Origin of the sequence: Dyadobacter frigoris, from assembly GCF_005280585.1 — a bacterium.
Classification (GTDB): domain Bacteria; phylum Bacteroidota; class Bacteroidia; order Cytophagales; family Spirosomataceae; genus Dyadobacter; species Dyadobacter frigoris.
The window spans coordinates 1-115,343 of the sequence record NZ_SZVO01000015.1 but is presented as its reverse complement, the minus strand read 5'-3'; the positions used below and the strand labels follow the sequence as shown (position 1 = coordinate 115,343).

Genomic DNA, 115,343 nt, shown 5'->3' with positions numbered 1-115,343 from the left:
AAATTGGAATGTTATACTTCGTAGAGTTCTATCGGCAGATCATCAGGATCAGCAAAAAAAGTAAATTTTTTGCCGGTAAATTCATCAATCCTTATTGGTTCCGGATGCACATCTTTTTTTACAAGTTCTTCAATGGCTTCTTCAATATTTTCAACCTGAAATGCCAGATGGCGCAAGCCAGTCGCTTCCGGTCGTGACGGTCGTTTTGGTGGTTCGGGGAATGAAAATAATTCGATACAATATTGACCATTTAAAGACAGATCCAGTTTAAAGGACTGTCTTTCCGCGCGGTTAACTTCACGGTCAATAGTAAATCCTAAGACTTCTGTATAAAAGCTCTTCGACTTTTCGTAGTCGGAAGCGATGATCGCGATATGGTGTATTCCTTTTAGATTCAGCATTTGATAAGTATTAATTATTTAGCCAAAGATAACAAAGTTCATTTTCTGTGTACAATCATGACAACAATCATAGTTAAAAGCCTGATTAAAATCCGATTAAATTTTAATTATAACAAGTCTAAATAACTTTAATGTTTACCTTTGCGAATGAAGCCATAATGTCCACCAAAGAAAGATACGCATGAAAAAATTTATTCTTCCGGTAATAATGTTAGCATTGATTTCAGGATGTGATTCGTCTGATGATGATGTAAACAGTGTTGATCCATTACGCCAGCAGGTTGTTGAAAATTATGCAAGTCTTGTTCTTGCAAACTATACTGATGCAATTACCACTGCAAAAATATTACAAACACAGGTAAATGCATTCCTCGCAGCGCCAACGGGAAAAGGATTAGAAGATTGTAAAACGGCATGGCTAAATAGCCGGGTTCCTTATTTGCAAACCGAAACATTCCGTTTTTATGATGGCCCGATCGATGCAGCTGCTGATAATTATGAAGGTTTAATTAACGCCTGGCCGTTGGACGAAGCTTATATTGACTATGTCGTTGACGATGCAAAGGCGGGTGTTATTAACAATTTGACTGCATATCCGACAATTACAGAAGCTGTCCTTTTATCGGATAATGAGAAAAACGGCGAAACGGATGTGAAAGTTGGCTACCATGCGATAGAATTTTTACTATGGGGGCAGGACTTATACAAAGACAGTCCAGGAAAACGTCCGTACACGGATTATGTTACTGGCGGGAGTGCAAGTAATCAGGTTAGAAGAGGTCAGTATCTTAAAATCGTAACAGATTTATTGGTTAAAGATCTGCAATCTGTGAGTGCACAATGGGAAACTACCGGTGCTTACCGTAAGGATTTTACAGCTGCGGCTAATGTTGAGCAGTCGTTGATCAACATTTTTAACGGAATGGGAAAACTGACCAAAGGCGAACTTTCAGGAGAACGTATGACGGTTTTGCTTGCTTCAAAAGATCAGGAAGACGAGCATTCTTGTTTTTCTGATAATACAAAAAACGATTTTATTTATGATGAGACAGGTATTTATAATGTTTATCTGGGAAAATATACCAAAACAGACGGGACAGTTCTTGATGGACCGGGATTAAATGATCTGGTTTTGGCAAAAAACGCTTCTGTGAATACAACGATGATCGCGAAGCTGGATGCATCAGTAGCGGCAATCAATGCAATTCCTGCACCTGTTGATCAATCCGTTACGACAAGTCCGGATTCATTTAAAGCAGCTATTACCGCTTTGCGAACACAGGCGGATCAATTGTCGGTGGCTGCCCAGGCTATCGGAATCAGTTTGACAATTCCGGAAAGTAATTAAATAATTTCTTCAATTTCGCCACCATGAACAATTGTTATTAAAGTGAGTGCAACACTCAAAAACTTAGTTTTCCATTCATTATGGATATTGAGTCTTGTCGTTTTTAGCCAATGCAGTTCTCCCAAAGTAGAATCCGAAGTCGAAACAGACGTGGATGAAGCATACTCGGGTGGTAAGGAAGGTACTGTTTTTGACCAGACAGCCAATGCTTTTGGTAATTCCCTGATCAGCCTTACTTCGGATGAAGTTGATCAATTCGTGATCGGAAATTCTTTCAACAGAAATAACTGGGTAACGGCCCCGTCCTCAACATCTGCAAGAGACGGGCTGGGACCGCTTTTTAATGCAACTTCCTGTTCTGCCTGTCATTTTCAGGATGGAAAAGGAGCACCGCTAAATGCTGATCAAACCATAACGCAATCCTTACTTTTCCGTTTGTCAATTCCGGGAAAAGGAGAACATGGTGAGCCGCTTTTTGATCCGAATTATGGTGAACAATTTAATCCCAGAGCAATTATCGGTGTGGAAGCAGAAGGGGACGTTTCTGTAACGTATCAGGAAATCCCTGGTACATATCCCGACGGAACTGCCTATTCTTTAAGAAAACCAACTTATATTTTTTCAAATCTGAAATACGGACCGATGACGGGTACTTTGGTTTCACCAAGGATTTCGACACAAATGTCAGGTGTTGGTCATCTGGAAGCGGTTACAGAAGCTACCATTCAGTCTTTCGCAGATCCCAATGATGCAAACGGAGACGGGATTTCTGGCCGACCCAACTATGTCTGGGATTATAAAACCCGGAAAAAAGTAATGGGACGTTTCGGATGGAAAGCCAATCAGTCGACGGTTGAACAACAAACGGCTTCTGCTTTTAACGGTGATTTAGGAATAACATCCACCTTATTTATCACGGAAGGTTTGACGACTGCACAAAAAGCAAAATATGGTAGTTTGCCAAATGGTGGTTCACCAGAAGTTGAGGATAATATATTTCAGGATGTTGTATTTTATATCAAAGCGCTGGCCGTTCCCGGCAGAAGAAGTCTGACTGATCAGCAGGTTATAAGTGGAAAAGCACTTTTTATCAAAGCAAATTGTAGTGGCTGCCATATTCCAAAAATGACTACCGGGAAATCTGATTCTCCGACTTACCTTTCGGCACAAACGATCCGGCCTTATACCGATTTGCTGCTGCATGACCTGGGTGACGGCCTTGCTGATAACCGGCCTGATTATGAAGCAACCGGGACGGAATGGCGCACATCTCCTCTTTGGGGAATTGGCCTTGTAAAAACGGTTAACAAACATACGAATTACCTGCACGACGGACGGGCCAGGAATGCAGAAGAAGCGATTTTGTGGCATGGCGGAGAAGCGGAAAAGTCTAAACAAGCTTTTATGAAATTCGCGAAATCTGACCGTGATGCCGTGTTAAAATTTATTGATTCTTTATAGTAAGACCCAAAGAATATGTTTAAGAAAATATTTTATTTCCTGTTTGCAGCGGCTATAATCGTAGCATGTTCTTCTAAGGATAGTCCCGATCCATCTTCTACCTCAGATCGTGTGGCGATGCTTACCAATCTTGGAAACAATGTCATTGTTCCATCTTTTGAAGCATTTTCAACCAGTTCGCAAAGTCTGGCAAAAGCGGCGAGTGATTATGCTGCCGACACAAAAAACGAAACCAAATTAACAGCCCTTCAAACAGCGTGGATCGGAACGGCGACTGCCTGGAAAACGGCTTCTTTATTTACCCAGGGGCCAATTGAAAATGATTTTCTATCGTCAGGAATTTATTTTACAACGACAAATTATACCGGAATTGAAAAGGCAATTACGCAAACGGCTACGACGATAGATAATGCTTACATCGAAAGTCTGGGTGCAACTTTGAAAGGAATTCCAGCCATTGAATACATGCTTTTCAGTGCAAGTGGAAATACTGCTGTAATTGGTGGATATACAGGCGCGAATGGCGCGCAAAGAATTGCTTATTTGAAAGCACTTGCTTTAAATCTGCAAAATCAGGCGGCTACTGTTGCTACAAAATGGAAAGCGGATGGTGGAAATTATGTAAAAACATTTATCGCTGCGGATGGAAATGATATCAATTCGTCCCTTGGTATTCTTTCCAACAAAATGATCGACCTGATTTATACGATCAAAGATGAACGCATTGGCGCGCCTCTTGGAAAAAGAACGAACGGGACACCGCAGCCGGATCTTGTTGATGCAAAATTTAGTAAGGCTTCTTTAACTTTGATGAAAGCAGAATTGCAATCATTGGAAAATGCTTTTACCGGAAAAAGTTTGAATGGGAGTGATGGATCCGGAATTGATGATATTCTGGACGCAGCAGGTGCGAAATCCGGAGATGTTTTATTGAGCAAAAGGATAAAAGATCAGTTTGCGGTTGTGAAAGCAAAACTTGATCTGATAACGGTTCCTCTTGGTACTGGCTTAACTACGCAGCAAGCCGCCGTGAGTGCTGCCTATGACGAAGTAAAAAGATTACAGGTGATGATGGAGGTGGATATGATCAATAACCTAGGTGTATTGCTGACTTTTAGTGATAATGACGGCGATTAATTGTTAATTATTAATGGTTAAGGGTTAATGAGTTTAGTTAATAAAACAATTCGGAAAGGGAAGGAATTTGCCGGGAGTGAGTCGCTTGCTTTCTTTCGGATTGTTTTCGGGCTGCTGCTTTTTGTTTCGGAGGTAAGGTTTATTTGGAAGGGGTGGGTTACGGATTTTTATGTTACGCCGCAGTTCTTTTTTTCCTTCTATGGATTTGAGTGGGTGCGTCCGCTGCCGGATCCTTATATGCATTGGGTTTTTTATGCACTTGTTGCGCTCTCGCTGCTGATCACTTTCGGGCTGTTTTACCGGTTTTCGATAATCGCTTTTTTTCTGGTTTTTACGTATGTTGAACTGCTGGATAAAAGTGTGTATCTCAACCATTATTATCAGGTAAGTTTATTGGCTCTGTTGATGTGTTTGCTACCGATGAACGGTTCATATTCTCTGGATAATTATATTATTAAATCCAGCCGTTTGGATAAAATTCCTTATTGGATGATCTGGGTTTTACGTGTTCAGGTTGGTATCGTTTATTTTTTTGGAGGTATTGCCAAACTTCGTTATGACTGGCTTTTTGAAGCACAACCGCTCCGTATCTGGTTATCGGCCAATCAAAATTTTCCAGTGATCGGGTCTTTGTTAACGGAAACCTGGGTAGCTTTTTCACTTAGCTGGTTTGCATTGTTTTTTGATCTGAGCGCCCCATTTTTTTTGAGTTTCAAAAGGACGAGAATTTATATGTATGCCGTGATAGTAATCTTTCATTTGCTGACGCATTTTTTATTTTACATCGGTATGTTTCCGTGGATGATGATTTTTACAGCGCTCATTTTCTTTCCGGCAAAATTGCATCAGAAAGTACTGGATTTTTTATTTGGAAGATGGAAACAACTTTCAATAGCCATTCCAGCCCCGAATGTCAGTTATTACAAAACCTTGGCATTTTCATTCCTGTTTTTTTGCTTTCAGCTTATCATGCCTTTTCGCAGCCGGTTGTATGGGGGAAATGTACTTTGGCATGAACAAGGATTTCGGTTTTCCTGGAATATTATGCTGATGGAAAAAAATGCTTCGCTTGAATATGAGGTAAAGGTTAAAGGGACTGGCAAACAATTTACGGTAAGACCAAACAAATATTTGACCAGAATTCAGGCTAGACAATGCAGTTTTCAGCCGGATATGATTCTGCAATTTGCACATATGCTGCATCAGTATTATCTGGATTCAGGTGTTGGTGATACAGAAATCCGGGCGGTTTGTTATGCGTCAGTAAATGGCCATGAAAGTAATTTGCTGATCAATCCAGACGTCGATTTAACAAAAGAAAAGGATAGTTTTGCTCCGAAAACCTGGATTACGGACTGGAAGCAATAATCACAAAATTATTCAATTTTGATTATATATTTTATCAAGAGAAAAGTGTTAAAAAAATCATTTATTTTATTACTTGCCACGTTCCTTTTTGCTGTTAATATTACGCTCTCAGCTCAAAATATAACGGTTTCAGGAAAAGTTTCTTCTTCTGACGGCGTAGGTATTCCAAACGCTCAGATTCAAATAAAAAGTCTGGAAATCGGCACGGTTGCGGATTCTTCAGGTATTTACACTTTTTCAGTAAAACCAGGAAAATACACTTTTGAAATTTCAGCAGTTGGATTTGCAACGCTTACAGAAGCCGTGAAGATTTCAAAAGAAATGACTTTGAATTTTACATTGAAACCCTTAATCCGCCAACTTAATACGGTTGATGTAAAAGATAAAAAAAATGATGTCAATGGATTAAGGCGACTTGCAGATGTTGAGAATATGGCGATTTATGCCGGAAAGAAAAATGAAGTAATCGTTCTGGATGGTGTTAATGCCAATTTGGCGACAAACAATGCGCGACAGATTTATGCGAAAGTTCCGGGTGTTAATATTGTTGAAAACGATTCTTATGGTATTCAGCTTGGTGTAGCAACCCGTGGTTTAAACCCAAACCGCACCACTGAATTCAATTCCCGCCAAAATGGTTACGATATTTCTGCCGATCCAATTGGTTATCCTGAAAGCTATTACACGCCGCCAACTGAGGCAATTAGCAGGATAGAAATTGTACGCGGCGCGGCTTCTTTGCAATACGGAACCCAGTTTGGAGGATTACTTAATTTTCAGTTTAAAAAGGGAAATCCGGATAAAAAGATTGAATTGGATACTCGCCAAACCGTTGGTGCCTATGGACTTTTTAATTCTTTCAACGCCATCGGCGGACAGGTTGGGAAATTAAATTATTATGGTTTTTATCAGCACAAACAAGGCAACGGCTGGCGGAATAATACCAATTTTAATTTGAACACCGGTTATGCAGCCGTAACCTGGGATCTTACGTCAAAGCTCAAAATCGGCGGAGAAATTACCATGATGGATTATCTGATGAAACAACCGGGTGGTTTGACCGACGCCGAATTCGCGGAAAATCCAAGAGCGAGTTATCGGAACGGTAACTGGTTTAAAGCAAAATGGAATATTCCTGCTGTGCATGTGGATTATCAGCTTGGCGAAAAAACAAAAATAAATCTGAGAACTTATGGTTTGATCGCACAACGCGGTTCCATTGGAAATATCATAAATCCATTGCGTGACAAGACAGATACAACTGCGCGACGTCAGCTTTCTTACGACCATTACAACAACTGGGGTTCAGAATTCCGGTTTTTGCATCGTTACAAGATAGCAGGTAAAGTATCCTCATTTCTGGCAGGTGCACGTTATTTCCAGGGGCATACACAGAAAAAACAAGGTTCAGGTTTTGAAGGAAAAGATGCTAATTTTAATTTCCCGACACCTGATAAAGTGGATGAATTTGATTATACTTTTCCTTCTCACAACGCCGCGTTTTTTGTTGAAAATGTGATCTGGCTGAATGAAAAATGGAGTGTCACACCCGGTTTCAGAATGGAATATATCAATACAAATTCCAGAGGTTACAGTGTTTCTTCTGTTACCAATGAAATTGTCCAGGGGAGAGAAAAGAAAACCCGTTCGTTTCCTTTGTTTGGTATTGGTGTTAATCATGCGATCACTCCAAAATCAGAAATTTATTTCAACATTTCACAAAATTACAGTCCGGTTAACTATTCTGATATTCAGGTTCGTACACCTAATTTTCAGGTTGACCCAAATCTGAAAGATGTGACCGGATTTAATGCGGATCTTGGTTTCAGAGGTCAATATAAAAACTGGCTGAATTTTGATTTAAGTGCTTATTATCTGGATTACAATAATCGTATCGGGATTATCAGAATTGCCAGTGATGACGGTTTGGAAGTAATTCGTTACCGTACCAATGTGGGCCGTTCCAGAAGTCGCGGCGTGGAAGCTTTTGGTGAAATTAATTTTTTTAGACTGACCGGTAAACCGGAATCTACCGGAGATTTGTCATTATTTGCCAGTGTAGCTTATACGGATGCGGCTTACACCAAAGCGATTAATCCATTGCTAAATACTTTGATTGTTGGTCGCCAGGTTGAATTCGCTCCGAAAATGATCACACGCGGCGGAATTACCTACCGAAAAAATCGTTTTGGAACAACACTTCAAATGGCATATACGAGCCAGCAATTTACGGATGCGTACAATTCGTCACATACGGCGGATGGTTTGGTTGGAGAAATTCCGGCTTATAAACTTGTCGACTGGACGGCCAATTACCAATTGAAAAATGTTAATTTCAGTCTGAGCGTTAACAATGTTTTAAACGAAAAATACTTTACCAGAAGAGCATTAGGATTCCCGGGCCCGGGTATCATTCCAAGTGACGGAAGAACGGCTTATTTAACTGTTGGGCTTAAAATATAAAATCCGCCGGTACGATTTTATTCGGCCGGCGGATCAATAAAAATTGTGTTGAGTAAAATTAAATCTTGATAAACAATTTCTTCTTATACATCCAGTACAAAATCCAGAACTCCACCAGCAAAATAATACTACCACTGACAAGCGTGCGGTAAGCCTCTCCAAATATCAAATCGTAATGCTGACTGATATTGATCCGGAAGGACTGGTCAATAAAATCATTGATGGTATGAGCAAAAATATAGGCAGCGATGGAATTTATTCCGATTACGATCAGTGGCAAAAACAAGGATTTGTTTTCTTTTATATCAACAATAAAATAAAATCCTGCTAAAAGAAGAAAACACCACCCGCCACTGAATAATGTCCAGGCCGGCGTCCAGATACGTTTTACTATTGGATTAATTCCTGTCAGATTTAAAGTAATACCAATCACAAAAAGGATAGCGGCTGTTATCACAAAACGTTTTACAAGCCAGGATGAAGACTCGGCGTTTTTTAGCCATTTTCCGGCAATTAATCCCAAAGTCATTGTTCCCAGCGTTGGTATAAAACTAAGTGTACTATACCCGCCACCGTTAAAATGGAATAGACTTTCTCTCGGAAAAATATTCATAAACCACCTGTCGAATGCCCAGGCTGCATTTGTATTTTTATTCCAATGCGCGGCAAAACCAGTTAGATTATGTTCCCAGTCGGCAGTTGAGCCTGTTTCAGCCCAGTCAAAATAAGGACCTGGTAATGGATATACTGCAAAAAATATTCCGTAACCCAAAAGTATAAATGCCAAAGCAGTCCATTGCACTCGTTCGGAACGGAAACCCAAAGCAAAAAGAATAGGATAACCAAGACCGATTTGAGTCAGTGTATCTTCAAAAGTAAAATTGGTTTGTTCCCTGTGCATAGATCGTAGAAAAATACCAAGCAAAATTAAGATCAGCGAGCGTCTGAATGTATGAAACCACATCATGCCTGTGCTTTGCTGTTTACTGGCTCTGCTAGCCATAGAGTAGGGAAGTGCAACGCCTACCAGGAATGAAAAAGAAGGTTGAATTAAATCGTGTAAAGAACATCCTACCCAGGAAACATGGCTTTGCTGATAGTGAAGAAAAGCCCAAAATGCGCTGCCGGGTAAGGCTTCCGAAACTTTGTTGAAGCTTAAAACTTCGCCCATCATGAGCAGCATTACAAAGCCCCGGTACGCATCAACAGAAGAAACTCGTTGAGGAATGGCTGGTAAGGAAAAGTCTTTCAATGTAAAGTGGGTTAGGATTTACAAACGTGTTCATCTTTTTATGACGAACTTACAATGTACTACAAGTTTTTTATCAAAAAAGGCTATTGTTAACAAAAGCAAAAACCCCACCGAATTTACCCGGTGAGGTTTTTGCAATCATTTCAATAAAAAAGCTGTTTTTTAGAGATTCATCTTTTTAAGCTCATTCACCGCATGGTCGGCAGCACGTGCTGTCATGGCCATGTAGGTAAGTGACGGGTTAACACAAGATGACGACGTCATAAACGCACCGTCAGTCATGTATACGTTTTCAGCACCCCAGACCTGGTTGTTTTTGTTCAAAACAGACGTTTTAGGATCGTTACCCATACGTGCAGTACCCATTTCGTGGATACCAATTCCAGGATGTTTCGACTCGTCGTTATATTTTGATACGTTTTTCAAACCGGCTGCTTCCAACATTTCAGCAGCATCGTTCATCATATCAACACGCATTTTCTTTTCATTGTCGCCGTAAGCTGCATCGAAAACTACGAGAGGAAGTCCCCATTTATCTTTCTTCGTACTCGAAAGCGTGAAACGGTTTTTTTCGTCAGCAAGCATTTCTCCAAATCCACCAAGATTCATGCTCCATCCGCCTGGCTGAGAAATTTCCTTTTTGAAATCGGCACCGAAACCATCCATGCCGGCTCCACGTCCCCAGCTGTCACGGCTTGCACCACCCTGATAACCAAATCCACGCAGGTAATCACGTTTGTCATCACCCCAGTTACGGTAGCGGGGAACATAAACACCATTCGCACGACGTCCGAAATAATATTTATCTTCATATCCTTCCATATCACCACGGGCACCAACAGCAAGATGGTGATCCATAATGTTACGTCCAACCTGATCGCTTTCATTACCAAAACCGTTCGGGAATCTTTTTGATTTTGAGTTCAAAAGGATCGATGCAGAAGCGATAGCAGAAGCGTTAAGGAAAATGATTTTGGCAAAATATTCCTTGGTTTCCATCGTGTTCTGGTTGATCGTACGAACGCCGGTTGCTTTACCCAGCTTATCGTCATAAATCACTTCCGTTACAATCGTATCAGGAATCAAAGTAAGGTTTCCGGTTTTGGTAGCAGCAGGAAGCGTTGCAGCCTGCGTACTGAAATAAGCACCGTATGGACAGCCACGCATACACATATTACGGAACTGACACGCAGCACGTCCTAATTCTGTGTGAATTGCATTAGGCTGCGTTAAATGTGCAGCACGTCCCATGATCACGTGACGGCCTGCAAATTTCTTTTCGATTTCTCCTTTTACTGTTTTTTCAACACAGTTCATCTGCATCGGAGGAAGATAATTGCCATCTGGCAATACATCCAAACCATCTTTTGCACCACTGATACCTGCGAATTTCTCAACGTAATCATACCAGGGAGCGATGTCGTTATAACGGATCGGCCAGTCGATTGAAATACCGTCTTTTGCGTTCGCTTCAAAATCTTTTGGATTCAAACGATAGCTCTGGCGGCCCCACAAAAGTGAGCGGCCACCAACGTGATACGCACGAATCCAGTCAAATCCCCTGGTTTCTTCGTACATGTTTTCTTTATCGTTTTCAAAAAGATATCTGTGCTCTTCGTTTGCTGTATAACCTGTACGCATACCAGCCCAATACTCTTCCTTCGCAACCGTTGTTACACGTCCGCGGTGTTCAAGTTCCCAGGGAGCCAGTGTGGCAGTTTTGTAATCAGTAATATGTTTGATATCACGCCCGCGTTCGAGCATAACCACTTTCAGTCCTTTTTCAGTTAACTCTTTAGCAGCCCATCCTCCGCTTATACCAGAACCAACGACGATTGCATCGTACGTTACTTCCTTTTGACCTTTCAGGTTTAAATTCATAGTGAAATGATATTATAACTTAATGATAACCAGTTTCTTTTGAGCTTCAATGATTTCAAGCCCTTAAATTAAAAACTACATTGCCCAGGCTTTCTGACCAGGTTTCAAGTCGATACAACCGTCATAACGGCCCGGTACCGGAACATAATCCAAAGCCAGCGTAGCGCCAGGTTCAGAGGTGAAATATCCCAAAAGCGTAAGTTCTTTGATCAGTTTGAAGAAAGGAACACCCTGATCATCAGTATATTCTTTACCTGCTTCTGTGAATTTCTTGCGTTCTTCAGTCGCTTTTTCAGAATCTGTTTTAGCAGAAGCTTCCAGTTCTTTCAAAATCTTTGTCTGATCTGCCGGAGAAGCTTTCAGGAAATCTTTCTTTTCAAGTTCTTTCAAACCTTTGGCAAAACTATCCTGATCTTTTCCTGCGTAACATTCTTTGATCATCTTCTCAATGAAGTCACCCACTTTGGCATCCTTCGCACCAGGCGTATCAGTTTTAGGAATAATGATTTCAGCAACTTCGGAAACTAAATTTTTTTGATCTGCCGAGAATGGAAAAGTCAGCGCAGTCGACGTTTCTGTCGAAGATTTGCAGCCCTCCAGAAAAGCCAGCATGGTCGGGGCGGAAAGCGTACCACCCATCAATAGTGCCACACGGGCAATTGCGTCACGTCTTTTCATTTTATATACTTAATAAGGTTAACAATCCAAAGTGTAATTATACATTCGATTAATGCAATTAAAAACAACCCGGCTAATTTATGAAATATTCTCTATTATTGTCTGGTTAGAACAATTCTATATAAGAAGAATTGAATTTAACTAATTGACTTATAGTAGAATATGTAAGTTGTCAAAAAAAATAGCTGCTTGATTTTTTTTAGGGAAGAAGGTTCTTGTGAACTTGAATTTTTCAGACCAATTAACGATTTATAAAACCAGTAAATTGCATCCGCGGATATCAGAATTATCAAAACGGCCCATGACATAAAAAGCGCCAGGTTCGACGCCGAATCTTCCCAGATCCTGGGTTTCAATAAATGAGCAGCTATCCAGATTAGCTAAATCGATAATATTGATTCCACCGGTTTTGGAGCCGGCCAAATTATGGTCATAAATAGAGAAAGGATCGTTAACATCACGAAGCAAAATACGCATCGTTGTACCAGGATGAAACAATCCATCGCCTTGGGAATAACTCTGAGAAAGCAATTCTGTCATCCCATATTCGGAATGAATTTTTGAAACACCAAAATTGCCCGTCAGGATATCATGAACTTCCTCCCGAAGCAATTCCTGCCGACGACCTTTCATTCCGCCGGTATCCATTACCCTCAGATTTGGAATATTTTTAAGGAAAGAAAAATCAATAGCACTCTCGGCCAGATCCAGAAGGGCAAAGGTTACGCCCATCAATAAAATACCTCGGCCATCCGGATTTTCAGCAAGATTTTTCAGCTGTTCAATCATTTCTCCGGTATTATGAAGATAAAAATTAGATAGCGGAGAGTCGGCCTGATCAATAAAATGCTGCATCATATACACCAGAGACGAGTTGTTTCGTTCAAGGTATGATGGTAGCAGAACTAGCATATGGAAGTCGTCCAGGTGCCCGTAATTTTGCTGAAAGATGCGCGTAGAGACAGATTTGTAGAGAGGAGCATCATACAAAGCATGACGGCTGGTGGCAGCGCCGGTGGTTCCGCTACTTTCAAAAATAACAGTCGGTTCCGGCGGATTTCCGGTTTTAATTAAATGATGTTTAAAGAATTGAATTGGAAGGAATGGAATTTCCGTAAGTCTGCTAACTTCATCCGTTTTGATGTGCAGATGTGAAATATATTCTTTGTAAACCGGATTATTTTCAGCCTGATATTGAAATACACGAAGTGCAAGTGATTCGAAATCAGCTTGATCCAAATCAATTATTTGCCGGCGAAGTTCCTGACGTATTTCCAATGAAGATTTATTGCTTTGAAGTTTCAATCGTAGTACTTTCGTAAATAGAATAACAAAGTTAGAAGTTACAAGCCAGAAGTTAGCGGCTTGTTTTTGAAAATAAAGAGAATTATTAAAACGAGGCGATTTTTCGCTAACGCTGACTTATATCAACTGAAATTATAAACCTGATCTATGAAATTTAAAATCTTACTTTTTTTTATAGCGGCTATTGCGCTGGCAAGCTGTGTTGATATTCCTAATTTTGACGATACACCGAAAATTTTTTATAACAGTATTGATACTGAAACGCAATTAGATAGTAGCGGTAAAAAGGTGCAGGAAAATATTACGATATCCATTAATTTTGAAGATGGGGATGGAGATTTGGGCGCTTCGGATGCTGAAATTGCCGATTCTGTAAAATATAGGGATTGGGGAAACTACGAACTTGTTACTTCCACATTGACAGACGGGAAATGGGTAGATCAAATTCTAGTTGTTGATAAATACAAATGGTTTCCTGATCTGAAGCCAGACGGAAAATCAGGGCCTATAAAAGGTAAACTGGATTTGCACACTTCTGCGAAATACTTCAATAGTTCAGTACCGATAACAATTAAGTACAAGGTCAGAATTCGTGATCGAGCTTTACATGTTAGCAATCAGGAACCTACGGACAGTATTACAGTTCCGGGATTTAGATAATACTGAGAAATTTTAATTGAAAATAGGCTGATATCTGCTTTGATATCAGCCTATTTTTTTTGTAACTTTTGGTTTAATTATTATAACAAACTTTGGTTTGAGCATTTTATCAAGTAGAAAACTGCGTTATATGAAAATCAAAATTTTATCATTTTGTATCTTCACTTTGGTACTTTCAGGCTGCGATCCTACTCCGAATTTCAATACTATTCCCAGCATTTCGTACAACAGTATCGGTTCTGAAACGGAACTGGATTCGAATGGAAAAAAGATTCGGGAAAACGTTACGATTTCGATAGACTTCGAAGATGGTGATGGTAATCTTGGCGCGACCGAAAGTGAAATAAATGACTATGTTAATTTTCGCCCGCCTTATGGAAACTGGGGAAATTATGAACTGATTACATCGAGGTTGGAAAATAACAAATGGGTTGACCGAATTATGACAACCGATTCAATTAAATTTTTCCCATTGTTAAAAATTGACGGAAAAGTTGGGCCAATAAAAGGAAAACTTGATCTGCATACTACGGCTTATCATACAAACAATACGAAACAGGTTTTATTTAAATTTAAGGTAAGAATTCGTGATCGGGCTTTGCATGTGAGTAATCAGGTTGTTACGGATAGTTTGTATTTACCTTATTATCAGTGAGGTGAATGCAGTGGTTCTTACATTTATAAATTTCAAAATTTACTTAGTTGTCAATTACATTACAGAGTTCTTTGAAAACCCTCTTTTTTCTTACAATTCTTACCCTAAGTTTTCTGAATTGTAGTGATGGAGAGAAAACTCAAATCCCGACGGATTTTGAAGTTACAATTTGGGAGGAAGATTTTGGTCAGGTACAGTTGATGGCTGGAACACTTAACAGAGATGTCGATGGGAAACCTTATATGGTTAAGTTTTCTTTGACTGATAAAGAAAAGCTGAAAATATACAATTCTATCCTATCTAATGGTATTTTAAAATTAGAAGAGGACTATGACACTAAACCAAATTGTCAGGGGATGCATCAAGCACTTTATCTGATGAGAATTGTGAATGGGAGCTACTCTCGTAATATCAATGTGTCGGATTGTGATTACGGTTTTATTGAGAAATTACAGGCTGAAAAATATTTAAGAGTTATACAATCAGTTTTAAATATTGTAGAGGAAAAGTCTGAGGCAAAAGAAATTCCAAAATCTGATGTGATACGTTTTTAGTGCTAAATTGCCGGCGTGCATTACTTATTTAAAATAAACATCGTAAGCATATGCTTTTCACAAGAATCCTCGCATTTGGAAATCAAGAGATATTTTTAATTTCTTGCTGGGTTGCCGTCTTGTTATTGGTCATTTGGTCAATTAGTGATTTGATGTCAAACAAGGACATGATATTGGGAGAAAAATTGATTTGGCTTTTGGTTATTCTTTTCTTTCCCATTTTTGGCACACTAATCTATCTGTACTATGGTAGATCAGACAAACATTTATCTGATCGTGGTTGATTTTATCTAATCCGTGGTCTGTGAGGATAAAGCTCCTGGGTAGGAGCAGAAATTTAATTGAAAGATTGACCCCTGAAATTTAAATGAATCGCAGCATTAATTTATCGAAGCAGATAAAATTGACAATCATATTTCTGTTACTGTTTGTAAAGTCTTTTTCACAAACTTCTGAAATTGATTCCATTATCAACATAATTGATTTTAGACGAGACTCTGTTCGAGCTATTTTTGATTGGGTCGCTACGGAAATAGAATATGATTCGCAGAGTTTGTTATTGGTAGATGAAACTAATATAATGTTATACAATTCTCCCACCAAAAGTATAATTCGTGAAGTTATTTCAAGGAGAAAGGGGGTTTGTTATCATTATGCGGAATTGTTTAATGCATTGCTTACAAGACTAGGTTATCAAAGCTATGTTATCGATGGTTACGTAATGCAAGAGGATATTATAAATAATAAGTATGCACATGCCTGGAACGCTGTAAAAGTTAAAGATAAATGGTTCCTGTATGATCCAACTTGGTCTGCGGGGTATGTGAGAAATTTCATTTTTAAGAAGAGGTATGATGAGAAGTGGTATAAAGTAAGTCCGGAAAGTTTTTTACATACGCACATTCCCTTTGATCCAATTTGGCAGTTTATAAATCCTCCTTTATCTCATTACCAAATTAGGGATAATGATTTCACTATAAAGGGTACAGTAAATTTCAATTTTCAGGATTCAATTTTTGCACGGTTAAAATATACAAAACGAGAAGAGTGTTGGACCAGTTTACAAAGGGTAAAAGAAATGGGTCTAACAAATAATCTTATTGAAAAATATGCTAAAAATCTAATGATAAATTATGACCTGGCTACAATTCAAAGTGCACGAGATTCTCTAAGAATGGCAATTAATTATTACAACAAATATATTTACTCGAGAAATAATCGATTTAAGAAACCCGTTTGGACAGATAATATGATAAGGTCTAATCTGGGTGATATCAAAATGAAAATAGACGCTTCAAATATCTTGTTGGATTCTGTTAATTCATCCGATCTGAGATTGGCTCAATACAAATCGGAAACAAAAAAACAGATATTAAGCTTGAAGGAAAGTGTCGATTCCGAGACGATTTTTATAAACAAATATTTATCCATTTGGAGCCGATTGAGAAGTGCTTACAAATTCTGATGTCTTGACGAAAGTAGGAAATAACAAATTACAGCGTGCTACGTCCCCAAGCAACATTTTTCCACCCCCAAAAACCCGTAAAACGATAAACTCCCGTATATTTAAGATCTTTATCGGTCGCAATGTTTATGCTGGGAAATTTTACCAAAATATACAATTCTTTATTCTCGCTTTTTCTGACAGTTTCAATTGTCAATATTTCCTATGCTCAAAAATCTCCATCTGGCGACAGCATAAAAATCGCTATTGCGCCGGAATATAATCAGGTAGGTAAATCCCATCGTTTTTTTCTAGGGGAAAATTATCGAAAGCTCTGGGCCATGCCAGTTCCTATGCGGATACTTGATTTTTCAAAAGAACGCGGCGGTCTGTCAATTGTGAAACTGGGTGGAGGAATGCAGACACGTTCGCTGCGATTGAAAGATGCTTCTGGTAAAGAATGGGTTTTGAGAACGATACAAAAATATCCGGAACGCGGACTTGCCGAAAATCTCAAACCTACCATCGCAAAAGATATCGTTCAGGATCAGGTCTCTACCGGCCATCCTTTTGGGGCTTTGGTTGCACCTTCTCTGGCCGAAGCACTCGGTTTGTTACATTCCAATCCTGAAATTGTGTATGTTGGAAACGATCCGGGTTTGGGAGAATACCAGAAGGAATTTGCCAATGCAGCCTATTTATTTGAGGAAAGAAATCCTTTTGAAACCGAAAAAACGGATGCGACCGAAAAAGCACAAAGCAAGGTCCAGAATAATAATGATACAAACTTTGACGAAAAACTAACGCTTCGTGCCCGACTGCTGGATATGGTTATCGGCGACTGGGACAGACATGAAGATAACTGGCGTTGGCTACCTGAAAAATCCAAAGGTGAAACCATTTACAGACCTATTCCAAGAGACCGGGATAAAGTCTTTTATAAAACCTCCGGACTTTTGCCCTGGTTTTTGTCTCATCAATGGCTAAAATCCAATCTTCAGCCTTATAGTGAAAATATCCGGGACGTAAAAGGATATAACTTCAACGCGCGATATCTGGATCGTTATTTTTTGAATCAGCTGGATGAAGATGACTGGAAGGAAGAAATAAAATACATTCAGGACAGGCTGACTTCGGAGCTCATTGACAGCACGATGAAGTTTTTGCCGGATAGCGTTTATGCTGATCCGAGTACAGCCGAGCTTACGAAATCTTTAAAAGGCCGCGTAAAAAATCTGCCGGTTTATGCGCTTGAATATTATCAATTTTTAGCCGGTTTTGTAGAAATACCAGCTTCAGATAAAAAGGAATATTTTGATATTCGTCATACCAAAAAGGAAGATATTGATCTGACAATTTTCAATATCAAAAAGGACGGAACAAACGGCAGAAAGATTTATCACCGGAAATTTGATCATACTGTTACCAAAGAAATCAGGCTTTATGGTTTTGGTGGAGAAGATGTCTTTTCTGTTAATGGTACCACAAAATCTCCAATCAAAGTTCGAATGGTCGGCGGTGATGATATTGACAAATTTGAAGTTGATGAAAATCTGAAAAATAAACACAAACTTTATGTTTATGACCGGTCTGATCAGGAAAATAAATTACCTCCGCCGTCTCTTGCCAGGTTGAGGTTATCAACCGATACGGCCGTAAATCAATACAATAAAAGAAGTTTTCTTTTCGACAGGCTTGGCCCTCTTTTTCGTGTTAACTACAATATCGACCAGGGAATTCAAATTGGTGCCGGGTTAATTTTTGAGAAACAGGGATTCCGAAAAGAGCCTTACGCATTCAAAAATGAATTTTGGGCGAATTATTCAACGGGAAGGAAATCTTTTATCCTGGATTATGTTGGTGATTTCAAAAAAGTTTTTGGGCTGAATGATCTGGAAATCGATGCACATTTATTGGGGCCGAATAATTTAAGCAACTTTTTCGGGATCGGAAATAACACGAAATTTCCCAACAAAGGAAACCGTAAGATGCCTTACTATCGGAACCGATACGATTATCTGACAGTGGATTTTAAGCTGAAAAGAAAATTAACAAAGGATCTGACTGTGTTTGGCGGAGTATCGACGGAATATTATACCAGTAAACAAAACAATAATCTAACTCGTTTTCTGTTTGATTTTGATGAAGCAAATCCGCAATACGAGGTTTTTCAGGATCGTGTTTATGCTGGTTTGCTAGCCGGATGGACGTACGACACCCGCGATAATATTTCAATGCCTTCCAAGGGACTTTACTGGAATACTACTTTTTCAGCAAAGGAAAAGCTGAATGGTTTTTCTCAATCCTACGGGAAACTGGCTACTGAAGTCAGATATTATTTAAGTAGTAAAAATTCTAATTTTGTCATGGCAAACCGTCTGGGCGGCGGGACAACTGTGGGAGATCCTGCTTTCTTCCAGAAAATGCAATTGGGCGGTGTACGCAGTCTTCGTGGATATCACACCAATCGTTTTACGGGTAAAACAATGATGTACCACAATCTTGATCTAAGACTGGATATTCTTCATTTTACATCTTACATTGTTCCGGGAACACTCGGAATTATTGGTTTTAACGATGTTGGCAGAGTTTGGGAGCCGGACCAATCCTCAAAAAAATGGCATGATGGTTATGGAGGCGGATTGTATGTAGTGCCGGCTGAGTTGCTATTGATCCAGTTCGTAATGGGTTTTTCCAAAGAAGGATCGCTGCCTTATATCTCAATCGGATTTAGCTTTTAAAAGATTTCAGCTATCAGTGTCCTGATTTACCACTACAATTTCTTCCATGATCTTGGCAGGAATCATAATACGAAAAGTTGTTCCTTTGCCAACTTCGGAGCTTTTTACGAATAATTTGCCGCCATGGTAATCTTCAATGATACGTTTGGCCAGTGTAAGTCCTAATCCCCAGCCACGTTTTTTTGTGCTGAAACCGGGATTGAAAATTTTATTGGCGTTTGCCTTTGTCATTCCTTTTCCGTTATCCGTAATATCAATAAGGATTTCTTTGCTAGACGGCGGAGCTTGCAGCGTAACATGAATTTCACCTATCCCGGCCATAGCATCCACTGCATTTTTACAAATATTTTCAACGACCCATTCAAAGAGATTTTTATTCAAAAGCGCAGTTTGCCCTTCCGCCAGCTGATCATGGATATGGAAATGAACCTTTGAAGAAACCCGTTTTTGCAGATAAGTGATAAAACTTGTCACGATGACGGATACGGGTTCTTGTTTTAAAGTAGGAACCGAACCGATATTTGAAAAACGGGTCGTGATCATTTCCAGACGCACCACATCTTTTTCAATTTCGTCGGCGATGGAAGAGTCAATGTTGGGATCACTACGGAAATATTCCACCCAGGCCATTAGTGACGATAATGGCGTCCCTAATTGATGTGCGGTTTCTTTTGCCAAACCAACCCAAACGCGGTTTTGCTCAGCTTTCCTGGCAGCACTGAATGCGAGATAGGCCAGATAACCAATCAGAAGCATAACCGAAAGCTGAATAAAAGGATAATACCTGAGCTGCGTCAATAAAAATGAATTACTGTAATAAATGTAGCCAACCTTACCTTCTCCGATTTGGACGGGAACGGGCGGGTGCTCTTTTTTCATTTTTGCCAAATGGGCTTCAACAATTCGCTCTTTTTCCCTTAGAGAAGCATTTTTGGAAAAAGGAATATTTTTAAAGACACTTGGGAAATTATTTTCGTCAACATAAATAGCCGGGATCTGATAAAAGTTAAGTGCATCCTGAATAAAACCCATCAGCACATTAAAATTTTCATCATCGGGGCTGTTAATAATATACCGCAGACCTTCTCCAAATAACCGTACTTCCCGCTCTTCCCGCTCTTCAAGTTTGTCAACAAGATCATTGGTATAAACCAGTGAAGCAATACTCAAAAAGAGTAAAATAACCCCAATAGCGTATTTTAAGTTGCCTTTTTTCTCATAAGTTTCAACCAGAGAACGACGCAGCCGGTCACTGTTTAAGAGCGCAACCGGGTGTAATCGGAAACGGGGTTTGTTTTCAGGTGTTTCTGCGATCATTTATATTCAGACACTTAACAAATTTACCTGTTGAGATAATAAGGCTTACAAATAACGTAAAATAATTGTGCTTAGTGGATTTTCCTGTCAATTTCCTTTGTTGTCAGGTCAGGAATAAAAATGATGGAAGTCATTTATTTGCCTCTGATTATAGCAGAAATTTACAATACAAACCAAAGTTTTATTTATATGTTTTCTAAATAAACATGTGCGCTTTGCTTACCGTTCCTATTGTAAATTTTGTGCTGTATTTTTGTAAATCGAATTAGACCTAGTGATGTATAATCATTTCAAATCAATAAGTTTATCACATCGGAATGCCCCACTTTCCATCAGAGAGCAACTTGCGCTTTCGGAGGAAGGAGCGAAGGGAATAATGCTTCGTTTGAAGGATTTCTTTGAAGTTTCCGATGTTCTTGTCGTTTCTACCTGCAATCGTACAGAAATATATTATTCTTCCGCCGAAGATCTGAATGAGGAGATTATCAAGCTTCTTTTAATTGAGAAAGGAATTTCTGATGTACAGCCTTTTCTGGATTATTTTGATCGTTTTGCAGAGGGCGAAACAGCGGTGCAGCATTTGTTTGAAGTTGCCACCGGCCTTCATTCACAAGTGGTTGGGGATATGCAAATCCCGAATCAGATCAAGCACGCTTACCAGTGGACTGCCGATTTAAACATGGCCGGTCCGTTTTTACACAGACTTTTACATACTATCTTTTTTGCCAACAAACGTGTTGCGCAGGAAACATTTTTCCGTGACGGAGCAGCTTCTGTTTCGTACGCAGCTGTTGAATTGCTGGACGGTTTAATGCCAAATCCTAAGATTCTGGTTGTTGGTTTAGGAGAAATAGGGACGGACGTTTGCCGTAATCTGGCACAAAAAACAGGTGCGGATGTGACTTTGGTGAACCGTACTGCGAGCAAAGCTGAGTCGCTCGCCCAGGAATTAGGTTTTAAAGTTGCTGATTTTGAAAATATTGAACATGAAATTGCACAAGCTGATATAATTGTTTCGTCCATTGCGCGTGATGAGCCGTTTTTTACAAAAGAAATGATGGTTCGCCTGCGTGGTATGTCTTTCAAATATTTCATCGATCTTTCTGTTCCTCGCAGCGTATCTCCGGAAGTGGAAGAAATTCCAGGCGTAATGCTTTATTCCATTGATTCTATTCGTTCGAGAGCGGATGAAGCACTAACGCGTCGGCTTGAATCTGTTCCGCAGGTGAGAGATATCATCGGTGAGGCGGTACTTGAATTTAATGACTGGTCAAAAGAAATGATCGTTTCGCCGACTATTCAGAAATTGAAAGGTGCATTGGAACAAATACGTAAAGAAGAATTGACTCGTTTTACCAAAAATCTGAGCGATTCTGAACTTGAAAAAGTGGAACGTATCACGACAAGCATGATGCAGAAAATTCTTAAACTGCCTGTTTTACAATTAAAAGCAGCCTGCAAACGCGGGGAAGCGGAAACGCTGATTGACGTTTTGAATGATCTTTTCAATCTTGAAAAGCAAAGCGAAACGCACTAATACAGAATATTATTCACTATGGAGTTATAAGACCCCGATGACCGCAAGGGATTCGGGGTTATTTTTTAGAACTATAATCAAAAAGAACGGGCCGCTTTTGCGGCCCGTTCTATGCATTACCTTACCCTCCACAATATTTTTATACTGGTGATTACATCGCTTTGATGAAAGGACCAGCAATTTTAAGAACTTCGTCCATAGTCAAAGGCTCATCAAATGCCTCAGTGATATTGGTGAAAGAAATAGCTTCCAAACCTGCAACACCAGGAAGATTCAGCGTACCCTGAACAACGTTTCCTTCACCTGCGTAAACCGCAGCAGGAAAACCAGTGTCATTTGAAATCCATCCTTTGATTGTTGCATCGCCGGAAATCTTCCCTAATATTCTTCTTGCAATCGAAGCGTGACGCGCTTCAACTGAATGTATTTGAAGTGCATACTCCAACAAAGGTTTTGACGTGATAAGATTACCGGCCTGACCTTTATAAGCGCGCACTCCAGTATCTTCCAAAGCTTTGGAAACAGTAACAAATGTTGCGAAATCTGTAAAAACGGTTGGAAACACAGCCGGGAAATCAAATGTTGGCTTTTTCACAGCGGATGCGGCTAGTGCTGCGACAAGAAAATCAACGTGTGCCTTTTCATGTTTTCCAATTTGGGTGAATACAGGAGCATATTCTGTTTTGATAAGTCCGGAAGTTCCGTTACCTATCATATAGAATTCATTTTCAAGATATTCCAGCGTAAGTGCATAATTGAGAACATCAGTAGCCGTTGGTGTTGCACCAAAAGCTTTGTTCACAATAGTACCAAAGGCAACAGGAATAGCAGCAGCTGCTAATTTGCTACCGATACGGTTCATAAACATACGACGTGACGCATGTTCAAGACGGCCAACTGCGTCGCCATCAAATTTTTGGAAACTGTCTATTATATTAAAAATATTCATGTCTTCGTGATATTAGAATGTTGATGTTTAAGATGGCAAATTGGCACCACTGATTTTGTCCATTACAAAAGGCTGAACTGCCGGAAGGATTACGCTCGGAGGTACAGCACCGTCAAATCCACCAAATCCCATGATTGAGACAAGTACATCATCACCAGCAAAAGAACCTGTATTTGGCATCAACAAATCACGAATAGCAGAAGCATGGCGTGCTTCAACAGAAACGATTTTACCTGCGAGAAGTAAATAATCAGCACTCACTATCAATTTACCAGCTCCGTTATAAGCCTGAACGCCGGTATCTTCGAATAATTTGGCAGCACCTAAAACGCTGGCGCGGTCGCTGAAATTGATAGAAGAAAAATTAGGTGTTAAACCTTTAATCGCCGCTCCGCCCAAAGCAGCTTTGAAAAATTGTCTGTGAACAATTTCGTGGTCACGAATATCTGTAAGGATCATTTTTTCCTCAGCGCTCATTCCTGCATAAGGAGTCATCATTACTTGTGTGTAGAATGCTGCTTCCAATTGTTCCAATGCATATGCATAGTTAAGGATACCAACATCACCTGATCCTAAATCAACAGTTTGGTCACCTTGAATATCATGGTCAGTACATGCACCTAAAATAAAAGCTCCGGTTGCTGCTGCAACACCGGCTGATCTTAGAAAGTAGCGTCTGTTTACCATCGAAAGCATTTGCTTATCTTCGGAAACTGAATTTTCTAATAAGGTTTTTTTCATAGTCTTGTAAGTTTCTAAAACTCTCGTTTGTTGAAAAAGGTTGAATTTAACAGACTTACGACGACCTGTTCAAAATAGATTAAAGGGAAAGAAAAAATATTTGGAAACGGAAGGATTAACAAAATGATATATTGTATTCCTGCATTATTTAGTTAGAAAAATGACCCTTTTCATTGGATAATAGTTAGAAAGGGAGATTGAAAAATTTTAAAAAGTTATTTTTTTGGGATAAAAAAATATTGTGAAAGCAGATGTTTTTATTTTTTTGTGCTGTGAAAATGAGACTTTTATATTACGGCAGCACCCGTGTTATTAAATTAATCATAATAATATTGACAGAATTTTATCTGTTACTTTTGACTAATTTGCCCTCGGTATAACATCCGGTTTTATATTTTTTTCGTATGTATAAAACTTTAAACAAAATCCGGCATAGAATATATCATTACATCTTTACCTCCATCCGATATGGCGTGCATGTACGCTCAAAAAAGAGTAAGTCAGCGTGTATTTGACGCTATGAAAGCTTTACGTTTTACCGGTGGCCTCACTAAGTTTTTGCTATCCTTTTTATTGACAAATGCATATTTTAATGCAGAAGCGCAAAATCAGCATTGGAGTCCGTCAGCTGAATTAGGAAGTTATATTGGAACAAGTTCGATAGCACCATTTTGGCTGCGTTCCAACCAGTTTGGTACAGTTCCATTGACAATGCCATCACTAACAGGGCGTGTAGGACTGACCTATGAATCTCAGATCTATGCCGATACCATCAGAAAATCTAAACATGCCAGAATTCAGTGGGGAGCTGGTGTCGAAACGGTTTTCAACCTTGGACGTGGCAATGAAAAAGTTTTGTTACCCGAAGCGTATATTAAAGTAAGGTGGAAAAAGCTGGAATTCTGGGGCGGACGGAGAAAACAGATTTTGGGAATTGTTGATACTACATTAAGTACAGGTTCTTTCACGTGGTCTGGAAATGCAATGCCTGTTCCGAAAATTCAGCTGGGTTTTCCAGATTACGTGCCTTTGAAGTTTCTTAGAAATTACGTTTCCTTAAAAGGATTTTTCTCGCACGGCTGGTTTAACGTACCTTATATTCAGGGAGCGTATCTTCATCAGAAAACCCTGCATGGGAAGTTTGGAAAACCTGGCGGCAAATTTAATATGCAAGTCGGGGTGGTTCATAGCGTCACCTGGGGTGGCCATGCCGATTATTTAATAGGAAGTCCGCTTGCCGTTGACGGACATCTTACCGACAATTTTGGTGACTTTTTATGGGGGGTAGTTATCGGTAAAATTCCGAAGGCTTATCAAAATAAACGTTTTACAAATTTTGACGGTGAAAACAGGGTGGGGAATCATGTAGGGCAATACGATCTTGCTTTTGAATATCAGCTAAAAACTTCAAAATTACTTCTCTATCATAATCATCCTTTTGAAGACGGATCCGGATTGCAGCTGCAGAATATTCCAGACGGTTTATATGGTTTGAGCTGGAAAAGAGCCGCCAGCTCAAAATCTTTCATAGAAGTGAGAGGCGTTTTGCTTGAATATCTTTTCAGTAAGGACCAGTCCGGAGCAGGGTTTGATTTGACAAATTCGCATTTTAAAGGCAATGACAATTATTTTGACCACGCACAATATAAGGAAGGCTGGTCGTATTTTGGAAAAGGAATGGGGACGCCTTTTATTCAGCCCAACAGCGAGATTAAATCAAAATACTGGGGTGAATTTTTTCCTGACAACCGGGTTGTCGTTTATCATGTGGGACTGGAAGGAACCGCAGCGCGATCTATTCAATGGCGAACCAAATTATCTTACAGTTCAAATTTTGGGACAAATAACAGACCATTCAATCCTACGGCAAAACAATTTTCGTATTTATTAATGGTGGATGCACCCATTTTTAAATGGGGAAATACGAGGCTGGTAACCAAGCTTGCTTTCGATAAGGGAGATTTATTGCCTTCGTCTCTGGCGGGTTATATTGGTTTCAGGTCTACGGCCTGGGGAAAATGGAGATAAATTTTGACATAAATTAAAACAGAAAAGGTGGCCTGATTTCTCTGCCACCTTTCCTGTTTATTTCTTCGCAGCTCTTTTAATTGGCCGTCCGTATTTTTGCATTTTTTCTGCCGCATGATCTCTGCGGACATTCACTTTTTTGTTTTTATCAATTTTCTCATGAAAAGCTGCGCCAACGGTTCCTTTTTTAGGAAGTTTGATATCAACAGTTTTCATGTAAATATGAGGCTTTTCATTTTCAGTAAGAATATCTGATATTTTCAGATTTTCCGGCAGTGAAAGCATAGGAATTTGGTAATTCATCAGTGCTTCAATACTTTCCTGAAATTCCTTTTCCTTCTCCGTTACAAATGTAATGGCAATTCCTTTTTTATCTGCCCGTCCTGTTCTCCCGATGCGGTGGATATAATTTTCAGGTACTTCGGGAACATCAAAATTGAAAACATGAGAAACTTCGGCTACGTCCAGTCCGCGGGCAATAATATCGGTTGCGATCAATAGCCGGTAATTCCCCTCATGAAATTGTTTTACACTATTAAAACGGTGATTTTGCTCTTTGTTAGAATGTATTACACCTATTTTCTCAGGGAATTTTCTTTCCAATTGTGCGAATAACTGATCAGCCAAATGTTTGGTAGCGGCAAAAACGAGTACTTTGGACATATCCTCATTTTCACTTAAAAGCAATTCCAGTAAATTTACTTTGGTATAAAAATTAGGAATATCGTAAGCAATTTGCTCAATATTTTCCAAAGGCGTTCCAACCGGAGCGGCTTCAATGCGGACAGGATTATTGAAATAAGTCTGCATCAAGACTTCCACTTCCGGAATTAAAGTTGCCGAAAACAAGAGATTTTGTCTTTTCTGAGGTAAAAGATCCAGGATATTTTTGAGCTGTGTGCGAAAGCCGAGATTCAGCATTTCATCCACTTCATCAATAACCAGTTTCTTGATATTTTTCGTTTTCAAAGAACCGTTCATAGCCAGATCAACCAAACGTCCCGGCGTTGCTACTACAACATCCGCTCCATTTTTCAACTCGGCCATCTGCACTTTAATATTTCCACCACCATAAACGCCAACCGCGGTCAAGGTCATGTAAGCAGCCAGTTTTTTCACTTCTTCAACCACCTGAACTACAAGTTCACGGGTTGGTACTATGATAAGAAGCTGAGGTAAACGATCCTTGGAAAACTGTATTTGACGAAGCGTCGGTAATAAATAAGCGAAGGTCTTTCCTGTTCCCGTTTGGGCAATTCCACACACATCTTTCCCTGACATCATCACAGAAAAAACTTTTTCCTGAATGGTTGTCGGTGTTGTATAACCAAGATCCTCTAATGCGTTCAGTAGCGGCCTGGTAAGATTTAATTCTTCAAAAGTCATAACACAATCCTAAATAATCCGCAAAGGTAATTCTAATCTGGCGGATATGACGATTTTTATCCGGATTTGATAATTTAATCCCTGTTAAATAAGAATTTAGCGTTCTGAATTAATTCCTGATTTCACATTTTTGTATAAAGCCAGGCCCACCAGATTAAAACAAATTGCAAGGGTAAACGAAGAATAGCGATCCAGAGATATGGATTTTGTTCTTTGTAAAAAGTAATTGCCATCTGGACATTGGCAGGGAAAACGGCAATTAATAATAAAATCAGCAGCCAGGCTCCGATGTGTCTGGTTACCGGAATGGCTAATAAAATCGCAAATAAAATTTCACAAACTCCGCTTATGTGTACAATTTCGAGGGGATAGGGAAGGAATTTTGGGATAATACCAACAAACATTTTTGGCTTTGTAAAGTGCGTGATACCTGCAAAAATAAAAAACGCAGACATGAGGTAAAGGAAAAAGTATTTCATGACCGGGTTATTTAATAAAAGTTATATGAATAAAATAAGATACTGATTCGAATTTATGATAGGGGTTAGATATCTTTGAAGCTTGTTATTCCTGGTTACAACTCACCCTCAATTTAGATGAGACTATTATTATTTGTTTTCGCTTATCTTCTTCCAATTTCCTTTGCAATAAGTCAAAATGTTATAGACTGGAATCCGAAATATGAATTACAAGATAGTGATTTTCAGGCTTCCAGACATGAAAGTGGTGGTAACATTTCTGTTTATGCAGCGTGCACCGTTGGTTTTGGTTATCAAATGAACGGTTACCAGTTTATGTTTACAAAGAATTTTAATTCCAAAGTCAACACTACTTTCACCAGAAATGCTTCCTATATTATTGCAGCTGACACCATTTCGCGTGATAAACTCTTGAAATTTGCCCGTGCAGAATTCGATCTGTCTGAGCTGTATGCAAGAAAGTTTAGACAGCTTATGTTTGAAAAGAAAAATGCATTTTCGGATCCGAATTTTTATCAAAAGCTTTACGAGCAGATTCATGTTGAACTGGCTGCCAGAAATTCCCAACTTAGCCTTGATACAAACGCTGGCCTGGCGGATATCAGATTAAAAGAGCAGCATGAAAAAATCCTGGCTGAAATAGATGCTTTGGCAGATTTCTGTAAAGAATGTAAACCGAAGAAAAAGAAAGATTGAATATCATTTGTTTAATATTAAATAATGACCAATTATCATCAAAATATGTTTTTGAGATCTATGCTGTTTTATTTTTCCTGTTTGTGTATTTTTTGCCTAAGTGCTTGCTCTGGTACGTATCAGTTACCTTCTTCATTATCCATGAACAAGTCAGATTCCATAAATGGTATGGTTTTGTTTTCTATTTCATTACCCAAGCAGTCTAACGGGAATTATTATATTGACATTTTTCATATAGAAAGTCGGAAAAAGGAAAAGTTGCTTATTAGGACAACTGAGGTTCCGAATTTAAAAAACAGTGAAATGAAAATATATTATGGTGCTAAGGTTTTGCCAAAAGGAGAATATAAAATTTATGGCTTTGGGAAAATTTTTAATGACGGTACGGTAGAAAGTGGTTATTCATCCAGGGGGAATTTTGCGATTCCTTTTACCGTGTTTGGAGGTGATGTCAATTACGTTGGCGATTATTTTGGTGTATTCAAAAGAGTAACAAACGGTGGTGGGCTTAAAGTACCAACAGAAGCATATTTTATTGTTTCAAATAGATATCAGGAGGATAAAGAAATAATTCGTGAGAAATTTACAGGCCTTGATTTAAATCACGTTGTGGATGCAATGCCCGATTTTACTGGCAATAACTCTAGTTACAGCGGTATGTATTTAAAAGGCATCAATGTACCATGAGCGAATATCAGGATTTCTGGCCAATCCCAAGCAAATAAAAATCTCCATCAGGTGATTCCCCATCAGAAATAATTTCCCAGCCCTGAGAAGCGTAAAACTTTAGGGCATTTTTATTTTCCTGTAAACATTTCAAAGTTGCCGGTCGGCCCGTTCTGGCCAGACAAGCATCTAAAAGAGATTTTCCTATTCCTTTTTCGACAAAATCGGGATCTATAAACAAGGAATGTATAAAATTATCAGGTAGCCACCAGGCGATAAAGCCTATTGGCACATTATCTTTCACGGCGACCAAAACCTCTTCTTCCTGAATTGCGGAGTCAAAATCTTCAAGTTTTAAACTATTTACATCTATCCATGGAAAAGCGAGTTTACGCGATTCAAGATAGATATGACGAAGTTGTTCCGTGTGTTCCGGGAGGTATTCGCAAATGGTCCAAAATATTTCCTTTTTGCTATTTCCCAATTTCTTTTCAATGTTGATTTGCCCGGAGATATATTTTCCACTTTTTTAAGCACTGACAGTTTATTTTCTAAAACCGTACCCACTGTTATCAATTATTAATCTTGTCAAATAAAGCCCCATTGTTTGTGTTTCATTCATATTATTTAAATTAGATTTGTAATGATTTGCGGATCAAAGAAATGAGTGTTTGATAAGACATTTAATGTCTCGGAAAATATTCCAACAAATATTTTAACTATTTTGTTGGAACAATTAACCCTCGTAAAAGCTTGTATTCTTTAATTATGGTAGTTTTAGCTTTGTGGAACCTCCATCATGAAATGTTTTTAATTTTAGTATAATGAAACTTGTCGGACAATTAAACCGGGTTGTAATTACCGGACTTGGCGCTTTGACACCGCTGGGAAATAATATAAATGACTTCTGGAATGCATTGGTTAATGGCGTAAGCGGTGCAGCAGAAATAACAAAATTTGATACCACAAATTTCAAAACAAAATTCGCCTGCGAAATTAAAGGGTTCAACCCGCAGGATTTTTTTGATAGAAATGACGCAAGAAAATACGATCCTTTCACGCAATATGCATTAGTTTCGGTAGCCGAAGCTTTGAAAAATGCAGATGTTAATTTTGAAAAACTTAATAGAAACCGCATTGGTGTGATCTGGGGTAGCGCAAACGGCGGAACTTCGACTTTTCAGGATGCGGTTTCAGAATACGCAACCGGAAACGGTATCCCGCGCTTCAATCCTTATTTTTATCCCAAAATGATCGTTGACATTGCCTCCGGTGTTATTTCGATTAAATATGGTTTGCGGGGTGTCAATTTTACATCGGTTTCTGCCTGCGCGAGTGCCAATACGGCTATTATTGAAGCTTTTAATTTTATTCAGTGGGGAAAAGCGGATATGATCATTACCGGCGGCTCCGAGGCTTCAATTTATGAAGTTTCCATCGGAGGTTTTAACGCTACAAAAGCATTATCTACGAACAATGAAAATGCCAGAACAGCTTGCAAACCTTTTGATCCTGACCGTGATGGCTTTGTAATGGGAGAGGGTGCCGGTGCCTTAATTCTTGAAAGTTACGAACATGCGGTAAGTCGTGGAGCTAACATCATTGCAGAAATTGTTGGTGGAGGAATGACCGCTGATGCTTATCACCTGACAAGCACGCATCCGACCGGAGCAGGAACCTCATCAGCGATGTTTCTTTCCCTGGAAGAAGCAGGGATTTCTGCATCGGAAATTGATTATCTGAATGTGCACGGAACGGCATCGTCCGTAGGAGATATCAGTGAATTGCATTCGATTAAAACTGTATTTGGCTTGGATACAAATCTTAGTATAAGCGCTACAAAGTCCATGACGGGCCATTTACTGGGTGCTGCGGGTGCCATTGAAGCGATTGCCTGTATTAAAGCCGTTGAAAATGATTTAATTCCACCGACGATTAATACACAAAAACTGGAACCGGAATTTGAGGGAAGACTTGATCTTACTTTGGGTAAAGCGAAAAGCAAAACGGTTCATTATGCCATGAACAATACACTTGGTTTTGGCGGACATATTGCTTCAAGTATTTTTACAAAGTTCAGGAATAAGATAGATAGATAGATAGATAGATAGATAGATAGATACAACATAAAAAAAGCATCCGTTTTCAGGATGCTTTTTTTGTTTATCGATGAAGTGTAAAATTTTATCGTGTTCTCAAACGACCTGATTTTTTGTCGTAGGTCCCCAAAGGAAAGCTTAGGCCTAGGTTAATTCCGAAGTTTCTGTTTTGAACGCTCGTGTTTGGATCTTTTGTTACGTCCAAAAGTCCCACTCCGTAACGTACATCAAAATTAAGCCATACTTTCCGTGTCAATTCATAATTCAAACCTGCACCACCAGTAATGCCAAGGTCGAAAACATTGTAAACACGGCTGTTAGAATCTCCGTTGATATTATTCCCGTTTTTATCTTTCGCGCTAACCAGGAAATTTAAACTTGGTCCAACAAATAATTTTGGGCGAAGACGATCTCCGTAACGACCAAAAAAGAAAGTAAAAAGCAATGGGGCCTGAATATAATTCAAATTTAACTCAGCAGTTTTATTCAGAGTTTGGGCTCCAAGCTGCGTGTAAAGCAATTGTCCGCTGAAACCAAATCCTGTTTTTGAACTATAATTATAAAATGCGCCAATGGTAAGACCAGCTTTTGTATCCGTGTTAATGACATCTCCGTGAAGATTGGCAAGTGAAACACCCGCAATCGGCCCGATAGAAACATTTTCCTGAGCAAATGCCTGTGATAATCCCAAAGTCAGGGTTAATAGTAGAATAATACAATTTTTCATCTAGGTACGTTTAAGTTAATTCAAAACGTACCATTCAATTAATGTTCCAGTGAAGCTGTTTTTGCCGGATTGGAGTTATTTAGTTTGTTATCAGCATTATAATTTATTAGCGGAATTTTTACAATAGTGGATATTTTCGGGAAATTGGGGTAAGTTGTCCACAAATTATATCAAAGAGCAACATTTAGAAATCGTCTTCATCGTCAAAAACTGCCGTATTCGGTATTTCATAGGTTTTCAAAAATGCTTTCAGCAAGCTTGGCTCTTTCCATCTTTTCAGCGTAAGCTTAATTTCTTTTATCTCGGCTTTCACTTCATTGATGTTGGTATTGAATTTTACAACAACTGTTGTCATGGAATTGGCGTGCTGAGGATTTAAGCCACACAGATAAGAAATTTGCTGCTGTATCTCTTCTTTCTCTTTTTCCAGTTCGTCAACCTGTTCTTTTAATACGAGATTGTAATAGGTAAGCTGTTCTTTTCCCAGATTTTCAAGATGATCCTGATCAATTCTTTCAAACTCGATCTGTAATTTTAGCAATTCAAGCAGATTATTTTCCTGATAAGTCTGGGTAACACGCTGCATTATTTCCGTTTTTCGAATCTTTTCTGCTTCGTCTGTTTCGCGGTCAGGATGGAATGCTTTTACCAGATCCATATAAACCGTTCGAACCGATTTGGTCGTTTTTTGTTTGGTAAGCAATTGTCTGGCTTCCTTAGCCTGTTCAGAAAAAAGCTTTGCTTTTTCTGCTCTTAGTTCCTCTTTGATACGAATTTGCTCTTCCTCACTCAGTTCATGAAAATGCTCCGGGAATGTTTCCTCGTCAGCAATTTCATTTTCTTCTGCTAATAACTTGCTGTCGATCAACTGAGAATCTGCTCTTTTTAATTCGTTCAACGCAGCATCGAAATCGACTTCACTGTATTTATTGAAAAGAGGAATCAGTTCTTCAAATTTATAATTGACAATCAGATCAAAAGAGATTTCAGAAATCAGATAGGCCAGTTTTGTCAGATATGCTTTTCTGTAAAGATCCTTTTCATAAGTCCGGTCCATAAGTTTGACAAGCTCCACGCGAAAGGACTGATATTCCATCACAATCGGATTATATTCTTTTTGCACACGATCGATCAGAAGATAATAGGTTGCGCGTAATTCGGGAATCAATTTATCCAACTGCTCAATTCTTTCGGATAACTGATTGAATTCTTTTTGACGTTTGTTCAAAACGGTCTTTGGCTGCCCAATGCGCAGCACACTTGATCTTTGCATGATTTTATTTTAATGTAGTCAAATAACTTTTTTAGCTATTTGTAAGTTTCCGATGGTGAGGAAATTTGGGTTTATTACCCGTCGGACGGCGGAAAAAGCCGTCCGACGGGCCACCGGTCCGACAGTTTTTTCTACCGTCGGACCGGTATTAAAAGTATCTATGTGGTATAAACTATGTAAATCTCAAAATCCCAATTCCTGATAAGAAATCAATATAATAGCTACAACAGCCAAAGCCAAGCCCAATCTATTTAGATTATTCAGCTTTTCCTTATACAAAACCCAGGCGGCAAAAGACGAAACCAGCATACTCAGAATATTATAAATCGGGAAAACAAAAGCAGCGCTATTTCCAAATGAACCCAACGCTAACAATAGAAAATACAAGGAAAGGAAATTGGGCACTCCTAATATTAATCCGCCGATAACACTTCGCAATTCCAGTTTTTCTCCTCCGAAAATTATTTTGTAAAGCAAAACGAGCGTTCCAATCAGAATAGCACCGGAACAGGCGATGATCATAAAAAGCGTAGTTTGCTCCGGGCGGTAGTACGACATCGTCAGGTAATTGATCAGCGTATTATTAGTCCCGCTCGCCATAAATGTAAAAACCGGAAGAAGCCAGGCATAGGAAAAAAAAGAAACGCGTAAAGGTTGTCCGTCTTCAAATTCAGTTGTTTTTTGCTGTTTTTGAATTGCGCCCAACGCCAAGGCAGCCAGCGCGATAACCAATCCTGCGTAATTAAGAAGTGTGAAATCCTTATTTGTATTTTTAAAAATGAAAAGCCCGAATAAAACCGGAATTACCAGCGACATATTTCCTGCCAGCGATGCAGCTGTTACACTCACTTTTTGGGCGGTTAATCCAATTGACATAAAGGCAATTACGAACAATGTTCCGAGCGCCAATGTTAGTATTGTTCCTTCCGAATCCCATTGAATTTCCTGGAAAGATTTCAGATCCGGCGTAAGAAAAAGTCCGGTAACAACACAGGAATAATAATTGAAAACGACTGCATGAAAAGAATTGACCTTGTAGCGCGGATAAGCGCGCATGATCATGTACAGCGCAACAGTGAAGAGGACGGCCAGTAAAAAGTATAACATGGAATGGTAACTTAATTCAGTTTTGAGACTATTTCGTCTATAACTCTTGGAAAATGCTCATGTTCCAGAACCTGTATTTTTTTAGCGACGTCGTCTGGTGTATCTGTTTCTGTAACTTCGCAGGAAGCCTGGAAAATGATATTTCCTTCATCGTAATTTTCATTGACAAAGTGGATCGTTATCCCGGATTCTTTTTCAGAATTAGTAACCACAGCTTCATGGACAAAATGACCGTACATGCCTTTTCCGCCATATTTAGGAAGTAAAGCCGGATGAATATTGACCATTTTCTCCGAATAAGTCCCAAGTAAAGACGCAGGGATTAGCATCATAAAACCAGCCAGAACAATCAGATCGATCTGATTATTTTTCAAAATTTCTAAAACCCGTTCGGTTTCGTAAAATGTTTTTCTATCAAAAAGAACAACAGGGATCTGAAATTTCCGGGCACGCTGAATAACACCGGCTTGCTGATTATTTGTCAAAATAAGATTAATCTGTACATCCGTCCGGCCTTCGAAATATTCACAGATCTTTTCTGCGTTTGAACCTGAACCTGATGCGAAAATGGCAATACGTTTCATTTTAGTTGAATGTTGAAAATGGAGAGCGGCCGGCGCCCGGTTGAAAGTGGATGACGCTCGGTTGAAAATTGCAGTTCGATTGTAAACCTCTACTTTCTTGATTTTATCAATTACTTTAAACTCCCGGTTTTAATTAATCTGGCAAAGCTATAAAAAATGAACGGCTTTCGGGGAATATCGAAAGCCGTTCTTCTATATGTTGCTGGTAATAATTCTGATTTTAGTAAATTTTCGTCAATTCGCTTCTGCTGATCAACTTTCCTTTTCTGTATGATTCTGATTTAATATCCCACAAAACACCGGGTGTCCGCCATGAAATTGTATTGATATCGATCGTTATTCCAAAACCCATTTTTGTTTCCATTTTCATATCGGAAGATATTTTATAGGCATCAAAGGCACCTGCCGGAATCGTTACTTTTTCCTGAGCGTCTACATTCCGGTTAAAAACGGTAATATTCATCGTCATAGCCATCGGGCCGGAAGTTCCTTCTCCTTTTAGTGAAGCATCTTTAAGTTTTTGTCCAACGGTCAGTTTTCCTGGATATTCAATGTTTGTGGAAGTGAATTTCATATTGAAGTTTTCAATAGATTTCATTTGCTGTTCGTTTATTAAAGTGGTGGCATCCAGTAGTAAAGTATTTCCATTACACTTCATTTGATACGTATTTTTTAACTGAGATTTCCCTTTTGCGTCAAAAGTTTCCATATCAATTGTGATCACAGACATCCCGCCTTCCGGTACTACCTTGGCGATTTTGTATGTCATGCTGCTCGTTAATTTCCCCTTAGCATCATAATTAGCCATATCAAAACCGCTACCCGCTTTCATATTCACACCCATACATTCCTGTGCATAGGAACCGGTAATTGTCAAAAGCAAAAATGCTATAAGTTGTAAAAATCTGTTTTTCATTTTGAGATTCTTTAAAGTGATTTGTTCGTTAGTTCAGGTATGAAAATACATTTTTATAAAGGATAATTTGCAATAACGATAAGATTGTTTTTCTAAAAAATCTGACTGCCGATCGCCGGAAGCCAAATTAAGTTATGCCCAAAGCATCGTTACCAAACCTAAAAGCATTATTATTTTACAAAGAGAACTGATTTTTTTGAAATCACGACGGGTATCTGAGCGGGTTAATGAATAAACTAACCAGCCGATAGGAATTAATAACAATAGAAATAATACGGCAAGAATATTGTTGTTGAGCTTGTCGGCCATCGAAAAAAGGGAGGTTACAAAAACAAAAATAATTCCGTAAAGAAAATTTTTAGTTCTACGGATTCCCCAGATTATTGGCAGCGTCCGGCAACCATGCGCTTGGTCGCCCCGAATATCTTCCATGTCTTTGACAATCTCTCGTATCAAGGAAATGAAAAAGGAGAAAACCGCATAAATAAATACCAGTTTACGGTTTGCCGGATAGTGTAAGGTTAATATAAATAAGGTAGCGCCTGTCAAAAGTGAGACGATCAGGTTTCCTATAAAAGGAGCCCGTTTGTAACGTTCGGAATAAAACCAGAGGGATGTGATTGAAATAACGTTAACCAGAAAAATCCAGGGGCTTACGATTAAGCCTAACGCGGCTCCTAAAACGTTTAAAACCTGGTGTGCGCCCATCGCCCAGCGACGTTTGAGATAACGTCCGACAACGACACGTTCTGGTTTGTTGACAATATCGATTTTTATGTCAAAATAATCATTAATAATATAACCAGCCGCAGCAATGCATACGGTCGACAACGAAAGAATGAAAAGATCAGGGTCACTGATGATTTTTTTCCACTCACTTCGCGGGCCAATCAATAAAATACGTGTGAAGTACTGTGTGATGGCCACAATGAGGAGATTACTCATTCGAACCAAACGCACACTACCGGCAACAAAATCCCGAATTCGCACTCTCGGTCTTACAGACACATTCATTAAGGTTAATAAAAAGCAGGTTCAGACATTAAAATTATTCATTTTATGTCAATTATAGAATTAATAAAATCTTTCTCTTCCTGTTCGGGATAAAAAAGCTTGATTTTGTGTTAGCTATGCATAACTCTTCTTTATCGAAAGTTTGCAGAGCCATACGCTTTAATTATTTCACTAAGAACAAAGAAATTTAATATTATGAAAATAGGCATTGTTTGCTATCCGACTTTCGGGGGAAGTGGCGTTGTCGCTACGGAACTTGGAAAAGCGCTTGCAAAAGAGGGACATCAGGTACATTTTATTACTTATTCCCAACCACAGCGACTGGATTTTTTTAACGAAAACCTTTATTATCATGAAGTAAATATACCTGCATATCCACTGTTTCAATATCCACCTTACGAATCCGCATTGTCGAGCCACATGGTGCATGTCGTAAAAATGGCGAAACTGGATTTGCTTCATGTACATTACGCAATTCCGCATGCTTCTTCCGCTTATCTTGCCAAACAAATTTTAGCACAGCAGGGAATTCATATTCCTGTCATCACTACTTTGCACGGAACGGATATTACACTTGTAGGGAAAGATGAGTCTTACGAGCCGGTTGTTACGTTTTCTATCAATCAGTCTGATGGAATTACGGCGGTTTCCGAGTCACTTAAAAATGATACTTACAAACATTTTGCGGTTACAAAAGACATTGAAGTTATTCCAAACTTTATTGATCTGGATCGTTTTAACAGACAAAAGAAAGATCACTTCAAACTGGCGATTTGTCCAAATAATGAAAAACTGATCGTTCACACATCCAATTTCCGTAAGGTAAAAAGGATTGATGATGTGATTATGATCTTCCATCAGCTGCGTGATATTACGCCAAGTAAATTATTACTTGTTGGGGATGGGCCGGATCGTGCGCGTATTGAACGTTTGTGCCGTGACCTGGATATGCTTTCTGACGTTCGTTTCCTTGGGAAACTTGATGCAATTGAGGAAGTTCTTTCCGTTGCCGATTTGTTCCTGATGCCTTCGGAATCTGAAAGTTTCGGTTTGGCTGCGCTGGAAGCTTTGGCTTGTGAAGTTCCATTGATTACTTCGAATGCAGGTGGATTACCTGAGTTGAATATTCCTGGCGTTACCGGATTTTTGAGTGATGTTGGCGATGTTAATGATATGGTAAAAAATGCCGCTTATATCCTAAAAGACGAAAATCTTCCACGGTTTAAAGAAAATGCACTTGCCCGTGCGAAAGAATTTGATGTGGCCAAAATATTGCCGCACTACGAATCTTATTACGAAAGAGTTATAGAAAACAGCAAGATGACTGTGTAAGTCCTTGTAGGTATGGTATTTGTAGCGGGCGTTTTGTCAACTACAAATACCGATACTATGCTGCCGAATATCCCATATACCGACAAAAAAAGAATTGTGATCATTGGTGCCGGCTTCGGCGGATTAGCGCTGGCAAGAGAGCTTGCCAAACGCGATGATATACAGGTTGTCCTGATTGACAAAAATAATTTCCACCAGTTTCAGCCTTTATTTTATCAGGTTGCAACAGCCGGACTTGAACCAAGTTCAATATCTTTCCCGCTTCGGAAAGCTTTTCAATCCCAAAAAAATGTTCACATTAGGGTTACAGAGGTAACTTCGGTAAATACTGACAGGAAATCGTTGAACACTCCTTTGGGTGAAATCACTTATGATTTTCTGGTTATTGCAACAGGTGCTACTACCAATTATTTCGGGATGAAAGAAATTGAAGAACGTGCTATTCCCATGAAATCGGTTTCAGAAGCATTAGCGATAAGAAATCGTGTTTTACAAAATCTGGAAGATGCCTTAGCCGTAGATACAGATGATGAGCGTGAAGGATTGATGAGTGTTGTCATTGTAGGCGGTGGACCGACAGGCGTAGAATTGTCCGGTTCACTTGCGGAGATGAAAAAATATATTCTTCCAAAAGATTATCCGGAACTTGATTTTTCAAACATGAAAATCTATTTATTGGAAGGTCTGGATAAATTGTTATCTGTGATGTCGGAGGAATCTTCCAAAAAATCGAGACGATATCTTGAAGAAATGGGGGTGGAAATTCTCACCGGACAAGCCGTCGCAGGTTATGATGGTAAATATGTGACGACAAAACAAGGTATGAAAATTCGTACTGACAATCTGATCTGGGCGGCGGGTGTAAAAGCGAATGCACTGAATGGAATAAATCCGGAAGTACTTGTGAAAGGTGGAAGGATTAAAGTGGACGAGTTTAACCGGATTCAGGGTTATACAGATATTTTTGCCATAGGTGATGTGGCTTCAATGAGTGAAGGGAAATTCCAGAATGGCCATCCGCAATTGGCACAACCTGCAATGCAGCAGGGAAAAGCACTTGCGAAAAATATCTGGCGGGCATTGGAAGAAAAGCCACCAGTGGCTTTTAAATATAATGATCTGGGATCTATGGCAACGGTTGGCAGAAACAAAGCCGTCGTAGATTTACCGTTTATTAAATTCCAGGGGTTTTTTGCCTGGTTAACCTGGATGTTTGTTCACCTGTTTTCTATTGTTGGCGTTAAAAATAAAGTGCTGACGTTTATAAACTGGTTCTGGAGCTATGTTACATTTGACCAATCACTGCGATTAATTTTGACACCCAAAGTGCTTGTTCCGGGATTTGTGGAAGAGCTGGAACCTGAACATGGAAAACCGGCAGGCGTGTAAATTATTTCAGTAAAGTTTACCGTCCGTCCATAAGTTGAACCATTCTTCCAACCTATTGGATCATTTGTTACCTTTTCGTTATATTCGTGTGTTATTTTTTACAGATTGCACGTTATAGTAGAGATATAAAACCTTTGAAAGATGAAAATTGTATTTAATATTCTTATCATATTCTTTTTATTAATCGCTTTTGTACCGGTTTTTCGCCGTTTTATGTTTCATTTATTAGTTGGAAGGCAATTGGTAAAGGAGCAAAAAAGACAAGCAAAAGCGTATGAACAAAAAACCAAAGCAGGGATTCGTGTAGATACCACGCCGCCGGATGCGAGCCAATCACGCTTCCGTGGAGGAGAATATGTTGATTATGAAGATGTAAAATAGTAAAAAGATATATTTTAATTAAAATTTAATTGAGCCCGAAATCGTGAGATTTTGGGCTTTTTTTATGTTTGGCCCTATTGTAAATCGGTGTTAGCGCAATAGAAAGTTTCATCTGCTCATAAGAGCTAACTGTTACCATTTTTCGGAATGTCGTTCTAATTGGGATAATTCTGAGGCTAAGAACAGCTAGCTGAATAGCTAAGACATTATTTTGATAGCAAAAAACTTCTTACTTTAGTAAATGTAGTATGCCGGAATTATTACGCTTGTTCGGATTGCGTTTTTTCTTTTATAGCAATGATCATCGTCCACCACATGTTCACGTAAGAAGTAATGATGGTGAGGCAAGGTTCTCGATTAATCCAGTAAATTGCCTGGAAAACAATGGGTTAAAAAAGCAGGATCTGTATTTGGCAGAAGCAATAGTTGAAACTAATAAAGACGAATTTCTCAGAAAATGGAGCGAGTTTTTTAAATCATAGAATATGAAATTTTTTGATTACAAAGCTGAAAAAGTTGAGGTTAGCGAAGTAGAAATCCGAGTGACCCTCGTAGATGGGAGGGAAGCTGCCTTACTAATTTCGGATTTTCCCTTGTTGAAAGAAGCAACTTCTTCTCAAAGAAAAAACGTAGAAGTCATAAATGGTTACGCTTTATATTGGCCTGAATTGGGTGAAGATTTAAGTGTTGCCGGATTTTTTGAAAAAGAAATGATATCCAACAACCACAAATAGTTTATTGTTTGATAGGTTAGGCTCTATTTGCAATCGGGTCGCAAATGGTTTAGTGTGTGTAACGCGGATTAACCGAAACTTTTTGGCACAGCGTTACAAACGCTAAACCATTAAACCCAGCGTGGGCCGCGCCGATTGCAAATCGGTGTTAGCGCACAAAAAAATCCCGGCTCATCACCGGGACTTTTTATCTATATATTTTTCCAAAACCTACCGGCTAAAATACAAGTTAATAACTTTCAACAAAAAGTTATTTTTCAAGCAATTCAAGTGGAACTGGATATTTTTTTAAAGTCTCCCTCATTTGATTCATTTTCTTATCCACAGTTGTAACCCTTTTGAGGGGGTGGATATTCTGATTATCAGATATGTCTTTTTTATTATTTGTAATAGTAGACATGGTAATAAATTTTATTTTCCATTTAAAGATACAAATCATTTGGTGTATAACAAAAATGCATGATAGTTCGTGCCTGTCTTAAAATGTTCCCATTTCCATGCAGGCGCAGATCCATTTAATAGATTTTCATCTAAAAGACCTAAAATTCCCAAATTGGGAGGTATACTATTTGCATATTTTGAAATACCCATCTGATATTTTCTTGTCCGTATTGAATTACTTCCTTGGATGTAGAGCAAAGATTGCGGGTGGGTTTTCATAAATAGCATTGCCGTATTCGCTACCGTAGCAAGAATTCGATCCATATCGCCATTTCTGAGTTCAATGGTATCATCAATATCATTTAGTATTCTATTCCATACTACAAACGCTAAATTGTAATAAATACTTTCTTGCTGATCGTCTTTTGAAATAATAATCCTAAGCTCAACTACGCCTTTTGACCCGACACTATTAAAAGTGTATGTATTAGAACTTATTTGTTTGGTTAAATATGTTCCAATCTGCATATTAAAGCATAGTTCTGGTTAGGGGGGCAATTATCTCTATTGAGACGTATTTTTGAACCGATTTGTAACGGATTCCAAAAGAATCAAATTTGTATTATTGCAAAAAAGTCCAAATAGTAACGTTCAGGTTTTGTATTCGGCCTGCATTTAGAATTGTGCCGCACCGATTGCAAATCAGCATTAGCAGAATTTACCGGTCAATAACATTATAACTTTTTATATAAATTACTGGATTTTACTGCCGTAAATTTAGAGAGAAAATGTTTTCTACATCACTCTCAAATTACAAGTACCATGAAAATTACCTTTGCTTCTTCCAAAATATTGCTATCGAAATTGTTTCCATTGCTCATTATCCTATTGGTTTCAGGATGTACTTTTGAGCGTTGCGAAAATCTGTTAAAAGCTGATTTTAGTTCCGCAACGCCGGGAGCAGATCCGGATCTTACACTGGCGGGCGATCCGGTCGGAGATCAGATATGGTACTCACGCGAAAGAGGTCCGGAATTGAAAATTTCTTCGGACAAACAACTTAATTATAAATCTGTTTATGACAGCTGGCCGCAATATCTTGGATTTTATCCCAAAAGTGTAATCATAGACAGACCCATTTATTATTATTGGAATGCCACGCCTTCTATTTCCGGAGTTCCGCTTATCGTATTTTTTGGCGACGGCCATTTTGGCGCTTTTGGTGGAATTAAATATGATACTGATGGGAAAGTCAAAATCAGGGCATCAGCAACAGATGATGATTATGTTAATTTGGGCTCGTATACCAATGGAAGTGCACACACGATTTGGATCAGATATGATCCATCTGCAAGAAGTTACCGGGTGAAAATTACACCAGCGTCAGGAGAAGCTATTGACTCTGGCGAGAGGCCATTAATTGGTACAGTGCCTACAGAATCAACATATCCTGCAATTTATTTCAGATATCCGGGTGAAGAGGATCGATATAAAGGAGCACAAGATTCTCAATATAAAATTAAATTCATTTATGTTAATAAAAAGGAGCCTAAGTGAAAGCTCTCAAATATCGGTGTTAGCGCACAAAAAATCCCGGCTCATCACCGGGATTTTTTTGTTATATATTTTTCCAAAACCTACCGGCTCAGATATAAATTTCTTTCGCTATAAATTTTCTGGAAGAAATCGTCCTGCAAATCATCAATAAAGTAAATCGCTTCACCCGTTGATTTCATTTCAGGTCCTAATTCTTTGTTTACGTTTGCAAATTTATTGAATGAGAACACCGGGATTTTAATCGCCCAGCCTTTTTTAACCGGGTTGAAAGTGAAATCACTCAATTTTTTATCGCCAAGCATCAACTTCGTTGCGTAGTTAACGTAAGGTTCCTGATATGCTTTACATATAAACGGCACTGTACGGGAAGCGCGAGGATTTGCTTCGATCACGTATGCGATACCATTTTTGATAGCGAACTGCACGTTAATCAATCCTTTAACGCTCATTGCCAGAGCAATTTTACGTGTGTACTCGTTGATCTGACGAATCACATCTTCTGTTAAATCAAAAGGAGGAAGTGCAGCGTGTGAGTCACCTGAGTGAATACCAGCCGGTTCAATGTGTTCCATCACACCGATGATGTAGGCATCTTCACCATCACAAATCGCATCGGCTTCTGCTTCAAGAGCGCCTTCAAGGAAGTGATCCAGAAGAATGTTGTTGTCCGGGATATCACGAAGGATTTTCACAACATGCTGTTCCAGTTCTTTTTCGTTGATCACGATTTTCATATTCTGGCCACCCAAAACATAACTTGGACGAACCAGAAGCGGGAAGCCCAGCGTACGTGAAAGTTCCACAGCTGCGTCAGCAGTTCTTACTGTTCCAAATTTTGGATAGGGAATTCCCAGTTCTTCAAGTAATGGAGAAAAACGTCCACGATCCTCAGCCCAGTCAAGTGAATTGTAACTTGTCCCGATTATTTTGATTCCGTATTTCTCTAATTTCTCAGCCATTTTAAGGGCAGTTTGTCCACCAAGCTGAACAATCACACCTTCCGGTTTTTCATGTTCGATGATATCAAAAACGTGCTCCCAGAAAACTGGTTCGAAGTATAATTTATCTGCAATATCCGGATCTGTTGAAACTGTTTCCGGATTGCAGTTGATCATAATTGTCTCATAGCCAGCTTCTTTTGCTGCCAAAACCCCATGAACACAAGAATAGTCAAACTCAATTCCCTGACCGATACGGTTTGGCCCGGAACCTAACACAACCACTTTCTTTTTATCTGAAACAATCGATTCATTGTCAGGCATGTCCTGAGAAGAATTGAAAGTGGAGTAGTAATAAGGTGTTTTTGCTTCAAACTCAGCCGCGCAGGTATCTACACATTTGTAAACACGTTTGATGCCTAATTCTTTACGTCTGTCGTACACCTTACTTTCTTTTGTTTGAAGTAAATGTGCAATCTGACGGTCAGCGTAACCTTTTTGTTTTGCGGTTAAGAATAATTCTTTTGGAAGATCGGATAAGTCAAATTTCTCAATTTCATGTTCCAGTTCGATCAGTTCTTCAATCTGGCGCAGGAACCATGCATCTATTTTGGTAAGAGTCTGGATTGTTTTGAAAGACAAACCGATCTTGAAAGCGTCATAAATATGGAAAAGGCGATCCCAGCTTGGATGTTGCAAACTGTATTTGATAGCCTCAACATCGCGTAGCTCGCGTCCGTCGGCACCAAGTCCGTTTCTGCGAATTTCCAGCGACTGACAAGCTTTTTGCAGTGCTTCCTGGAAATTACGTCCGATACCCATTGCTTCACCAACTGATTTCATTTGCAAGCCCAACGCACGATCGGCGCCCTGGAATTTATCAAAGTTCCAGCGAGGAACTTTTACAATTACATAATCAATCGAAGGTTCGAAAAATGCGGAAGTACTGCCGGTAATTGGATTGGTTAATTCGTCAAGGTTATAACCAATCGCCATTTTCGCGGCGATTTTTGCGATCGGGTAACCCGTTGCTTTCGATGCAAGTGCAGAAGAACGGGAAACACGCGGGTTAATCTCAATGGCAATAATCATATCGTCTGCCGGATTTACGGAAAACTGAACATTACATCCACCTGCAAATTTTCCAATCCCGTCCATCATTTTGATAGCCAGATCACGCATTTTCTGATAAAGTGTATCAGGAAGTGTCATGGCCGGTGCTACCGTAATACTATCGCCGGTATGTACACCCATCGGGTCAAAGTTTTCAATCGAGCAAATGATGATGAAGTTTCCGGCACCATCACGAAGCAATTCAAGCTCGTATTCTTTCCAGCCATATACGCTTTGTTCTACCAAAACTTCATGCGTTGGAGAAGCGTGCAAACCGTTATTTAATGCCTGGTCAAAGTCTTTTTCATTTTCAACTATACCACCACCCGTTCCGCCTAATGTGAATGAAGGACGGATAACAAGCGGGAAACCGATTTCCTGTGCTATTTCTTTTCCTTCCAAAAATGATCTTGCTGTGCGGCCTTTGCAGACATTCACATCAAGTTCAAGCATTTTCAAGCGGAATTTTTCTCTGTCTTCTGTGGTTTCGATCGCTTTGATATCGACACCTATAATTTCAATATCGTATTTTTTCCAGATACCGGCTTTATCGCAATCGATGGCTAAATTCAACGCTGTCTGACCTCCCATAGTTGGTAAAACGGCATCAATTGGCCTGCCAAGTGCTCTGTGTTTTTCAAGAATCTCGACGATATATTTCTTCTCCAATGGAAGCAGATACACATAATCAGCGCTGATTGGATCCGTCATGATCGTTGCAGGATTAGAGTTGATTAGAACAACTTCTATACCTTCTTCACGAAGTGAGCGGGCTGCTTGTGAACCTGCATAATCGAACTCACATGCCTGACCAATGATGATGGGACCAGAACCGATAATTAGGATGGACTTGATATTCGGATTTTTGGGCACAGTAAATGGTAATTTGTAGAATTTTGGGAATAACTTTTAATAACTTCGGAGCGTCCCTGATACTTTTTACCTCTCGATTAAAAGGGGTTCGTTCAAAAATTCCACAAAGTTAATTCACATATTGGAAAAAGAATACTGAATGACCAAAAAAAGTGTATACTGTTGTGTACGCGACTGAAAGTGATAAATTGAGTTTCGCTACCTGGGCAGAAGCATGTTTGGTAAAGATACTTTTTGATAAATAATTATATGGGTGAAATTGATAATAAGTTGCTTTATCAACTTATTCTGGGATTTTTTATTGCCACTATCATTGCAACGATAGTTCATGAATATGGACATTTTTTTACTGCTAAATTACTAGGTTATGATGCCAGAGTGAGTTACGGCTATACGACCTGGACTAATACCAGCTATCAGGACTTTTTTGGCAGCTTTACAAGAGATGAAAGGATCAAGATACAAACCAATGAATATTTTCCCAGGCAGCAAGAATACCATGACTTTACGAAGAGGATAAAACATGAGACTTTTTTGATCACACTAAGCGGTCCCTTGCTTACAATATTAATTGGTACTTTGGGATTCGCTATTCTGTGTTTTGATAGAAAAAATTTTATTGCGGACTCGCTGTCTCCGAAGAAGTGGTTCTTACTTTTTATTGCTTTCTTTTGGTTAAGGCAGCCGGCCAATTATGTGCTTGACCTTTTGTCTGCCATTAGCCGTGGACATTATCCCTATGGGAATGATGAAACTGTTTTGGCGAGGTACTTTGCATTCGATATTTGGTCAATTTCCTTTGTTTTGGCCTTAATTGGTCTCGTAATTGTTTTTATAATCTACAAAAAATTCATTCCTGATGAAAGCAAGACAACTTTTCTTCTCGCTGGTCTGATCGGTGGAATTGGAGGGTATATGCTGTGGATATTTATTCTGGGGCCTGTTTTTATGTCGTGAACCGATTATTGTAACGGTACGATGGCCGGAGCAGAAATGTCAAAATCTTTTAACCTTAAAGGCGTATTTCCTTCAATAGCATATCGGAAAGGAGAGCTGTTTTCCGGTATATTGATATAATATCCAAGACGCAACTGAAGTGTATTGATTGAAAGATTTTCATTTCGAAGTCTTATTCCAAATCCATAACCCTGATAAAGCGGACTTTTCCAAACTGTATTTTTGCTGGTAACCAGTCCAATATCTGCAAAAGTGTAATAAGCGATACGAAATCCGAGAAGACTTTTCTCAGAAAAATAAACGGTTTCAAAACCAAAAGTGAGTCGTTTGGTACCGATAAGCTGGTCGTTATTGATGCCACGAATTCCCTGGCTATTGCTGATATTAAGGTAATCCAACGGATCGCGACGGATACCATGTGTGTATCGAACGGTAATAAATTGTCTGAAATAGCTGTAACGAAAAGGAATAAGCTTACTAATATAATTTCCCTGTCCGCTGATTACACCTTGCTGTGCCTCGCCCTTTTTAAAATAAGACCCAAGGTTTGCCAGACCATATAAATAACCCATATTATGCGGAAGATAATTTCCGGAAGCAAATTGGACTCCCGCATATCCACGCTGTCCAAATTCGGTTTTTTCACTGCCCAACGTCATAGAAAACAGGTTTCCTACCGGTACATCTTCCGTTCTCCCAAAACCGTAAATCAATACATCGCGTTTGTAACTCCGGTTGGAATAACCCAGGCTCATCAACGTGGCACTTCTGTCCCAGTAAATTTTATTGAGATCAACGTTAACTTCCGGGCGCTCCGTATAGCTGAATTTATTATGTCTTAATGCAAATACGAGACGCGATTTTTCACTGAGTGAAGAATTTTTAAACGGGAATTTGAAAGATCTCCCCAGCCAGATATCATAATAAAAATAGGAGGTAGGGTATCGGATTTCCTGCAATGTACTGTCAATATTTCTTTTGTATTGACGTAAAGCGACGTGGCCGGCTTCTATGGAGCCGGCGTATTTTGTTTCCGTTGTAAGAAATGCTCTTGAAAATACAATGGATTGCTCTTTTCTGTCCCTCTCATAAATGAAGTTTGCCTGGCCGGTTATGAAAGTTTTTCCAATGTAGGGAATCGTATAAATTGTACGGAACTGGAATTTCTGTAAAGTGTCTTTGGTGTCCAGCCTGATTCGGGTGAGCTGCTGATGGGTAGTTCCGTTTACGTTGGTATTATTTAGTCCCAGGTTAAACCGGTTAAAAGAATTAAAACCTCCTGAAAAGTTATAAGACCATGAATCCTGAATCAAAACGACAATATCGGCCATCCAGGTAACATCAGTTCTTGGCACGACAATAATCCGGGCATCCGTTATGGTCCCGTTTTTTCTTAACAAACGTTCATTATCTCTTAAAACACTGGCCTGAATTTCGTCACCTTCGGAAAACATCAGAAAGGATTTCCTGATAATCCGTTCACGGGTATTGGTGTGAAAACTTTTACTGAGGAATCGCTCAACCTGTTTACCAACGCGGGTTGTATCATAAACGGATTCCCCTAAAACATCCAATTGTTTGATAATGATTTTCCTGATCACCATGCCTTCATAAGGCGTGAAAGGGTTGGTTTCGATGGCTTTTACTTCACCTTTATTACCCTGATTGTATACGTCCCTAAAAAGCAATCGGTATACGGACCTGGAGAATTTTGTTTTCGACATACGAATTTTGAGATTGGTATATCGCACACTATCCATGTTCATTCTTCCATTTCTCCGGCCGTCGTTTTTCTGCGCCAGAGCAATGGTTGAAATAAACAAGAAAAGTAACAAATATCTAAACATGGGCACATAGCAATGAACAAATCATTAGACAATATATAAACGTACGAATGTTAGATGTAGTAAGATTTAAAGTGTTTTTTGTATTGCTAAGATTGGAATGAAATTAAGATTATACTTTATTAATTTCGTGCCTCACGAATTGCTTTAAGAATTAGTTCTGTCTGGCCGGGAGATGGTGCTTTTTTTGTTTCGAATTTCCCGTTTGGTTTGATGATAGCATACGTTGCAGAATCAAGCGGATTAAGTCGGATAAGCAAATCAATAAGCTGATTGCCGTTTACAAACATATGCACACCTTTTAACTGGTGTCTTACAATATACTGTTTAACCAGATCATAGGAAACCGGATTTTCATCTGTTGGTAAATGCAGGTAAATAAATTCTACATCCGTAGGCAATTGGGCACGTAAAGAAGCTGCATATTCGAGATCGTCCCGGCTTTTCTGATCATCGATATTCCATTTTAAAATATAAAGTGTTTTTCCTTTGTACTGATCCGTTATGCTGGTGAACCAGGAGTTTCCGCGACTGTCAGATTCTGCCAGCCAGTATTCAGGAAGAACTTCCGTCGGAGTGGCTTTAAGATCACGGAAAGAAATCATTTTATTGATATTGACGCTGTCCTTAACTTCCAGCCGCACAATTTCATCCAGCGACTGACGGAATTGTGGAGATATTAAACGCGTTTGAATGTATTTGTTCAGGCTAAGCTGATTTTTATACGAAAACTTGTAGAAATTTTTGGGCAGATAACGTGCATTCAGAAAATCGGAGCTGGTACTGTCAAATTGTGTATGATTTAATCTGCTTTCGGCCTCATAAGCAAAAAGCAAATCAAGCAATGTGGTATTTCTTTTGTAAAGATTGTTAAGAAAATCCATCTCAATCTTTTCTGCTTTCCCTCGTTCAATGATGACGTCGAGTTTTTCTGTTTCGTCGTCAGTCAAGCCGGTCGTGTTATTTTTTATCATGGTTCCCATTAGTCTTACCTGAAGGGAATTGACTTTCGGCGAAGCGCCGTTAGCCCATATTTGTTTTTTTAAATCAGCATAAGAAGAAATCCGGCCTGCTAATGATGCGCGCTGGCCTGTTAAAGGGGCCTTTGCCAGCTTTTTCAGATCTACCAGCCAGCTATCTGATTTGGGTACATCAAGCTGGTTGCTTAATAAATATTCATACAGATTTTGATACCTTTCATCTTCCGCGATGGATTGCACCCATTGAGTTAGCGGCTTATCCGGAATGGAATTGGAAGTTTGTAATAATGCAGATACCCGAAGTTCAGCACGGGCCGAGGCGGCTTTAGTTGCTTCGGAAAAACTTTTATCCCAAAATGTATCATAAAACTTTGTTCCCAGAACGCTGTTTGCGGCCAGTGCGTTGTTCAATGAAGCCAAATATTGCGGATACAAATTGTTGGCAGTGGCATTTACTCCGGCAAAATAAAAAAGCTTTTTTGCCTTCGAAATAGAATCTCCGTTGAAAGTAATTTCTACTTCTCCCGGAGAGCCTAAAAAGGTTGTAAAAGCCTTTCCGCTGTAATCCAGATAAATTTCTTCACTCGAAAATAAAATAGGTAATGAAACCCGGAAACTACCGTCAGCTTGCAAAAGAGCCTGTTTGCTGAGCTCCGACTGAGGTTGTAGAATATTGTTTCTGGAAAAAGTGACGGATGGAGCCTGTCTGTATAGCCGCCCGGTCAGATTCAATATTCTTCCTTTGATTATTAGAGAATCCGTGACTGCAAATCCTGAATAGGAAGTACACAGCATTATAACGAGAATTATTAGGGGTAATTTAGTTCGCATGTTGATCAGTAATTAATAACGAAAAATACTGAGCCTTTCGGAAGCAAACAAATTTGTCAGTTAAATTTCAAACTGTTGAATGGCCAATGAAATAAATCAGGAGGTTAATTTATTGATTATTAATGTTTTATTATAATTATTTCAGTTTTCGTACCGCACATTTATTCCGTGATATTTCTCCTGAGCACTATAATCTTTTCGTAACGGATGGCCTTCCCAGTCTTCCGGAAGCAAAATACGGCGAAGATCAGGATGATTTTCAAAATGAATTCCAAACAAATCGAAAGTTTCACGCTCATGCCAGTCTGCTGTGCGCCAGATGTGACTTACGGTAGACACAGAAGGCAAAGGTTGATCTTCCGTATTTCTTGGGAAAATAATTTTAAGCATCAGCTCATGGCCGTACGGAATGGAGTTAAGATTATAGATCAACTCCATTGTGGCTAGTCCCGGGCCGTTATCTATGGCCGTGATACAAGCCAGATAATCAAAATAAAACCTTTCATCTTCAAATAAAAACTGACAGATTTCAGCAATGCTGCCTGACGGAACTGTTATGGATGGTTGGAGTCCTTTTTCATCAGCACTGATCATTTCTCCAAAACCGGCAACAAGAATATTTTTTATTTCTTCAAAAGTCATTTCAGTATTTCAATTTTGGAACGAAGGAATAGTTAAGCAGGAACACCTTCCTGCATTTCCAGAAATAGTTCGGGTGCAAGGGGATGTTCTCCACGTATTTTTTCCTGCAATTTCATAAATCCGCCGATCAGAGCCTCCGGTCGGGGCGGACAACCGGGAACGTATATATCAACGGGAATAATTTTATCGACTCCTTTAACCACATGATAACCATGCTCCCAGTAAGGGCCGCCACAATTTGAGCAGCTTCCCATGGAAATAACGTAACGGGGTTCTGGCATTTGTTCATATAAACGACGAATGCGGTCAGCCATTTTGAACGTTACGGTTCCTGCCACAATCATAACGTCGGACTGACGGGGGGAAGGGCGCGGCAATATTCCAAAGCGTTCCAAATCGTAGTGTGAGGCGTAGGCGGCCATCATTTCAATAGCACAGCAAGCCAGTCCAAATCCCATTGGCCAAAGCGAAGAAAGCCTTGCCCAGTTCATCAAATCCTCTGCGTTGGTTAATATAATCCCGCCGTCGCCGGTTTTTATTCTTTCACTCATCTCTGTCACTTTCGGTAAATTCACTGGTACAATATTTGCTCGAACAAGAGCTAATCTGTTACAATGCAAAAGTAATGAATATTGATAAGAAACAGACTTTCATCAGTACCGGATTGCAAACACTTCAACTTATCCCGATATGAAAAACAAATTACTTTTGACTATTCTTTTCTCTGCCTTTTTTATCAACATTTCAAACGCACAGACAATTTCTGATACCACCGGAACGGCACCCAAAAAATTCATGAGCGGTATGGCCGTTTACGCTGAATTCGGGGTTTTATCCAACAGTAGTTTTAAAGCGATACGAAATCAGATGAAGGCTTTAAATATCAAGCCTTTTGAAAATTTAATGGCTTCAATTGTTCTTGCCAAAAGAATTGAGACAAAGAAATTCTTTGCTGAAAGTCGACTGATTTTAATGAATTCTACTAAGTATAATAACGATGATAATCAGAGTAAGGGTTCTTTTAGGGGAATTGGAATTGGAGTGGATGCAAGTCCAAAATTTGTAAATTCCACGCACTGGAATGTTTTGATACCCATTGGCTGGGATCTGATGTTATATCAGGTGAAAGTAAAAAATGATCAAACAGCAAGTTTTGCACAGGTTGTTTCCAATCCAAATGGTTACCGGTCTGCGAAATTGCATAATGGCAGTTTTAATTTACACGCCGGAATCGGGGTTGATTACAAGATGAATTTATTTCCAAAAGTATATGACAAAGTTTACATCAGCAGTAAAGTGACATATCATTTACCGTTGGCGAGGATGGGAAGATGGCGGGGAGATGATGTGAAAGTCACCGATTTGCCGTCATTTAAAGCCAACCAGTTATATGCGCAGATCGGTCTGGTGTTTTTTCCAAAAAATATGGGGAGAATGTGGGGTAAAATGCATTGAAATGATTTTTGGGGGGCGTATTCACTGTTCCATAGGAGCATCCTGTTTATAGAAATTTATTACCCCGGCGGAAATTTTCTGGCTGTATCGGAGGCTCCTATGGGGCCAGGATTCGGAAACAAGAAATTTGTTGCTATAAACAGGATGCTCTTATCGAGCAAAATTTAGCTCATTTTGATTGATTAAGAATAAATGATTTTCTTAATCAATCAAAATGGGGCCTCTTATTTACAGCTCCTTTACAAATTGATAGAAGGTTGATAAATTTTCATAGCTCTCATAGGAGCATCCTGTTTATAGAAATTTATTACCCGGCGGAAATTTTCTTGCTGCATCGGAGGCTCCTATGGAGCCGGGATACAGCAAGAAATTTGTTGCTATAAACAGGATGCTCTTATCGAGCAAAATTTAGCTCATTGCTGATTGATTAAGAATAAATGATTTTCTTAATCAATCAAAATGGGGCCTCTTATTTACAGCTCCTTTACAAATTGATAGAAGGTTGATAAATCCACAGCTCCATAGGAGCACCCTGTTTATAGAAATTTATTACCCGGCGGAAATTTTCTGGCTCCATCGGAGCCTCCTGGAGTTTTCGGGAATTCTTTTTATCTATTTTAAAAACTGACAAAAATTAAGTTCTTTTATATTTCTCATTAACCTGTTTATACAAATCGGCAGGAACAGGCGATTTTACTTCCGGAATTTGCGGTTGCGGACGAACCCAGTCCAGATATCCTTTTACCCAGGCATAAGCTAATCCAAGAATCAGAATCAAGACAAAAACTGTCATTTCTGCCATAGCAAACCAGCCCCATTGGCCATTAGTCTGCGCAATAAGTTCCTCATTACCAAAGACAACTGCCCAAGGAAACAGGAATAATAATTCGATTTCAAAAAGGACAAAAATCAGGGCGATTACATAAAAACGAACATTGAACTGCACATTCGCATTTCCCAGAGGATCTTCTCCGGACTCATACGTAGTAAGTTTTTCTTCATTCGGACGATCAGGTCTTAAAAAACGAGCGATCGTCAGCATGAGCCCGATAAGGGAAACCGCGGCAATTATAAAGAGAAGTATATAACCAAAATCACTAAGCATAAGGCAGGAAACGAGTTTCTGCAAAGCTAAGGAATTTTGATTTAGTCATGGTAAATGACTATTGAAAGTGTGTCAGGAATTCTGTATTTGCAGATAATTAAAATTAGATAATACTCAGAATAATGGTTCTTAAACTTAAACCAATCACCAGAATTCCAACCATTAACATCAACGGTTTGCGCTTGATTTTTCCAACAAGCAGCGCTCCGAAAGGTGCCGCAATTACCCCGCCAATAATAAGTCCAAGTACAACCTGCCAGTTGTTGATACCATTAAAAATCAGAAATGTAATACCGCTCGCAAAACTAATGACAAATTCAGCCGCATTGACAGATCCGATAGTATAACGCGGATCACGTCCCTGGCCAAGCAAAGTTGAGGTAACAATAGGCCCCCAGCCGCCCCCGCCAACAGAATCCATAAATCCGCCCGTTGCTGCCAGAATACCGATACGTTTCGTTTTATTTTTAACCAGGTTTTTCCGGATTGCTTTACGAATAATGATCACACCTAAAACCAGCATATAAAATGCGATATAAGGTTTAATTACAGCACCATCGATTATATCTGAAAGAAGGTACGCTCCCGTAACTGCACCAAGCACACCTGGAATCAGAAGCGATTTGAAAAGTTTTTTATTGATATTTTTAAATCTGAAATGCGAAATCGCGGAGGCGCCGGTTGTGAACATTTCAGCCACGTGTACGCTTGCGCTGCTTACTGCTGGGGTTACACCAAGACTTAGTAAAAAGGAAGTGGACGTTACACCATAAGCCATTCCAAGTGCGCCGTCAACAAGTTGAGCAGCAAGTCCTACCAATAGATACAGCGCAAAGTCGCTGGATATAAATGTTCCTATACTATCCTGGGTAACCGATATTGTCCCATTTAAAAACAAAAAACCAATGAAAAGAACAATTACACTGATTGGCAAAATATACCAAACCGGTTTTGTAGGAAGTTTAAGAGAAAGGACTTTTTCTAGCATTGTAATCGGAATTAATAATTCAGCAATTTGTGTGATTCTATGCAAAACTACTAAAACTATTAAATCTACCAAATTGATAGAGTAAAATTAATCTTAAATTAATTTTTTGGATCAGAAAAAAAATTGATTTTACCAGGTAATTTTTAAGAATGAAACAGCCTGGCGAGGGAGTGGAAATTCCATCGTTAATTCTCCATTTTTAACATTAACCCATTCAGGCGAAGTAAGGAGCTGTAATTGTCCGGCTTTTTCAAGTATTGTTATTTGCTCAGCGGACGGATTTTTAGGTGATCCCATTTTCTTCCAGACCTCATAAGAATTGCTGTATTTCTGATCAATCCGGTAATGTTGAACCAAAACTTTTTGGGCTGTTATTCCCTTAACATGAATCGCAACAGGAGAATCCGGGGCTGGTTTGTTGTCGTCATGATAATTCCATACCATTACTGCGGCTTCCTTCTGATCCTTTGAAGCAAAAGCATTAATATCAGGTTCGCCACGAACACTTTCATCCCGAACTTTCAGAAAATTATAAGCCAGATTTTGTTTTACATCCACACGCGTTCCCTGCATCATGCCAAACATTCTGAAAACGTTCAGGACTGGTTTATCAACGCCATTGGTAGCCAAATCCCGGAATCCACGAAACCAGGCCTGATCTTCAAATTCAAATGCCCAGGTTACGGCTCCTAATAAATTTACACCTCGGGCTTCTGCCAGATCCGATTTTCTCGCAAAAGATGCCGCCGTATAACTTGAATACATTGTGCCATTCCGGTAGGCATTTTGCGGACTTAAATCTTCAGAACAAGCCGCACAGCCTTCCGGATCAGATTCTCCGATAATGATTGGTAATTTTTTAAGCGTTGGATATGAAGCAACAATCTCAAAACCTTTGTTCATATCACGCAGCTGTGTCCCCATATCCATACGCACAATACCATCAACCAGTTTTGGTGCTCCTTTGGCATGAAAAGTCAAAACATCGATAGGCGAGCCAATTTTGCCCGTTACATAATTTTTTCCCTTGGTAACATGATCCAGGAATGCTCTGAAAAATTTGGCTGAAACGTCCCAGTTGGGGCCTGTTACTTCCGGACCACCGACCTTTGCGGTGGGTAAAGCGCGTTTTACAGCATCGGCAGAATAGTCATACATTTTGATATATTCCTCCGTTGTTCCTTTCCAATAGCCAATATTTGGCTCATTCCATAATTCCCAATACCAGCTTTCAACTTCTTTTTTGCCATATTTTTCAACGGAATGTTTTACCCACTGATAGACCAGTTCTGCAAATTTCGTATAATCTTTTGGCGGATAAGCCCAGCCGGTATAGATATCATTGTAGTTGTCGCCGGGTTTCCAAAAATGCCTATAAGGCTGAGGATGAGAAGATAAAGCCTCGGGCATGAAACCGATTTGCGCAATAGGTTTCATGCCGCGTTCAATATAAGTATCAAATATTTTGTCGACTATTGTCCAGTTATAAATTGGTTTTCCGTCTTTATCTTCCGTGTAAGCATTAGTTGAGCCCCATTTCAAAGCGGCCACACCGTCGCCGGTAACGAGCATACTATGTGCGCGGACAAAAACCGGGACTTTACTTAACTGAGACAATTCAGTAAGCAGTTTTTTTCCGTCTTTCATGTAAGTATAATTCGGCTCATCATAGCCAAACCATGACCAGATGGGTTTTATTTGTCCTTTTTCTTTGTTTAAATCGATTTCGATGGAGACGGGTTTTGCTTCTTGTGCAATAGACTGAAATATTATGAAAAACAGTAAGATGGCTGCTAAACTTATTCTGGTAAAGTGACTGATTTTCATAATATTAAAAAATGTTACACTAATCCTGTGATGAAATCAATATAGTTGTCGCGTGTTATCCAATTGGTCTTTGCTTCCGGGTACGCTTCGATGAAAGCCTTGGGGAACTTAATCTTACTGTCTTGAAGTGACTTAATAAATTTCTTCGTAAGATATTTCTAGTCTTATTTGGTTTAACACTTTTTAGATAAATCAATAAGCGTATTCAACCAATTTAGCTAAATTCATTGCGTTGACTCAACGAATTAACGAAAAGTAACGGGTAAATTCTTGTTTACCTACAACCAGACAACCTTTTGTTCCGAAGTATGTTCCCTCCCAATTATATCTCCATACAAATCCGGCCGCCGCGCTTTTATATATCTGAAACCACCAGCACGTTCCAGTTTTTCCGGTGTTAAAGTTGCAACAGCTATATCATTATCAAGCTCACGACATTCTGCAATGATGTCTCCGTAAGGATCGAGAATCATGGAACAGCCGTTTTTTAGCTGATCATCATCCATACCGATTGGATTGGAGAAAATGGCATAAACCGCGTTGTCATAAGCACGCGCGGGTAACCATTTCATAAGCCAGCTGCGACCTTTGGCACCATCAAATTCCTGACGAAGCGAAGTTGGGTCTGACTCTCTGTTTTTCCATAAAACGGGATCAACAAAACCTGCGCCAGGGCGCGTTGAGGGCGTACACATGGTCACGTGTGGCATAAAAATAACATCGGCCCCAAGAAGTTTTGTAGCTCTTACATTTTCAATAATATTATTATCATAACAAATCAGAATCCCGCATTTCCAACCGAATAAGTCAAAAACGACATATTCATTGCCCGCGGATAAATGCGGATTTATGAAAGGATGAAGTTTCCTGAATTTGGCAACCAGTCCGTTTTCATTGACACAGACATAAGCTTTATAAATTTTATCTTCCGAATCTTTTTCAAACAATCCGGCCAAAATTGTAATGTTATGTTCACGGGAGATTTCGGTGAGTTTTTTAATACTTTCGCCGTTAGGAATAAATTCTGCGATATCCAGTAATTGCTCTTTGGACAAATGACGGGCAAAAGTATAACCCGTTACCGAGCATTCGTGAAAGGAAATAACCTTTGCGCCTTTGGTCGCGGCCTGTTTAGAAAGTTGGCTGATGATTTGAAGATTGTAAGCTTTATCACCGCTGCGGTTCTCAAATTGTGCAGTCGCTATTTTAATATTTTCCATGCTTTTGTCATTTATAGTAAACGATTCAAAAGTAGAAAACAGCGGATTTTCAAAATTGTACAAACCCGACAACGGAATTTATTTTTCAGGAATCTGTAAGAAATTGGCAGCCAGTAAATTTGTTTGACTAATATATTGACTTGGCGTAATACCCGAAATATTTTTCATTTCTCTGATCAAATGTGCCTGATCAAAAAATCCCGCATCATAAACCAGTTTGGTTTGGAAACTTCGCGGACTTTTTCGCAGCAGTTTTAAAAAATATTGAATCCTTATAACACCGGAATATCGCTTGGGGGGAAGTCCGATATGCTCTTCAAACGTCCTTTGCAGTTTTCTTTCACTGATTTGTAAGATGGAAGTAAGCTGGTTTACGGATAGATTTCCGTTATGGTGATGTATTAACTTTATCGTATTAAATGCAAGATTATCAGCTTGATTAGACATTGTCAATTTCCGGGTTAAGAAATTTTCTACGATCTGGATTTTAGAAAAAATATCTGATGATTGAAAAATTTGATCAAGAAGAGTTTCGATTTCCAGAGAATAAAAAGTTTCCAGATTCAGAATCTGATTTTTCAATTCAATGGCAGAAATTTTAAGTAAGGACGAAAGGCCAAATGGATGGAAAACGACGATCAGCATTCCAATTTTGCCAGCGGAAATGATGTTTTGAAAAATGTCCAACTGGCCATAGATGAAGCCAAAAGGAAGTATCGCTGACAATTCATTATGACTTTCAAGATGGATTAGCGGATCTCCATAATTGAAAACCATCCCCGTATTCCCATCAGAAAACATTCTGTGCTGTACATGAGCAGTGTGGTCATTTTCAATAATCAGAAAATGTTTTACAATCTGTGCAAGAGCCGGCGAGGGAAGGATTTGCATGGAATTTACATTTTGCTAAGCTTTTTTAACCCAGAAACTTCGACCTTCAAAACTGTTTTTCGCTAACAACGTGGCAGCAATACGGCTGCGTTTTCCTGTTGTGCAATAAAATACGATGGTTTTGTCGGCTGGAAAGTTAACTATATTTTCAGGCAGTTCGGCAAGTGGAATATTCTCACCACCAATAAAATCTTCCTCAAATTCATAATTTTCCCGGACATCGATCAGATATAAATCTTCTGATTTTGATTCCAGTCTATTTTCCAGTTCTTCAAAAAACATTTCCTCAATTTTAATTTCAGAAATTGTCTTTAAAGGAGTAATTACATTATCATTTTGCACGATCGGAAAATCAGCCGATCGGCTAAAATTGAAAACGTTATTGGTATTACCAAGCGCATTCAAAACCAGTAATTTTCCAGAAAGTATTTCACCAAATCCGCAGATGATTTTGATGGTTTCGTTGGCCATATAAGTACCAATAATACCTGGTAAAATTCCGATTACGCCCGCAACCTCACAATTATCTCCTTCCTCGGCTTCGGGAAAAAGGCAGCGGTATGTTGGGCCGCCCTTGTAATTAAAAACGGAAACCTGGCCTTCGAAACGCAAAATAGAGCCAAAAACCAATGGTTTGTTCAGTGCAACGCAAACGTCATTGGCAAGATAACGTGTTGCGAAATTGTCCGATCCGTCAATAACCAAATCGTAATTGGAAATAATTTCCGATGCATTTAATTCATCCAGTCTTACCGGTATCGCGATAAGATTAATAAAAGGATTCATTGCAGAAAGCTTTTTAACGGCAGTTTCAGCTTTGCTTTTTCCAATGTCATCAGCTGAATATAAAATCTGGCGGTGAAGGTTGGTAACATCCACCGTATCATCATCGACAACACAAATTGTGCCAACCCCGGCCGCAGTCAGATATTGCAAAACCGGACAGCCTAAACCGCCTGCACCAATCACAAGCACTCTCGCAGCTTTCAACTTTTCCTGCCCTGAAATACCCATTTCCGGTAAGATTATCTGGCGGCTATATCTTTTTCTTTCCTGAGATTCCACAGCTAATATTTCGGTGCGCTGCACCTTTATCTACGTTAATTATATCCAGCTTTCTACAAATATTTGGCCGCTCTGCGGCTACGTTATCAGCCTGACGTTCTGGGTTACACATTCTATCATTCACTCATTCAAAATTCAACATTGCATCACTCTGTCCCAATCTTTCCAAACAGGCTCATATCCTTTCGATCTGATCATATTCGCAATCATTTCCGGACTTCTTTCATCTGAAATTTCAAATTGTTCCAAGGATTCCGGTTCCACTGCATATCCTCCCGGATTTGTTTTTGAACCTGCACTTATGGATGTTATTCCAAGCTGAACACAATGATTTCTAAACTTTTCAGATTCTCTGGTTGATAGAGAAATTTCTACTTCTTCATTAAACAAACGATAGGCACAAATGAGTTGCACCAATTCTTTATCGTTCATTTCAACTTTCGGTTCCAGTCCGCCCGAAAATGGACGAAGCCTTGGAAATGACAAACTGTAACGGGTTTTCCAATATTTTTTTTCCAGATAATTGAGATGCAAAGCGGTGAAAAAACTATCCGTCCGCCAATCTTCCAAACCAATTAAAACACCTAAACCCATTTTATGAATACCAGCCTGACCAAGTCTGTCCGGCGTTTCCAAACGGTAATTAAAGTTAGATTTTTTTCCTTTGGGATGATGTTTTTTGTAATCTTCTTTATGATAAGTTTCCTGATAAATCAGTACCGAAGTCAAACCAAGTGGAATAAGTTCAGCATATTCTTCTGTATCCAAAGGCTGCACCTCCATCGAAACCTGAGCGAAATAAGGTCGAATTAAATTTAAAACTTTTTTAAAATATTCTAAGTGAACCGTTTGATTGGCCTCACCCGTTACCAAAAGTACGTGATCATACCCCAGGCTTTTGATGACATGAACTTCCCGTAAAATTTCTTCCTCTGTCAGTGTTTTTCTCCTTACTTTATTATCCAGACTAAATCCGCAATAGGTGCAAATATTGGTACATTCGTTGGAAAGATAAAGCGGGATATACAACTGAATTGTTTTCCCAAAACGCTTCAGTGTTAACTTCTGGCTAAGCTGCGCCATGGGTTCAAGATACGGTGCGGCGGCAGGAGAAATCAGTGCTTTGAAATCTTCCAATGTCCTCCGGGATGTATGTAACGCGTGTTCTACGTCGTTCTTTGTTTTGGAATAAATGCTTTCCTTAACGTCATCCCAGTTATATGATTCGAATAAATCTTGAAAATTAGTCATCTAAAAAAGCGGTTAACGGGCTGCTGGCTATGGCGTAATTTCCTTGTTTGGCTAACCTCGCATGGAAAGCCATCCTTCCTGCTTCGACGGCCATTTTAAAAGCAATCGCCATTTGTACAGGATTTCCGGTAACAGCAATTGCTGTATTAACCAGAACGGCATCAGCACCAATTTCCATCGCTTTGGCAGCATCTGACGGTGAGCCAATTCCAGCATCCACGATCACAGGAACATTACTTTGTTCAATAATGATTTCCAGAAAATCAATCGTTTTCAAACCTTTATTGCTCCCAATCGGAGATCCCAATGGCATTACCGCCGAAGCTCCTGCATTTTCCAACCGCTTGCATAAAACCGGGTCTGCGTGAATGTAAGGAAGAATTACAAAACCTAATTTTGCCAATTCTTCGGTTGCTAAAAGCGTTTCAATTGGATCCGGCATCAGGTATTTCGGATCGGGATGAATTTCAAGTTTTATCCAGTTTGTTTCCAAAGCTTCTCTTGCCAGTTGTGCTGCGAAAACGGCTTCTTTGGCTGTCCGCACACCGGACGTATTGGGTAATAAATTAATCGAGGGATGTTTTAGGTGTATTAGAATATCATCTTCGGCATTGTGCATGTCAACTCGGCGAAGTGCCACTGTTACCAGCTCAGAGCCGGATGCGATCAGTGCTTCTTCCATTAATTTTGAAGAATTAAATTTTCCGGTTCCGGTGAAAAGTCGTGAAGAAAATTCTCTGTCAGCTATTTTTAACATAGTATTTTTTTGATTTTATAAACCACGTTTCCTGGGTTTTTGGCATTAATTATTGAGCCGGAAATGGCAACGCCGTACATTCCTGTTTCTGATATTTCTTGAATATCTTCCTGAGTAATTCCGCCGATTGCAAACATGGGAATGGATAAGACAAGTTCTTTTAATGAAGCTGTAATGTTTCGGTAACCTTCTAATCCTAAAATCGGGCTCAGGTTTTGTTTGGTTGATGTAAACCGGAAAGGGCCTAATCCTATATAATCTGCTCCTTCTTTTATCTGATTTACTACATGCTCCAATGTATTGGCGGTCCCACCGATAATCATTTTTTCTCCAACTATTTTTCTTGCGAATTCTATTGGCATATCATTTAATCCGAGATGCAGTCCGTAAGCATTGATTTCTTTTGCGATAAATGGAAAATCGTTGATTATAAGTTTTGCCTGGTAGCTATCGCAAAAGGTTTTGGCTTTTTCTGCCAGTTTAAGAACGTCTTCAAAAGATTGATCTTTTACCCGAAGTTGTATCCAGCGGCAACCAGCGTCGAGAGCGGTTTGAATGCTTCCGAGGTGGGTTATATCTTTTGTTTGATTTGATATGAATTGCAGTTTGTCTATCATTTGATTTGATTCACATGGGTGGCATGGATGTTATGAATGATTGCATATATCGATCCCATCGATCCCGTGGTTCTCATGGATAATCCAATCCCAAAGTCCCAGGGTATAAACCCCGGGCTAAGATATTCGACCCCGTCAGGGTCGTTGGCATAATGAAAATTTAGGCCAATATTAGATTTTTGGAAATGCCTAATTATCATCGTACGGAAAAAGCCCAACGGGCTTACATATCTTAGCACCGGGCATCGTCCGGTGGTTCGTGGTGGTTTATGATGGTTCCCAATGGTTCATGATGATTTACATTGATTTATGAAATTAACCACCTCCCGTAATTTCCGGAAATTGGCAACTACATTTTCCGTTTCCTTCCATAATGTTCCCAAAACGGCCGCCCCATCAAAACCCATTTCACTTACTTTCTCCATATTTTCACTGGAAATTCCACCTAAACCTATTATCGGTATTTTATTAATTTCAGGCTTGATAGAAAAGTTTTCTGGTAAAACACCTTTGTAACCTGCTTTTGAAATACTGTCAAAAACTGGCCCGAAAAATGTATAGCTGAAATACTTTAAAAGGGTCCCTATTTCAGTTAAATCATGAATCGAAGTACTTAGCAGAAAATCATCGGATTTTAAGTTTTTCAGAATTTCCATTGAAGTCTGGCTTCTTTCCTTTTCCGTAAAATGAAGTTTTTTAATTCCAAATTCTCCCGCCAGGTTATGATGCTGGTGAATCGCAATTCTGTCAATAAATTCCGAATTGATTTTACTTAACAGATTCTTGAAATCGTTTTCTTCACTTTCAGGTTTTCGTATATGTAAACACACCAATCCTTCCCTGAAAAGACTGTTTATTAGTCCAGCCTCGTCAGGGAAAAACGCTGGATTGGATATGGCTAATAGTTTCATTATAAATAAATTTCACTTCCCTTATTAGCGAACTCTCTCGCTTTCTCCTGCATTCCTTCTTCTAGTGCCATTTCTTCCATCAAGCCATTTTCTTCTGCATAATCACGAACATCCTGTGTAATTTTCATCGAACAGAAGTTGGGTCCGCACATGGAGCAGAAGTGAGCGATTTTTGCACCTTCGGCAGGTAATGTTTCGTCGTGAAATTCTTTTGCAGTGTCCGGATCAAGCGAAAGGTTGAACTGATCTTCCCAGCGAAATTCGAATCTTGCTTTGCTTAATGCATTATCGCGGTATTGGGCGCCTGGGTGTCCTTTCGCCAAATCAGCAGCGTGGGCTGCGATTTTGTAAGTGATCACGCCGTCCTTTACGTCTTTTTTATTAGGTAATCCCAAATGCTCTTTTGGCGTAACATAACAAAGCATCGCCGTTCCAAACCAGCCGATCATCGCTGCGCCAATGGCGGAGGTAATGTGGTCATAACCCGGAGCAATGTCTGTGGTTAATGGTCCTAATGTGTAAAAAGGTGCTTCCTGGCAATGTTCCAGTTGCTTCTCCATATTTTCCTTGATCAAATGCATAGGCACATGACCCGGACCTTCGATAATGGTTTGAATATCATGTTTCCAGGCAATTTTTGTCAGTTCACCCAAAGTTTCCAATTCTGAAAACTGTGCTGCATCATTGGCATCTGCGATACAGCCAGGCCTCAATCCGTCACCCAAAGAAAAAGCTACGTCATAAGCTTTCATGATCTCGCAGATTTCTTCAAAATGTGTGTAGAGGAAATTTTCCTTGTGATGTGCAAGGCACCATTTTGCCATGATCGAACCGCCGCGGGAAACAATTCCGGTGATGCGTTTAGCTGTTAACGGAATATATCTCAACAAAACACCTGCATGGATCGTAAAATAATCCACACCTTGTTCGGCTTGTTCAATCAAAGTATCTCTGAACAATTCCCAGGTAAGGTCTTCTGCTTTTCCATTGACTTTTTCGAGCGCCTGATAAATGGGAACGGTGCCAATTGGGACAGGAGAGTTCCGGATAATCCATTCCCGGGTTTCATGAATATTTTTTCCGGTCGAAAGGTCCATGATAGTGTCCGCACCCCAGCGACAAGCCCAAACCGTTTTTTCTACTTCTTCCTCTATGCTGGATGTTACCGCTGAATTGCCAATGTTCGCATTGATCTTCACAAGAAAATTCCTGCCAATAATCATCGGCTCGCTTTCCGGATGGTTAATGTTAACCGGAATTACTGCTCTGCCGGCGGCCACTTCTGACCGCACAAATTCAGGTGTAATAAATCCTTTTGGCGTATTGGCTCCGAAACTATGACCGGCGTGCTGATGCGCCAAAGTTCCTGCTTTGCCTTTTAGTTCTGTAATTTGTTCTTCAATCCGCTGGTTTTCACGGATAGCGATATATTCCATTTCAGCCGTGATGATTCCCTTTTTTGCATAATGCAATTGGGAAACGTTTTGCCCTGCCTTGGCCCTGAAAGGTTTGCTGATGTGCGCAAATCTTAAAGCATCCAGACTTTTATCATTTTTTCGCTGCGTTCCGTATTCTGATGAAATGGTATCAAGCTGCTCCACGTCTCCACGCTTCAAAATCCACGAAGCTCTTAACGGTTCCAGTCCTTTTTTTACATCAATTTCAATATCAGGATCTGTAAAAGGTCCGCTGGTATCGTAAATTGTAACGGAAGGATTTTTCTCAATCAGCCCTAACTTTCCATGCACTTTTGTATCGCTGAGAGATACCTCGCGCATAGCGACTGAAATGTCGTGTATTATTCCTTTCACATAAATCTTCCTGGATTTTGGAAAGGGTTTTCTTGAAATTACTTCTGTGTCTGGTGTTTTTTCGGTTTTCATATATGGAAGCTTTTTGGCGGTTAGCGATTAGCTATTTGGATATTAGGAAGTTTTTTGAGTTGTAATGCCAATTTGTTTAACCTCCCTGAGTTGCTTTGATCAGGGTGATTTTGTCGTCGGGATTGAGGATGTGGATGGGCCAGTCAGATTTGGAAATAATAACCTGGTTGACGGCAAGGGCAATTCCTTGTGTGGAATCTGTAAACAGGGAAGACAAAAGTTCTTCAACCGAAGAGTGTTCGGGGATTTCTGTACGTTGCTGATTAATGCTGATTTCCATTCTGAATAATGTTTTATGAGAAAAACTTCAGGAATGGACCTTGTGAAAGATTCATTAAGATACAGATAGCAGTATCTCTTACTTTTCCCTATCGGCAGTACTAACTGCATCAGGTTCAAAGGGTATTCTCTCAGTCCGCATACGGGACACCCCTAAAGTTTCCGTAAAGCTATTGGAAAAAACGGAGTTTCAAAAAAATAATAAATTAAACCTGATTTTTGATGATTGGGAAACTGTGAAAGTTTTGCTAATTAGGAGGTAACTTTGAATTTGTCATATTAACATCTCAAAAAGACTCTGCTTTTAATGGATCTTATTATCAGAAATGCTGCTCCGAAGGACTTACCGGCAATATTGGAAATTGTAAATCAAGCTATTTTAGAAACAACCGCCATTTATGATTACGAGATCAGAACTTTGGAGGAACAGACTGCCTGGTTTGATAAAATGATTATTGATGGCATGCCGGTGATTGTGGCTGAATTTGAAAAGGAGGTCATCGGTTACGGATCTTACAATATTTTCAGGCCGAAAATTGGCTATAAATTCAGTGTTGAACATTCGATTTATTTGAATGAGAAATCACGTGGAATCGGAGTGGGGGGCAGGTTGCTGGGAAGTTTAATACAGCGTGCGAAAGAATCTGGATTGCATACGATGATTGCAGGCATTGACGCGACAAATCGCGGAAGCATCAAATTTCATGAAAAATATGGATTTGTAGAAAAAGGATATTTAAGAGAAGTAGGCTACAAATTCGACCAATGGCTGGATCTGGTCTTCATGCAATTAATCTTGAAAGAAGATTAACATAGCCCTGAAAGGGCGTAATATCTTAGAATCGGGCACCGCCCGATTGATTTGGGGATCCCGGAACGTGGGATTGATCCGAGCATCACCCGATAAATCCGCGAATTGGGAATTATACAATTCCGAATCCACATATCCAAATCCACGTAATCATTCCAATAGGGCGTTGCCCCATCCTAAAATATGACGCCCTTTCAGGGCTATGAAAGGGCGTCGATGTTGTTAATGAGCTCGTCCAGTTTCAACATACGTGGCTTCGTCACCCGTAGGTTTTCTATGCCAATAAGAAGCCAAAATGGATCCGGTAATATTCATCAAAGGTCCAAATACCGCAGGTGCCAAACCGACCGTCGCCATTTTTCCCATTTCTTTTGCAATTCCTGATGCCAACCCACCATTTTGCATACCAACTTCAATGGCAATGGTACGACAATCGCGCTCGCTCATTTTGAATAATTTTCCTGAGAAATAACCAAGTGTATACCCTAAAAGATTGTGTATCAATACCAATCCTATCAAAGCCGGTCCGATTGTTAAAAGACTGTCTCTTCCCGCTGCGGTGATGATTACAATAATAAATGCAATTCCTGACATTGATACTAAAGGCATTGCATCGTCAAGCCATTTTGCTTTTCCACTGAATAATTTATTAAAAATCAAACCGGCGCCAATTGGTAGAATTACCATTTTGACAATATCCCACATCATATGCAGCATATCAATTTCAACAAATGCACCGGCGTATAACTTCATCAACATTGGCGTCATTAGAGGAGCCAGCATGGTGGAAATTGCCGTAATAGTAATCGATAATGCCAGATTTGCTTTGGCCAGATAAGATATCACGTTGGAAGCCATTCCATTAGGTGAACAACCGATCAAAATAATTCCTGCTGCAATTTCAGGTGGGAATCCGCTGATGCTGGCTAACGTAAAACCTAAAAGCGGCATAATTAAAAAGTGGCTTGTTACCCCGATAAAAACACCCCTCGGCATTTTTACAACACCTACAAAATCCTCAAAACTCATCGAAGTGCCCATTCCGAACATGATGATCTGTATTAACGGCGTGATCAATACTGCAAATTTGAAACCATCATACTGCTGAAAATATTGAGGATAATATAAAGCTGTGGTAACGGCTGCGAAAATAATCGTTGTGTAAGTAAAACCTTTCAATGTTTCTGATCCTCTGAAACTTATGGCTACTGCAATAAAAAAACCAATAAAAAACGGGCCCGCCTGAGCCAGGTTTCCTGTTATTGCCAGATAAAGCGCTACAACCAAACACAAAATAGCAACACCAGATAGAAGCTTGTAAATGTTCATAAACTTATGTTAATTATGCAATTTGAAAAAAGGTGCATTTTTAGGAAAAAAGCAGAAAATATGTATTTCTTACTTTTCTCCCAAGCCTGATTACCAGGTTCTTTTCTTCATATATTCGTCCAGTTCAGAACGCTTCATTGGAATTTCCTTCGGATTTTTATCCAGCCATTTCAGGAAATCATCTTTCAGTTTATCTGACCACTGACTATCAATCTGACCTGGCGTGTATTTTCCTTCTTTCAACATTGTGATGCCGAATTTATCACGGATGGCAATGAATTCAGCGGTCAAAACTACTTTTTCAGCCAAATGTGCTGGAATGAAAATGATACCTTCTCTTTTGGCAAGAACAAGATCACCCGGTAAAACAATAGCTCTTCCGATGCGTATTGGCGTGTTAAGTCCCATTAAAACCACATCTTTCAAATAAGACGGATCCCAGTCACGGACAAAAGCATTGAAACCTTCAATTTTTGACAGGCCTTCCAAATCTCTGGCAGATGCATCAAAAACGACACCATTTCCGGATTTTGCATAAATAGAATTTCCAAGATTATCACCGATCAAAGTTCCCTGGGCAATTTTTCCAAAACCATCAGCCACATAAACATCACCTTTGGAAAGCTGATCTATCGGCCAGGAATTGGTATTTCCGATGCGGCCATTTTTAGCACCGCGTTCTTTGATATTTTTTTCAACATCAGGACGGGAAGGCATAAATTGTGCAGTAAGCGCACGGCCAACAATAGGTACATCCTGATGGATCATTTTCCAGTTTGCATCAAACTGTGCATTATAACCTTCATTCTGAAGCACAACCCAGGCTTCTTCAATGGCTATTTCTTTTGCACGGCGGATCAGGTCATCAGAAACTTTTGGCCTTCCGTCCGGGAAACGTTCACCTTTCCATTCAGAAGTGAGGAAGATTAATTCTTCCTTTGATATAGTTTGCGCGTGAAGGGAACTGAAAAAATTAAAACTTAAAAATAATGCTGCGGCAACAATGGATTTAATTTTCATTTCAATTGGATTGCAAATTTTGAAGGGCCGGCAAGATAAAATTTGGATTACAAAACTGATACATTGTATATCAATTTGTAACCCAAATGAGAAAAGACCGGGTATCCCGAATTTTACTAGATTGTATTAATTTCTTTTTGAAGCAACGACGAGCGGCGTAGTGATTCCGTTGAGGTCATAGACCACTTTTCCGGCACGGATTGTCAGTTCACATTCCAGTTTTTCTTTACTTGTGATTTTTGTTCCGGTATAATCAAAGAAACCAAAAACACCGGTATCGTTCATACTGAAATTTCCTTTCAAAACCCGTAAGACTGCAACATCAGCAAGTCCGCCAACGGTTAAGCTTCCAAGTTTTTCTCTATGAATTGCCTGCGCAGGAGCCCATGTACTTGCTTTGATAACGCTTGGTAAATCCATACCCATCGCCAGGAATTTTGACATTACATTCAGCATATCTTTCATCGCAGCATTCATACTTCCGGTATGAATATCGGTACTGATTGTATTTGGATAAAATCCACTTTTTACTGCCGGAATTGCTTGTGAAAACGCGAAACTGATCCCGCCATAACCTACGTCAAACAGAATTCCTTTTTTACGAGCTTCGTATACGAATGGTTTAATCTTTCCGGTTTTTACATCCAAAATCGGTTCGCGACTTGATAATTGTCCAAAACAATGGGTGAAAATATCACCCGGACGAAGGTGCTGCATAAATAATTCTTCTATTGAAAGAGCCGGAGTACTTCCACCGAAATCTACCATAACTGGAATATTAGCGAGTTTGCCGGCCTCCACGGCTTTGTCGGTTGGCGTCCAGTCATGGCCGTTGAAGTGGGCCAGTTTTACACCGACTACATAATCAGGATTTTCCTTTGCAACGCGTGCAGTATTAACAGGATCCATATCAGCGATATTCTGCTCATAAGTTCCGCCACGCATTCCTTCTCCCACAATGTTGAGAAAAGATAAAACACGTGTTTTTGAAATATCAATGGTTTGTTTTTTGAAGTCAGGGAAAGATTTCCAGCCAGCGCAACCGGCATCTACCACTGTGGTAACACCCGTACGAAAAGTAAAGCCATCCGGCGCAAGTGCATTGGGCCCATTGCTATACGTCTGGTCCATTTTTGTTCCGTAGAAATTGTGCGAATGCATATCAATTAATCCAGGAGTAACGTACATGCCTTTTGCATCCACTACCTGAATTCCAAGTTTTGGATCAATGTTTTTGGCTACACTTTTAACCGTATCACCGTTCAAAGCAACATCCATGATACCGTTGATGTTGTTCTTCGGGTCTATTACGTGACCTCCTTTGATGATGATCGTGTATTTTTGAGCATTCGCGGAAATGCTGCAACAGGCCATCAAAAGGCCCATGGAAAGAATTATTTTTTTCATTTTTAAGGATTAGGAATTAAGTATCAAATTTACTGTTTTGTTACCGTAATAAGCATAGAGCGGTTACATTAAATATTAATATTTTATCAATTTTGATCAGGTATCATTTACGAAAAGCAAAATTGATATTTATTAATCAGGATACTTTTTAATTGATCGGAGTGAGAAGGTAACAATTGGTTCATCAGGTACTTATCGTTTTAATAACGGATAAGTGAAGAAATGGTTAAGGGAATAGGAATGCGTAAACAGAAAAAAATATCACTGAGAAATCCGAAGACCATCTCAGTGATACTTTACCTTTTGCTAGATGTAAGCGATACAATCTATTTCCACAAGTGAGTTCTCGGGAACACCGCCATAAACGGCTACCGTTGTGCGCACAGGTGGTTTATCGCCAAATCTGCCTTTGTAAGCTTCGTTCATTCTTTTGTAATCATTAAGGTCATAAAATGAAACACTTACTATTATTTATCCCACCAAACTACGCTGGAAAGGCTGTTTGTACCACCTTGTCTGGTTCTTGCTTCGATGAAATTTGTTTCGTTGTAAAGTCCTTCTGAATCCGGGATCTGGAATCTTGTCGGGATTTTTCCACCTGTCAGGTTACCCGGGTAGTTTGTCGGAGTAAGTTTAGGATATCCTGTACGTCTCCAGTTAGAGAATATTTCGTACTCATCTTCCAAAAACAATGTTACCCATTTCTGAGTGCTGATCTGTCCGATTTGTTCGTCAACTGATGCAGCAGTATTGTATGGATTAGCAGCGATGTAGGCATTTATTCTCGCATCCGAGATAATACCTGCGCTACCGAATAACGCCCATTGTTTCATACCGGAAGTTACCGCGCTGTTATATTCTGCTTGTGCAGTTCCGCCTGTATACCATCCTCTAACAGCAGCTTCTGCCAAAAGCAAGTGAGCTTCCGCGCTTGTGAATACTAACAAAGGAGCGCTGTATTTCAAAATTGTGTTTGGATTTGGCTCAGAGTATGAGTTAAAATCGGCTGGCAAACTGTTGAAAGCTGCATTTTGCATACCCTTTTGAAGCGCAGTTGTTGTATCCGCAGTGAAAGTTTTCCCATCCGCTGACGGTACCCAAACGATTGAGATCACATTCAAACGGGGATCTTTTGTTGTTTTTAACTGATCAATCAGCGTTTTCGAAAACTTGCCGCCTTCTACATTATCTCCACCTGGTGTTACATAGTCGGTACCCATCAAACCACTTGCAATGAAGTTTCGGCTTGCTGTAACTGAACCGTCAACATAAGCGATTGTCGCAACGTCGGCATCAGCCGTAATTACACCACCTGCAATTGCTTTCTGAACCCATGTTTTAGCCAAAGCAGCATCTACTTGTGTCAAGCGCATTCCCAGACGAAGCATCAAAGAGTAACCGAATTTTTTCCATTTTGTGATATCACCACCATAGACCAAATCGGCAGTTCCGAAAGTAGCCTGAGCAGGATCAAATGCAGCGATCGCTTGTTCAAGTTCTTTCAACATATCCGCGTAAATAGCAGACTGCACATCGTAAACCGGGCTATAATTTTTATCAGTAAGTGCTTTTCCAGCCTGGCTGTAAGGAATATCTCCGTACAAATCCGTCAGTCTGTGGTACATGTAAGCTTTCCAGATACGGGCAACTGAAAGTTTATTTACATCAGCAGGAGCGGTACTTACCGCGCTGATGACCTGCTCGATATCAATTACAGAACCTTGCGTTGTCATGTCCGTACCACCATACATTCCCCAGCTTGCTGTTGAATACGTATAGTTGAAGTACTTGTCACCCGCCGCGGGAACCTCCTTGTAAGTAGCAAAATGCTGCATGGAACCACCAATTGTAAGATATGCTGCACCAGTGTAGTTATTGCTAACCGTAGCAAGCTGAGCTCTTGTAAAAAGGAAACCTGGTACAACGGCTGTCGATGCATTTGGATTCACGTTCATTTCCTCAAACCCATTGTCACAAGCGGCAAAGAGCAGGGCCATTGGGGCCAGATATAATAATCTTAAAAACTTTTTCATATTCACTAAAATATTTTAATGATTAAAATTTCACTGTCAGGTTCACGCCCAGGCTTCTTGTTCTTGGTACACCAAATGCTTCAAGACCTTGTGCATTACCGTTTGTATAACTCGATTCAGGATCGAAGTAGTTGTTTCTTTTGTCTTTGTAAAGAAGCAAAAGGTTACGTCCTACAAGTGAAACCGAAGCGGATTGTAATTTCAGGAATGACATTTTGTTAACAGGCAGGTTGTAGCTGAAAATAACCTGACGAAGTTTGATAAAGTCATTATTGAAAGTGAACATCGATGTGTAGTTCTTATCGTTGTCATAGTACGTATCGACGTCAGCCTTTGCCCATGTTTTTGTGAACGGAGCGCCTTCCGGTGTTACACCCGTTACAGTTAAGCCATTGTCACGACCAGGAAGTGTTTCTTTTGGCAAACCGAAACGGTAAGCGTACTGATACATGTTCGAGTAAACAATGCTTCCGAATTTACCATCAACAAGAATGTTCAAAGAGAAATTTTTGTATCTGAATGTGTTCGTGATACCCATAGTAAGCGGAGGAATACCTCTACCAAGTCTTTCAAGGTCACCTCTTACTGCATAACCGCTGGCTGTGTTGAAAACCACATTCCCGCTTGCGTCAGTCTTTTTCTTGTAACCCCAAACTTCACCATAAGAACCACCAACCACGTTACGGATTGTACCGCCACCAACACCATCACCAACAGTAAGGGTTTTAAGTCCTTCAGCAAGTTTTACAACTTTGCTGTCATTGTATGCCATGTTATAACTTACATCCCAGGTAAAGTTTGCCTTTTTAAGAGGCGTTCCTGTCAGCAAAAGTTCAACCCCTTTGTTGCTAAGTTCACCCACGTTCAAAAGAGCAGAAGTGTATCCCGACGAGGCTGCGATTGAGCTCTGAACGATATCATTCGTTGTCTTACGATTGTAAAGTGTTACGTCAACTCCAATACGATTGTGAAGGAATTTCGCTTCGATACCTGCTTCATAAGTTGTTGAAGTAAGTGGTCTCAAATCCGGGTTAGGTACAAGAGACGAGTTCAGCTGCTGAACCGGACGACCATTGTGTCCACCTTGTGCCATGCTATAGCTTTGGTAGATCTGGTACGCTGCTACGTTCGCACCACCCACTTGTGCCCATGAGCCGCGTAATTTTGCAAAACTTACTGCCTCAGGCAATTTGAAAGCCTCAGAAAGGATCAATGTACCACCAATGGCAGGATAGAAAATGCTGTTGCTCGCTGTGTTCAAAACCGAGAACCAGTCCTGACGGCCAGACATTGTGATGTAAGCAAGTCCTTTGTAACCTAAGTCAACCGAACCAAACAACGAGTTGATACCGCTTTTTGAATAAGAAGGAGTAGTAGTCGACGTTGCAAGGTTTGTAAAGCTGTAAAAATAAGGAATCGTAAATTCTGTACCATTGAACGACATTTGGTCATAAATGCTTCTTTGCATGTTACCACCGGCCAATGCTGAGAAACTAAGATTTTCAAAGAAATTGGTGTTGTAGTTCAAAGTAACCATTCCGTTGGTTTCAGAAGAAGTGATTTTTTTCGCTTCATAAACACCAAGTGGCTGGTAAGCATTGTTTGTCGGAACTACGAATTCATAGTTGAAGTTGTAGTAATCCTGGCTTACACTTGCTTTAACAAAAAGGTTATCAAGGATGTCGTATTTAATATTCGCCTGTCCAAGAAAGCGGTTTTTTCTGTCTTCGTTTTTGAACTTGTTGATAACCATGTAAGGGTTTGGAGCAGCCGGAACCGGGTTCCATTCCACTTCTTTTCCTGTTACCTGATCGTATCCCGGAGCAAGGCTTCTGATATCAACCGTGTTAGCGATCAGATAAGTTGCCCAGTGCGGGTTGTAATCTGCGTATCCAACTTTTGGACGGTTGTGGCCGTTTTCAATGTTGTACTGAACAACCGTTTCAATGCTCAATTTTTTACCAAGCATTGCATTCACGTTCAGGTTAGCAATTCTTCTGTTAAAAGTTGAATTAGGAACAATGCTGTTTGAGCTTGTATTATTCAAACCAAAACGGAAGTTTACAGCTTCGTTACCACCTGTGAAAGAAAGTGAGTTGATATAGTTTGTACCCGTTTTATAAAAGTTTTTCAGGTTGTCTTTTTGAGGAGAATATGGACGCATCTGGCCATCAAACTGGATAACCGGAGTTCCATCCATTTTCGCTCCGTATGACAAACGGCCTGAACTTTTAGCCTGAGTCTGAGTCAATGGTTTTACACCATCCACACCCTGGCCGTATTCATATTGCCAGTCTGGAATGATCGAAAGATTATCTGTAGTAAAGTTGGTATTGAATTCAACACCAATACCTTTTTGTGCTTTCCCTTTTTTGGTAGTGATCAAAATTACACCGTTGGAAGCACGTGCACCGTACAAAGCCGCCGCCGGTCCACCTTTCAAAACGCTGATCGATTCGATATCATCCGGGTTAATACCACCAATACCGTCACCACGGTCGGTATTATTCCCATTACCATCCGATGCGTTTCCACCACCCGGAGAGCTGTTGTCCATCGGCATACCGTTGATTACATATAAAGGCTGGTTGTTTCCGCTCAAAGAACCGTTACCACGAATAATGATACGGCTGGAACCACCAGGACCTGTTGCCATACCTGTTGCGTTAACACCGGCAATTTTACCTGTAAGCGCATTCGCTACGTTGTTTTCACGAGCTTGTGTAAATTCACTACCTTTTACTTCTGTCACTGCATAAGCAAGTGCTTTTTTCTCTTTTGAAATACCAAAAGCAGTTACAACAACTTCATTAAGAGATTTGGCTTCCGGGGCAAGTTGCACTGAAATATCGCCTTTGGAGCCAACGGCAGCTTCTTGTGAAGTGTAACCTACAAAGCTGAAAATAAGAACAGCCGTAGAAAGTTCTCCATCCGGAATGTCAAGCGAATATTTCCCTTCCGCGTTTGTTGAAGTTCCGCGCTGAGTTCCTTTTACAAGAACGCTTACACCCGGAAGTCCTGAGCCGGTTTCGTCCGTTACCGTACCCGTAACCACTTTCTTGGGAGCTTCTTTCGGAGCAGAAATTTTCAATTCCGTCGCAGCCTGTTCCCGTTTTAAAATGATACGGTCCTGAACAACTTCGTAAGTAACATTATGCGGAGCAAGGATTTTTCCAAGAACTTCAGACAAGGACTCGTCCTGGAATTTGAAAGTACCTTTCTGATTGTTAAAAATCTGCGGATTATACATGAACTTAACCTTGGTCACGTTTTCTATTTTATCGAGTACTTTGTCGATCTCGGTGTTTGATAAACGTAATGTTATTTTTTGGTCAAGCACCCTCTGTCCATTCACGTCAGCGGCGTGGACTAAAGTAGTGAAGATCACTGCAAGTAAAGCTTGATACAGACTCATACGCATGATTTTCTGCAAAGCGTGTTGATAATGTATTGAATTTGACATAATTTTGTTTTGTCGGGTTAATAAATTCGGCAAAATGATTCCCTTGTATCCGCGTAACGCGGAAGGTGTAATGAGCTTACAAAATGGGGATGATTGGTGGTCGGTGATGTTGGCGCATCATCGACACTTTTTTTTAGGAGTCAGGGACAGGTTATAGTCATAGGCTTGTCATTCAGATAGTTTAAATAGTATAGGTTGCTTGGTTACTGTTTTTTTCTGGTAATCGTACTCTTTTATCTGGTTGCGATGCGTGTAATCTGACTTTGGAATTGTTTTAACTATTGATTTTCAGATGGATATGAGCATCCTTTGCTCGAAATAATGATACTGGCATCAAGCTGTTCATGTGTTGCGTTGATGGTACGGCAAATCAAATCTATTTTTTCAAACAAAGGTTCGTCTGACAAAGACGCTGTGAGGTAGCAGTTTTTCATGATTTCGGCATCAAAAAGAATTTTTACGCCGTAAGAATTTTCTAATGCTGCAAATACTTCTTTAATAGGCGTTCCCTTAAAGTTGAAAGATTGTTTCTGTATTGGCATGTCAAGTAGTTCAGGGTCAGCGATCAGGCTTCTTGTAAACCGCAGATTGATTGGTGAGAAAACAATCTGTTGATTTGGCGTAAGTACCATTCCTCCTAATTTATTATCAGCCTGCTGTGTTTCCAGATTTTCATCGGTTAAAGCAAAAACAGATACTTTTCCAGTTTTTACGACCACTTTTACATCTTTTTCTGTTTCAAAAGCGCTGATGATAAAACTGGTTCCTAAAACTTTTGTAACCAGACCATTAGCATAAACAAAGAAAGGCTGATCCGGATTTTTTGCTACTTCAAAAAAAGCTTCACCATAAAGAAAGACTTCGCGTTTTGCTCCGGTGAAAGAACTTGGATAACTAATGCGGCTCTGAGGCTGCAAAAGCACTGAGCTTCCATCCTGCAAAGCCACAAGTTTTGGTTTGTTTGTATTGTTAACTTCCTGAATAAGGGGCTCCTTGATCTGGCTTATGATTTCTTTGTAAAGTAAATTCGTTTTTTCAGCAGGAGAATTTTTGTTGAAAAACCACCAGCCAAAGCCTATAATCATCAGAACCGAGGCTGCAACACTATACCATTCCGGACGAAATAAGAAAATAGATCTTGAAGCTTTTGCATTTTTCTCACCCAGTGAATAAGACAAACGGTGTATTTCACTGGTTACTTCGTCATCCGATATTGAATCAAAGGAATTTAAAACGGTATCCAGTAAATGCGATGCCTTATTTACTAATTCCTGCTTATCAGGATTTTCAGACAACCATTTTGACCAAAATATGCCTTCTTCAGCGTTATTGGATATTTTCCAAAGCCGGAATGAAGGATCGGTGGCAAGTTCTTCGGGTTGTAAATTTCTGTAATCAGGTAGCATAGTTCAAGCGTAGTATTGCGAATTCAAATAAAGGATGCAGAAAAAGTATGTCAATACTCTTTTTTGTAAAATTATTTTTTGACTTTTTTTGAAAGAGGGAAATAAACTACTGGGAGGTAGGTAGGTTGCAGGAGTGTAATATTAATAAATTAACATGTAAATTATTAATATCCAGTGGCTTAGTAATGGAATTTGGCTTTTTAAGGTGGTAATGGCTTTAAATAATAAATTGGCTACCGATTGACGGTTAACCTGCATCATATCGGCGATCTGTTCATTTTCCAAACCTTCATAAAATTTCAGAAAGATGGCTTCTTTCTGGCGTTTGGGAAGTTCATTGATTGCATTCCTGACCTTGCGCTGACTTTCATGATAGTTTTCTGTTTCTTCTATCTCCGTTTCAATGGTATGATTATCCGTGATTTCTTCAATCTCGTCCAGGTCCAGATAAGGATAAATATGTTTGTTCCGGCGGAATTCCTGTAAGATTTGATTGCGCAGCGATTTTAAAAAATAGATAGTAACAAACTGGATATTAATTGTTTGTCTTTTCTCCCAGATATGCAGCATCAATTCCTGGATGGCATCTTTGATATATTCCCGGTCGTTGGTGAAACTTGTAGCGTAATTGAAGAGTGTCCGGTATAATTTGTCGGCAAGCTGGCAAAAAGCAGCACTATCTCCGGCTTTTGATTGCTGCCAGAGATCCAGAAGAATTTCATTTTCTAAAAGAATGCGTTGCTTTTTATCCAAGAATATAGGTGATTGCTATTGTAAATTAACAGTCAATTTATTGAAATAAGAAATTTAAGGAGCAGAAAATATTATTTGCCAGAATTATATATTGATTATTTATAGAAATTCGAAATAAGGTGAAATTTTTTATTGTCTGAATAGATAAGATACTAAAGAAAGAAGTCAACTTTTTTAAGTTGACTTCTTTCAATCTAAAAGCGTTGGACTGACATTCAGCTACTAGATGTAAGCAATACAGTCAATTTCAACCAGTGAATTTCCCGGAACACCGCCATAAACGGCAACCGTAGTACGAACGGGTGGTTTATCTCCAAAACGTCCTTTGTAGGCTTCGTTCATCGCTTTATAATCTCCAAGATCGTGAAGGAAAACGCTGCATTTCAATACTTTGCTCATAGAAGAACCCGCCGCGATCAATTCTTTTTCAACTTCATCCAGCACATGTTTTGTATGAGCTGTAATATCACCTTCAAAGTGAGCGCCTTTTCCGGCTACAAAAACCATATTGTTAAATTTGGTATGTCCTGAAAATAGCGGAACATCCTGAATAGTAGTAATGTTACCAACTTCTTTTTCAGGCGTTGTATCCGCTGCTTTTGAGATGGTTCCCAAACCTGCCACACCGGCAATGGATGTAAATAATTTTTTGAGGATCGATCTTCTTTCCGTTTTCATGTTATGGTTAATTAAGATTATTGTTAAGGATTTTATTATGCTTTTTTCATTTTCTTCAAAACTTTGGCATCGCCCGGTAAAGTGATTTTCCAAAGTGTACCTCCTGATTTTGTTCCGCCTTGTTTTCCGCCATATTCGATAATGTACATTTCATTGCCAATCAGCAGCGCATCGGTAGGGCTCGTAAAGTTATCAACGATCCTCGTGGTTTGCACTTTATAATTGTCTGCTTTTTTATCATAGATTAAATGCAAATGAAGCAAATCTTTTCCTTGTCTGCGTAATACATTCGGATTGGCCGCACCCGCTTTGCCACCACCCGCATAACGCATCACAAATCCGTCTCCTTTAAATTCCTTCGAAAGTGCCTTGTCCTTATCGAAAATTAAAGCCAATGGAGATGAATGTGCGTTGAAAGTTCCTACGGTAACGCCGGTTGTATCTCCATCCATCACAACGCCTGTTTTACGGTCGCGGTATTCATTTGCATCCGGTCCAAGATTCTGAACGGCAGGCGTAAAAGTTACACCGGCTGGTCTTTTTGGGAAATCCGGATCATTATGGAAATATTTCATCAGCCAGGCAAAAGCGAATTTGCTCAGGAAAGGATCCGTATCCGGATTTGGCTGCCAGTCAGGATATTGCTGCGGGTTATCAATGCCGCCCATCACCCATGGAAAACCATAATGGCGTCCCTGCCGCACCCAGAACATATCTTCCGGATGATCGTAATCACCAGAATTTGAAACGGCAAAAAGATTTCCTTTTCCATCATAAGCCATATCATAGGCATTCCGGATTCCTTCAGCGAAAATGAAACCTTGTTCTTTTAATTTATCGGTATCATCAACCAGTAAGAGATCTTTCGAGTCGATCGGGAAACGGTAAATTTTTGTGGTTAATGCTTTGTCGCGGGCATTTGGATAAATACCGCCGTTGTCCTGCACCTCACCATGATCCGTTCTTGCACCGGAATTTACTACAATATATTTGCCATCCGGACTTATTTCCAAAGCATTCCAGCCATGGTCAAAGGTGGTTTTATTTGCACCATATTCAACGGTGTTAAAAACAACAGTCATGTCCGGTTTTTCGTCGTTCGGTTTCAATTCGTAACGAACCATTCTTCCCTTGTTGCCTTTGTTATTATTTACGTTGATATTTCCGGTAAGAAAAAGCGTGTTTTTATGAAAAGCCGCCCCCTGCAAACGGGTTATTCCATGATCGGTTGCTGTCAGGATTTTTACACTCGCAGGTTGTCCGTCTTTTTTTACGATGTGAAAAACGTCGCCGTCAAAACTGGTATAATACAAATCGCCGCTTACCGGATTCTGGATTAACCTTACCGCTTCCGGCTCTACTTTCATATAGGCTTCTATTTTGATATCATCACGTAACGGATGGGGCGTCTGCGTAGGCTGGTCGCGGCCTCCCTGTGCGAAATTCAAATGTGGAATGGCTAAAATTCCAAAAGCTAACAGATTTACTTTTAAAAATGGATTCAGGATTTTTTTCATTTTTCAGGTCCAGGAAATGTTATTCGGTCACAGATAATTTTCTCAGATAAGCTACCAGCTGCCATCTTTGTTCAGCCGTAAAAACGTCCTGAAAAGGAGGCATATTTCCTTTTCCATTTGACATTTTCCAGAACAATGCACCGTTGGTTTGTTTTTTTACCAGGGAATCATGAAAGTTGGCAGGTTTCTGGCCTAATGCACCGCCGGCAGCGCCATCGCCATATCCACTTTCACCGTGGCAGGATGCGCAATAGAGACCAAATAATTCTTCGCCATTTGCGAGTGTTAGCGGTTCATCATGGTATGGACTGACAAGCGTATCCGCCCAGGATGGTGCAATCCAGCGATCCTGACTATGAGCCGGTTGGTTGCTTCCGGTGAAGGAAGACAAACCAACGGCCCCAATCCCTATACAGACTAAAAAGCTTGCGGCTATCTTTTTGTTTAAAATCATTTAATGAATTATTTTTGTTTAGGAATTTGTTTTTTTAATCGTTTATATTCAACGCTTTACGCTCTTTTTTGATATCATTAGCGTCAATGGCGGACGAATTATTTCCAAAGCTTTGTCTGATAAAAGTTAATACTTCGGCGATCTCCTCGTTTTTCAGAAAGCTGTGATTTGGCATAATGTTGTTGTAAGGTTTGCCCTTTACTTCAACTTGACCATCCAGACCTTTTAACAATACATGAATTAGCTTTTTCTTGTCGCCAGTAACCCATTCCGAACCTGCGAGTGGTGGGAATCTTTGGGAATCACCCTGGCCATTTCTCTGGTGACAGGCAGCACAATACACACTGTAAACTTTTCCGCCCGCAACGGGTTTGTCTTTGTCGAGATTATCATTGACAACATCCGGCGTGCGAATATGTGACATGGTTTTTCTCTTCTCCATTTGTTCTAAAGCAGTGCTGGCAAATTTGGATTTATCCCCTTTGTATGTGACTTTCCAGATTTTCCCTTTTTCAGTTTCAGCAAAATAAAGAGAACCATCCTGCCCCATAGCAATTCCCATTGGCCGGTATGCAGCATCACTGGTATTGACAATTGGATCAACACCGGCAAAACCATCAGCAAAAATATCCCAACCACCCGAAGGCTGACCGTTTTGAAAAGGTACAAAACCAATAATATAGCTTGATTGCGGATAAGGAGCCCGGTTTGTTGAGCCGTGAAAGGCGATGAAAGCGCCATTTTTGTAACGATCAGGAAATTGATTTCCCTGATAGAAAAGAAGATCATTGGGTGCCCAGTGACCGGGAAATCCTATTAGCGGTTTTTCATAAATACCACAATTTCCAACAATTTTTCCATCTCCGCCATATTCAGGGCCGAGTACTTTTTTCTGCTGAATCTGATCATAATAACAATAAGGCCAGCCAAGGTTAGTACCTTCTTTTATTCGTACAAATTCTTCCGAAGGCAAAACCGCACTTTGCCAGGGCGAATAAACACCTGCCCATAAACGTAATAAATCATCTCGTCCATGCTGCACGAGATATAAATTATCATCAGCATTATTCCAGTCCATTGCTACAACGCTGCGAATTCCGGTCGCATAACGGTAACCGTCCTTTTGTGTTTGATTCAGCTTATTGGCATCAAAACGCCAGACTCCACCATGATCTTCCAAAAACGGACAGGGCGTCATCCCCGCAGAACTTGGCATACGAAATAGTTCTTCGCAGGCATTGGAAGGTGCTCCAAACGGAATGTACATATTACCTTTATTGTCAAAGGAAATCGGTTTTGCAATGTGCTCATGCATTCCGTGTGCATGATCGTCGGTCATAATGATTTCTTCTTTTCCCTCAGGAATCAGTTTTCCCGGCGTAAGTTTCTGACGATAAACGATCAGTTCAGAACTGAAATAAATATAACCGTTATGAATCCGCACGCCGGTTCCATAGCCATGTTCTTTTTTAGAACCGCCAAAACGTTTGATGATATCGGCGCGACCATCATGATTGGTATCACGAAGCGCAATCACGGATTCGTTTTTATCCGCAAACCTGGCTTTTACATAAATATCGCCGTTTTCATTTACGGCAATATGTCGGGCCCGACCGGGAAGGCTGTCAACGACAACGACGGCTTCGAAGCCGTCGGGTAAAAATAGTCCGCCGTTTTTTGCATTGACGACGTCGGGCTGCGGTCTGGTTACAAAACCTGTAACAAGAATAACGAGTAAAGAGGAAGCAATTTTTAAGTTCACAATCGACGGGTTTAGGGATGTCGAGGTAGGTTTTAGCTATTAGCTTGGGCTTATGAAATAGTTTATTAACTTATTTGAGTTCTACGATCATTTCGATTTCTACCGGGATATTTCCTGGGAGAGATCCCATTCCTACGGCCGAACGCGCGTGTTTTCCATTTTCTCCGAATATTTCTACCAGCAGATCCGAACAGCCATTAATTACCATGGGGTGCTGACCGAAATCAGGTCCGGCGTTAACCATACCCAGAAGTTTTACAATTCTTTTTACTTTGTTCAAATCACCGCCTAAAAATCCTTTTAACGTTGAAACAAGAGAAATTCCTGTCAGACGCGCTGCTTCTTTTCCCTGTTCCAACGTTAATTCAGTTCCAACTTTCCCAATCATTTGTCCGCCTTCCGGTTTGTCTGGTCCATGTCCTGATAGATAAACCAGATTTCCTACCTGCACTGCTTTTACGTAATTGGCAATAGGAGCAACCGGTTTGATCAATTTGATATTTTTCTCTTTAATTCGAGCTTCAAAATCGGTAACCGCCTGTGCCTGTGCCGCGATGGATAATACTGCAAAGCAAAATGTGAAAGCCAGCGTTGACAGGGAAAAATTAGAAATCCTTTTCATGTAGTAATTTTTAGAGTTCAGTGAGTTTAATAATTCGTGTTATTTTGCTGTCGGTAAAGCGATTCCGTTCAGATCGTAGACAATTTTTCCACCCATGATCGTCATTTCACATTCCAGTTTTTGTTTGCCTTCCATTTTGTAACCAGTCCGGTCATAAAACCCGAATTTGCCTTCACGCATGGAAAAAATTGCAATGTCTGCAATTGCATTTTCAGAAAGATGACCCAGATTTTCACGCTTGATAACCTGTGCGGGTGCCCAGGTGCTTTCTTTGATTACGGTTGGAAGATCAACACCCATCACCAGAAATTTAGACATAATACTCAACATATCTTTCATGGAAGAATTCATACTGCCGGTATGTAAATCAGTGCTAATCGTGTTTGGAAGAAATCCGTTTTTGATAGCTGGAATGGCCTGGGAATAATTGAAACTTGCGCCTCCGTAACCCACATCGAAAATTATCCCTTTTTTACGCGCATCCAGCGCATACTGCTTTACTTTCCCGGTTTTTTCGTCTACAATGGTTTCTCTTACATTTCCTTCCAGATTGGTAAGGGCATGAGTAAAAATATCTCCGGGGCGAAGATATTTTGTAAATAATGTTTCAAGAGAAAGCGGAGGATTGTTACCTCCAAAATCAATCATAACCGGCATATTTGCCAATTTTCCAGCTTCAACAACGCGTTCGATTGGTTTCCAGTCGGCACCTACGAAATGTGCTGCTTTAAATCCAACCACATCATTTTTGTTTTTCAACGCTACGGCCGCCGCCATGTGCGCATCCATATCACTGGTATCCTGCTCATATTGACCGCCACGCATACCCGCTCCGACAATATTCAGGAACGATAAAACGCGCGTTTTTGAATGCAGAATGACGTTCTTTTTAAACTCGGGAAAAGCTTCCCAACCGGCGCCACCAGCATCAACAATGGTAGTAACCCCAACGCGAAAGGTGAAACCATCAGGTGGCAATGCCACCAGACCATTGCTTAAATAATGGTCTGGCTGGGTACCGAAAAATACGTGTCCGTGAATATCAATAAGGCCGGGCGTTACGTACATGCCTTTTGCATCCACAACTTTTGCAGCTTCTTTTGGATCAATATCCTTTGCTATCTTTTTAACTTTTCCCTCAAAAATCCCTATATCCATAATTTGGTTGAGATTATTTTTCGGGTCGATGACGGTACCGCCTTTGATCAAAATGCTATAAGTCTGGGCGCTTACGGCAAAGGTGTTCAGGCAAACCAGGCAAAAAATTAAGAAGTATTTATTTTTCATAGTGAAATTCAGGCTTAGGAAATAATTATTCAAAGGCAGAATTTTAAACGGCCGCTTTTGATAATTCTTCTTTCAATCTTGCTGCAACTATTTTTTCTTCACCGGATTTCAGCATCCACGAAGTAATGGTCAATGAACTGCCGTCAGCGGGCATAATTTCAATCGAGGGGTTTCCATTACGAAGATTATCCTGCAAAGTTTTTACCGGAAGATTGAGTTTTGTCAGATCCCAGGATACTTTCAATGTCGGAGTATGGTTTCCAAGTTCGGGAACGAAGGTCTCAACGTTAACACCTTTTACACTTTTAGCAGCGTTGCTGATCAAAGCGATCCGGTCTTCCCACATTTTCCATTCCTTTTTGTGATCCATTTTGACGAAGTTATCCAGCGCAACATACATGCCCAGGATTTCTTCTTTATTCACTTTCATACCGCGTCCGATGGTTGAACCGCGTGGAGGCATGCTTAATCTAGCGGCTTCGATCAGGTTCTTTTTGCCCATCAAAATTCCTGCACTTTGCGGTCCGCGCATCGCTTTTCCACCAGAAACACAAACCAGATCAAAGCCCATGTCATTGAATTTCCAAAGGTTTTCAACAGGAGGAACGTCAGCAGCCATATCAATCATGGTTGCAATTCCTTTACTTTTTGCAACTTCAATCCACTTTTCATGTTTGATCTGTCCCTGATCTGCCTGGATATTCAAAAACCACATCAAAGCCGTTTTTTCATTGATCGCTTTTTCAAGATCTTCCAATGTTTCAACCGAAATAATTGTGCAGCCCGTGTTTGTCAAAGCATGAGAATATCCAATATTATGTCCTTTCTGGATAATCACTTCCGATTTCATCCCCGTACCTTCAAGATGCGGTAAAGCTTCTACTTTTTTGGGATCCATTCCGGTCAAAACCCCGGCCAGTCCAAGCGTTAATGCAGAAAAGCAACCGGCGGTCACCACGGCTGCTTCTGCGTGTGTAAGTGCTGCAATTTTTTCTCCAACTTTGGTTTGTACTTCGTCCAGGATCATGAATTCTTTCGCAGCTCCCTGAATTGTCTCAACGACTTCGTCCTGCATCAATGAGCCCGTCATGAATGTGTAGGTACCCGCTGCATTAATAAAAGTACGTATGCCAAGTTCTTTCGCCAGATTCCTGACCGGAAGTTTGGCGGTAAAGCTCAAAGGATCCAGACTGGATTGTCCCAAAATCCCACCAAGAAGAGGAAAAGTAGAAAGGTGTTTGATTAAATCTCTGCGGTTTATCATAATGTACATTTGACTGGAAAAGGTGATTAGGATTTGTCAAAATCTATTTTAAAGATTGACAGAGAAAAGATGCAGCAAATATCTAATGATACTCTTTTTGGTGTAATTATTTTTTTCGATTGACGAAATTATAAAAATATAGTTTGGTGATAGTTGATTTTGGTAATTTTTTATTTTGAGTAATGCAGAATTGATAATTGGCTTCGAGAATTATGAATTTTATGTCATTTACTAAGTATTTGTAAATCATATGAGAGGAGATTGTACACTCACTTTTGACTTTTGAACAATTTCCGATTTAAAATGTATATTTGTTTAAGTAACTAAAATCAAAAATTATGGTAGCAGTTGTTGGAACATATCAAAACGGTTATGTGAAACTGGATAATGACTTCCCTTCAGATAATCCTGTTAAAGTTTTAGTTACTTTTTTAGAGGATGTGGAAATTAAATCGGATAAGGGGCTGTTGTTATCCGATTTCTCCTTTGCGAAAAGCCAAAAGAATCTGGAAAATTACAAAGGTTCATTTAGTGATTCGGTTATTGAAGAAAGAAGAGAGGAGTTATGAAGATTATTTCTTCAACTTCAATAATTTACAAATATTTTCCTTCTAAAATTTCCAAAATTGAGTTCGCAAGTGAGTACTAACGATGAAATAAATGACGTTTGTAAAAGCAAAAAATCATAAATAAAGCTTTATAAATCCGGAAGTAGTATGATTTGCGAGTGTTTGATATAAATTAGTGGCTTATTGCCATTAACCCAAAACTCTTCAGATTACGTTATGAAAAGATTACTTCTATTAGTATTACTATTCCCATTTTTCACCCAGGCACAAATCAGTAAAAAAGCTCAAAAAGTAGATTCATTACTTACTTATTTACAAGAAAGAGATTTGTTTAACGGTACTGTTTTGATTGGTAAAAATGGGAAAACAATCTTCAAAAAGGCCTATGGAATAACCAATACGCCTGATAACAAACTTCTTACCACTGCCTCGGCATTTAATCTCGCTTCGGTTTCCAAGCAGTTTTATACCATGATGGCGATGATTCTGAAGGAGCAGGGGAAATTGAAGTTTGATGATAAAGTCAATCGTTACTTGCCCGAATTTCCTTATGACCAGATAACGGTGCGTCAATTGATGAACCATACTTCCGGTTTGCCTGAGTATTTTGATTTTGCCCGGAATAATATGGGATTGCTGGATACGCTCACCAACGAATCGCTTCTCGAATTAATAGCAATCAAAAAGCCGGATCTGGTTTTTCAGCCGGGAGAGAAATTTGAATATTGCAATACTAATTACACAACTTTGGCTTCTATCATTGAAGAACTTTCTGGTATGCCTGCCGACCGGTTTTTTAAGAAATATATTGCTGATCCATTAAATATGACCCATTCCTATGTTTACACGCTGAAAATGAAAACGTATCCGCCAAGCCGGGTTTTCGGTTTTAAGATTGAAGCAGGGAAGAAAGTTTTGAATGATCTGGTGCGTTTTGATGGCGTGGTTGGTGATGGAAATATTTATTCAACCGTTGAAGATCTCTACAAATGGGACCAGGCTTTGTATACCGAAAAACTTGTAAAAAAAGCCACTTTTCAGGAAGCAATCACTTCCGGGAAACTGAATAACGGAAGAGAAACCGGTTATGGTTTTGGCTGGTTTATTCCCAAGCCGGGTGAAATTGTTCAGCATTCCGGTGGCTGGGTTGGATTTAATACGATGATTGTCAGGCATATTAAAACCAATGAAACGCTGATTGTTCTTGACAATTCCGGAAATTATCGGGCTGCCGGACTGGTTACAAGTCTTTTTGAAGGAAGGCCAATTAAAGTGCCGGTAACAAGCCTGATCAGTAATGTAAACCTGATTGACGGAACAGGAACAGCAGGCAGAAAGGTAAGCGTGAGACTGATTGATGCAAAAATCCGTGATATTGGCGATTTGACAGCTTTTAAAAACGAAGAAGTAATTGATGGAAATGGCAAAGTACTGGCGCCAGGTTTTATAGACAGCCACAGTCATCATGACCGCGGACTGGAAGATAATCCAGAATCCCTTTCTACGATTAGTCAGGGAATTACAACGATTATGGTTGGGCAGGATGGTGGTGGAATACCAATTGACAGTATTCAAAGCCGGATGAAAAATAAACCGGTGAGCACAAATGTGGCAACGTATACCGGTCATGGTATGATGCGTTCGATGGTTATGGGCAATAAGCTTTTTCGTACTTCCAAGCCATCGGAACTAGATTCGATGAGAGTTATTTTAGGAAGAGAACTCGATAAGGGTTCTCTCGGTTTGGCGACAGGACTGGAATATGAAGATGCATTTTACTCCAACCGCGACGAAGTGGTGGATCTGGCAAAAGTTGCTGCATCAAAAGGCGGAAGGTATATTAGTCACATCAGGAGTGAAGATATGAATTTGGAAGAGTCGCTGGACGAGATTATCCAGATTGGGAAAAAAGCAAAAATACCGGTTCAGATTTCTCATTTGAAAATTGCGATGGTAAGTAAGTGGGGGAAATCGCATGATATTCTCGCGCAACTGGCAGAAGCGCGATCGGAAGGAGTTAATATAACGGCAGATGTTTATCCGTATCAAATGTGGATGTCGACGCCGCGGGTTTTATTCCCGAAAAAGGATTTCAATAATGAAGAAAGCGCGATTTTCGCGACCAAGCAATTGTTCGATCCTGCGCAGTCTTATATCACTAATTTTTCTGCCAATAAATCTTTTGAAGGAAAAACAGTTACTGAAATTGGCGTAATGAATCAGGAAAGTCCTGCCAAAGCGCTGATGCGCATTGTGCGTGAAGCAGAAGAAAAAGATGGCACGTCGGTAATTGCTGCAACGTCGATGGCAGAAGAGGATGTGATTAATTTTCTGGCGTGGCCAAATAGCAGTATTTGTTCAGACGGTAGTGTAGGCGGACATCCGCGTGGTCATGGATCTTTTCCACGTGTGTTAGGAAAATATGTAAGAGAGCAAAAAATTATGTCGCTTGAAACTGCGGTTTATAAAATGACAGGCCTGGCGGCGGAAAATACGGGAATCAAAAACAGAGGTATTGTTACACCCAATTACTACGCAGATCTGGTTTTATTTGATCCTGAAACAGTAAAAGACAATGCAACAATTGCTAATCCAAAAGCTTTGTCTGATGGGATTTTGATGGTTTGGGTTAATGGAAAAGTGGTGTTTAAGGATGGGAAGGCTACGAATGTTTTTTCCGGGAGGTTTGTGAAGAGAGGGGAGTGAAGAAAGAAACCAAAAGAAACTAAAAAGTAATATTTAAGAATAACAATAAAGTCTGTTTTTTCGATATCAATTGAGAAAACAGACTTTATTGTTATTGGAATATTGTTGAAAGGTATATTATTATATATCTTTGTGAAAACACATACACTATTTATTTGCTAACATTATTATGAAATCTTCCGAATTTCACAGACTTATCAGGCGTAATGGCTGGGTAAATATTCGAACAAATGGTAGTCATTACATTTATGAAAAGGGTGGACGTAGGTATTCGGTACCGTTTCATAGCTCGCAAGAAATAAGTGAAGGTTTGAGGAAAAAAATTCTCAAAGAAATGGGTTTAAAATAATCTTGAACAACATTGATATGAAAAAGATAAAAATTATTATTGAGCGTGGCAAGGATAATTATGGCGCCTATGCTGAAAACGTAGAAATGATTACCGGGATAGGAGATACCATTCAAGAGGCAAAAATGTCAGCCCTTAATTGCATTGATATTATTAAAACATTTTCTCCGGATAATATTCCGGCTGCCTTAAAAGGCGATTACCAGATTATATGGAAATTTGATGTTGAAAGTTTGTTAGAGTATTACAAAAGTATTTTTAATCAAACAGGAATTGCCCGGCTTACAGGAATTAATGAGAAGCAGTTGAATCATTACGCTTCCGGGTTGAAAAAACCTCGCCAGGCACAGGTTAAAAAAATTGAAGCAGCCTTGCATCGTCTTGGATCTGAATTGCTTGCAATAGAATTGTAAATTTTTACAAACAATAAGCCAGTTAACTGAATTTTAAATCAGAGTTAACTGGCTTATGAATTAATAAATGACTATTTATTTCAAAAACAACTGCTTCACACAAACCGGAGTAGGAATACTAATCTCTTTTTCAGTATAAGTCAGCAAACCAGTTGCGGCATTTCTTTTAAAGAAAACAACATTGTTATTATCACGGTTGGTCACAATCACCAATTCTCCCTTGGCGTCAACCATAAAATTCCGTGGATGTTTTCCGTGTGTTTCAGGGAATCCGACCGTGGTCAGTTTTCCGGTTTTTGCATCTACCGCATATACGACAAGACTTTCATGTCCGCGGTTAGAGGCGTAAAGGAATTTTCCATCCGGCGAAAAATGGATATCCGCAGCAAAACTTTTTCCTTTGAAATCAGCAGGAAGCATACTCACGCGTTCAATTGGAACCAGCGCTCCTGTATTTTTTACAATTTGAAAAGCATTGACAACCGAATTTAACTCACAGGCAGAATAGCCAAAATTTCCGTTTGGATGAATGGCAAAATGGCGCGGACCGTCGCCCGCTTTTACTTCTGCATATGGCACTGCACCGGGCGTCAGTTTTCCGGTTTTCTGATCAACCAGGTAAACCATAATTCTGTCGATCCCAAGATCCGAAGCATAGATAAATTTACCATCCGCCGACGGAATTACCGAATGCATATGTGGTTTTTGAGTAGCAGAACCTTTATCCTGAATCTGATCGGCCAGTTCGCCTATGCTTCCGTCTTCGTTCAATAAATAAACAGCCAGCAAACCGCTGCCATAATTGGAAACATAAATAAACCGTCCTTTCGGATCCACACTTACATGGCAAGGCCCTTTTCCAACAGATGATTTTTCGTTGATCGGCGTAAGTTTGGCCGTTACCTGATCAATTTTATATGACGAAATCGTATTGTTATCTTCATTGGCGGAGTAAAGGAATTTTTTATTCGGGTGAAATTCAAGAAATGACGGACTGTTTTTATTGGTCAAAACCTGTATTTCTTTAAAAGTCATTGTACTTCTGTCAAAATCATACACGTAAATTCCTTCACCTTTTTGAGTATAAGTGCCGATGTAAAGAATTTCCCTGGTTTTCGGTTTCTGGGCAAAAGTCATGGTCGCTGCGATTAAACAGATGAATGTAAGAATGGTTTGTTTCATGGTTTAGTTCTTATTTGATTAAATTTATTCAAAAATGAGTGTACCGAATTTTTTAAAATCGTGAAAACTTCCACTTGTTTTCTGCCAGGAATAATATGCAGTTTCTTTATCATCATAATCAATACGATAAAAATTTCCTCTCCACTTTTCACCTGATTTTGGCGGAGATTGTACAATCGGATTCATCAAAACATAGGGAATGAAAAACTCAGCTTTCCATCCTTCAACGGATGCCATGCTTTTCTTTTGTCCGCCTTGCGCGCTGGTTTCGTGCTGCACTTTGTTACGGTCGTCGTAAAGCCATGGTTTCCAGCCTTGTGCCCGTCCTTTAATGTTTGGTACGAGAATCGCCAGCTCATAATTAAGCGGAGAAACTTCATATTCAAGATAAATCGGTTCAGAGCTGTCCGGCCATAGAAAAACCTCTACGACATCTTCTTTAAACAAAGTGCCAAAATCTTCCATAATGGTCGACGTCAGTTTTTTGTCGGTACAATCAAACAAAAAATAAATTCCTTTGTCGGAATACAGGATTTTAACCCTCGTAGGAAACTGTTTTCCCGGAACAGGCTGATTAGGCCCTTTTTGAACTGTAATATCGAACCAGCCGGCAGCCGACCAGTTTGCTGCGGAACCTTCACCGTTGACTTTGAAGTCGCTGGTTTTTTTGACAGTAAGTGTAGAATCTGCTGTGCCGGCATTCACAGGATTTTGATAAAAAACTCCGGCTGTCAGTAAAAACAGGAGTGCAATTTTTTCTAACATTTTTTTATGGTTTAGGAGATTCGGGAAACAGAAATCCTTCCGGATTAAAGCAGGCCGGCAATTTCATGAGGTTTTTAGATAATACCAAATCTGGCTGTTATTTCTGTTTCAAATAATAATCAGATCAATATTTATCCCGGCCATCAATAATTTAGCCAATAAAAATCCGAGCGTATATCTTCTTACAAAAACGGAAAATTCTCTACAATTAATCAGAGGTCAGGCGTGAAAATTTATAGGAATGATTATTTGAAAACCAGTTACAGATTAGTTTAGTAGTCAACGTTTTAAACTGAAATTATCATGATAACGAAAAGAAAAGATTCGGACGTTTTAGATACAGGTAAGCCAATTTTGGAACCACCAGTATATCCTAATTTCCCGGAAAATACGCCTGAGGGCCGTATGCCGAAAGATGATCCGGATTTGCTGAGAAAATCGGATGACGATGATATTGATGATATTACAGATGAAATCGAAGATGCGCCATTGGACAGTCTGGAAGATGACGACGAGGACGAGTGGTAGAAAAAACACATTGTCCGTATAAAATAAGCAAGCTTTTTTAGGAGCCTCCCAATTTATTTGGGAGGCTTTTTCGTTTTAAAATGAGTATTGAAACTGCATTTACGCCTTATTCTGCTAAATAAGCATTTGCCGTATCAGGCAAATCCTCTCACGTTCAATACTTACCACTTGCTGATCAATGAGTACACCCAAAGACAATGTTACACAAAGCATCACAAAAGTGATCGCAGCTTCCTCGCTCGGGACATTAATTGAATGGTATGATTTCTATATTTTCGGAAGTCTGGCGGTAATAATCGGTCATCAGCTCTTTCCAAGTGACGCAGGTGCCTCCGCATTGATCAATACGCTGGCGATTTTTGCAGCAGGTTTTATCGTCAGGCCGTTTGGCGCATTGGTTTTTGGTCGGCTGGGAGATTTGATCGGGAGAAAATATACATTTTTACTGACGCTCGTTTTGATGGGCGGCTCCACCTTTTTGATTGGCTTAATTCCTTCTTATTCCAGTATCGGTTACGCTGCGCCTATTCTGGTTTTGATTTTAAGACTCGTTCAAGGTTTGGCACTCGGTGGTGAATACGGTGGCGCTGCGACTTATGTAGCGGAACATGCACCTGCCGGCAAAAGAGGATTTTTCACAAGCTGGATACAAACAACAGCAACATTGGGATTATTCCTTTCGCTGGGCGTTATTGTTGCCACGAAAAATATTCTTGGCGCACCGGCTTTCGCCGATTGGGGATGGAGAATTCCATTTTTACTATCCATTTTATTAGTTGGCGTTTCCATTTATATCCGAATGAAAATGCACGAATCGCCGGTTTTTTCAAAATTGAAAGCGGAAGGAAAAATCTCTGCCAATCCATTAAAAGAAAGTTTCCAGAAAAAAGCAAATTTCAAAATGGTATTGCTGGCCCTTTTCGGCGCGACGATGGGGCAGGGTGTGATCTGGTATACGGGTCAATTTTACGCACAATCTTTTCTGGAAAATACCTGCAAACTGGATTTCAACGAATCACGTTACATTCTTCTTTGGGCTATTTTATTTGCCACGCCATTTTTCGTAATCTTTGGTTCATGGAGTGATAAAGTCGGAAGAAAGTGGATTATGCTTTCAGGAATGTTACTCGGAATTTTATTTTATCGTCCTATATACCAGTATTTTATTGATGCAACAAATGTCGGAGAATTTCAAAAAACGGAATTGAAATCGACATCTGCTCCGGTTGTAACAAGGGAATTTTTAGCAGAAAAAGCAGATTCGCTGATTACAACCACGACGATAAAAACCTTAAATAACGGAAGCACTTTCAAGGAAATAAAAACGGTCACGCGTCACGCTGACGAGACATTGTCTCCAACGGAAAAGATTTCCTTCGCTGACGTAACCTTGCCAAATAGCACATTCTGGATCATTGTCGCCCTGGTATTTTTTCAGGTATTGCTGGTCACCATGGTTTATGGCCCTATTGCTGCATTTCTCGTAGAATTGTTCCCAACGCAAATCAGATACACTTCCATGTCACTTCCCTATCATATAGGAAATGGTGTGTTTGGCGGTTTGGTTCCTTTTATAGCAACATTGGTCGCATCATTTCAAGGTTCGACGCCTTTGTCCGGATTATGGTATCCGATCGGAATTGCATCATTATCCTTTGTAATAGGAGCGGTTTATATCAATAACAAAGGTGACCGGGATGTAACAGATTGAGCTTTCAGCGGTCGGTAATCAGCTATCGGCAGTTAAAATTTCTGAGATTTGAGAGTGAGAAAAGCATTATAAATCAGCTATTATTAAGCAAAAAGATATGAATACTTTAAAAAGAATTTTAGGAATTGTCTGGATCATTTTAGGCCCGACGATCATTCTATTTTTATTTATGCAGGCGGCTGAAAAAATTGCGGCCGCTACCATTGGAATAGCCCGTACCAACACCACTTTACAATGGTCGATCATTATTATCATATTTATCCCGATCTGTGCCGGGCTTATGATTTTTGGTTATTACGGAGTGAAAGGGGAATATGACCGGCTGCCGGAGAGTTCGGAAGAGCTTTAAAAACGGTTAAAATGATTGTTACAAATTGTAAATCAATTTAAAATAGCCGCAAAAGAATAAAAACTTCTTCATTTCAGGACAGGTTCCTTATATTTATTGTTGTACCGAATAGAGTCTGGCAATAAACTTTTGATTTGTTAAAACAAATCAGCAAAACCAAAAACATGAAAGAAGAAGTTTTTATTCTCGCTGCTGCCCGCACACCGATAGGCAGTTTTGGCGGTTCGTTATCCTCCGTTTCGGCTACTCGCCTTGGTGCTGTCGCAATTAAGGGGGCACTGGAAAAATCAAAAATTGACCCGGCTTCAGTACAGGAAGTTTACATGGGAAATGTAATTTCATCCAATTTGGGACAGGCTCCTGCACGGCAGGCTGCCATTTTTTCAGGATTATCTTCAGATGTTATTTGTACGACAGTCAATAAAGTTTGTGCTTCCGGCATGAAAGCTGTTATGCTTGGAGCTCAGGCTATTCAGCTTGGCGATGCAGAAGTGATTGTGGCTGGTGGGATGGAAAATATGTCACAAATTCCCTATTATTTGCCAAAAGCGAGAACTGGTTATGGCTATGGAAATGGAGAAATTATCGATGGTTTGGTAAAAGACGGACTTACTGACGTTTATGACCAAAGTGCAATGGGGCTTTGCGGAGATAAAACAGCTTCGAAATATAGTATTTCGAGAGAAGAGCAAGATGAATTTGCGATCCGCTCTTATAAATTAAGTGCAGATTCTACGGAAAATGGATATTTCAAAAACGAAATTGCTCCGGTTGAAGTAATTTCTCCAAAAGGTGGTTCTTCGGTTTTTGTTGAAGAAGATGAAGAATTCAGGCGGGTTAAGTTTGAAAAAATTCCTTCTTTAAAACCTGTTTTTTCTCCTGACGGAACGGTAACAGCCGCCAATGCATCGACAATTAATGACGGTGCAGCCGCATTAGTTTTGGCTGGTTCAAGTACAGTTTTAAAATCCGGATTAAAACCAATTGCCAGAATTGTTGCTTATGCAGATGCCGAACAAGATCCTGCGTGGTTTACTACCACGCCTGTTTTGGCGACACAAAAAGTTTTAAAGAAAGCGGGGTTGACGATTTCGGATATCGATTATTTTGAAGTCAATGAAGCCTTTGCAGTCGTTGCTTTATTTTACATTAAAGAACTGGGACTGGATCGGGAAAGGGTGAATGTTTTTGGTGGAGGAGTTTCCCTTGGACATCCACTGGGGGCTTCAGGAGCTAGAATTGTCACAACTTTGCTTTCTGTTTTGGAACAAAAAAACGGACGCTATGGACTTGCTTCCATTTGTAATGGAGGCGGAGGAGCATCGGCTATTATAGTAGAAAGAATTTAATTATTGCCCTAAATATTCTTGCCACAAATGCACAAATTGTCCCGAATGGTTTTTAAATATTCGGGATAATTTGCGTATTCGTGGCAAACTTTAAAATTTATCGGATCAGCACTTTTAACCGGTTGTAAAAACCTGTGCTTTTAAAAGTAAAAGTTTTATGCAAAATGTAATTGCTGATAAAACTAAAACCCATTCCTACGATATAACAGGCCATTTCATTAACATTCACATGTTTTTTTGACCAAGGCAAAAGGTAATTATATTGCTGGAAGTAGTGATCCGAAATGTAGTAAGCTCCAGTTGAAAATATGTACGTTACAAATCCTGAAAAAACGGCCACCATCAAAAATTTAACCATTTCCCGTCTCGTTTGATTCGTTTTTCGGGCGTTAAATGCAAACAGTTTGGTAAGTGCAAAACCGACTACAAAAGAAGCTGCGTAGGCCGGTAAAATTGATTGCTGGAATGTCAATCCAAACCAGTCTTTAAATAAACTACTACAAAGTAACTGAACAACAGCCCCGGTTCCGGCTACAAGAAAATATGCAATTAAGTCTTTAGAATTAAAGATTTTACTCTTTTTATTATCAACCACAGGGCTAATTATTAGTTTAGAAGAATGAAATGTCGGGTCAATATTAGAAATAAAATGATCCTGAAACAAAGGCAGCCAGATAATTTGATTTAAAGGAAACAATTTATACCTTTTCCCGGACGAGTATTTTTGTGACCAATTTGCTACTTATACGTCCCAATAAATATTCGTTTTTTGGCATTGGTTCAGTTTTATTAATGTACGAGATGAAAGCCATCGTTAAAAAATGGGAAATCATATTCTAATATTTATTTTTTTAGTAACACGTTTATGAAAAGATTTTTTTTACTTTTTGCGTTGATTTTTGCTTTTTCAACAGCCCAGGCTCAGCCTGAAAAATGGGCATTGGGTGTAAAAGTTGGGGAGCCGACCGGTTTTAATCTTCGAAAATATGGAGACAAAAACGCATTGGATATTACAGTTGGTACTTATTCGAGTTTATTGAAAAAGAAAGCCTACCGTGAAGGAGAATATGCCAGTATCGGTTTCATGCTGAATGGCAGCTATTTATGGTTTGTACCGATGTTTAATGACAGAATGATCGCTTATGGCGGTGCTGGGATTCAGATAAATTCTCGAAAGTATTATCCTAATGTTACTCATAAGGAAGTGCATACCAACAACATTTCAACAGGTCCTTCATTTACGGGCGGTCTGGAATTTTTCTTCGCTCAAAAACCGACTTCCTTTTTTATCGAAGGCGGCGGCTATGTAGAATTGCTTCCCAAAGTACTTTATTTCAGTCCAAATTTGAATGTTGGATTACGACATAACTTTTAATTGATACAGCCATGCGTCGTGCCTTTGTTTTAACAGGAATTGCATTTCTTGTTTTGTTAAATTTTTCTTGTGCAAATCTTAAAAGCAGTCTGAGTAAATCGGATTCTTCTGATTACAGCAAGCAACAACCTTATTCCAGTTCGTCTGTACAAAGAGACACGACAACGGTAATCAAATCTGCGACTTCCTACACAACCGGAAAAGCAGATCAGTCGGACGTAAAATATAAAAAGGACTATTTGAAAACGACTGGTGAGTCCGACCTGCGTTCTGGTACAGATTCTCGAAATTTAAATAATTCAACGGCAGAAGCAAATCAACAGCTCCTTAATCAGTATGCTGAAATGGATAAGTTGGGGGATCTGGTACTTTATGAGCTGGATATCGTTGAAAGGCGTCGTGATGTTTTACTGGAAAAATTTCGAAATGCATCTGCTGCCGAAAGAGAAACCCTGACGAATGAGTTGAATACGCTGGATACAAACCAGATCGCTTTATACAAAGCATACGTAAAGGTGTACAAAGAAGGAAAGACGAATTGGCCTATGGTTCACAAAAGTGTGGAAGCCACGCTTCTCAGTCTGAGAGGAATTGGAAATAAATAACATGGAAACATTTTCCATGTTATTTATTTTACCAGTCTGCACCTTTTGTACTTGTTTTGATTCTGCACAAATATCCGTCGACGGTGATGTAAAGTGTTGATCCGTCGTCTCCCCATGCGCAGTTTGATGCAAGTTCTCCGTCTGTTTCTATTTTTCCAAGAAGTTTTCCTTCGGGAGATAGTATCAATATTCCACCTGGTCCGGAAGTCCAGATATTCCCTTCAATGTCAAGTTTAAGTCCGTCAGGTAAACCTTTCAGGCCCGTTTTACTCATAGGCGTGGCATCATAAAATAACTTTCCTTTTCCAACCGATCCATCAGTCTGAACAGGATAAGACATTAGAAAAGCTTTTTCCGGATCTGACTGGGCGATGAAAAGTGTTTTTCCATCTGCTGAAAATGCCAATCCGTTAGGTCTGGTTAAGTCTTTAATTATTAGTTTCGTTTCGCCTCTTGGTGTGATTTGATAAACGCCGAAATAAGAAGTTTCACGGCTGGAATCCATTTCATATTTTGCCAAACCATAAGGCGGATCTGTGAAATAATAGCTGCCGTTTGTCAGATTTTGTACTACGTCGTTTGGACTGTTGAAACGTTTTCCTTCAAAATTATCTGATAAAGTAATTTTCCCGCCTCCGTTTAAAGGCATGGCTGAAATCCGTCGATCGCCGTGTTCGCAGGAAATTAATCTTCCTTTTTTATCAATTGTTAGCCCGTTACTTCCCCGTTCGTTGCTGTATTCTCCCAGTCCGGTATATCCGGATGGTTTTAGAAAAAGCGATAATTCATTTTTCTCGTCCCACTTGAAAACCGTGTTTTTGGGAACGTCTGAAAACAGCAAATAACCTCCGTCTTTCACCCAGACCGGCCCTTCACACCAGACGAATCCTGTTGCTATCACTTCCAGTTTTGCATTTTTTGGCAGCAGCTTTTCCAGCTTTGGATCGTTGATAATAATCTTTCCAAGTACAGGATATGTTTTCTGCGCAAAAGCAGAAATTGATAAAACCAGAAATAAGCAGGGAAGTAAAGATGTGAGGCGTAGTTTCATTTTTATAAGATTAGCCGGAATTATCAGTAATCCTTTAAAAAGATAGGAGTGCCGACTAAACTACTGTTGGCAAATTAATACCTGATATCGGCATTGATTTTTCTTTTAAAATCAGACTTTCGTATGGAGCCAATACGATTTCACCGTTTTCTGGGATTAAAGATTTATTTGTTGAAAAAAGTAAATCCTGAAAATTTGCAATGCTCTCGGGAAGCCGGATATTTTTTATTTCACTACATAAATTATGAATGATCAAAACCGGTTCCGTTTCATGCGTGCGGATATAGGCGATGATTTCATTATCAAGTGATTCAACTTCTTCCAGATTTGGTTTTAAAATTTGACCCAGCGCCTCAAAAGATCTACGTAAATCGATCAGCTTTTTATAATGGGAATAAATCGAATCAGTATCCTGAATTTGTACAGAAAGCGGTTTTATCGTTTTCAAAGTTGAAAATTCTGCTTCCAGCCAGTTTGTTTTACCTGGATCTGTTTCATTTTCGGACCAAAGAAAGGGTTCGCGGATGTGGGGATCTGGCTTCGTCCCCAGCATACCAATTTCCTCTCCATAATAAATATAGGGCTGGCCAGGTAAAGTAAGCAAAAGCGTAGCCGCCAGTTTTATTTTACCAATATGATTACCAACAACACTTCCAATCCGGTCCTGATCATGATTTGTCAACATGATGGCGTCAATAAAATCCGGATTGAAAACTTCAAATTGAGAATAACTCGCCAGCAATTGCTGAACCAGATTCTCATCTTTTTCCTGAATCACGATGCGTTGTAAAGCGAAACTCAGATCAAAATGAAAAGTAGCGTTAAGGTTTTCCAGATAAGGTGCCACTTCCCAGGTTTCCGCCCATACTTCTGCCACGGTATAAGCATTGGGTTTTGCTTTTCTGACTACATCATTAAAATATTCCCAGAAACCGTGATTTTTTTCTTTTTCCCAAATTGGATAAATATGGCGTGCAGCATCAAGACGAAATCCGTCAATCCCAATTTCTTTAAGCCAGAAAGTAATTATTTTAGCCAGTTCTTTTTTCAACGGCTCCGAACCATAATTAAGATCCGGCATACCTTTCCAGAAAAGTCCGTAATATTTTTCGTTATCTCCCGGTATTTCATGCCAGGGATACACCTCATCTGAATCGTCAGAAGTTTGTCTTTCTGCGATTCCCAGCTCTTCTATTTTTTCGGGAGATAACCACCAGTAAAAATGGCGGAAAGGATTTTTCAGACCTTTACTTGCTTCTGCAAACCAGGGATGATACGTGCTGGTGTGATTAACGATCAAATCCAGATAAACAACGATATCTCTTTCATGAGCTTCGGAAAGGAGTCGTTTGAAATCTTCCATCGTTCCAAATTCCTGTTCGATTCCGTAATAATCAACCGGGTCGTATTTATGATAACTCGGAGCCGGATGAATCGGTGTCAGCCAAATAGCTTCTATACCCAGATCGGCCAGATAATCCAGTTTTGAAATAATTCCGTTCAAATCTCCGATTCCATCTCCGTTCGAATCACAAAACGACCGGACAAAGATTTCGTAACAAACGCGGGGAATGAATTTCGGAAGATTTGGATGCATCAGATTCAGGAAACGTGAAAGATCAGGAAGCCGGTTTTTAGCTTTGTGTTTTCAAAAACGGTTTTAATAATTGGTAAACAACATGAACCGGAAGTCCCATGATGGTATAAAATGATCCTTCAATCCGGTTTATACCCACCATGCCGATCCATTCCTGAACACCATAGGCGCCCGCTTTATCAAACGGTTTATAATGTTCAATATAATAGTTTATTTCGGTTTCCTCTAATGTCCGGAAACTGACAAGCGCAGTATCTGAAATGGTATAAACATGATCGTCGGCTAATAAACTAACGGCTGTTGTAACTTCATGCGTATTCCCGGATAGCATTTTTAGCATCCTTACCGCGTCCGGAATATCTTTTGGTTTGTTTAAAATGGTTTCTCCAATAATAACAACCGTGTCGGCTGTCAATATAATTTTTTCAGGATGCAGATTTCTGAAAACTTCTGCTTTTTGCGAGGAAATATATCCGGCAACTTCATGTGTTGGAATGTTATCAGGAAAAGATTCGTCCGTTGGAAGCACTTTTACTTCAAATTCAAAACCTGTTTCCTGTAATAATTGTTTTCTGCGAGGGGAATTGGAAGCCAGAATCAGAGGCCTAGTTAATTGAAACATAAATATTGAAAATAACTTTTACTTTTTAAATATTTGGTAATGAGATATTTGTATTGTTAATTTTAAGAATGCTACAAATATCCGGAAATACTTTTTACAAACCGGAACTTAAATTGAACAAATACATGTTTCAACATTATATGTATATACACAGTATTGCATTTCAACAATTTAAGCTATGTCTATTGAAACCGATATAAAACAAAAAAAATTTCGAAGCCCTTATCAGCGAATGGGACTTAATCTGGTTTACACCAGTAACTGGATCCAATATCAGCAGATGGAGATTTTTCGGGAATTTGATATTACGTCACAGCAATATAATGTTTTGAGGATTTTACGGGGACAACATCCAAATCCAATTAAAGTAAGTGATATTGCTGACAGAATGCTGGACAAAAATTCCAACACTTCGCGGCTTATCGATAAGTTACTCCTTAAAAAGCTGGTTGATAGAAAATCCTGCCCGAATGACCGACGCGCGGTGGATGTGATTATTACCGAAGAAGGTCTGGCATTGTTAAAAGATCTGGATCCTGAAGTTGAAAAATGGGAAGATAATATGGTGGGAATCACGCCCGAAGAAGCCGATCTGATCAGTTCTTTGCTTGACAAATTACGTAATTCAAAAAATAACAACTAATACAAATAACAAACAATTCAATTTAAATTAAATCATGACTACAATGAATTCTCTAAAATCGTTTGCAGCTTCTGTTGCAGTTTCTTTGTTCGCATTGACAGCTGTTTCTGCAGCTGACGGAAACAAAACAAAAGCTACAAATCTTAAAGTTGACGTTTCCAAAAGCGAAGTAATCTGGACTGGTAAAAAAGTAACTGGCGAGCACACAGGTAAAATTTCTTTGAAAGAAGGTACTGTGATAATGGACGGCGCAAAATTGGCTGGAGGTAAATTTACTGCTGATCTTACTTCGATCACAAATACTGACCTTACTGATAAAGAATACAACGGAAAATTGATCGGTCACTTGAAATCTGATGATTTCTTTGGCGTTGAAAAACACCCGACAGCTACTTTCGTAAGTACAAAAGCCGTTTCAAAAGGTGCTGGTGTTTATGACGTAACGGGTAACCTTACTATTAAAGGAATTACAAAACCTGTAACTTTCCCTGTAACTGTTAAAGCAAGTGCAACGGGTGCTGATATCACTGGTAAATTGGTAATTGACCGTTCTAAATTCGATATTAAATACAACTCAAAATCGTTCTTTGACGCTGCTGCACTTGGTGACAAATTGGTTAATGACGATTTCACATTAGATATTAAATTGGTTGCAGTTAAATAATTGCTATCGGAATATTTGAGTAACCCTCTTTGAAAAAGCCTGCTGACAATCTTGTCGGCAGGCTTTTCTTATTTTAGTTTTCTTCCTTATTCCATTCCCGGTAAAATGGAAAATCATCCAGAAATTTTACCCGGCCGTTTTCAACCTTGAAACAATAATGGCTCATGCCATTTGTAACTGCTAAATAAGCGGGTTTCAAAGTGAAATTATACCGGCTTATTTGGGCAAAAGTAATGTCGTTTACAGGTATAAATGGCGCTTTACATTCAACAAGAAGAAAAGGCAAACTATCTTTTGAGAGTATCATAATGTCTGTTCTTTTAGCCAAAGTATGATACTTCATACCGGTTTCTATGGCAAAAAGCGACTTGGGATATCCGTAATGGTTTATTAACAAATGAATAAAATGTTGCCGAACCCATTCTTCCGGCGTTAGAGAGACAAATTTTCTTCGTATAATGTCAAAAATATAAGGTTTCCCGCTTACGTCTTTAACTTTATATTCGAAAGCAGGCAAATTTAATGATTCCATAGGCGAAGATAATCATCACAATTACCGATGCCAATAAACCCGGAAAAATCATGACAACGAAAGAACAAATTGTAGAGAACTGGCTTCCGCGTTATACCGGAACTGCGGTAGAAGATTTTGGCAATTATATTCTGCTTACCAATTTTGGCAATTATGTGACCATGTTTGCCGAAAAATTTGATGTGGAAGTAAAAGGCAACGGTCGAGCGATGCAGACAGCAACGGCCAACGATATTACCATTATCAATTTTGGTATGGGAAGTCCGATGGCGGCAACCGTTATGGATTTGCTCTCTGCTATAAATCCCAAAGCGGTACTTTTTCTTGGGAAATGCGGCGGTTTGAAGAAAACACAGGTTGGCGATCTTATTCTTCCTATCGCAGCCATCAGGGGCGAAGGTACGAGTGATGATTACATGCCAAGCGAAATTCCGGCACTTCCTTCATTCCGTTTACAAAGCACGGTTTCTGCAAGTATTGCCAAACACAATCTTGATTACTGGACGGGCACCGTTTACACAACCAACCGCAGGATTTGGGAGCATGATGATAGTTTCAAGGAATATCTGCGTGATATCCGCGCTATGGCGATTGACATGGAAACAGCTACAATATTTATTGTGGGTTTCGCCAATTCAATTCCACACGGTGCTTTACTTTTGGTATCCGACAATCCCATGGTTCCGGAAGGAGTCAAAACGGAGGAAAGTGATAAAAAGGTAACGACAAATTATGTCACGACGCATTTGGAAATCGGTATAGAATCCTTAACTGAACTGGCAAGGTCGGGTGAATCTGTAAAGCATTTGCGGTTTGAATAAGCGATAATGTTTTACTTTCCCCATGATTTTGTTGCGTCAGCAATGACCAGAATCCAGTCTGATTCCGGGCCGGCTGCGTAGGGTTTAAATGCTGTTACTGCATCATTTTTAATATTGCCGATTTTAATTTTTGTGGCATCTCTTGGGTTAAACCAATAAGCAGTCAGAGATTTGGAAGTAAATTGCGCAAGGTCGATTTTAAAACTTCGGCCATAAGGCGTGTAAGCAATCAACAAATCTTTATTTTTAGAAAAGGCTGAAATCTGGTAGGAGGCGTCTTCCGGATTTTCATTTTTGATAACAGACTGATCCGGAATAAGTGTGGTCCAGGGATATGATTCAAGAAATGTTTTCATATAACCCATTTGATAAGCACCGGGCAAATCAACAGCTATTTTCCAGTTTGTTTTCGCAACGGAAACTGGTGGATTTCGGTCGTAGTTGAAAAATTGCCAGATATCATGACAACCGTAAGTATGTCCGCAGGCGCCTGAAAGTACGGCCCAATAAGCGGCTTGTCTGGTATCAAAATCATTAAAATAGCCTAATTCCGGTTTCCAGTTAATAGGGTGATCTTCGTAACGTGGTTCGCCATCCAGTGTAGGTTTTGGAGGCGAAAGATTATAATCATTACGGATCATGAGATAATTTTTACTGTTTTTCTCTCCGTGTCCGGATTGGAACATGTTGACATCCAACCAGTTTTCTTTATGAAAATATTTTGAAGAATAACTGGCGCCCATGGGATGGTAAGTGATGATCTGGTCATTTCCGGCAACAGCTTTTATTCCAGCTGCCATGGCTTCGATAATCTTTATATGTGTTTCATTTTCAGGACTTCTGTCGCCTCCCAGAATCCAGATAATCTTTTTGTTTTTAAATTTATTTCCCAAATATTCTCCATAAATTCTGGCATTTTCAGCTGTAAAAATCTCAGGTCCAATGCCCCATTTTTTATTGAATTTATCACCCCAGGTTGGCAAAAGCCCAATGTATAATCCCAGTTGATTTGCCTTATCGATAACTTTTTCAATATGTTGAAAATACAATTCATTGGGTTTCGTCGGATCGTTATTGATTAAGGGCAACTGTCCCTGCTGGCCAGGTTGTGTGAGTCCGTCAAACTCTGCCAGTGCCACACTTTGAATCACATTAAATCCTTTTGAAGCTCTGTTTTTGAGATATAATTCTGCTTCTTCCAGGGTTAATCTGTGAAATAATTCCCAGGCGGTATCGCCCAGCCAGAAAAATGGTTTCCCGTCCTCCTGCATAATGTAGCGGCTGTCTTTTGGTACAGATAGTTTCTGCAATTTGACAGGATTCAGTAAATGTTTTTTCTGGGCAAAATCGTGATGCCAGATAATTACAGAAAGAAACAGAAGAATAAATCTTTTATACATTTTAGTAATTTAAACGAGAAGCAAAGCTTTGTACTGCAAATCAGATTATTAGCTTATTAAATTATAAAGAGGTTAAATGGAGCAGGTTACTTATTGAGAAAAGTAAATTGTTTAAGCGATAGTTTAAAAGTAATTTTAAGTGTCTTATTTAAATCAACGATCAGCTTTTCGTTTAACAGTAAAAAAATGGCAAAATCAACGATTCTTCATATTGGCGCGCAAAAGGAAATTTTGTCAAAACGTCAGAAAGAATTTAACAGACTTACTAAAAAAATTGAGCAGCTGGAAAAAACGCTGTTAGAATTTCGTGGGGGGAAAGATGAACTTTTCAATCGTATTAATAAGGAAATGAACCCCATACACGGGCAGATAAATTCTTTGAAGGCGGAAATAATCCGTAGTATGGATCGTATTTTTTCTGATAAGATTTTCAAAAAAAACGACAAGAAAAAACTTTCTTATCTGATTACTGACGTAAGTTTCAAGCTGATAGATGAAGATGGCTTTGAAGACCTTAAGCCAATATTCAACAGACATAACGATATTGATTTTGATACCGTTAATGCTGAAATAGAAAAGGAAGCTGCCCAAATGGCCAAGGGTATGGCGTCACAATTCGGAATGCATTTTGATGATGAAGATGTTTCGACAAAAGAAAAATTTCAGGAAAAGATGTTTGAAAAACTGCTTGAAATGGATGAGCAGCTTGAGGAACAGGAAAGAATAAAAGAAGAACATAAAGCTCAAAAACCGAAAACCAAAAAACAGCTCGAAAAAGAAGAAAAACAGAAACATGAAGAGCAGCGACTTACCAAATCGGTGAGGGCGATTTACATGGATCTGGTTAAAGCATTTCATCCCGACCGTGAACAGGACGAGTCGGAAAAACTACGGAAAACAGAGGTAATGCAGCGCGTTACGCAGGCATACAATGATAATAATCTGATGGCATTGCTGAAATTACAAATGGAACTGGACAGAATTGATCAGGAGCATTTGGAAAAACTGGCGGATGAGCAACTGATTTATTACAATAAAATATTAAAACAGCAGGCTGATGAATTGGAATATGAGAAGTTTTATATTGTTGAGGATCTTGCTTCCTGGTGCGATATGTATCCTTTTGAAATTACAACAATCGAAACTGTAATGCTGAAATTTAACAAGGAAGTGAGAAAGTTGAAAAGCGATTTTAAAAAACTGAAAAATGAAGCGGTACTTTGGAATAACCCTTTGGAAGCAAAAGAATTACTGAAAATTTATCAGATACCGAAAGACGATAATTATGACTTCTTCTGACACAGATGAATAAGTGGCGGGACTTAAATATCCGGTGTTTTTCACTTGTGATCTGCAATATTAATACCAATTTTGATTCATGGAAGGTTTATCATTATATGACCGCATCGGCGGGGAAGAAACACTGAGATTGTTAACGGATCGATTTTATGATCACGTATTTGCTCATGAACTGATTTCACGTCTTTTCAAAAGTAACAAAGATGAAATCAAAGAAAAGCAGCGCCTTTTCCTTACCCAGTTTTTAGGCGGCCCTGCATTATATTCAGAAGTTTTCGGCCACCCCAGATTAAGAGCCCGTCACATTCCACATACGATTACAGAAGAGGATGCAATTGCCTGGCTAACATGCATGGACAGAGCGATTTCAGCATTGACAATTAGTGATGAATTAAAAAAAGAACTTTTTGGCAGGTTTCCACAATCGGCTCTTTTTATGGTAAATAGCTAGTTTTCAGGCTATTTTATAAATCTTACTTTTTTACAAAAAATAATTTCTTTAATCTATTTATTAACAACTATTTGATATTCAAATAGTTGTTAATATCTTTGTTTTACTCTTCGTTATTATATATTCTTAAAGTTACTATTTCAATAATTTTTAGACTAATTTTGATTTACGCTAACTCCTCCTCGATCTAATCCTATAAAATAATCGTATATGTACATATGTGGCTTATTATGTCACAATTGCCAAATTTTCACGGTAAATCCTTTCTATTAGCATGATCATCTTTACTGAGTTTTTAATACGTACACTTATCGGAATAGTCTTGTTGGCCGCATTGATCATTACCACAGTTCTTTTGGGGCCTGTTCATTTGGCTATTATGTTATTGTCCGGGTCGCTTTTTCAAAAGGCAAATATGAAATCTCAGTGGGTTTGGTGATGTCCATTTTCTCTGTTCATTTAAGAAAGGCTGAAAATTCAGAATCAATCTGAAAATATTTTACTCCAAAAGACATCATTTGGCTGCAATCGTCTTTCGCTTGCTGGTACATATTCGCCGAATTTTTGTAGTGGTATTTATTAATAGCCGCAACAGTTAGTATTCCATTATTCTTCGTCCAGTTAACATCGTTTTGCGTCATCTTTGAGGGACGTTCAAATAAGAAATAATGATTGGGTTTGTAATCTTGTCTGGCTTTGTTCTCTTCAAGCTGTTTTCTTGTACAGCTAAGTTTTATTTTGCCAGTGAAAAATTCAGTAGAAGCATCTGTACCAATCATCAGGGCTTTTTCCCGTAAATTATATTTATCGAGTAATACCAGTAATTGGTTAAATAACGCGGTATCCAGGCCTTCAATTTTATTATCCAGCATTACATTCATGTGATTTTTGCTGCAAAATTGAAAAACTGTTTCCAGTTTTAATGGAGTATTTCCGTCTGGTTTGCTGGATAGCTTTTGAATATCCGCCCAGTTCATATCGGTAACTTTTTCTTTTATGCCATAATATCTTTCAAAATCCGCGTCATGGTTTGCGATCAGTACGCCATCTTTCGTGACACGCATATCAGTTTCAATCATGGCGTATTTATTTTCCATCGCCTTTTCCAAAGCCGGTAACCCATTTTCTGTAAATGTGCTGTCAACAACGCCTCCTCTGTGTGCAATGAGATGGATCGTATTATTTTGAGCATTTACCGTCAAATTGATAAAGAATAAAAGTGCAGGTATGGATCGGGAAAAGCAGGAAAGAGAAAATTTCATTTTGAAAAGTATTATTAACAGTTCAGGATCAGGATCAGGATATGTTTTGGACCAAAAATCAGCTAAAATTCTGATTTCCTTGCGATTTTTATGTAAAGTAAATGTAAAGATTTAAAGCTTTTTGTACCAACCTGAATGTTCAGTAACGAAGAATAGAAATTTATATTGGTATTAATTTTAAGAAGACGTTAAATTCGTCGTAAATGTAAAGAACAAGAATTCCTTACCTTTGCGGCATGAATTTTAAAGAGCAGTTAATAAATTACCCGATACTGGAAATTGTAGCCCAGGCTTCGTCAGAGCTGGGTGTTGAAGCATATATAATTGGCGGTTTCGTACGCGACCTGATACTGAAAAGACCAAGTAAAGATATTGATATCGTTTCCATCGGAAGCGGAATAGAGCTGGCAGAGCTTGTTGCACAGCAACTTGGGCCGGATGTACACGTAAGCATTTTCAAAACATTTGGAACGGCACAAATCCGGCAGGGCGATCTGGAAGTAGAATTTGTGGGTGCCAGAAAAGAGTCATACAGCCCCGATTCCCGTAAACCTGCGGTAGAGGATGGCACATTAAAAGACGATCAGAACCGTCGGGATTTTACAATCAATGCGATGGGAATAAGTTTGAGCCGAAGCAATTTTGGCGAACTTGTCGATCCATTTGAAGGTATGCGGGACCTTCGTAAAAAAATAATTCGTACACCTTTGGAGCCAGGAATTACGTTTTCCGATGATCCGCTGCGGATGATGCGCGCCATTCGTTTTGCCTCACAACTGAATTTTGATATTGAGCCGGATACTTTTGATGCGATTATCAGCATGAAAGACCGCATCAGTATTGTGTCCATGGAGCGCGTTTCGGATGAACTTAATAAAATTATTCTGTCGCCGGTTCCTTCCTATGGTTTTAAATTGCTATATCATGCCGGACTTTTAGCAATTATTTTTCCGGAAATGATAGAATTGCTTGGTGTTGAAACGATTGACGGAAAAGGGCATAAAGATAATTTCTATCACACATTACAGGTTCTGGACAATGTTTCAGAAAATACGGATGATCTCTGGTTGCGCTGGGCGGCAATTTTACATGATATCGCGAAACCTGCAACCAAGCGTTTCGATAAAAGAATAGGCTGGTCGTTTCATAACCATGAAGAAATCGGAGCAAGAATGGTTCCGGTGATTTTTCGCCGGATGAAATTGCCGCAGAATGAAAAAATGCGTTTTGTCAAAAAACTGGTCAGACTGCATTTGCGTCCGATTGTATTGTCGCGGGAAGAGATTACTGATTCAGCGATGAGGCGACTTTTGGTAGAAGCCGGAGAGGATATTGAAGCATTAATGAAATTGTGCCGGGCGGATATAACCTCCAAAAATCCGGATAAAGTGAAAAAGTTTCTTCATAATTTTGATATTGTTGAACAAAAACTGAAAGACCTGGAAGAGCGCGACAAACTGAGAAGTTTCCAGCCCGTTATTACCGGAGAAATAATCATTGAAACTTTTGGACTAAAACCATCACGTGAAGTTGGCGTGATGAAAGAAATTATTCGTGAAGCAATTCTGGAAGGCATTATTCCAAACGAATATGAACAGGCATATGCTTTTATGGTGGAAGAAGGTAAAAAAATGGGTTTAACAGTGCAGTAATCCACTTTTATATTCCAGAGGCACATTGAATAAATTGTTGTATTCTCTATTTTTGCATACCTGAAATAAATCAAACAAAAATCCTTCATAACTATTAAAATGGAAAGTACGCAGTTTAAACGTTTTTTCGGAGCACTTCTGACCTTATTGGGAATTGCTGTTTTGTTGTTTGCCTGTGTCGCATTTCTTTCTGAAAAACCGGTTTTAGGTCTTACCGTTTCCAAATGGGAATCTGTTGTTCCGTTTTTAGTTGGTTCGGTTTTTCTGCTTACGGGAGTAAATTTAATCAGCAGAGTTTAGGTTGAACGAACCAAAGCTGCGCCCACGGTGCACTCCAGGCATTTTTTGTTGGTGCAATAATGATTGTACCATTCAATAAGTGACTGAGAATCGGCGGCCGTTTTTACTTTCATTCCTAGTGTTTCCCATTCTCTTGTGATACGGTTATTTTCTGCCGGGATTTCGGAGAGCCAATTCAGCGCCTTATCCAAATAATCCGGTTGCTGCCGTTGTTTCGAATAAGCTACCAAAAGCGGAACCACTGCATTGATAATCAAAAGATTGACAGCATCTTTTCCCATGACTGGAACTTGTGATTTGGATAACTTGCCAAATTGGAAATGGTGCATCCAGTAGTCAGATTGTTTTAAATTAAACAAACGATGGAGTGATTGTACATTTTTGGCTGAGATAATCGATGAGAATAAATTGCCATTTTTGGTGATCAGATCTGCAAACTGGGAAATCCGGATCGTAGGAAATCCAGCTGGCCGCAAACGTAAAAATTTGAATTCGTGGGTGTTCATCTGTAAATACGAAGTTCCATACTTGTTTGATAAAAACTGGTATTCTCTTCGAAGCGTTTCAATGTATAAGTCTTCCGGGTTTTCATCGTCCGCTTTGTTCGGAATTAATCCGGCAGTTCCAAAAAGAAGTGCTTCCAACTGTATAAACTGGCTGCGGTGTTTTTGTAATATTTTCAATGGAATGATTTGGGTAAGGCGCAAAAATGCCGGATCATTCAGTTTAAATCCAAAATGTTGTCCGAGCCATTGGTAAGTGGTTTCTTCCCAATCCTGTTGATTCGCATGATATAATTCCAGCACTTTGGATGCCTTTTTATCCAGTCTTTCCAGTAAGACCCTGTCGAGCATGGAGAATTTCTGTAATTCATTAATGATGGGAAATTGTTCCTGACAAGGAATTCCGGGACTCGCATAGAATTCCTGAACGTTCATTAGCGATGCATATCTCTCAAGAATGGAAAGCCTCACAAGACCTTTGAGGGATAAGACAGGAAGCAAAGTTTTATCCGGCCTGAAAATAGGAATATCATTTTCCCAGACAACATGCATGATCACACTTTCATAGGCACCATCTCCACTGTGCTGATGCAGAAGCCAGTCTGACGATTTGGTATGAATTTCAACGGAACCTATCCATTCAACCCCATCAATCCGGATTCTGCTATTAGAAAAATCCGGACCGGCATTTGTGTTTTTATGGCCTGTACGAATTATCTGAATCGTTTCGCCTTCTTCGGTTTTCAGGTTTACGGCATCAAAATATTGAAATTGCCATATAAAACCCAGCAGATCTTCATTCATAGTCTTAACTGATAGCGTGTGTTGAAAAAATATCCTGTTTCAGGATCAATATTCTTTGTCCAAACCTGAATAGTTCTGTTCTTTGTACGTGTTTTTATTGGTTTGGTTTCTTATCCTGAGGAAATAATTATTGTATGCTCCGCCGTTTTCTGTTATATGCGTTTAAATTTCTTATTTACTTCTTTGCTATTTCCATCATTTGGGTTGTGGTTTTAAAATTTGTTCCTGTTTGGATAACACCTTTTATGATATCCCGGAAGATCGACGCGTTCCGTGCTGATGAAAACACGGAGATTTACAAGGACTGGGAATCTTATGACAATATTTCAAAAGAGGTAGCGCTAGCCGTAGTTGCATCCGAAGACCAGAATTTCCCAAATCACTGGGGATTTGACTTTGATGAAATTTATGACGCCATGACTGAAAAACGCAAACGTGCCCGTGGAGCAAGTACAATTTCTCAACAAGTGGCCAAAAATGTTTTTTTATGGCATGGCAGAAGTTATATCAGGAAAGGATTAGAAGTTTACTTTACCGTTTTAATTGAATTGATATGGGATAAACAGCGGATTCTGGAGGTATATCTCAATGTTGCTGAAATGGGAAAAATGACATTTGGCGTTGAAGCCGCTTCTCAACGGTTCTACAAAAAATCAGCAAAGAATTTATCGCGTTACGAAGCCGCAAGAATTGCGGCAGTATTGCCAAATCCGGTTCGGTTTTCCATCAAAAATCCTTCGGCATATGTTAATAAAAGGACAAATCAGATTGTGAGGCAAATGAAATATTTGGGCGGGCAGAATTATATTGCGGATTTGTGAAATAATGGCTGAGTTAGTTTTTTAGCTCAGCATAATTAAATTTGGATAAACGTTTTCGTGATATTTTCTTAAATGGCCGTTAGCTTTTTATTTCATTTACTAATTCTCGTCCACTTTCAAAACCCGATAAATTATTAAGCGTAATCGTCGCAATTTCTTCCAATGCTTCTTTTGTGAAAAATCCCAGATGACCGGTGATTAATACATTTGGAAAAGAAATCAGCCTTGCTATAACATCATCCTGAATAACACTTTCTGAAAGATCCTGGAAAAAAAGATCGGCTTCCTGTTCATAAACGTCAATACCGAGATAACCGATTTTTCCTGTTTTCAAACCCTCAATGGCATCTTGTGCATTGATTAAAGCACCGCGACTGGTATTGATCAGCATGACACCATTTTTCATTTTTGAAATAGAACCGGCATTGACAATATGTGCAGTTTCAGGATTAAGCGGGCAATGCAGGGAAATGACGTCACTCTCAATCAACACGTCATCCAGATTTTTATATTGAACACCTTTTGTTATTAAATCTGCTGATTTCTGAATATCGTAAGCCAAAACTTTACAGCCAAAGCCCAACATTATTTTACAAAAAGACGCACCAATCAAACCTGTCCCGATAACACCGACCGTTTTTCCGGATAAATTAAAGCCAGTCAGATTTTCAATAGAAAAATTCCCTTCCCTGACACGGTTATAGGCCTTGTGTGTTTTTCTGTTTAAAGTAAGAATTAAAGCCGTTGCATGTTCTGCGACAGATTCCGGTGAATAGGCTGGAACTCTTACTACTTTAAGATTTGTGGATTTCGCAGCTTTAAAATCCACATTGTTAAAACCTGCACAGCGCAGTGCGACTACTTTTATTCCGTTAGCACTGATTATTTCAATTGTTTTGTCGTCGATTATGTCATTAACAAATACACAAACTGCCTCGAAGCCGACTGTTAAGCTTGCAGTTTGATGATTTAGCGGAACTTCAAAGTAGGTTAGTTCATGAAAGTTATCATAATTAAATCTGCTGAAATATTCTTTGTCATATGACTTGGTACTGAAAAAGGCGACTTTCATAATCAGGATTGTTTAAAGAAATGTAATTATTACAAAACCCTCATTTCAACTTTTTTGTTATAAATTTCCTTTGGTACATAATCCATGATACCGGTTTTAAGCGCGTCGATCAAACGTGTTTTTACCTGTTCACGATTCACAACCAGACATACTTCCCGGGCAGGTTCGGGCCATTGAAAATGCCGGATATGTTTTTTTCTTTCTTCTGATAATTCTAATACGGCGAGCTCAGGAAGAATCGTAATTCCTCCATTTTTTTCTACCATACGGATCAAGGTTTCTATACTTCCCGAACGATAATGAAAGCTGTTACCAAACTGGCTGCTGCGGCTTAATTCACATAAGCGCTGTATCTGTGTTCTGAAACAATGCCCCTCTTCCAAAAGCCATAATTCATTCGGTTCAATATCTCCGGGAAGAATATATTCTTTGCTGTACAAATCTGTATTTTCAGAAACATAAGCGTAAAATATTTCCTTGTATAACGGGATTTCTTGTAACCCGCTGTCTCCGGAAAGTGATGCTACGATGCCTACGTCAAGATTTCCCAGTTTCAGTTCCGTAATAATCCGCTCTGTGATCATCTCCGAAACATGAAGCCGGATACTTGGATAATTCTCAATAAAGGGCTGTACCAGATGGGGTAGAAGATACGGAGCAATCGTAGGAATAATACCGATCCGAAGTTCTCCTGATAAATCGCCGTTAAAATGTTTAGCGATTTCAGTCATTTGGCGGGCTTCAAAAAGTATTGTTTTTGCCTGATCAATAATAAGTCTGCCAATACCAGTCGGGACAATGGGCTGTTTGGTACGATCGAAAATTTTTACGCTTAATTCATCTTCAAGTTTCCTGATCATCATCGATAAAGTCGGCTGGGTAACGTTACAATGTTCCGAAGCCTGAACGAAATGACGATGATTATCAACGGCCACAATATATTCGAGTTGTTGAATATTCATTAAAAGTTTTGTCTAATTATTAACCTCAACAATCAGTTTTTGATAACTGGCGGTTGGATACTCATATGAAACGATATATAAATCATATCTATGTAAAGATAGAAATTATCAGTTTGATTTATGTATTTGAAAGGCTTTAATTTGTAACATACTTCTTCGCTGAGGTTACTAACCAAAGTTTTAAGCTGAATCAATATGGCAGACGATAAGAAAAGATTAACAACTGCTTCCGGTAAACCTTACACGGAACACGAAAATAGTCAGACCGTTGGGCCAAGAGGCCCGATTTTATTGCAGGATTTCGTTCTGCATGAGAAAATGGCTCATTTTAACCGCGAACGTATACCGGAACGCGTGGTACATGCAAAAGGATCCGGTGCCTATGGCACATTTACGGTAACACATGATATTTCAAAATATACTAAGGCCAAATTGTTTAATGAAATTGGCAAGCAGACTAAGACTTTTCTGCGTTTCTCGACAGTAGGAGGTGAAAAAGGTTCTGCGGATACAGAACGCGATCCAAGAGGTTTTGCTTTAAAATTTTATACGGAAGATGGAAACTGGGATATTGTTGGTAACAATACACCGGTATTCTTTATCAAAGATCCAAAAAAATTCAGCGATTTTATCCATACTCAGAAACGTGATCCACGTACAAACTGTAAAAGTGCCACAATGATGTGGGATTTCTGGTCGTTAAATCCGGAAAGTCTGCACCAGGTTATGATACTTTTCAGTGATCGGGGCACGCCGTACAGCTATCGTCACATGCATGGATTTGGAAGCCATACATTCTCTATGATCAATGCGGATAACGAACGTGTTTTTGTGAAATTCCATTTCAAAACACTGCAGAAAATTAAAAACTTCACAGATTCTGAAGCCGCAAGGATGAAAGGAATGGACGCGGATTGGGCGCAACGGGATCTTGTTGACGCGATTGATAACAGTGACTTTCCAAAATGGGATGTGAAAATCCAGGTGATGACGGAGGAAGAAACGCAGACTTTCCGTTGGAATCCATTTGATGTTACAAAAATCTGGCCGCAGGGAGAATTCCCTCTAATTGATGTTGGGACGTTGGAATTAAATCAAATTCCGTCAAATTTCTTTGCGGAGGTTGAGCAGGCAGCTTTTGCACCAGCACACGTTGTGGATGGAATCGGCTATTCTCCTGATAAAATGTTGCAGGGACGCTTGCTTTCTTACCCGGATGCGCAGCGTTACAGATTGGGTGCAAATTATGAGCAACTGCCTGTAAACCGTTGTCCATATGCGACAAACAACTATCAGCGGGATGGTGCGATGCGTCTGGATGGAAACGGCGGAGGAGCGCCCAATTATTTTCCAAACAGTTTTGATAAAGTTGAAATCGATTATAGCTACAAGGAACCCGCCGAAAATATGAATTCTCTGGTGGCAGATTGGTATGATCGTAATGGTGAAGGAGAAAACGATCATTATACACAAGCGGGCGATTTGTTCCGTAAAGTGTTTACTGAAGAAGAAAGAACTACTCAGGTTAACAATTTTCTGGGCTCATTGAAAAATGTAAACGGACCAAAGCGTGAGCTGATTTTAAACCGCCAGCTTTGTCATTTCTTTCGTGCTGATCCGGAATTGGGCGCTCGTATTGCACAAGGATTGGGTATTGAAATAGACGAAAAGATGTTCGCGCACAAAAAGTAAGATTGATAAAAGGAATATATATGTAATGCACAAAGCCATGCGGAACTTTCGTATGGCTTTATTTTTTTGTTAAAAAAGCATTAAATTTTTGTATTAAAGAGATTTTGTAATTTGTCTAAATTCTTAGAGTATGTTTTGGGATCTTATTTTGTTATTCTATTCAAAAAAATGGATAAGTAGGCAATTTCAAGCATTGCCTCAGCAGATTCTACGGTTTTCTCAACATCTCTAAATAGTCGACGTTTAAAATTTAGCCATCCAAACGATCTTTCTACTTGCCAGCGATTTTTCTGAGGGATAAATCCTTGTGCTGATTCTGGTTTTTGTGCAATTTCCACCTCCCATTTATACTCTTTGATTACATAATCTATGAATGTTATTTTATAACCGTTGTCGGCAGTAATTTTTTGTAAATCAGGC

At 39.5% G+C, this 115,343-nt stretch carries 107 protein-coding genes, 1 pseudogene and 1 riboswitch; of the genes and pseudogenes, 44 read left to right on the top strand and 64 right to left on the bottom strand.

All coding sequences use genetic code 11. The features are described 5' to 3' along the window. Positions 1–11 precede the first annotated feature (11 nt). Entirely contained in the window at positions 12–401 is a 390-nt protein-coding gene (gloA2, locus tag FDK13_RS26790) for an SMU1112c/YaeR family gloxylase I-like metalloprotein (protein ID WP_137343095.1), read from the bottom strand. 181 nt (positions 402–582) lie between these two features. Here gloA2 and FDK13_RS26785 point away from each other — a divergent pair, with 181 nt between their 5' ends. Genes FDK13_RS26785 through FDK13_RS26765 form a run of 5 tightly spaced genes read left to right on the top strand, consistent with a single transcriptional unit; the run spans position 583 to position 8,178 of the window. Next, complete coding sequence (locus FDK13_RS26785) at positions 583–1,749, top strand: imelysin family protein (RefSeq protein ID WP_137343094.1); 1,167 nt, start codon at positions 583–585, stop codon at positions 1,747–1,749. 42 nt (positions 1,750–1,791) lie between these two features. Next, the gene (locus FDK13_RS26780; RefSeq protein WP_170982927.1) at positions 1,792–3,210 is read left to right on the top strand and encodes a di-heme oxidoreductase family protein; all 1,419 of its coding nucleotides are present in this window, start codon (positions 1,792–1,794) and stop codon (positions 3,208–3,210) included. 15 nt (positions 3,211–3,225) lie between these two features. Further along, positions 3,226–4,347, top strand: coding sequence for an imelysin family protein (locus tag FDK13_RS26775; protein WP_137343093.1), 1,122 nt, complete (start codon positions 3,226–3,228; stop codon positions 4,345–4,347). A 27-nt stretch (positions 4,348–4,374) separates the two neighbouring features. After that, positions 4,375–5,715: an HTTM domain-containing protein gene (locus tag FDK13_RS26770; RefSeq protein WP_137343092.1), complete on the top strand. Its 1,341-nt coding sequence runs from the start codon at positions 4,375–4,377 to the stop codon at positions 5,713–5,715. A gap of 18 nt (positions 5,716–5,733) precedes the next feature. After that, complete coding sequence (locus FDK13_RS26765) at positions 5,734–8,178, top strand: TonB-dependent receptor (RefSeq protein WP_170982926.1); 2,445 nt, start codon at positions 5,734–5,736, stop codon at positions 8,176–8,178. Positions 8,179–8,236: 58 nt separating this feature from the next. Here FDK13_RS26765 and FDK13_RS26760 read toward each other — a convergent pair whose 3' ends face one another. The 4 genes from FDK13_RS26760 to FDK13_RS26745 form a co-directional block, all read right to left on the bottom strand. After that, entirely contained in the window at positions 8,237–9,430 is a 1,194-nt protein-coding gene (locus tag FDK13_RS26760) for an acyltransferase family protein (protein ID WP_310588120.1), read from the bottom strand. Between the two features lie 162 nt (positions 9,431–9,592). Next, a complete protein-coding gene (locus tag FDK13_RS26755) occupies positions 9,593–11,311 on the bottom strand; it encodes an FAD-dependent oxidoreductase (protein WP_137343090.1) in 1,719 nt (572 codons plus the stop codon). Positions 11,312–11,386: 75 nt separating this feature from the next. Then, a complete protein-coding gene (locus FDK13_RS26750) occupies positions 11,387–11,989 on the bottom strand; it encodes a gluconate 2-dehydrogenase subunit 3 family protein (protein ID WP_137343089.1) in 603 nt (200 codons plus the stop codon). A gap of 249 nt (positions 11,990–12,238) precedes the next feature. Continuing rightward, a complete protein-coding gene (locus FDK13_RS26745) occupies positions 12,239–13,294 on the bottom strand; it encodes an acyl transferase (protein WP_137343088.1) in 1,056 nt (351 codons plus the stop codon). A 147-nt stretch (positions 13,295–13,441) separates the two neighbouring features. On the opposite strand from FDK13_RS26745, the gene FDK13_RS26740 reads away from it, so the two are divergent. From FDK13_RS26740 to FDK13_RS26715, 6 genes are all read left to right on the top strand, one after another. After that, positions 13,442–13,954, top strand: a complete 513-nt coding sequence (locus tag FDK13_RS26740; RefSeq protein ID WP_137343087.1) for a hypothetical protein — start codon at positions 13,442–13,444, stop codon at positions 13,952–13,954. A gap of 130 nt (positions 13,955–14,084) precedes the next feature. Then, on the top strand, positions 14,085–14,609 hold the full coding sequence (locus FDK13_RS26735; protein ID WP_137343086.1) for a hypothetical protein: 525 nt from the start codon (positions 14,085–14,087) through the stop codon (positions 14,607–14,609). Positions 14,610–14,680: 71 nt separating this feature from the next. After that, the gene (locus FDK13_RS26730; RefSeq protein ID WP_170982925.1) at positions 14,681–15,163 is read left to right on the top strand and encodes a hypothetical protein; all 483 of its coding nucleotides are present in this window, start codon (positions 14,681–14,683) and stop codon (positions 15,161–15,163) included. A 50-nt stretch (positions 15,164–15,213) separates the two neighbouring features. Then, positions 15,214–15,447, top strand: coding sequence for a PLDc N-terminal domain-containing protein (locus FDK13_RS36715; protein WP_137343084.1), 234 nt, complete (start codon positions 15,214–15,216; stop codon positions 15,445–15,447). An 83-nt stretch (positions 15,448–15,530) separates the two neighbouring features. After that, complete coding sequence (locus FDK13_RS26720) at positions 15,531–16,628, top strand: transglutaminase domain-containing protein (protein WP_137343083.1); 1,098 nt, start codon at positions 15,531–15,533, stop codon at positions 16,626–16,628. A gap of 128 nt (positions 16,629–16,756) precedes the next feature. After that, positions 16,757–19,348 (top strand): BamA/TamA family outer membrane protein, encoded by a 2,592-nt coding sequence (locus FDK13_RS26715; protein ID WP_137343082.1) that lies wholly within the window; start codon positions 16,757–16,759, stop codon positions 19,346–19,348. Positions 19,349–19,354: 6 nt separating this feature from the next. Here FDK13_RS26715 and FDK13_RS26710 read toward each other — a convergent pair whose 3' ends face one another. Further along, positions 19,355–20,665, bottom strand: a complete 1,311-nt coding sequence (locus FDK13_RS26710) for a sensor histidine kinase (RefSeq protein ID WP_137343081.1) — start codon at positions 20,663–20,665, stop codon at positions 19,355–19,357. 277 nt (positions 20,666–20,942) lie between these two features. Here FDK13_RS26710 and hemA point away from each other — a divergent pair, with 277 nt between their 5' ends. After that, complete coding sequence (gene hemA, locus FDK13_RS26705) at positions 20,943–22,202, top strand: glutamyl-tRNA reductase (protein WP_137343080.1); 1,260 nt, start codon at positions 20,943–20,945, stop codon at positions 22,200–22,202. A 151-nt stretch (positions 22,203–22,353) separates the two neighbouring features. Here hemA and FDK13_RS26700 read toward each other — a convergent pair whose 3' ends face one another. Beyond that, positions 22,354–23,151, bottom strand: a complete 798-nt coding sequence (locus FDK13_RS26700; RefSeq protein ID WP_137343079.1) for a ferritin-like domain-containing protein — start codon at positions 23,149–23,151, stop codon at positions 22,354–22,356. A 27-nt stretch (positions 23,152–23,178) separates the two neighbouring features. Further along, positions 23,179–23,892 (bottom strand): ferritin-like domain-containing protein, encoded by a 714-nt coding sequence (locus FDK13_RS26695; protein ID WP_137343078.1) that lies wholly within the window; start codon positions 23,890–23,892, stop codon positions 23,179–23,181. A gap of 468 nt (positions 23,893–24,360) precedes the next feature. On the opposite strand from FDK13_RS26695, the gene FDK13_RS26690 reads away from it, so the two are divergent. Further along, the gene (locus FDK13_RS26690) at positions 24,361–25,920 is read left to right on the top strand and encodes a capsule assembly Wzi family protein (protein ID WP_137343077.1); all 1,560 of its coding nucleotides are present in this window, start codon (positions 24,361–24,363) and stop codon (positions 25,918–25,920) included. Between the two features lie 57 nt (positions 25,921–25,977). Here the strand turns inward: FDK13_RS26690 and FDK13_RS26685 are convergent, their stop codons facing one another. Both FDK13_RS26685 and FDK13_RS26680 read right to left on the bottom strand, forming a co-directional pair. Further along, on the bottom strand, positions 25,978–27,306 hold the full coding sequence (locus FDK13_RS26685) for a DEAD/DEAH box helicase (protein WP_137343076.1): 1,329 nt from the start codon (positions 27,304–27,306) through the stop codon (positions 25,978–25,980). A gap of 122 nt (positions 27,307–27,428) precedes the next feature. Then, positions 27,429–27,785 carry a DoxX family protein gene (locus FDK13_RS26680; RefSeq protein ID WP_137343075.1) on the bottom strand — a complete coding sequence of 119 codons (357 nt, stop codon included), beginning with the start codon at positions 27,783–27,785 and terminating at the stop codon, positions 27,429–27,431. 117 nt (positions 27,786–27,902) lie between these two features. Here FDK13_RS26680 and FDK13_RS26675 point away from each other — a divergent pair, with 117 nt between their 5' ends. Both FDK13_RS26675 and FDK13_RS26670 read left to right on the top strand, forming a co-directional pair. Continuing rightward, complete coding sequence (locus FDK13_RS26675; RefSeq protein WP_137343074.1) at positions 27,903–28,481, top strand: hypothetical protein; 579 nt, start codon at positions 27,903–27,905, stop codon at positions 28,479–28,481. A gap of 141 nt (positions 28,482–28,622) precedes the next feature. Next, positions 28,623–29,168 carry a hypothetical protein gene (locus FDK13_RS26670; protein ID WP_137343073.1) on the top strand — a complete coding sequence of 182 codons (546 nt, stop codon included), beginning with the start codon at positions 28,623–28,625 and terminating at the stop codon, positions 29,166–29,168. Positions 29,169–29,175: 7 nt separating this feature from the next. Here FDK13_RS26670 and FDK13_RS26665 read toward each other — a convergent pair whose 3' ends face one another. After that, the gene (locus tag FDK13_RS26665; protein ID WP_220417433.1) at positions 29,176–29,631 is read right to left on the bottom strand and encodes a GNAT family N-acetyltransferase; all 456 of its coding nucleotides are present in this window, start codon (positions 29,629–29,631) and stop codon (positions 29,176–29,178) included. 340 nt (positions 29,632–29,971) lie between these two features. Here FDK13_RS26665 and fabF point away from each other — a divergent pair, with 340 nt between their 5' ends. Further along, positions 29,972–31,246: a beta-ketoacyl-ACP synthase II gene (gene fabF / locus FDK13_RS26660; protein ID WP_137343072.1), complete on the top strand. Its 1,275-nt coding sequence runs from the start codon at positions 29,972–29,974 to the stop codon at positions 31,244–31,246. Between the two features lie 85 nt (positions 31,247–31,331). Here fabF and FDK13_RS26655 read toward each other — a convergent pair whose 3' ends face one another. The 6 genes from FDK13_RS26655 to FDK13_RS26630 all read right to left on the bottom strand — a co-directional run bounded on the left by FDK13_RS26655 (position 31,332) and on the right by FDK13_RS26630 (position 36,867). Continuing rightward, complete coding sequence (locus FDK13_RS26655; RefSeq protein ID WP_137343071.1) at positions 31,332–31,973, bottom strand: porin family protein; 642 nt, start codon at positions 31,971–31,973, stop codon at positions 31,332–31,334. 184 nt (positions 31,974–32,157) lie between these two features. After that, positions 32,158–33,246 (bottom strand): hypothetical protein, encoded by a 1,089-nt coding sequence (locus FDK13_RS26650; protein ID WP_137343070.1) that lies wholly within the window; start codon positions 33,244–33,246, stop codon positions 32,158–32,160. 183 nt (positions 33,247–33,429) lie between these two features. After that, a complete protein-coding gene (locus tag FDK13_RS26645) occupies positions 33,430–34,353 on the bottom strand; it encodes a hypothetical protein (RefSeq protein WP_137343069.1) in 924 nt (307 codons plus the stop codon). Between the two features lie 11 nt (positions 34,354–34,364). After that, the gene (gene purN, locus FDK13_RS26640; protein WP_137343068.1) at positions 34,365–34,937 is read right to left on the bottom strand and encodes a phosphoribosylglycinamide formyltransferase; all 573 of its coding nucleotides are present in this window, start codon (positions 34,935–34,937) and stop codon (positions 34,365–34,367) included. A gap of 220 nt (positions 34,938–35,157) precedes the next feature. Next, positions 35,158–35,853 (bottom strand): TapB family protein, encoded by a 696-nt coding sequence (locus FDK13_RS26635; RefSeq protein WP_137343067.1) that lies wholly within the window; start codon positions 35,851–35,853, stop codon positions 35,158–35,160. A 132-nt stretch (positions 35,854–35,985) separates the two neighbouring features. Next, positions 35,986–36,867: a geranylgeranylglycerol-phosphate geranylgeranyltransferase gene (locus tag FDK13_RS26630; RefSeq protein WP_137343066.1), complete on the bottom strand. Its 882-nt coding sequence runs from the start codon at positions 36,865–36,867 to the stop codon at positions 35,986–35,988. Positions 36,868–37,062: 195 nt separating this feature from the next. Between FDK13_RS26630 and bshA the strand changes: the two genes are divergently transcribed. From bshA to FDK13_RS26605, 5 genes are all read left to right on the top strand, one after another. After that, on the top strand, positions 37,063–38,199 hold the full coding sequence (gene bshA, locus FDK13_RS26625; protein WP_137343065.1) for an N-acetyl-alpha-D-glucosaminyl L-malate synthase BshA: 1,137 nt from the start codon (positions 37,063–37,065) through the stop codon (positions 38,197–38,199). A 57-nt stretch (positions 38,200–38,256) separates the two neighbouring features. Beyond that, on the top strand, positions 38,257–39,588 hold the full coding sequence (locus FDK13_RS26620; RefSeq protein ID WP_137343064.1) for an NAD(P)/FAD-dependent oxidoreductase: 1,332 nt from the start codon (positions 38,257–38,259) through the stop codon (positions 39,586–39,588). Between the two features lie 141 nt (positions 39,589–39,729). Next, positions 39,730–39,969 (top strand): DUF4834 domain-containing protein, encoded by a 240-nt coding sequence (locus FDK13_RS26615; RefSeq protein WP_137343063.1) that lies wholly within the window; start codon positions 39,730–39,732, stop codon positions 39,967–39,969. Positions 39,970–40,217: 248 nt separating this feature from the next. Beyond that, positions 40,218–40,451 (top strand): DUF4160 domain-containing protein, encoded by a 234-nt coding sequence (locus FDK13_RS26610; protein ID WP_137343062.1) that lies wholly within the window; start codon positions 40,218–40,220, stop codon positions 40,449–40,451. Positions 40,452–40,454: 3 nt separating this feature from the next. After that, positions 40,455–40,703 carry a DUF2442 domain-containing protein gene (locus tag FDK13_RS26605; RefSeq protein WP_137343061.1) on the top strand — a complete coding sequence of 83 codons (249 nt, stop codon included), beginning with the start codon at positions 40,455–40,457 and terminating at the stop codon, positions 40,701–40,703. 250 nt (positions 40,704–40,953) lie between these two features. Here FDK13_RS26605 and FDK13_RS35580 read toward each other — a convergent pair whose 3' ends face one another. Continuing rightward, complete coding sequence (locus tag FDK13_RS35580; protein ID WP_170982924.1) at positions 40,954–41,103, bottom strand: hypothetical protein; 150 nt, start codon at positions 41,101–41,103, stop codon at positions 40,954–40,956. A 35-nt stretch (positions 41,104–41,138) separates the two neighbouring features. Then, positions 41,139–41,612, bottom strand: a complete 474-nt coding sequence (locus FDK13_RS26600) for a DUF6934 family protein (RefSeq protein ID WP_137343060.1) — start codon at positions 41,610–41,612, stop codon at positions 41,139–41,141. A gap of 294 nt (positions 41,613–41,906) precedes the next feature. Between FDK13_RS26600 and FDK13_RS26595 the strand changes: the two genes are divergently transcribed. Then, positions 41,907–42,641: a carbohydrate-binding protein gene (locus FDK13_RS26595; RefSeq protein ID WP_137343059.1), complete on the top strand. Its 735-nt coding sequence runs from the start codon at positions 41,907–41,909 to the stop codon at positions 42,639–42,641. Positions 42,642–42,721: 80 nt separating this feature from the next. Here the strand turns inward: FDK13_RS26595 and carB are convergent, their stop codons facing one another. Then, on the bottom strand, positions 42,722–45,565 hold the full coding sequence (gene carB / locus FDK13_RS26590) for a carbamoyl-phosphate synthase large subunit (protein WP_137343058.1): 2,844 nt from the start codon (positions 45,563–45,565) through the stop codon (positions 42,722–42,724). A gap of 249 nt (positions 45,566–45,814) precedes the next feature. Between carB and FDK13_RS26585 the strand changes: the two genes are divergently transcribed. Further along, entirely contained in the window at positions 45,815–46,522 is a 708-nt protein-coding gene (locus tag FDK13_RS26585) for a site-2 protease family protein (RefSeq protein ID WP_137343057.1), read from the top strand. A gap of 5 nt (positions 46,523–46,527) precedes the next feature. Here the strand turns inward: FDK13_RS26585 and FDK13_RS26580 are convergent, their stop codons facing one another. The 4 genes from FDK13_RS26580 to FDK13_RS26565 all read right to left on the bottom strand — a co-directional run bounded on the left by FDK13_RS26580 (position 46,528) and on the right by FDK13_RS26565 (position 51,370). Further along, a complete protein-coding gene (locus tag FDK13_RS26580; RefSeq protein ID WP_137343056.1) occupies positions 46,528–48,369 on the bottom strand; it encodes a BamA/TamA family outer membrane protein in 1,842 nt (613 codons plus the stop codon). Positions 48,370–48,488: 119 nt separating this feature from the next. Then, a complete protein-coding gene (locus FDK13_RS26575; protein ID WP_229216226.1) occupies positions 48,489–50,141 on the bottom strand; it encodes a hypothetical protein in 1,653 nt (550 codons plus the stop codon). A gap of 177 nt (positions 50,142–50,318) precedes the next feature. Further along, a complete protein-coding gene (locus FDK13_RS26570) occupies positions 50,319–50,819 on the bottom strand; it encodes an NADH-quinone oxidoreductase subunit C (protein WP_137343054.1) in 501 nt (166 codons plus the stop codon). A 32-nt stretch (positions 50,820–50,851) separates the two neighbouring features. After that, a complete protein-coding gene (locus FDK13_RS26565; protein ID WP_137343053.1) occupies positions 50,852–51,370 on the bottom strand; it encodes an NADH-quinone oxidoreductase subunit B in 519 nt (172 codons plus the stop codon). 139 nt (positions 51,371–51,509) lie between these two features. Here FDK13_RS26565 and FDK13_RS26560 point away from each other — a divergent pair, with 139 nt between their 5' ends. Continuing rightward, a complete protein-coding gene (locus FDK13_RS26560) occupies positions 51,510–52,274 on the top strand; it encodes a hypothetical protein (protein ID WP_137343052.1) in 765 nt (254 codons plus the stop codon). A 634-nt stretch (positions 52,275–52,908) separates the two neighbouring features. Here FDK13_RS26560 and FDK13_RS26555 read toward each other — a convergent pair. The 12 genes from FDK13_RS26555 to thiS all read right to left on the bottom strand — a co-directional run bounded on the left by FDK13_RS26555 (position 52,909) and on the right by thiS (position 65,069). Beyond that, positions 52,909–53,379 carry an NADH-quinone oxidoreductase subunit A gene (locus FDK13_RS26555; protein ID WP_137343173.1) on the bottom strand — a complete coding sequence of 157 codons (471 nt, stop codon included), beginning with the start codon at positions 53,377–53,379 and terminating at the stop codon, positions 52,909–52,911. Between the two features lie 103 nt (positions 53,380–53,482). Beyond that, the gene (locus FDK13_RS26550; RefSeq protein ID WP_137343051.1) at positions 53,483–54,367 is read right to left on the bottom strand and encodes a sulfite exporter TauE/SafE family protein; all 885 of its coding nucleotides are present in this window, start codon (positions 54,365–54,367) and stop codon (positions 53,483–53,485) included. 129 nt (positions 54,368–54,496) lie between these two features. Further along, entirely contained in the window at positions 54,497–56,194 is a 1,698-nt protein-coding gene (locus FDK13_RS26545) for a GH39 family glycosyl hydrolase (RefSeq protein WP_137343050.1), read from the bottom strand. A gap of 278 nt (positions 56,195–56,472) precedes the next feature. Next, positions 56,473–57,414 (bottom strand): nitrilase family protein, encoded by a 942-nt coding sequence (locus tag FDK13_RS26540; protein WP_137343049.1) that lies wholly within the window; start codon positions 57,412–57,414, stop codon positions 56,473–56,475. 78 nt (positions 57,415–57,492) lie between these two features. Next, positions 57,493–58,305: a helix-turn-helix transcriptional regulator gene (locus FDK13_RS26535; RefSeq protein WP_137343048.1), complete on the bottom strand. Its 813-nt coding sequence runs from the start codon at positions 58,303–58,305 to the stop codon at positions 57,493–57,495. A 15-nt stretch (positions 58,306–58,320) separates the two neighbouring features. Next, positions 58,321–59,394: a HesA/MoeB/ThiF family protein gene (gene moeB / locus FDK13_RS26530; RefSeq protein ID WP_229216225.1), complete on the bottom strand. Its 1,074-nt coding sequence runs from the start codon at positions 59,392–59,394 to the stop codon at positions 58,321–58,323. Positions 59,395–59,505: 111 nt separating this feature from the next. Further along, positions 59,506–60,621: a 2-iminoacetate synthase ThiH gene (thiH, locus tag FDK13_RS26525; protein ID WP_137343047.1), complete on the bottom strand. Its 1,116-nt coding sequence runs from the start codon at positions 60,619–60,621 to the stop codon at positions 59,506–59,508. After that, positions 60,614–61,378 (bottom strand): thiazole synthase, encoded by a 765-nt coding sequence (locus tag FDK13_RS26520; RefSeq protein ID WP_137343046.1) that lies wholly within the window; start codon positions 61,376–61,378, stop codon positions 60,614–60,616. The genes thiH and FDK13_RS26520 overlap by 8 nt, the downstream gene beginning before the upstream one ends. Beyond that, positions 61,372–61,995 (bottom strand): thiamine phosphate synthase, encoded by a 624-nt coding sequence (locus FDK13_RS26515; protein ID WP_220417432.1) that lies wholly within the window; start codon positions 61,993–61,995, stop codon positions 61,372–61,374. The genes FDK13_RS26520 and FDK13_RS26515 overlap by 7 nt, the downstream gene beginning before the upstream one ends. 287 nt (positions 61,996–62,282) lie before the next feature. Further along, positions 62,283–62,906: a thiamine phosphate synthase gene (locus FDK13_RS26510; protein WP_137343045.1), complete on the bottom strand. Its 624-nt coding sequence runs from the start codon at positions 62,904–62,906 to the stop codon at positions 62,283–62,285. Further along, on the bottom strand, positions 62,906–64,789 hold the full coding sequence (thiC, locus tag FDK13_RS26505; RefSeq protein WP_137343044.1) for a phosphomethylpyrimidine synthase ThiC: 1,884 nt from the start codon (positions 64,787–64,789) through the stop codon (positions 62,906–62,908). Before thiC ends, FDK13_RS26510 begins: the two co-directional genes overlap by 1 nt. 76 nt (positions 64,790–64,865) lie before the next feature. Continuing rightward, positions 64,866–65,069, bottom strand: coding sequence for a sulfur carrier protein ThiS (gene thiS, locus FDK13_RS26500; RefSeq protein WP_137343043.1), 204 nt, complete (start codon positions 65,067–65,069; stop codon positions 64,866–64,868). A 68-nt stretch (positions 65,070–65,137) separates the two neighbouring features. Beyond that, a riboswitch (TPP riboswitch) is annotated at positions 65,138–65,233 on the bottom strand. 142 nt (positions 65,234–65,375) lie between these two features. Here thiS and FDK13_RS26495 point away from each other — a divergent pair. Further along, on the top strand, positions 65,376–65,879 hold the full coding sequence (locus FDK13_RS26495; protein ID WP_137343042.1) for a GNAT family N-acetyltransferase: 504 nt from the start codon (positions 65,376–65,378) through the stop codon (positions 65,877–65,879). Between the two features lie 222 nt (positions 65,880–66,101). Here FDK13_RS26495 and FDK13_RS26490 read toward each other — a convergent pair whose 3' ends face one another. From FDK13_RS26490 to FDK13_RS26420, 15 genes and pseudogenes are all read right to left on the bottom strand, one after another. Then, positions 66,102–67,208: a bile acid:sodium symporter family protein gene (locus FDK13_RS26490; protein WP_137343041.1), complete on the bottom strand. Its 1,107-nt coding sequence runs from the start codon at positions 67,206–67,208 to the stop codon at positions 66,102–66,104. Positions 67,209–67,298: 90 nt separating this feature from the next. Then, complete coding sequence (locus FDK13_RS26485) at positions 67,299–68,228, bottom strand: RraA family protein (protein ID WP_137343040.1); 930 nt, start codon at positions 68,226–68,228, stop codon at positions 67,299–67,301. A gap of 126 nt (positions 68,229–68,354) precedes the next feature. After that, complete coding sequence (locus tag FDK13_RS26480; protein WP_137343039.1) at positions 68,355–69,635, bottom strand: amidohydrolase/deacetylase family metallohydrolase; 1,281 nt, start codon at positions 69,633–69,635, stop codon at positions 68,355–68,357. Positions 69,636–69,941: 306 nt separating this feature from the next. After that, positions 69,942–70,100, bottom strand: a pseudogene (locus FDK13_RS26475) (RidA family protein); the annotation flags it as partial. Positions 70,101–70,102: 2 nt separating this feature from the next. Then, a complete protein-coding gene (locus FDK13_RS26470; protein WP_137343038.1) occupies positions 70,103–71,668 on the bottom strand; it encodes a SusD/RagB family nutrient-binding outer membrane lipoprotein in 1,566 nt (521 codons plus the stop codon). Positions 71,669–71,690: 22 nt separating this feature from the next. Then, complete coding sequence (locus FDK13_RS26465) at positions 71,691–75,131, bottom strand: SusC/RagA family TonB-linked outer membrane protein (protein ID WP_137343037.1); 3,441 nt, start codon at positions 75,129–75,131, stop codon at positions 71,691–71,693. A gap of 278 nt (positions 75,132–75,409) precedes the next feature. Next, complete coding sequence (locus FDK13_RS26460) at positions 75,410–76,537, bottom strand: FecR family protein (RefSeq protein ID WP_137343036.1); 1,128 nt, start codon at positions 76,535–76,537, stop codon at positions 75,410–75,412. Positions 76,538–76,678: 141 nt separating this feature from the next. Further along, positions 76,679–77,290, bottom strand: coding sequence for an RNA polymerase sigma factor (locus tag FDK13_RS26455; protein ID WP_137343035.1), 612 nt, complete (start codon positions 77,288–77,290; stop codon positions 76,679–76,681). Positions 77,291–77,512: 222 nt separating this feature from the next. Then, positions 77,513–77,968: a RidA family protein gene (locus tag FDK13_RS26450; protein WP_137343034.1), complete on the bottom strand. Its 456-nt coding sequence runs from the start codon at positions 77,966–77,968 to the stop codon at positions 77,513–77,515. Between the two features lie 35 nt (positions 77,969–78,003). Next, on the bottom strand, positions 78,004–79,485 hold the full coding sequence (locus tag FDK13_RS26445; protein ID WP_220417431.1) for a PQQ-dependent sugar dehydrogenase: 1,482 nt from the start codon (positions 79,483–79,485) through the stop codon (positions 78,004–78,006). Positions 79,486–79,504: 19 nt separating this feature from the next. Continuing rightward, entirely contained in the window at positions 79,505–79,939 is a 435-nt protein-coding gene (locus tag FDK13_RS26440; RefSeq protein ID WP_137343033.1) for a c-type cytochrome, read from the bottom strand. A gap of 34 nt (positions 79,940–79,973) precedes the next feature. Further along, a complete protein-coding gene (locus tag FDK13_RS26435; protein ID WP_137343032.1) occupies positions 79,974–81,704 on the bottom strand; it encodes a PQQ-dependent sugar dehydrogenase in 1,731 nt (576 codons plus the stop codon). A gap of 67 nt (positions 81,705–81,771) precedes the next feature. Beyond that, positions 81,772–82,323, bottom strand: coding sequence for a RidA family protein (locus FDK13_RS26430; RefSeq protein WP_137343031.1), 552 nt, complete (start codon positions 82,321–82,323; stop codon positions 81,772–81,774). A gap of 39 nt (positions 82,324–82,362) precedes the next feature. After that, the gene (locus tag FDK13_RS26425) at positions 82,363–83,610 is read right to left on the bottom strand and encodes an amidohydrolase/deacetylase family metallohydrolase (RefSeq protein WP_137343030.1); all 1,248 of its coding nucleotides are present in this window, start codon (positions 83,608–83,610) and stop codon (positions 82,363–82,365) included. Between the two features lie 43 nt (positions 83,611–83,653). Next, a complete protein-coding gene (locus tag FDK13_RS26420) occupies positions 83,654–84,874 on the bottom strand; it encodes an aminotransferase class V-fold PLP-dependent enzyme (protein ID WP_137343029.1) in 1,221 nt (406 codons plus the stop codon). Between the two features lie 338 nt (positions 84,875–85,212). Between FDK13_RS26420 and FDK13_RS26415 the strand changes: the two genes are divergently transcribed. The 4 genes from FDK13_RS26415 to FDK13_RS26400 all read left to right on the top strand — a co-directional run bounded on the left by FDK13_RS26415 (position 85,213) and on the right by FDK13_RS26400 (position 88,911). After that, complete coding sequence (locus FDK13_RS26415; protein WP_137343028.1) at positions 85,213–85,443, top strand: hypothetical protein; 231 nt, start codon at positions 85,213–85,215, stop codon at positions 85,441–85,443. A 216-nt stretch (positions 85,444–85,659) separates the two neighbouring features. Further along, positions 85,660–88,149 carry a serine hydrolase gene (locus FDK13_RS26410; protein WP_137343027.1) on the top strand — a complete coding sequence of 830 codons (2,490 nt, stop codon included), beginning with the start codon at positions 85,660–85,662 and terminating at the stop codon, positions 88,147–88,149. 169 nt (positions 88,150–88,318) lie between these two features. After that, on the top strand, positions 88,319–88,498 hold the full coding sequence (locus FDK13_RS36710; RefSeq protein ID WP_137343026.1) for a type II toxin-antitoxin system HicA family toxin: 180 nt from the start codon (positions 88,319–88,321) through the stop codon (positions 88,496–88,498). A 17-nt stretch (positions 88,499–88,515) separates the two neighbouring features. Continuing rightward, on the top strand, positions 88,516–88,911 hold the full coding sequence (locus FDK13_RS26400; RefSeq protein WP_137343025.1) for a type II toxin-antitoxin system HicB family antitoxin: 396 nt from the start codon (positions 88,516–88,518) through the stop codon (positions 88,909–88,911). A gap of 75 nt (positions 88,912–88,986) precedes the next feature. Here FDK13_RS26400 and FDK13_RS26395 read toward each other — a convergent pair whose 3' ends face one another. Then, the gene (locus FDK13_RS26395) at positions 88,987–90,093 is read right to left on the bottom strand and encodes a lactonase family protein (RefSeq protein WP_229216223.1); all 1,107 of its coding nucleotides are present in this window, start codon (positions 90,091–90,093) and stop codon (positions 88,987–88,989) included. Positions 90,094–90,117: 24 nt separating this feature from the next. Beyond that, positions 90,118–90,858: a carbohydrate-binding family 9-like protein gene (locus FDK13_RS26390; protein WP_137343024.1), complete on the bottom strand. Its 741-nt coding sequence runs from the start codon at positions 90,856–90,858 to the stop codon at positions 90,118–90,120. Between the two features lie 303 nt (positions 90,859–91,161). On the opposite strand from FDK13_RS26390, the gene FDK13_RS26385 reads away from it, so the two are divergent. From FDK13_RS26385 to FDK13_RS26370, 4 genes are all read left to right on the top strand, one after another. Continuing rightward, positions 91,162–91,386, top strand: a complete 225-nt coding sequence (locus tag FDK13_RS26385) for a hypothetical protein (protein WP_137343023.1) — start codon at positions 91,162–91,164, stop codon at positions 91,384–91,386. A gap of 178 nt (positions 91,387–91,564) precedes the next feature. Further along, complete coding sequence (locus FDK13_RS26380) at positions 91,565–93,097, top strand: MFS transporter (protein WP_137343022.1); 1,533 nt, start codon at positions 91,565–91,567, stop codon at positions 93,095–93,097. A gap of 97 nt (positions 93,098–93,194) precedes the next feature. Next, complete coding sequence (locus FDK13_RS26375; RefSeq protein ID WP_137343021.1) at positions 93,195–93,446, top strand: DUF6814 family protein; 252 nt, start codon at positions 93,195–93,197, stop codon at positions 93,444–93,446. Positions 93,447–93,610: 164 nt separating this feature from the next. Beyond that, on the top strand, positions 93,611–94,795 hold the full coding sequence (locus FDK13_RS26370) for an acetyl-CoA C-acyltransferase (protein ID WP_137343020.1): 1,185 nt from the start codon (positions 93,611–93,613) through the stop codon (positions 94,793–94,795). A 97-nt stretch (positions 94,796–94,892) separates the two neighbouring features. Here the strand turns inward: FDK13_RS26370 and FDK13_RS26365 are convergent, their stop codons facing one another. Continuing rightward, positions 94,893–95,390: a GtrA family protein gene (locus FDK13_RS26365; protein WP_137343019.1), complete on the bottom strand. Its 498-nt coding sequence runs from the start codon at positions 95,388–95,390 to the stop codon at positions 94,893–94,895. Between the two features lie 270 nt (positions 95,391–95,660). Between FDK13_RS26365 and FDK13_RS26360 the strand changes: the two genes are divergently transcribed. Then, the gene (locus FDK13_RS26360) at positions 95,661–96,170 is read left to right on the top strand and encodes a hypothetical protein (RefSeq protein ID WP_137343018.1); all 510 of its coding nucleotides are present in this window, start codon (positions 95,661–95,663) and stop codon (positions 96,168–96,170) included. Between the two features lie 11 nt (positions 96,171–96,181). Beyond that, positions 96,182–96,775 carry a hypothetical protein gene (locus tag FDK13_RS26355; RefSeq protein WP_137343017.1) on the top strand — a complete coding sequence of 198 codons (594 nt, stop codon included), beginning with the start codon at positions 96,182–96,184 and terminating at the stop codon, positions 96,773–96,775. A gap of 28 nt (positions 96,776–96,803) precedes the next feature. Here the strand turns inward: FDK13_RS26355 and FDK13_RS26350 are convergent, their stop codons facing one another. The 3 genes from FDK13_RS26350 to FDK13_RS26340 are packed head-to-tail and all read right to left on the bottom strand — an operon-like array spanning position 96,804 to position 100,045. After that, positions 96,804–97,826, bottom strand: a complete 1,023-nt coding sequence (locus FDK13_RS26350) for an SMP-30/gluconolactonase/LRE family protein (RefSeq protein WP_137343016.1) — start codon at positions 97,824–97,826, stop codon at positions 96,804–96,806. A 55-nt stretch (positions 97,827–97,881) separates the two neighbouring features. Then, positions 97,882–99,423 carry an alpha-amylase family glycosyl hydrolase gene (locus FDK13_RS26345; RefSeq protein WP_137343015.1) on the bottom strand — a complete coding sequence of 514 codons (1,542 nt, stop codon included), beginning with the start codon at positions 99,421–99,423 and terminating at the stop codon, positions 97,882–97,884. Between the two features lie 37 nt (positions 99,424–99,460). Beyond that, a complete protein-coding gene (locus FDK13_RS26340) occupies positions 99,461–100,045 on the bottom strand; it encodes a Maf family nucleotide pyrophosphatase (protein WP_137343014.1) in 585 nt (194 codons plus the stop codon). Positions 100,046–100,223: 178 nt separating this feature from the next. On the opposite strand from FDK13_RS26340, the gene FDK13_RS26335 reads away from it, so the two are divergent. Both FDK13_RS26335 and FDK13_RS26330 read left to right on the top strand, forming a co-directional pair. Next, on the top strand, positions 100,224–100,688 hold the full coding sequence (locus FDK13_RS26335) for a MarR family winged helix-turn-helix transcriptional regulator (RefSeq protein ID WP_137343013.1): 465 nt from the start codon (positions 100,224–100,226) through the stop codon (positions 100,686–100,688). Between the two features lie 43 nt (positions 100,689–100,731). Then, positions 100,732–101,352: a YceI family protein gene (locus FDK13_RS26330; RefSeq protein WP_137343012.1), complete on the top strand. Its 621-nt coding sequence runs from the start codon at positions 100,732–100,734 to the stop codon at positions 101,350–101,352. Between the two features lie 73 nt (positions 101,353–101,425). Here FDK13_RS26330 and FDK13_RS26325 read toward each other — a convergent pair whose 3' ends face one another. After that, a complete protein-coding gene (locus FDK13_RS26325) occupies positions 101,426–101,884 on the bottom strand; it encodes a type I restriction enzyme HsdR N-terminal domain-containing protein (RefSeq protein ID WP_137343011.1) in 459 nt (152 codons plus the stop codon). Between the two features lie 50 nt (positions 101,885–101,934). Between FDK13_RS26325 and FDK13_RS26320 the strand changes: the two genes are divergently transcribed. Next, positions 101,935–102,705, top strand: coding sequence for an AMP nucleosidase (locus FDK13_RS26320; RefSeq protein ID WP_137343010.1), 771 nt, complete (start codon positions 101,935–101,937; stop codon positions 102,703–102,705). Between the two features lie 11 nt (positions 102,706–102,716). Here FDK13_RS26320 and FDK13_RS26315 read toward each other — a convergent pair whose 3' ends face one another. After that, positions 102,717–104,105: a glycoside hydrolase family 140 protein gene (locus FDK13_RS26315; RefSeq protein WP_137343009.1), complete on the bottom strand. Its 1,389-nt coding sequence runs from the start codon at positions 104,103–104,105 to the stop codon at positions 102,717–102,719. A 186-nt stretch (positions 104,106–104,291) separates the two neighbouring features. Between FDK13_RS26315 and FDK13_RS35575 the strand changes: the two genes are divergently transcribed. Both FDK13_RS35575 and FDK13_RS26300 read left to right on the top strand, forming a co-directional pair. Next, positions 104,292–105,404 carry a hypothetical protein gene (locus FDK13_RS35575; protein WP_170982923.1) on the top strand — a complete coding sequence of 371 codons (1,113 nt, stop codon included), beginning with the start codon at positions 104,292–104,294 and terminating at the stop codon, positions 105,402–105,404. Between the two features lie 79 nt (positions 105,405–105,483). Beyond that, on the top strand, positions 105,484–105,855 hold the full coding sequence (locus FDK13_RS26300) for a globin domain-containing protein (RefSeq protein ID WP_137343006.1): 372 nt from the start codon (positions 105,484–105,486) through the stop codon (positions 105,853–105,855). Between the two features lie 455 nt (positions 105,856–106,310). Here the strand turns inward: FDK13_RS26300 and FDK13_RS26295 are convergent, their stop codons facing one another. Next, positions 106,311–107,117 (bottom strand): glycerophosphodiester phosphodiesterase, encoded by an 807-nt coding sequence (locus FDK13_RS26295; protein ID WP_137343005.1) that lies wholly within the window; start codon positions 107,115–107,117, stop codon positions 106,311–106,313. 236 nt (positions 107,118–107,353) lie between these two features. Between FDK13_RS26295 and FDK13_RS26290 the strand changes: the two genes are divergently transcribed. Beyond that, the gene (locus FDK13_RS26290) at positions 107,354–108,769 is read left to right on the top strand and encodes a CCA tRNA nucleotidyltransferase (RefSeq protein ID WP_137343004.1); all 1,416 of its coding nucleotides are present in this window, start codon (positions 107,354–107,356) and stop codon (positions 108,767–108,769) included. A gap of 99 nt (positions 108,770–108,868) precedes the next feature. Further along, positions 108,869–109,069, top strand: coding sequence for a hypothetical protein (locus FDK13_RS26285; RefSeq protein WP_137343003.1), 201 nt, complete (start codon positions 108,869–108,871; stop codon positions 109,067–109,069). On the opposite strand, the gene FDK13_RS26280 is transcribed toward FDK13_RS26285, so the two are convergent. After that, positions 109,066–110,376, bottom strand: a complete 1,311-nt coding sequence (locus tag FDK13_RS26280) for a DUF2851 family protein (protein ID WP_137343002.1) — start codon at positions 110,374–110,376, stop codon at positions 109,066–109,068. The two genes, FDK13_RS26285 and FDK13_RS26280, sit on opposite strands and share 4 nt — an antisense overlap. Before the next feature lie 134 nt (positions 110,377–110,510). Between FDK13_RS26280 and mtgA the strand changes: the two genes are divergently transcribed. Continuing rightward, positions 110,511–111,197, top strand: a complete 687-nt coding sequence (mtgA, locus tag FDK13_RS26275; protein ID WP_137343001.1) for a monofunctional biosynthetic peptidoglycan transglycosylase — start codon at positions 110,511–110,513, stop codon at positions 111,195–111,197. 79 nt (positions 111,198–111,276) lie between these two features. Here the strand turns inward: mtgA and FDK13_RS26270 are convergent, their stop codons facing one another. Together FDK13_RS26270 and FDK13_RS26265 are read right to left on the bottom strand one after the other, a co-directional pair. Beyond that, positions 111,277–112,269 carry a 2-hydroxyacid dehydrogenase gene (locus FDK13_RS26270; RefSeq protein WP_137343000.1) on the bottom strand — a complete coding sequence of 331 codons (993 nt, stop codon included), beginning with the start codon at positions 112,267–112,269 and terminating at the stop codon, positions 111,277–111,279. 29 nt (positions 112,270–112,298) lie between these two features. Beyond that, positions 112,299–113,231 (bottom strand): hydrogen peroxide-inducible genes activator, encoded by a 933-nt coding sequence (locus FDK13_RS26265; RefSeq protein WP_137342999.1) that lies wholly within the window; start codon positions 113,229–113,231, stop codon positions 112,299–112,301. A gap of 195 nt (positions 113,232–113,426) precedes the next feature. On the opposite strand from FDK13_RS26265, the gene FDK13_RS26260 reads away from it, so the two are divergent. After that, positions 113,427–114,923 (top strand): catalase, encoded by a 1,497-nt coding sequence (locus FDK13_RS26260; protein WP_137342998.1) that lies wholly within the window; start codon positions 113,427–113,429, stop codon positions 114,921–114,923. A gap of 143 nt (positions 114,924–115,066) precedes the next feature. On the opposite strand, the gene FDK13_RS26255 is transcribed toward FDK13_RS26260, so the two are convergent. Next, positions 115,067–115,343 (bottom strand): transposase (locus FDK13_RS26255; RefSeq protein WP_170982892.1); only part of this gene is annotated, 277 nt, incomplete at its 5' end.

Coding starts and splice junctions, on each gene's coding strand:
- FDK13_RS26635 (WP_137343067.1), bottom strand. CDS start 35,853: ATGAAAAACAGATTTTTACAACTTATAGCATTTTTGCTTTTGACAATT.
- FDK13_RS26695 (WP_137343078.1), bottom strand. CDS start 23,892: ATGAAAAAAACCTTATTAGAAAATTCAGTTTCCGAAGATAAGCAAATG.
- FDK13_RS26515 (WP_220417432.1), bottom strand. CDS start 61,995: ATGATAGACAAACTGCAATTCATATCAAATCAAACAAAAGATATAACC.
- FDK13_RS26575 (WP_229216226.1), bottom strand. CDS start 50,141: ATGCTGTGTACTTCCTATTCAGGATTTGCAGTCACGGATTCTCTAATA.
- FDK13_RS35575 (WP_170982923.1), top strand. CDS start 104,292: ATGGCAAAATCAACGATTCTTCATATTGGCGCGCAAAAGGAAATTTTG.
- FDK13_RS26350 (WP_137343016.1), bottom strand. CDS start 97,826: ATGAAACTACGCCTCACATCTTTACTTCCCTGCTTATTTCTGGTTTTA.
- FDK13_RS26300 (WP_137343006.1), top strand. CDS start 105,484: ATGGAAGGTTTATCATTATATGACCGCATCGGCGGGGAAGAAACACTG.
- FDK13_RS26395 (WP_229216223.1), bottom strand. CDS start 90,093: ATGAAACAAACCATTCTTACATTCATCTGTTTAATCGCAGCGACCATG.
- hemA (WP_137343080.1), top strand. CDS start 20,943: ATGTATAATCATTTCAAATCAATAAGTTTATCACATCGGAATGCCCCA.
- FDK13_RS26265 (WP_137342999.1), bottom strand. CDS start 113,231: ATGAATATTCAACAACTCGAATATATTGTGGCCGTTGATAATCATCGT.
- FDK13_RS26655 (WP_137343071.1), bottom strand. CDS start 31,973: ATGAAAAATTGTATTATTCTACTATTAACCCTGACTTTGGGATTATCA.
- FDK13_RS26410 (WP_137343027.1), top strand. CDS start 85,660: ATGAAAAGATTACTTCTATTAGTATTACTATTCCCATTTTTCACCCAG.
- FDK13_RS26290 (WP_137343004.1), top strand. CDS start 107,354: ATGAATTTTAAAGAGCAGTTAATAAATTACCCGATACTGGAAATTGTA.
- FDK13_RS26445 (WP_220417431.1), bottom strand. CDS start 79,485: ATGAAAAAAATCCTGAATCCATTTTTAAAAGTAAATCTGTTAGCTTTT.
- FDK13_RS26715 (WP_137343082.1), top strand. CDS start 16,757: ATGCTGGGAAATTTTACCAAAATATACAATTCTTTATTCTCGCTTTTT.
- fabF (WP_137343072.1), top strand. CDS start 29,972: ATGAAACTTGTCGGACAATTAAACCGGGTTGTAATTACCGGACTTGGC.
- FDK13_RS26490 (WP_137343041.1), bottom strand. CDS start 67,208: ATGAACATTTACAAGCTTCTATCTGGTGTTGCTATTTTGTGTTTGGTT.
- FDK13_RS26430 (WP_137343031.1), bottom strand. CDS start 82,323: ATGAAAAGGATTTCTAATTTTTCCCTGTCAACGCTGGCTTTCACATTT.
- FDK13_RS26585 (WP_137343057.1), top strand. CDS start 45,815: ATGGGTGAAATTGATAATAAGTTGCTTTATCAACTTATTCTGGGATTT.
- FDK13_RS26400 (WP_137343025.1), top strand. CDS start 88,516: ATGAAAAAGATAAAAATTATTATTGAGCGTGGCAAGGATAATTATGGC.
- FDK13_RS26775 (WP_137343093.1), top strand. CDS start 3,226: ATGTTTAAGAAAATATTTTATTTCCTGTTTGCAGCGGCTATAATCGTA.
- FDK13_RS36715 (WP_137343084.1), top strand. CDS start 15,214: ATGCTTTTCACAAGAATCCTCGCATTTGGAAATCAAGAGATATTTTTA.
- FDK13_RS36710 (WP_137343026.1), top strand. CDS start 88,319: ATGAAATCTTCCGAATTTCACAGACTTATCAGGCGTAATGGCTGGGTA.
- FDK13_RS26520 (WP_137343046.1), bottom strand. CDS start 61,378: ATGTTAAAAATAGCTGACAGAGAATTTTCTTCACGACTTTTCACCGGA.
- FDK13_RS26510 (WP_137343045.1), bottom strand. CDS start 62,906: ATGAAACTATTAGCCATATCCAATCCAGCGTTTTTCCCTGACGAGGCT.
- FDK13_RS26385 (WP_137343023.1), top strand. CDS start 91,162: ATGATAACGAAAAGAAAAGATTCGGACGTTTTAGATACAGGTAAGCCA.
- FDK13_RS26700 (WP_137343079.1), bottom strand. CDS start 23,151: ATGAATATTTTTAATATAATAGACAGTTTCCAAAAATTTGATGGCGAC.
- FDK13_RS26600 (WP_137343060.1), bottom strand. CDS start 41,612: ATGCAGATTGGAACATATTTAACCAAACAAATAAGTTCTAATACATAC.
- FDK13_RS26650 (WP_137343070.1), bottom strand. CDS start 33,246: ATGCAAAGATCAAGTGTGCTGCGCATTGGGCAGCCAAAGACCGTTTTG.
- gloA2 (WP_137343095.1), bottom strand. CDS start 401: ATGCTGAATCTAAAAGGAATACACCATATCGCGATCATCGCTTCCGAC.
- FDK13_RS26450 (WP_137343034.1), bottom strand. CDS start 77,968: ATGAAAACGGAAAGAAGATCGATCCTCAAAAAATTATTTACATCCATT.
- FDK13_RS26770 (WP_137343092.1), top strand. CDS start 4,375: ATGAGTTTAGTTAATAAAACAATTCGGAAAGGGAAGGAATTTGCCGGG.
- FDK13_RS26340 (WP_137343014.1), bottom strand. CDS start 100,045: ATGTTTCAATTAACTAGGCCTCTGATTCTGGCTTCCAATTCCCCTCGC.
- FDK13_RS26565 (WP_137343053.1), bottom strand. CDS start 51,370: ATGAGTGAAAGAATAAAAACCGGCGACGGCGGGATTATATTAACCAAC.
- thiC (WP_137343044.1), bottom strand. CDS start 64,789: ATGAAAACCGAAAAAACACCAGACACAGAAGTAATTTCAAGAAAACCC.
- FDK13_RS26470 (WP_137343038.1), bottom strand. CDS start 71,668: ATGAAAAAGTTTTTAAGATTATTATATCTGGCCCCAATGGCCCTGCTC.
- FDK13_RS26685 (WP_137343076.1), bottom strand. CDS start 27,306: ATGACTTTTGAAGAATTAAATCTTACCAGGCCGCTACTGAACGCATTA.
- FDK13_RS26595 (WP_137343059.1), top strand. CDS start 41,907: ATGAAAATTACCTTTGCTTCTTCCAAAATATTGCTATCGAAATTGTTT.
- FDK13_RS26605 (WP_137343061.1), top strand. CDS start 40,455: ATGAAATTTTTTGATTACAAAGCTGAAAAAGTTGAGGTTAGCGAAGTA.
- FDK13_RS26545 (WP_137343050.1), bottom strand. CDS start 56,194: ATGAAAATCAGTCACTTTACCAGAATAAGTTTAGCAGCCATCTTACTG.
- purN (WP_137343068.1), bottom strand. CDS start 34,937: ATGAAACGTATTGCCATTTTCGCATCAGGTTCAGGTTCAAACGCAGAA.
- FDK13_RS26495 (WP_137343042.1), top strand. CDS start 65,376: ATGGATCTTATTATCAGAAATGCTGCTCCGAAGGACTTACCGGCAATA.
- FDK13_RS26610 (WP_137343062.1), top strand. CDS start 40,218: ATGCCGGAATTATTACGCTTGTTCGGATTGCGTTTTTTCTTTTATAGC.
- FDK13_RS26390 (WP_137343024.1), bottom strand. CDS start 90,858: ATGTTAGAAAAAATTGCACTCCTGTTTTTACTGACAGCCGGAGTTTTT.
- FDK13_RS26675 (WP_137343074.1), top strand. CDS start 27,903: ATGAGACTATTATTATTTGTTTTCGCTTATCTTCTTCCAATTTCCTTT.
- FDK13_RS26535 (WP_137343048.1), bottom strand. CDS start 58,305: ATGCAAATCCTTCCCTCGCCGGCTCTTGCACAGATTGTAAAACATTTT.
- FDK13_RS26270 (WP_137343000.1), bottom strand. CDS start 112,269: ATGAAAGTCGCCTTTTTCAGTACCAAGTCATATGACAAAGAATATTTC.
- FDK13_RS26460 (WP_137343036.1), bottom strand. CDS start 76,537: ATGCTACCTGATTACAGAAATTTACAACCCGAAGAACTTGCCACCGAT.
- FDK13_RS26680 (WP_137343075.1), bottom strand. CDS start 27,785: ATGAAATACTTTTTCCTTTACCTCATGTCTGCGTTTTTTATTTTTGCA.
- FDK13_RS26755 (WP_137343090.1), bottom strand. CDS start 11,311: ATGAATTTAAACCTGAAAGGTCAAAAGGAAGTAACGTACGATGCAATC.
- FDK13_RS26440 (WP_137343033.1), bottom strand. CDS start 79,939: ATGATTTTAAACAAAAAGATAGCCGCAAGCTTTTTAGTCTGTATAGGG.
- FDK13_RS26560 (WP_137343052.1), top strand. CDS start 51,510: ATGAAAAACAAATTACTTTTGACTATTCTTTTCTCTGCCTTTTTTATC.
- FDK13_RS26615 (WP_137343063.1), top strand. CDS start 39,730: ATGAAAATTGTATTTAATATTCTTATCATATTCTTTTTATTAATCGCT.
- FDK13_RS26720 (WP_137343083.1), top strand. CDS start 15,531: ATGAATCGCAGCATTAATTTATCGAAGCAGATAAAATTGACAATCATA.
- FDK13_RS26710 (WP_137343081.1), bottom strand. CDS start 20,665: ATGATCGCAGAAACACCTGAAAACAAACCCCGTTTCCGATTACACCCG.
- FDK13_RS26735 (WP_137343086.1), top strand. CDS start 14,085: ATGAAAATCAAAATTTTATCATTTTGTATCTTCACTTTGGTACTTTCA.
- bshA (WP_137343065.1), top strand. CDS start 37,063: ATGAAAATAGGCATTGTTTGCTATCCGACTTTCGGGGGAAGTGGCGTT.
- FDK13_RS26375 (WP_137343021.1), top strand. CDS start 93,195: ATGAATACTTTAAAAAGAATTTTAGGAATTGTCTGGATCATTTTAGGC.
- FDK13_RS26465 (WP_137343037.1), bottom strand. CDS start 75,131: ATGTCAAATTCAATACATTATCAACACGCTTTGCAGAAAATCATGCGT.
- FDK13_RS26740 (WP_137343087.1), top strand. CDS start 13,442: ATGAAATTTAAAATCTTACTTTTTTTTATAGCGGCTATTGCGCTGGCA.
- FDK13_RS26785 (WP_137343094.1), top strand. CDS start 583: ATGAAAAAATTTATTCTTCCGGTAATAATGTTAGCATTGATTTCAGGA.
- FDK13_RS26555 (WP_137343173.1), bottom strand. CDS start 53,379: ATGCTTAGTGATTTTGGTTATATACTTCTCTTTATAATTGCCGCGGTT.
- FDK13_RS26645 (WP_137343069.1), bottom strand. CDS start 34,353: ATGTTATACTTTTTACTGGCCGTCCTCTTCACTGTTGCGCTGTACATG.
- FDK13_RS26345 (WP_137343015.1), bottom strand. CDS start 99,423: ATGCATCCAAATCTTCCGAAATTCATTCCCCGCGTTTGTTACGAAATC.
- FDK13_RS26420 (WP_137343029.1), bottom strand. CDS start 84,874: ATGATAAACCGCAGAGATTTAATCAAACACCTTTCTACTTTTCCTCTT.
- FDK13_RS26370 (WP_137343020.1), top strand. CDS start 93,611: ATGAAAGAAGAAGTTTTTATTCTCGCTGCTGCCCGCACACCGATAGGC.
- FDK13_RS26415 (WP_137343028.1), top strand. CDS start 85,213: ATGGTAGCAGTTGTTGGAACATATCAAAACGGTTATGTGAAACTGGAT.
- FDK13_RS26355 (WP_137343017.1), top strand. CDS start 96,182: ATGCGTCGTGCCTTTGTTTTAACAGGAATTGCATTTCTTGTTTTGTTA.
- FDK13_RS26330 (WP_137343012.1), top strand. CDS start 100,732: ATGAATTCTCTAAAATCGTTTGCAGCTTCTGTTGCAGTTTCTTTGTTC.
- FDK13_RS26320 (WP_137343010.1), top strand. CDS start 101,935: ATGACAACGAAAGAACAAATTGTAGAGAACTGGCTTCCGCGTTATACC.
- FDK13_RS26570 (WP_137343054.1), bottom strand. CDS start 50,819: ATGACTTTTGAAGAAATAAAAAATATTCTTGTTGCCGGTTTTGGAGAA.
- FDK13_RS26280 (WP_137343002.1), bottom strand. CDS start 110,376: ATGAATGAAGATCTGCTGGGTTTTATATGGCAATTTCAATATTTTGAT.
- FDK13_RS26750 (WP_137343089.1), bottom strand. CDS start 11,989: ATGAAAAGACGTGACGCAATTGCCCGTGTGGCACTATTGATGGGTGGT.
- mtgA (WP_137343001.1), top strand. CDS start 110,511: ATGCTCCGCCGTTTTCTGTTATATGCGTTTAAATTTCTTATTTACTTC.
- FDK13_RS26480 (WP_137343039.1), bottom strand. CDS start 69,635: ATGAAAAAAATAATTCTTTCCATGGGCCTTTTGATGGCCTGTTGCAGC.
- FDK13_RS26325 (WP_137343011.1), bottom strand. CDS start 101,884: ATGGAATCATTAAATTTGCCTGCTTTCGAATATAAAGTTAAAGACGTA.
- FDK13_RS26315 (WP_137343009.1), bottom strand. CDS start 104,105: ATGTATAAAAGATTTATTCTTCTGTTTCTTTCTGTAATTATCTGGCAT.
- FDK13_RS26425 (WP_137343030.1), bottom strand. CDS start 83,610: ATGAAAAATAAATACTTCTTAATTTTTTGCCTGGTTTGCCTGAACACC.
- FDK13_RS26690 (WP_137343077.1), top strand. CDS start 24,361: ATGGCGTGCATGTACGCTCAAAAAAGAGTAAGTCAGCGTGTATTTGAC.
- FDK13_RS26260 (WP_137342998.1), top strand. CDS start 113,427: ATGGCAGACGATAAGAAAAGATTAACAACTGCTTCCGGTAAACCTTAC.
- FDK13_RS26670 (WP_137343073.1), top strand. CDS start 28,623: ATGAACAAGTCAGATTCCATAAATGGTATGGTTTTGTTTTCTATTTCA.
- FDK13_RS26550 (WP_137343051.1), bottom strand. CDS start 54,367: ATGCTAGAAAAAGTCCTTTCTCTTAAACTTCCTACAAAACCGGTTTGG.
- FDK13_RS26380 (WP_137343022.1), top strand. CDS start 91,565: ATGAGTACACCCAAAGACAATGTTACACAAAGCATCACAAAAGTGATC.
- FDK13_RS26580 (WP_137343056.1), bottom strand. CDS start 48,369: ATGTTTAGATATTTGTTACTTTTCTTGTTTATTTCAACCATTGCTCTG.
- FDK13_RS26620 (WP_137343064.1), top strand. CDS start 38,257: ATGCTGCCGAATATCCCATATACCGACAAAAAAAGAATTGTGATCATT.
- FDK13_RS26540 (WP_137343049.1), bottom strand. CDS start 57,414: ATGGAAAATATTAAAATAGCGACTGCACAATTTGAGAACCGCAGCGGT.
- FDK13_RS26285 (WP_137343003.1), top strand. CDS start 108,869: ATGGAAAGTACGCAGTTTAAACGTTTTTTCGGAGCACTTCTGACCTTA.
- FDK13_RS26485 (WP_137343040.1), bottom strand. CDS start 68,228: ATGAAAATTAAATCCATTGTTGCCGCAGCATTATTTTTAAGTTTTAAT.
- FDK13_RS26630 (WP_137343066.1), bottom strand. CDS start 36,867: ATGAATGTGTCTGTAAGACCGAGAGTGCGAATTCGGGATTTTGTTGCC.
- FDK13_RS26335 (WP_137343013.1), top strand. CDS start 100,224: ATGTCTATTGAAACCGATATAAAACAAAAAAAATTTCGAAGCCCTTAT.
- FDK13_RS26295 (WP_137343005.1), bottom strand. CDS start 107,117: ATGAAATTTTCTCTTTCCTGCTTTTCCCGATCCATACCTGCACTTTTA.
- FDK13_RS26360 (WP_137343018.1), top strand. CDS start 95,661: ATGAAAAGATTTTTTTTACTTTTTGCGTTGATTTTTGCTTTTTCAACA.
- FDK13_RS35580 (WP_170982924.1), bottom strand. CDS start 41,103: ATGTCTACTATTACAAATAATAAAAAAGACATATCTGATAATCAGAAT.
- thiH (WP_137343047.1), bottom strand. CDS start 60,621: ATGACTAATTTTCAAGATTTATTCGAATCATATAACTGGGATGACGTT.
- thiS (WP_137343043.1), bottom strand. CDS start 65,069: ATGGAAATCAGCATTAATCAGCAACGTACAGAAATCCCCGAACACTCT.